General features: G+C 71.5%; 92 protein-coding genes and 1 pseudogene (1 of these 93 running past the window's edge). 58 read left to right on the top strand and 35 right to left on the bottom strand.

Annotation, left to right across the window (positions count from 1 at the left end; translation table 11 throughout):
* A protein-coding gene (locus tag ADL15_RS06830; RefSeq protein WP_067685828.1) for an L-threonylcarbamoyladenylate synthase crosses the window boundary here: on the top strand, window positions 1–124 show its 3' portion. 845 nt of this gene lie to the left of the window's left edge; 124 of the gene's 969 nt are visible here — the last part of the coding sequence; its start codon lies beyond the left edge, outside the window; it ends in the stop codon at window positions 122–124.
* A gap of 256 nt (window positions 125–380) precedes the next feature.
* On the opposite strand, the gene ADL15_RS06825 is transcribed toward ADL15_RS06830, so the two are convergent.
* Both ADL15_RS06825 and ADL15_RS06820 read right to left on the bottom strand, forming a co-directional pair.
* Complete coding sequence (locus tag ADL15_RS06825; RefSeq protein WP_067685826.1) at window positions 381–764, bottom strand: RidA family protein; 384 nt, start codon at window positions 762–764, stop codon at window positions 381–383.
* A gap of 103 nt (window positions 765–867) precedes the next feature.
* Window positions 868–2,334 carry an SDR family oxidoreductase gene (locus ADL15_RS06820; RefSeq protein WP_067685824.1) on the bottom strand — a complete coding sequence of 489 codons (1,467 nt, stop codon included), beginning with the start codon at window positions 2,332–2,334 and terminating at the stop codon, window positions 868–870.
* An 83-nt stretch (window positions 2,335–2,417) separates the two neighbouring features.
* Between ADL15_RS06820 and ADL15_RS06815 the strand changes: the two genes are divergently transcribed.
* The 14 genes from ADL15_RS06815 (at window position 2,418) to ADL15_RS06750 (ending at window position 14,268) form a co-directional block, all read left to right on the top strand.
* Window positions 2,418–3,707, top strand: a complete 1,290-nt coding sequence (locus ADL15_RS06815; RefSeq protein ID WP_067685822.1) for a serine hydroxymethyltransferase — start codon at window positions 2,418–2,420, stop codon at window positions 3,705–3,707.
* Window positions 3,704–4,186: a hypothetical protein gene (locus ADL15_RS06810; protein WP_083970969.1), complete on the top strand. Its 483-nt coding sequence runs from the start codon at window positions 3,704–3,706 to the stop codon at window positions 4,184–4,186. The genes ADL15_RS06815 and ADL15_RS06810 overlap by 4 nt, the downstream gene beginning before the upstream one ends.
* A 210-nt stretch (window positions 4,187–4,396) precedes the next feature.
* On the top strand, window positions 4,397–4,630 hold the full coding sequence (locus ADL15_RS52700; RefSeq protein WP_067685820.1) for an AtpZ/AtpI family protein: 234 nt from the start codon (window positions 4,397–4,399) through the stop codon (window positions 4,628–4,630).
* 15 nt (window positions 4,631–4,645) lie between these two features.
* Window positions 4,646–5,434, top strand: a complete 789-nt coding sequence (gene atpB / locus ADL15_RS06800; RefSeq protein ID WP_067685818.1) for a F0F1 ATP synthase subunit A — start codon at window positions 4,646–4,648, stop codon at window positions 5,432–5,434.
* 74 nt (window positions 5,435–5,508) lie between these two features.
* A complete protein-coding gene (locus ADL15_RS06795) occupies window positions 5,509–5,742 on the top strand; it encodes an ATP synthase F0 subunit C (RefSeq protein WP_067685816.1) in 234 nt (77 codons plus the stop codon).
* Between the two features lie 25 nt (window positions 5,743–5,767).
* Window positions 5,768–6,322, top strand: a complete 555-nt coding sequence (locus ADL15_RS06790) for a F0F1 ATP synthase subunit B (protein WP_067685814.1) — start codon at window positions 5,768–5,770, stop codon at window positions 6,320–6,322.
* Window positions 6,322–7,140 (top strand): F0F1 ATP synthase subunit delta, encoded by an 819-nt coding sequence (locus tag ADL15_RS06785; RefSeq protein ID WP_067685812.1) that lies wholly within the window; start codon window positions 6,322–6,324, stop codon window positions 7,138–7,140. Before ADL15_RS06790 ends, ADL15_RS06785 begins: the two co-directional genes overlap by 1 nt.
* 78 nt (window positions 7,141–7,218) lie before the next feature.
* On the top strand, window positions 7,219–8,784 hold the full coding sequence (gene atpA / locus ADL15_RS06780) for a F0F1 ATP synthase subunit alpha (RefSeq protein WP_067685810.1): 1,566 nt from the start codon (window positions 7,219–7,221) through the stop codon (window positions 8,782–8,784).
* 2 nt (window positions 8,785–8,786) lie between these two features.
* A complete protein-coding gene (locus ADL15_RS06775) occupies window positions 8,787–9,722 on the top strand; it encodes a F0F1 ATP synthase subunit gamma (protein WP_067685808.1) in 936 nt (311 codons plus the stop codon).
* A complete protein-coding gene (gene atpD / locus ADL15_RS06770; RefSeq protein ID WP_067685806.1) occupies window positions 9,722–11,164 on the top strand; it encodes a F0F1 ATP synthase subunit beta in 1,443 nt (480 codons plus the stop codon). Before ADL15_RS06775 ends, atpD begins: the two co-directional genes overlap by 1 nt.
* Before the next feature lie 305 nt (window positions 11,165–11,469).
* Complete coding sequence (locus ADL15_RS06765; RefSeq protein ID WP_083970976.1) at window positions 11,470–12,528, top strand: LCP family protein; 1,059 nt, start codon at window positions 11,470–11,472, stop codon at window positions 12,526–12,528.
* A gap of 102 nt (window positions 12,529–12,630) precedes the next feature.
* Complete coding sequence (locus ADL15_RS06760) at window positions 12,631–12,912, top strand: F0F1 ATP synthase subunit epsilon (RefSeq protein ID WP_067685802.1); 282 nt, start codon at window positions 12,631–12,633, stop codon at window positions 12,910–12,912.
* Between the two features lie 8 nt (window positions 12,913–12,920).
* The gene (locus ADL15_RS06755) at window positions 12,921–13,388 is read left to right on the top strand and encodes a DUF2550 domain-containing protein (RefSeq protein WP_067685800.1); all 468 of its coding nucleotides are present in this window, start codon (window positions 12,921–12,923) and stop codon (window positions 13,386–13,388) included.
* A 61-nt stretch (window positions 13,389–13,449) separates the two neighbouring features.
* On the top strand, window positions 13,450–14,268 hold the full coding sequence (locus tag ADL15_RS06750; RefSeq protein WP_067685798.1) for a PhzF family phenazine biosynthesis protein: 819 nt from the start codon (window positions 13,450–13,452) through the stop codon (window positions 14,266–14,268).
* Here ADL15_RS06750 and ADL15_RS06745 read toward each other — a convergent pair.
* A complete protein-coding gene (locus tag ADL15_RS06745) occupies window positions 14,244–14,633 on the bottom strand; it encodes a VOC family protein (protein ID WP_198170596.1) in 390 nt (129 codons plus the stop codon). The two genes, ADL15_RS06750 and ADL15_RS06745, sit on opposite strands and share 25 nt — an antisense overlap.
* On the bottom strand, window positions 14,630–15,205 hold the full coding sequence (locus tag ADL15_RS06740; protein ID WP_067685794.1) for a cob(I)yrinic acid a,c-diamide adenosyltransferase: 576 nt from the start codon (window positions 15,203–15,205) through the stop codon (window positions 14,630–14,632). The genes ADL15_RS06745 and ADL15_RS06740 overlap by 4 nt, the downstream gene beginning before the upstream one ends.
* Before the next feature lie 41 nt (window positions 15,206–15,246).
* Between ADL15_RS06740 and murA the strand changes: the two genes are divergently transcribed.
* On the top strand, window positions 15,247–16,536 hold the full coding sequence (murA, locus tag ADL15_RS06735) for a UDP-N-acetylglucosamine 1-carboxyvinyltransferase (protein WP_067685792.1): 1,290 nt from the start codon (window positions 15,247–15,249) through the stop codon (window positions 16,534–16,536).
* Between the two features lie 28 nt (window positions 16,537–16,564).
* On the opposite strand, the gene ADL15_RS06730 is transcribed toward murA, so the two are convergent.
* Window positions 16,565–16,921: a hypothetical protein gene (locus ADL15_RS06730; RefSeq protein ID WP_067685790.1), complete on the bottom strand. Its 357-nt coding sequence runs from the start codon at window positions 16,919–16,921 to the stop codon at window positions 16,565–16,567.
* 118 nt (window positions 16,922–17,039) lie between these two features.
* Here ADL15_RS06730 and ADL15_RS06725 point away from each other — a divergent pair, with 118 nt between their 5' ends.
* Complete coding sequence (locus ADL15_RS06725) at window positions 17,040–17,888, top strand: 3-hydroxyacyl-CoA dehydrogenase family protein (protein ID WP_067685788.1); 849 nt, start codon at window positions 17,040–17,042, stop codon at window positions 17,886–17,888.
* A 493-nt stretch (window positions 17,889–18,381) separates the two neighbouring features.
* On the opposite strand, the gene ADL15_RS06720 is transcribed toward ADL15_RS06725, so the two are convergent.
* The 4 genes from ADL15_RS06720 to ADL15_RS06705 are packed head-to-tail and all read right to left on the bottom strand — an operon-like array spanning window position 18,382 to window position 23,738.
* Window positions 18,382–19,128: a hypothetical protein gene (locus tag ADL15_RS06720; protein ID WP_067685786.1), complete on the bottom strand. Its 747-nt coding sequence runs from the start codon at window positions 19,126–19,128 to the stop codon at window positions 18,382–18,384.
* Window positions 19,115–21,727, bottom strand: coding sequence for an FtsK/SpoIIIE domain-containing protein (locus ADL15_RS06715; RefSeq protein WP_067685784.1), 2,613 nt, complete (start codon window positions 21,725–21,727; stop codon window positions 19,115–19,117). The genes ADL15_RS06720 and ADL15_RS06715 overlap by 14 nt, the downstream gene beginning before the upstream one ends.
* A 47-nt stretch (window positions 21,728–21,774) precedes the next feature.
* Window positions 21,775–23,109, bottom strand: a complete 1,335-nt coding sequence (locus ADL15_RS06710; protein WP_083970968.1) for a hypothetical protein — start codon at window positions 23,107–23,109, stop codon at window positions 21,775–21,777.
* Complete coding sequence (locus ADL15_RS06705) at window positions 23,106–23,738, bottom strand: DUF4126 domain-containing protein (protein ID WP_067685780.1); 633 nt, start codon at window positions 23,736–23,738, stop codon at window positions 23,106–23,108. Before ADL15_RS06705 ends, ADL15_RS06710 begins: the two co-directional genes overlap by 4 nt.
* A gap of 61 nt (window positions 23,739–23,799) precedes the next feature.
* On the opposite strand from ADL15_RS06705, the gene nucS reads away from it, so the two are divergent.
* Window positions 23,800–24,459, top strand: coding sequence for an endonuclease NucS (nucS, locus tag ADL15_RS06700; protein WP_067685778.1), 660 nt, complete (start codon window positions 23,800–23,802; stop codon window positions 24,457–24,459).
* A gap of 174 nt (window positions 24,460–24,633) precedes the next feature.
* Here nucS and ADL15_RS06695 read toward each other — a convergent pair whose 3' ends face one another.
* From ADL15_RS06695 to ADL15_RS06685, 3 genes are all read right to left on the bottom strand, one after another.
* On the bottom strand, window positions 24,634–26,127 hold the full coding sequence (locus tag ADL15_RS06695) for a DUF6297 family protein (protein ID WP_067685776.1): 1,494 nt from the start codon (window positions 26,125–26,127) through the stop codon (window positions 24,634–24,636).
* On the bottom strand, window positions 26,124–26,708 hold the full coding sequence (locus ADL15_RS06690; protein ID WP_067685930.1) for an ABC transporter ATP-binding protein: 585 nt from the start codon (window positions 26,706–26,708) through the stop codon (window positions 26,124–26,126). Before ADL15_RS06690 ends, ADL15_RS06695 begins: the two co-directional genes overlap by 4 nt.
* A gap of 63 nt (window positions 26,709–26,771) precedes the next feature.
* Complete coding sequence (locus ADL15_RS06685) at window positions 26,772–28,265, bottom strand: aldehyde dehydrogenase family protein (protein WP_067685774.1); 1,494 nt, start codon at window positions 28,263–28,265, stop codon at window positions 26,772–26,774.
* A 70-nt stretch (window positions 28,266–28,335) separates the two neighbouring features.
* Between ADL15_RS06685 and ADL15_RS06680 the strand changes: the two genes are divergently transcribed.
* Window positions 28,336–28,677: a hypothetical protein gene (locus ADL15_RS06680; RefSeq protein ID WP_067685772.1), complete on the top strand. Its 342-nt coding sequence runs from the start codon at window positions 28,336–28,338 to the stop codon at window positions 28,675–28,677.
* A 10-nt stretch (window positions 28,678–28,687) separates the two neighbouring features.
* Entirely contained in the window at window positions 28,688–29,488 is an 801-nt protein-coding gene (locus ADL15_RS06675) for an alpha/beta hydrolase (protein ID WP_067685770.1), read from the top strand.
* Between the two features lie 332 nt (window positions 29,489–29,820).
* On the opposite strand, the gene ADL15_RS06670 is transcribed toward ADL15_RS06675, so the two are convergent.
* From ADL15_RS06670 to mce, 4 genes are all read right to left on the bottom strand, one after another.
* Entirely contained in the window at window positions 29,821–30,948 is a 1,128-nt protein-coding gene (locus tag ADL15_RS06670; RefSeq protein WP_067685768.1) for an AI-2E family transporter, read from the bottom strand.
* A gap of 69 nt (window positions 30,949–31,017) precedes the next feature.
* Entirely contained in the window at window positions 31,018–32,547 is a 1,530-nt protein-coding gene (locus tag ADL15_RS06665; protein ID WP_232343937.1) for a Laminin subunit beta-1, read from the bottom strand.
* Window positions 32,548–32,779: 232 nt separating this feature from the next.
* Complete coding sequence (locus ADL15_RS06660) at window positions 32,780–34,117, bottom strand: cell division protein DivIVA (protein WP_067685764.1); 1,338 nt, start codon at window positions 34,115–34,117, stop codon at window positions 32,780–32,782.
* Between the two features lie 249 nt (window positions 34,118–34,366).
* Complete coding sequence (mce, locus tag ADL15_RS06655) at window positions 34,367–34,861, bottom strand: methylmalonyl-CoA epimerase (RefSeq protein ID WP_067685762.1); 495 nt, start codon at window positions 34,859–34,861, stop codon at window positions 34,367–34,369.
* An 86-nt stretch (window positions 34,862–34,947) separates the two neighbouring features.
* Between mce and ADL15_RS06650 the strand changes: the two genes are divergently transcribed.
* Window positions 34,948–36,126 carry an acetyl-CoA C-acetyltransferase gene (locus tag ADL15_RS06650; protein ID WP_083970967.1) on the top strand — a complete coding sequence of 393 codons (1,179 nt, stop codon included), beginning with the start codon at window positions 34,948–34,950 and terminating at the stop codon, window positions 36,124–36,126.
* Entirely contained in the window at window positions 36,123–37,088 is a 966-nt protein-coding gene (meaB, locus tag ADL15_RS06645; protein WP_067685760.1) for a methylmalonyl Co-A mutase-associated GTPase MeaB, read from the top strand. The genes ADL15_RS06650 and meaB overlap by 4 nt, the downstream gene beginning before the upstream one ends.
* Window positions 37,089–37,390: 302 nt before the next feature.
* Here the strand turns inward: meaB and ADL15_RS06640 are convergent, their stop codons facing one another.
* Complete coding sequence (locus tag ADL15_RS06640; RefSeq protein WP_067685758.1) at window positions 37,391–37,975, bottom strand: PadR family transcriptional regulator; 585 nt, start codon at window positions 37,973–37,975, stop codon at window positions 37,391–37,393.
* Window positions 37,976–38,031: 56 nt separating this feature from the next.
* Between ADL15_RS06640 and ADL15_RS06635 the strand changes: the two genes are divergently transcribed.
* The 4 genes and pseudogenes from ADL15_RS06635 to ADL15_RS55065 all read left to right on the top strand — a co-directional run.
* A complete protein-coding gene (locus tag ADL15_RS06635; RefSeq protein WP_067685756.1) occupies window positions 38,032–39,240 on the top strand; it encodes an FAD-dependent oxidoreductase in 1,209 nt (402 codons plus the stop codon).
* A gap of 170 nt (window positions 39,241–39,410) precedes the next feature.
* Window positions 39,411–41,084, top strand: coding sequence for an acyl-CoA mutase large subunit family protein (locus ADL15_RS06630; RefSeq protein ID WP_067685754.1), 1,674 nt, complete (start codon window positions 39,411–39,413; stop codon window positions 41,082–41,084).
* Window positions 41,085–41,192: 108 nt separating this feature from the next.
* The gene (locus tag ADL15_RS06625; RefSeq protein WP_067685752.1) at window positions 41,193–42,140 is read left to right on the top strand and encodes a tetratricopeptide repeat protein; all 948 of its coding nucleotides are present in this window, start codon (window positions 41,193–41,195) and stop codon (window positions 42,138–42,140) included.
* Window positions 42,137–43,252 (top strand): annotated as a pseudogene (locus ADL15_RS55065) (arginase family protein); the annotation flags it as partial. The gene ADL15_RS06625 and the pseudogene ADL15_RS55065, both read left to right, overlap by 4 nt.
* 748 nt (window positions 43,253–44,000) lie before the next feature.
* On the opposite strand, the gene ADL15_RS06615 reads toward ADL15_RS55065, so the two are convergent.
* Complete coding sequence (locus ADL15_RS06615; RefSeq protein WP_067685748.1) at window positions 44,001–45,902, bottom strand: penicillin-binding transpeptidase domain-containing protein; 1,902 nt, start codon at window positions 45,900–45,902, stop codon at window positions 44,001–44,003.
* Window positions 45,903–46,116: 214 nt separating this feature from the next.
* Here ADL15_RS06615 and ADL15_RS06610 point away from each other — a divergent pair, with 214 nt between their 5' ends.
* On the top strand, window positions 46,117–51,060 hold the full coding sequence (locus ADL15_RS06610) for an NAD-glutamate dehydrogenase (protein ID WP_067685744.1): 4,944 nt from the start codon (window positions 46,117–46,119) through the stop codon (window positions 51,058–51,060).
* A 500-nt stretch (window positions 51,061–51,560) separates the two neighbouring features.
* On the opposite strand, the gene ADL15_RS06605 is transcribed toward ADL15_RS06610, so the two are convergent.
* Window positions 51,561–52,211 (bottom strand): hypothetical protein, encoded by a 651-nt coding sequence (locus ADL15_RS06605; protein ID WP_157441200.1) that lies wholly within the window; start codon window positions 52,209–52,211, stop codon window positions 51,561–51,563.
* Window positions 52,212–52,809: 598 nt separating this feature from the next.
* Window positions 52,810–54,465: a glycoside hydrolase family 3 N-terminal domain-containing protein gene (locus ADL15_RS06600; protein ID WP_067685742.1), complete on the bottom strand. Its 1,656-nt coding sequence runs from the start codon at window positions 54,463–54,465 to the stop codon at window positions 52,810–52,812.
* Window positions 54,466–54,637: 172 nt separating this feature from the next.
* Between ADL15_RS06600 and ADL15_RS06595 the strand changes: the two genes are divergently transcribed.
* Genes ADL15_RS06595 through ADL15_RS06585 form a run of 3 tightly spaced genes read left to right on the top strand, consistent with a single transcriptional unit; the run spans window position 54,638 to window position 57,590 of the window.
* On the top strand, window positions 54,638–55,816 hold the full coding sequence (locus ADL15_RS06595; protein WP_067685740.1) for an ROK family transcriptional regulator: 1,179 nt from the start codon (window positions 54,638–54,640) through the stop codon (window positions 55,814–55,816).
* Window positions 55,817–55,867: 51 nt separating this feature from the next.
* Window positions 55,868–56,692: an ABC transporter ATP-binding protein gene (locus ADL15_RS06590; RefSeq protein ID WP_067685739.1), complete on the top strand. Its 825-nt coding sequence runs from the start codon at window positions 55,868–55,870 to the stop codon at window positions 56,690–56,692.
* A 1-nt stretch (window position 56,693) separates the two neighbouring features.
* Window positions 56,694–57,590 (top strand): ribokinase, encoded by an 897-nt coding sequence (locus tag ADL15_RS06585; RefSeq protein ID WP_083970965.1) that lies wholly within the window; start codon window positions 56,694–56,696, stop codon window positions 57,588–57,590.
* Window positions 57,591–57,594: 4 nt separating this feature from the next.
* Here the strand turns inward: ADL15_RS06585 and ADL15_RS06580 are convergent, their stop codons facing one another.
* The 4 genes from ADL15_RS06580 to ADL15_RS06565 are packed head-to-tail and all read right to left on the bottom strand — an operon-like array spanning window position 57,595 to window position 59,914.
* Complete coding sequence (locus tag ADL15_RS06580; RefSeq protein WP_067685738.1) at window positions 57,595–58,509, bottom strand: methyl-accepting chemotaxis protein; 915 nt, start codon at window positions 58,507–58,509, stop codon at window positions 57,595–57,597.
* Window positions 58,506–59,048 carry a PAS domain-containing protein gene (locus ADL15_RS06575; RefSeq protein WP_067685736.1) on the bottom strand — a complete coding sequence of 181 codons (543 nt, stop codon included), beginning with the start codon at window positions 59,046–59,048 and terminating at the stop codon, window positions 58,506–58,508. Before ADL15_RS06575 ends, ADL15_RS06580 begins: the two co-directional genes overlap by 4 nt.
* Before the next feature lie 54 nt (window positions 59,049–59,102).
* The gene (locus tag ADL15_RS06570; protein WP_067685735.1) at window positions 59,103–59,456 is read right to left on the bottom strand and encodes a DoxX family protein; all 354 of its coding nucleotides are present in this window, start codon (window positions 59,454–59,456) and stop codon (window positions 59,103–59,105) included.
* Window positions 59,453–59,914: a DUF6232 family protein gene (locus tag ADL15_RS06565; protein WP_067685733.1), complete on the bottom strand. Its 462-nt coding sequence runs from the start codon at window positions 59,912–59,914 to the stop codon at window positions 59,453–59,455. The genes ADL15_RS06570 and ADL15_RS06565 overlap by 4 nt, the downstream gene beginning before the upstream one ends.
* 189 nt (window positions 59,915–60,103) lie before the next feature.
* Here ADL15_RS06565 and ADL15_RS55060 point away from each other — a divergent pair, with 189 nt between their 5' ends.
* Window positions 60,104–62,275: an Hsp70 family protein gene (locus ADL15_RS55060; protein WP_232343931.1), complete on the top strand. Its 2,172-nt coding sequence runs from the start codon at window positions 60,104–60,106 to the stop codon at window positions 62,273–62,275.
* 66 nt (window positions 62,276–62,341) lie between these two features.
* Here the strand turns inward: ADL15_RS55060 and ADL15_RS06555 are convergent, their stop codons facing one another.
* Genes ADL15_RS06555 through ADL15_RS06545 form a run of 3 tightly spaced genes read right to left on the bottom strand, consistent with a single transcriptional unit; the run spans window position 62,342 to window position 63,392 of the window.
* A complete protein-coding gene (locus ADL15_RS06555) occupies window positions 62,342–62,668 on the bottom strand; it encodes a PLD nuclease N-terminal domain-containing protein (protein ID WP_067685731.1) in 327 nt (108 codons plus the stop codon).
* A gap of 38 nt (window positions 62,669–62,706) precedes the next feature.
* Window positions 62,707–63,006, bottom strand: coding sequence for a DUF202 domain-containing protein (locus ADL15_RS06550; RefSeq protein WP_067685729.1), 300 nt, complete (start codon window positions 63,004–63,006; stop codon window positions 62,707–62,709).
* On the bottom strand, window positions 63,006–63,392 hold the full coding sequence (locus ADL15_RS06545) for a YidH family protein (RefSeq protein ID WP_067685726.1): 387 nt from the start codon (window positions 63,390–63,392) through the stop codon (window positions 63,006–63,008). Before ADL15_RS06545 ends, ADL15_RS06550 begins: the two co-directional genes overlap by 1 nt.
* A gap of 424 nt (window positions 63,393–63,816) precedes the next feature.
* On the opposite strand from ADL15_RS06545, the gene ADL15_RS06540 reads away from it, so the two are divergent.
* From ADL15_RS06540 to gatA, 9 genes are all read left to right on the top strand, one after another.
* Window positions 63,817–64,596 carry an electron transfer flavoprotein subunit beta/FixA family protein gene (locus ADL15_RS06540; RefSeq protein WP_067685724.1) on the top strand — a complete coding sequence of 260 codons (780 nt, stop codon included), beginning with the start codon at window positions 63,817–63,819 and terminating at the stop codon, window positions 64,594–64,596.
* Between the two features lie 17 nt (window positions 64,597–64,613).
* Window positions 64,614–65,573 carry an electron transfer flavoprotein subunit alpha/FixB family protein gene (locus ADL15_RS06535; RefSeq protein WP_067685722.1) on the top strand — a complete coding sequence of 320 codons (960 nt, stop codon included), beginning with the start codon at window positions 64,614–64,616 and terminating at the stop codon, window positions 65,571–65,573.
* Window positions 65,574–66,635: 1,062 nt separating this feature from the next.
* Entirely contained in the window at window positions 66,636–67,811 is a 1,176-nt protein-coding gene (locus tag ADL15_RS06530) for a cysteine desulfurase family protein (RefSeq protein ID WP_067685721.1), read from the top strand.
* A 9-nt stretch (window positions 67,812–67,820) separates the two neighbouring features.
* Window positions 67,821–68,909, top strand: a complete 1,089-nt coding sequence (gene mnmA, locus ADL15_RS06525; protein WP_067685720.1) for a tRNA 2-thiouridine(34) synthase MnmA — start codon at window positions 67,821–67,823, stop codon at window positions 68,907–68,909.
* On the top strand, window positions 68,902–69,897 hold the full coding sequence (locus ADL15_RS06520; RefSeq protein WP_067685719.1) for a methionine synthase: 996 nt from the start codon (window positions 68,902–68,904) through the stop codon (window positions 69,895–69,897). The genes mnmA and ADL15_RS06520 overlap by 8 nt, the downstream gene beginning before the upstream one ends.
* A gap of 18 nt (window positions 69,898–69,915) precedes the next feature.
* Window positions 69,916–72,255: an NAD-dependent DNA ligase LigA gene (gene ligA, locus ADL15_RS06515; RefSeq protein WP_067685717.1), complete on the top strand. Its 2,340-nt coding sequence runs from the start codon at window positions 69,916–69,918 to the stop codon at window positions 72,253–72,255.
* Between the two features lie 210 nt (window positions 72,256–72,465).
* Window positions 72,466–74,490, top strand: a complete 2,025-nt coding sequence (locus ADL15_RS06510) for a putative bifunctional diguanylate cyclase/phosphodiesterase (RefSeq protein ID WP_067685715.1) — start codon at window positions 72,466–72,468, stop codon at window positions 74,488–74,490.
* A gap of 48 nt (window positions 74,491–74,538) precedes the next feature.
* Window positions 74,539–74,838: an Asp-tRNA(Asn)/Glu-tRNA(Gln) amidotransferase subunit GatC gene (gene gatC, locus ADL15_RS06505; RefSeq protein WP_067685713.1), complete on the top strand. Its 300-nt coding sequence runs from the start codon at window positions 74,539–74,541 to the stop codon at window positions 74,836–74,838.
* A 2-nt stretch (window positions 74,839–74,840) separates the two neighbouring features.
* Window positions 74,841–76,304 carry an Asp-tRNA(Asn)/Glu-tRNA(Gln) amidotransferase subunit GatA gene (gatA, locus tag ADL15_RS06500; RefSeq protein ID WP_067685711.1) on the top strand — a complete coding sequence of 488 codons (1,464 nt, stop codon included), beginning with the start codon at window positions 74,841–74,843 and terminating at the stop codon, window positions 76,302–76,304.
* Window positions 76,305–76,352: 48 nt separating this feature from the next.
* Here the strand turns inward: gatA and ADL15_RS06495 are convergent, their stop codons facing one another.
* Window positions 76,353–77,765: a M1 family metallopeptidase gene (locus ADL15_RS06495; protein ID WP_067685709.1), complete on the bottom strand. Its 1,413-nt coding sequence runs from the start codon at window positions 77,763–77,765 to the stop codon at window positions 76,353–76,355.
* A 128-nt stretch (window positions 77,766–77,893) separates the two neighbouring features.
* Between ADL15_RS06495 and gatB the strand changes: the two genes are divergently transcribed.
* The 6 genes from gatB to ADL15_RS06465 all read left to right on the top strand — a co-directional run bounded on the left by gatB (window position 77,894) and on the right by ADL15_RS06465 (window position 82,440).
* Window positions 77,894–79,390: an Asp-tRNA(Asn)/Glu-tRNA(Gln) amidotransferase subunit GatB gene (gene gatB, locus ADL15_RS06490; RefSeq protein ID WP_067685706.1), complete on the top strand. Its 1,497-nt coding sequence runs from the start codon at window positions 77,894–77,896 to the stop codon at window positions 79,388–79,390.
* A 140-nt stretch (window positions 79,391–79,530) separates the two neighbouring features.
* A complete protein-coding gene (locus ADL15_RS06485) occupies window positions 79,531–79,917 on the top strand; it encodes a hypothetical protein (protein WP_067685704.1) in 387 nt (128 codons plus the stop codon).
* Window positions 79,914–80,234 (top strand): type VII secretion target, encoded by a 321-nt coding sequence (locus tag ADL15_RS06480; RefSeq protein ID WP_067685702.1) that lies wholly within the window; start codon window positions 79,914–79,916, stop codon window positions 80,232–80,234. The genes ADL15_RS06485 and ADL15_RS06480 overlap by 4 nt, the downstream gene beginning before the upstream one ends.
* Entirely contained in the window at window positions 80,231–81,109 is an 879-nt protein-coding gene (locus ADL15_RS06475; protein ID WP_067685700.1) for a WXG100 family type VII secretion target, read from the top strand. The genes ADL15_RS06480 and ADL15_RS06475 overlap by 4 nt, the downstream gene beginning before the upstream one ends.
* A 54-nt stretch (window positions 81,110–81,163) precedes the next feature.
* A complete protein-coding gene (locus ADL15_RS06470; protein WP_067685699.1) occupies window positions 81,164–81,835 on the top strand; it encodes a hypothetical protein in 672 nt (223 codons plus the stop codon).
* Window positions 81,835–82,440 carry a hypothetical protein gene (locus ADL15_RS06465; protein ID WP_067685698.1) on the top strand — a complete coding sequence of 202 codons (606 nt, stop codon included), beginning with the start codon at window positions 81,835–81,837 and terminating at the stop codon, window positions 82,438–82,440. The genes ADL15_RS06470 and ADL15_RS06465 overlap by 1 nt, the downstream gene beginning before the upstream one ends.
* Before the next feature lie 164 nt (window positions 82,441–82,604).
* On the opposite strand, the gene ADL15_RS06460 is transcribed toward ADL15_RS06465, so the two are convergent.
* The 3 genes from ADL15_RS06460 to ADL15_RS06450 form a co-directional block, all read right to left on the bottom strand.
* The gene (locus ADL15_RS06460; protein WP_067685696.1) at window positions 82,605–84,230 is read right to left on the bottom strand and encodes a metallophosphoesterase family protein; all 1,626 of its coding nucleotides are present in this window, start codon (window positions 84,228–84,230) and stop codon (window positions 82,605–82,607) included.
* A 49-nt stretch (window positions 84,231–84,279) separates the two neighbouring features.
* Window positions 84,280–85,440 carry a PQQ-dependent sugar dehydrogenase gene (locus ADL15_RS06455; protein WP_067685694.1) on the bottom strand — a complete coding sequence of 387 codons (1,161 nt, stop codon included), beginning with the start codon at window positions 85,438–85,440 and terminating at the stop codon, window positions 84,280–84,282.
* A gap of 73 nt (window positions 85,441–85,513) precedes the next feature.
* Window positions 85,514–85,927, bottom strand: a complete 414-nt coding sequence (locus ADL15_RS06450) for a PH domain-containing protein (RefSeq protein ID WP_067685692.1) — start codon at window positions 85,925–85,927, stop codon at window positions 85,514–85,516.
* A 196-nt stretch (window positions 85,928–86,123) separates the two neighbouring features.
* On the opposite strand from ADL15_RS06450, the gene ADL15_RS06445 reads away from it, so the two are divergent.
* Window positions 86,124–88,766 (top strand): putative bifunctional diguanylate cyclase/phosphodiesterase, encoded by a 2,643-nt coding sequence (locus tag ADL15_RS06445; RefSeq protein ID WP_067685691.1) that lies wholly within the window; start codon window positions 86,124–86,126, stop codon window positions 88,764–88,766.
* Window positions 88,767–88,820: 54 nt separating this feature from the next.
* Here the strand turns inward: ADL15_RS06445 and ADL15_RS06440 are convergent, their stop codons facing one another.
* Window positions 88,821–89,837 (bottom strand): LacI family DNA-binding transcriptional regulator, encoded by a 1,017-nt coding sequence (locus ADL15_RS06440; RefSeq protein ID WP_067685689.1) that lies wholly within the window; start codon window positions 89,835–89,837, stop codon window positions 88,821–88,823.
* A 248-nt stretch (window positions 89,838–90,085) separates the two neighbouring features.
* Between ADL15_RS06440 and ADL15_RS06435 the strand changes: the two genes are divergently transcribed.
* Window positions 90,086–92,209: a PKD domain-containing protein gene (locus ADL15_RS06435; protein ID WP_067685687.1), complete on the top strand. Its 2,124-nt coding sequence runs from the start codon at window positions 90,086–90,088 to the stop codon at window positions 92,207–92,209.
* Window positions 92,210–92,308: 99 nt separating this feature from the next.
* On the opposite strand, the gene ADL15_RS06430 is transcribed toward ADL15_RS06435, so the two are convergent.
* On the bottom strand, window positions 92,309–94,036 hold the full coding sequence (locus ADL15_RS06430) for a BTAD domain-containing putative transcriptional regulator (RefSeq protein ID WP_198170594.1): 1,728 nt from the start codon (window positions 94,034–94,036) through the stop codon (window positions 92,309–92,311).
* 128 nt (window positions 94,037–94,164) lie between these two features.
* Between ADL15_RS06430 and ADL15_RS06425 the strand changes: the two genes are divergently transcribed.
* From ADL15_RS06425 to ADL15_RS56355, 3 genes are all read left to right on the top strand, one after another.
* Window positions 94,165–95,838, top strand: coding sequence for a multicopper oxidase family protein (locus ADL15_RS06425; RefSeq protein ID WP_067685683.1), 1,674 nt, complete (start codon window positions 94,165–94,167; stop codon window positions 95,836–95,838).
* Between the two features lie 8 nt (window positions 95,839–95,846).
* Window positions 95,847–96,593, top strand: a complete 747-nt coding sequence (locus tag ADL15_RS06420; RefSeq protein WP_157441198.1) for a hypothetical protein — start codon at window positions 95,847–95,849, stop codon at window positions 96,591–96,593.
* Window positions 96,594–96,738: 145 nt separating this feature from the next.
* Window positions 96,739–102,105, top strand: coding sequence for a peroxidase family protein (locus ADL15_RS56355; protein ID WP_067685681.1), 5,367 nt, complete (start codon window positions 96,739–96,741; stop codon window positions 102,103–102,105).
* A gap of 322 nt (window positions 102,106–102,427) precedes the next feature.
* Here ADL15_RS56355 and ilvD read toward each other — a convergent pair whose 3' ends face one another.
* Window positions 102,428–104,275 carry a dihydroxy-acid dehydratase gene (gene ilvD / locus ADL15_RS06410; protein ID WP_083970959.1) on the bottom strand — a complete coding sequence of 616 codons (1,848 nt, stop codon included), beginning with the start codon at window positions 104,273–104,275 and terminating at the stop codon, window positions 102,428–102,430.
* Window positions 104,276–104,376: 101 nt separating this feature from the next.
* On the opposite strand from ilvD, the gene ADL15_RS06405 reads away from it, so the two are divergent.
* The 5 genes from ADL15_RS06405 (at window position 104,377) to serA (ending at window position 111,961) form a co-directional block, all read left to right on the top strand.
* Window positions 104,377–106,737 carry a putative bifunctional diguanylate cyclase/phosphodiesterase gene (locus ADL15_RS06405; protein WP_394326916.1) on the top strand — a complete coding sequence of 787 codons (2,361 nt, stop codon included), beginning with the start codon at window positions 104,377–104,379 and terminating at the stop codon, window positions 106,735–106,737.
* Between the two features lie 150 nt (window positions 106,738–106,887).
* Window positions 106,888–108,714: an acetolactate synthase large subunit gene (locus ADL15_RS06400; protein WP_067685676.1), complete on the top strand. Its 1,827-nt coding sequence runs from the start codon at window positions 106,888–106,890 to the stop codon at window positions 108,712–108,714.
* Window positions 108,711–109,229, top strand: a complete 519-nt coding sequence (gene ilvN, locus ADL15_RS06395) for an acetolactate synthase small subunit (protein WP_014447226.1) — start codon at window positions 108,711–108,713, stop codon at window positions 109,227–109,229. Before ADL15_RS06400 ends, ilvN begins: the two co-directional genes overlap by 4 nt.
* Before the next feature lie 34 nt (window positions 109,230–109,263).
* Window positions 109,264–110,277: a ketol-acid reductoisomerase gene (gene ilvC / locus ADL15_RS06390; RefSeq protein ID WP_067685674.1), complete on the top strand. Its 1,014-nt coding sequence runs from the start codon at window positions 109,264–109,266 to the stop codon at window positions 110,275–110,277.
* 115 nt (window positions 110,278–110,392) lie between these two features.
* Window positions 110,393–111,961, top strand: a complete 1,569-nt coding sequence (gene serA, locus ADL15_RS06385; protein WP_067685672.1) for a phosphoglycerate dehydrogenase — start codon at window positions 110,393–110,395, stop codon at window positions 111,959–111,961.
* Window positions 111,962–112,209: 248 nt separating this feature from the next.
* Here the strand turns inward: serA and ADL15_RS06380 are convergent, their stop codons facing one another.
* Window positions 112,210–112,548 (bottom strand): hypothetical protein, encoded by a 339-nt coding sequence (locus ADL15_RS06380; RefSeq protein ID WP_083970974.1) that lies wholly within the window; start codon window positions 112,546–112,548, stop codon window positions 112,210–112,212.
* 396 nt (window positions 112,549–112,944) lie between these two features.
* On the opposite strand from ADL15_RS06380, the gene ADL15_RS06375 reads away from it, so the two are divergent.
* Window positions 112,945–113,970, top strand: coding sequence for a 3-isopropylmalate dehydrogenase (locus tag ADL15_RS06375; RefSeq protein WP_198170600.1), 1,026 nt, complete (start codon window positions 112,945–112,947; stop codon window positions 113,968–113,970).
* A gap of 130 nt (window positions 113,971–114,100) precedes the next feature.
* Entirely contained in the window at window positions 114,101–115,198 is a 1,098-nt protein-coding gene (locus ADL15_RS06370; protein ID WP_067685669.1) for a branched-chain amino acid aminotransferase, read from the top strand.
* Window positions 115,199–115,343 lie beyond the last annotated feature (145 nt).

Below are 115,343 nucleotides of genomic sequence, written 5' to 3'. Positions count from 1 at the left end.
GGACCTCTACGCCGCGCTGCACCGCCTGGACGACGCCGGCGCCGCCACCATCCTGATCCAGGAACCCCCGCACACGGAGGACTGGCTCGCCGTCCGCGACCGCCTCACCCGCGCCGCCGCCTGACCCGCGCCCGCCCCGAGGCCACGCGATGTCGCCACGGTGCCCGGCCGCAGCGCGAGTTGCGGTCCCGGCTGGTCCCCAGGGGTGTCTCCGCGCTGCGGAGACACCCCTGGGAGCCAGCCAATGCCCGGGGCGCGGCCGGGCCCGGAGTGCCGCGGTGTGGCGCGAGACCATCAGTGAGCGTGGCTCGTAGCCTGCGGACGGGCGCTCCCTACTCGTACCGGGAAAAGATGCGGATCCGGCGGAGGTGCCTCGGTCGTCAGCGGCGGAGAGCGTCGACTTCGATCTCGATGCGCATGCGGGGGTCGAGCAGGCCGCAGACCTGCATGGTGGCGGCCGGGCGGACGTCGCCGAACGCCGCGCGCAGCACCGGGGCGCACGCCTCGAAGTCGGCCGGGTCGGGGAGCAGGTAGCGGACCCGGACCACGTCGGCGAGCGTGCAGCCGGCCTCGGCCAGCGCGGTCGCGATGGTGCGCAGGGTCTGCGCGGCCTGCTCCGCCGGGTCGTCCGCGATGGTCATCGTGGCGTAGTCGAAACCGGTCGTGCCGGAGACGTAGACGTGGTCGCCGGCGACCACCGCCCGGGCGTAGCCGTAATCGTCCTCGTAGGCGGACCCGCTGAGGATCGAGCGTCGTTCGGTCATGAGGCCAGCGTGGGGAGTTGTGGTGCGGAGCGCGCCGCAATTTCACACACTGGGCGCGGCGGTGCTGAGCGTGGGGAGTTGTGGTGCGGAGCGCACCGTAACTTCACACGCTCGGGGTGGGGGTCGACTCGGCGCCGCGGGCGATGTTGCGGGCCATGCCGTTGAAGACGACGCCGTGGAAGGGCAGGACCGTGGCCCAGTAGAGGTGGCCGGCCAGGCCGCGGGGCAGGAACACCGCGCGCTGGCGGTAGACCGAGCCGCCGGCGCCGTCCGGTTCGGCGCGCATCTCCAGCCAGGCGCGGCCGGGCACACGCATCTCGGCGCGCAGCCGCAGCAGCTGGCCGGGCACGATCTCCTCGACCCGCCACCAGTCCAGCGCCTCGCCGACCCGCAGCCGGTGCCGGTCCCGGCGGCCGCGGCGCAGTCCGACGCCGCCGACCAGCCGGTCCAGCCAGCCGCGCACCGACCAGGCCAGGGGGAACGAATACCAGCCGTTGTCGCCGCCGACGCCCTCGATCACCCGCCACAGCCGGTCGGCCGGCGCGTGCACGGGACGGGTCCGCTCGTCGGTGTAGACGCTGCCGCCGGACCAGTCCGGGTCGCTGGGCAGCGGCTCGGCGGCGGCGTCCCGGCCGGACGCGGTGGACCAGCGGGTCTCCACGTTCGCGTCACGGATCTTGCCGAGCGCTAGCCGCACCGCCTGATCGAAATCGGTCGGAGGCGGGCCGGGCAGCAGGGCGGCCAGGTCGTTCTCCCGGGCCACCGCCTCGTGCACCAGGCTGGCCACCAAGGGCCGGGCGATCGCGTTCGGCACGGGGGTGACCAGGCCGACCCAGTGCGCGGAGAGCCACGGGCTGAGCACCCGGGTGGGCAGGATGACCCGGCGGGGGAGCCCGGCGACCGCGGCGTACCGCTGCATCATGGTCGCGTAGCTGAGCACGTCGGGGCCGCCGATGTCGAAGCCGCGGTGCACGTCCGGCGGCAGCCCGGCCGCGCCGATCAGGTAGTGCAGCACGTCGCGGACCGCGATCGGCTGGATCCGGTTGAAGACCCAGCGCGGGGTGACCATCGCGGGCAGCCGCTCGGTCAGGTGGCGCAGCATCTCGAACGAGGCCGAGCCGGAACCGATGATCACCGGGGCGCGCAGCACCACCGTCGGCACGCCGCTGGCCAGCAGGATCCGGGCGACCTCGGCGCGCGAGCGCAGGTGCGGTGACGGGCGGTCGCCGGGCGGCGGCTCGGGGCCGCCCAGGTAGATGATCCGGCGGACCCCGGCGGCCCGGGCCGCGGTGGCGAAGTTCGCGGCCGCCTCCCGGTCGCGGCGCTCGAAGTCCTTCTGGCCGAGCGAGTGCATCAGGAAGTAGGCGACCTCGACGCCGTCGAAGGCCGGGCGCAGGGTGGCCGGGTCGGACAGGTCGCCCTCGACGATCTCCACCTGGTCGGCCCAGGGCACGTCGCGCAGCCGGGCCGCGCTCCGGGACAGACAACGGACCTGGTGGCCGGCATCGACCAGCCGGGGCGCCAGCCGTCCCCCGATGTAGCCGGTCGCGCCGGTGACAAGACATTGCATAACTTCAGACTGTGCCCCGAACGGGGGTGATTCAGCCATATGCTCGATCCGGCCGCGTTCGACAAGCACGGGGGAGGGCCCAGGTGAGGACGTTCTGGGGTCCGGATTTCGGCGCGTTGGAACGCGATGATCCGGAGATCGCTGATGTGCTGCTGGACGAGCTGGCCCGCCAGCGCGACACCCTGACGCTGATCGCCAGCGAGAGCTTCACCTCGCCGGCCGTGCTGGCGGCGCTCGGGTCGACGCTGGCCAACAAGTACGCCGAGGGTTATCCGGGGCACCGCTACTACGGCGGGTGCGCCCAGGCCGACCGGGCCGAGGAGCTTGCGGTCGAGCGGGCCCGGGAGCTCTTCGGCGCCGACCACGCGAACGTGCAGCCGCACTCCGGCGCGTCGGCGAACCTGGCCGCGTACGCCGCGCTGGCCGAGCCGGGCGACCCGGTGCTGGCGATGGGGCTGCCGCACGGCGGGCACCTGACGCACGGCAGCCGGGCGAACTTCTCCGGCAAGTGGTTCCACCCGATCGCGTACCGGGTGCTGCCGGACACCGAGCTGATCGACTACGACGAGGTGCGTGACCTCGCGCTGGCGCACCGGCCGAAACTGATCATCTGCGGGGCGACCTCGTACCCCCGGCTGATCGACTTCGCCCGGTTCCGGGAGATCGCCGACGAGGTGGGCGCGTACCTGCTGGTCGACGCGGCGCACTTCATCGGCCTGGTGGCCGGGCGGGCGGTGCCGTCGCCGGTGCCGTACGCCGACGTGGTCACCTGCACCACCCACAAGGCGCTGCGCGGGCCCCGGGGCGGCATGATCCTCTGCCGCGAGGAGCTGGCCCAGCGGGTGGACAAGGCGGTCTTCCCGTTCGCGCAGGGCGGCCCGATGATGCATGCGGTCGCGGCCAAGGCGGTGGCCCTCCGCGAGGCGGGCACCCCGGACTTCCAGGAGTACGCTCACCAGACCGTGCGTAACGCTCAGGCGCTGGCCAGCTGGCTGACCGCCGAGGGGATGCGCCCGGTCACCGGTGGCACCGACACGCACCTCGCCCTGCTGGATCTGCGCGAGGTGGGCGTCAGCGGCCGGGAGGCGGAGGCGCGCTGCGCCGCCGCCGGGATCGCACTCAACAAGAACGTCATTCCGTACGACCCGGAGAAACCCGCCGTGGCGTCCGGGATCCGGGTCGGCGCGCCGAGTGTCACCTCGCAGGGGATGCGGGAGGACGAGATGCGCCGGATCGCGGAGCTGATCGGGCTGGCGGTGCGGTGCGATCCGCAGACCGCCGTCGGGACGTCCCGGCTGGCCGGTATCGGCGAGGAGGTGACCGGCCTGGTGCGGCGCTTCCCCTTCTATCAGGAGCAGGAGGTTCTGGCTTGAGCGGCGTATCGCCCGCGGCGGCTGAGCAGAGTTCGGGGCGGGTCCCGGAGACGGACGACGACCTTCCGCTGCCCGACCTGCCGCCGTTGCCGAAGGACCCCCGGTGGAAGGTCGAGCACCTCGGGTTCCTCACCGTGGTCTCGTTCGCACTGCTGATGTGCGCCGCGTCGGTGGGCTTCCTGACGTCCGGCCCGGTCGCCGCGCTCGCCGCGGCCGGCGGCGTGCTGATCGTGACGGTCAGCTACAGCCTGACGACCTTGGTCGTGGCGGTCGCCGACACCATTCGCCCGGCCCTGGTCATGCCATTGGGAATGCTGACGTATGTCGTCAAATTCTCTTTGCTCGGCGTTATTCTTGCGTACGGCGTCTCGTCCGATTGGTCGGGCAAGAACGCACTCGGACTCGGCATTGTCGCGGGCGTCGTGGTCTGGACCAGCGTGCAGGCGTGGTGGGTGACCCGCCGGACCCTCCGTCAGTGACCTACGCCACCCGCATTACTCCTGGTCAGCGGACGTTTGACCCGGGGAATACCCCGAACCGGTGATGTGTCCGTCCGTGCCGTGTTCCGTTATGGCAGGACAGGAGTACCGTGTCCTTCCAGCTGCGAGACCCCTGACGCCTGGACAACTACGGTTGTGCGGGGGGTCCCGCTTAGCCTCGTGTTTCCTGCTGATATCGTTCGGGCCGTCATGACCGGCCAAGAACCTCCCCCCGACAAACGCGGTGACGACGGCCCCACCCCGCCCGATACAGGTGCGGGCATGACGGCGGTCACTTACCTCATCGCGGGCATGTTGGTGTGGGGCGGAGTCGGCTGGCTGGTCGACCGCTACGTCGGAACCCAGGGCATATTCGCCGGTATCGGCGCCGTCCTCGGGATCGGCTTAGGTGTGTACCTCATCGTGCGCCGGCTCGGCGCCTGACAGGAAAGGGCCCAGGTGATCGTTCAGTCGACGGTCCTCGCGGCAGAGTTCCCGCCCAGCGTCGAGGACTTCTACCTGCCCAGCATCCTGCCGTGGGGCGCGGAGAACAATTACTGGTTCACCAAGATCACGGTTCTGATCTGGGTGGCGGTTGCGGCGATCATCATTTACTTCCTGGTGTCGTACCGGAAGCCGCAGCTCGTCCCGACCAAGAAGCAGTGGTTCGCGGAGAGCATCTACGGCTTCGTGCGGAACAACATCGCGGTCGAGATGATCGGCCCGCGTGGTGTCGCCTTCGCGCCGTACCTGACGACGCTCTTCATGTTCATCCTGCTGAACAACTTCTTCGGGATCGTGCCGTTCGTGCAGATCTCGCCGAACTCGCACATCGCCTTCCCGGCGGTTCTCGCGGTCATCAGCTACGTGATGTTCATCTACGTCGGCATGAAGCAGCACGGCCCCTTGAAGTACTTCAAGCACGCCTTGATCCCGCCGGCGCCGTGGTTCATCCTGCCGCTGCTGATCCCGATCGAGTTCTTCTCGAACTTCCTCGTGCGGCCGTTCTCGCTGGCCGTCCGTCTGTTCGCCAACATGTTCGCCGGCCACATGCTGCTGCTGGTGTTCACGCTCGGCGGCTTTGCGATGATCAGCGCTAACCCGCTGCTGGCACCCGTCTCGCTGCTCTCCTGGGTGCTCACCGTCGCGCTGACGCTGCTCGAGTTCCTGGTGATCTGTCTCCAGGCCTACGTCTTCACGGTGCTGACCGCGAGCTACGTCCAAGGCGCGCTCGCTGACGAGCACTGAGCAGTACTGAACGCGTAACACCCCGTTTGTCGGTCCCGCGTGAGAAGCACGCGAGATACCAGGAGGAACTGAAAATGCCACTCGCCGAAGTTTTCGGTAGCACCGCCGCCATCGGTTACGGTCTCGCTGCTATCGGCCCCGGCATCGGTGTCGGTCTCGTCTTCTCGGCTTACATCCAGTCGACCGCTCGCCAGCCGGAGTCGTCTCGCCTGACCCTGCCGTACGTCTGGATCGGCTTCGCCGTCATCGAGGCGCTCGCGCTGCTGGGCATCGCGTTCGGCTTCATCTGGCAGGGCACCGGTCTCTGATCTCGGCCTCACCTAGGAGGACCATATGATCAACCTCTATCTGGCAGCGGAAGAGGCGGCGAAGCCGCACAACCCGATTCTGCCGGTTTGGCAAGAGATCGTTGTCGGCTCGGTTGCCTTCGCGGTGCTCTGCTTCGTACTGATCAAGTTCGTCTTCCCGCAGATGGAGAAGACGTTCCAGGCTCGCGTGGACGCCATCGAGGGTGGCATCAAGCGCGCCGAGACCGCCCAGGCCGAGGCGAACGAGCTGCTCGAGCAGTACCGCGCGCAGCTCGCCGAGGCCCGGACCGAGGCCGCTCGCATCCGCGACGAGGCCCGGGCCGACGCCGAGGGCATCCGTCAGGACGTGCTCGCCAAGGCTCGCGAGGAGTCGGACCGCATCATCGCGGCCGGCAACGAGCAGCTCTCCGCGCAGCGTGAGTCGATCGTGCGTGATCTCCGCGCCGAGATCGGCACGCTGGCCGTGGACCTGGCCGGCAAGATCGTCGGCGAGGCTCTGGCCGACGAGGCCCGCACCCGGGGCACCGTCGAGCGCTTCATCGCGGATCTCGACTCGGCCGGCACGGCGGGTAGGCGCTGATGGCGCCGGGCGTCACCAACCAGGCCTACGCGGACGCGGTGGAGCGGCTGCACGCCGACACCACCACGTCCACGGGCGCGCAGCTGACCGCGGTCGCCGACGAGTTCCTGTCGGTGGCCGGTCTGCTGCGGGGTCAGCCCCGGCTGCGCCGGGCGCTGACCGACCCGTCGCGCCCCGGTGCCGACCGTGCCGAGCTGTTCCGCTCGCTGCTGTCCGGCAAGGCGGCTGAGGTGACTGTGAAGTCGCTGGCCACCCTGGTGGCCGGCCGGTTCAGCCGGCCCAGCCAGCTGCTGGACGCGACCGAGCGGCTGGGTGTCGACACCCTGCTCGCCTCGGCGCAGAAGGACGGCAAGCTGGCCGAGGTCGAGGACGAGCTGTTCCGCTTCGGACAGATCGTCAGCGGCAGCCCGCAGCTCGTGGCCACGCTCAGTGACATCGGCTCGCCGGTGGGCCCCCGGGCTAAGCTGGTGGGGGACTTGCTCGAGAGCAAGGCCCACCCGGCCACGGTGCGGCTCGTCCAGGTCGCGCTCGAGGGTTTCGGTGGCCGTGGCTTCGAGGCCTCGCTGACGCGGCTGGTCGAGCTGACCGCCGAGAAGCGTGACCGCGAGGTGGCGTACGTGACGGTGGCCAAGCCGCTCAGCGACGCCGAGGAAACCGCTCTGGCCGCGAAGCTGGCAACCGTCTACGGCCGCGAGGTCTCGCTGAAGGTGGACGTGAATCCCGCGGTCATCGGCGGGGTCAGCGTCCGGGTCGGCTCCGACCTCTACGACGGCACGATCCTGCGCAGGCTGAACGCTGCCAAGCAGGCGTTCGCTTAACAGTCCTTTCCCCTCGATTCCACATCGAGAAGCCCCTCGGCGGCGGCGACGTCCCGAGCTAGACAGAGAAGGCAGAGGATGGCCGAGCTGACCATCTCCTCGGACGAGATCCGGGGGGCGCTAGAGCGCTACGTCTCGTCCTATTCGCCCGAGGTCTCCCGCGAGGAGGTCGGCATCGTCTCCGATGCGGGCGACGGAATCGCACACGTCGAGGGCCTGCCCTCGACGATGGCGAACGAGCTTCTGGAGTTCGCGGACGGCACCCTTGGTGTCGCGTCGAACCTCGACGTCCGCGAGATCGGCGCCGTGATCCTGGGCGACTACGCGAACATCGAAGAGGGTCAGCCGGTCAAGCGCACCGGCCGGGTTCTCTCGGTGCCGGTGGGCGACGCCTTCCTGGGCCGCGTTGTCGACGCCCTGGGCAAGCCGATCGACGGTCTCGGCGAGATCGAGAACGAGGGCTTCCGCGAGCTCGAACTCCAGGCGCCGAACGTCATGGCGCGCCAGCCGGTGAAGCAGCCGCTGCAGACCGGCATCAAGGCTATCGACGCCATGACGCCGATCGGCCGCGGTCAGCGCCAGCTGATCATCGGTGACCGCAAGACCGGCAAGACGACTGTCGCGCTGGACACGATCATCAACCAGAAGGCGAACTGGGACTCCGGCGACCCGGAGAAGCAGGTCCGCTGCATCTACGTCGCGATCGGCCAGAAGGCCTCGACCGTCGCCAGCATCCGTGGCGTCCTCGAGGCGCAGGGCGCGCTGCAGTACACGACGATCGTCGCGTCCCCGGCTTCGGACCCGGCGGGCTTCAAGTACATCGCCCCGTACACCGGTTCGTCCATCGGACAGCACTGGATGTACAACGGCAAGCACGTCCTGATCGTCTTCGACGACCTGACCAAGCAGGCCGAGGCGTACCGCGCCGTGTCGCTGCTGCTGCGCCGCCCGCCGGGCCGTGAGGCCTACCCGGGTGACGTCTTCTACTTGCACTCCCGCCTGCTGGAGCGTTGCGCGAAGCTCTCCAACGAGCTGGGTGGCGGCTCGATGACCGGTCTGCCGATCATCGAGACGAAGGCCAACGACATCTCGGCCTTCATCCCGACCAACGTCATCTCGATCACCGACGGCCAGATCTTCCTGGAGTCCGACCTGTTCGCCTCGGGTGTCCGCCCGGCGATCAACGTCGGTACCTCGGTGTCCCGGGTGGGTGGCTCGGCGCAGGTCAAGGCGATGCGTACGGTCTCCGGCCGGCTGCGCCTGGACCTGGCCCAGTTCCGCGAGCTGGAGGCCTTCTCGGCCTTCGCCTCCGACCTGGACAAGGCCTCGCGTGCCCAGCTCGACAAGGGCGTCCGCCTGGTCGAGCTGCTGAAGCAGCCGCAGTACTCGCCGTACTCGACCGTCGACCAGGTCATCTCGATCTGGGCGGGCACCACCGGCCAGCTCGACGACATCCCGGTCAAGGACGTGCGCCGCTTCGAGCAGGAATTCCTGCAGTGGTTCAAGCAGCACCAGAGCGACGTCTACACCTCGGTCGAGTCGACGAACCTGCTGAGCGACGACAACATCGAGAGCCTGAAGTCCGGTGTGGTCGAGTTCAAGAAGGTCTTCCAGGGCAGCGCGACCGGCGAAAGCGGTAGCTAGTCATGGCCGGTCAGGTACAGGCACTGCGGCGGCGCATCCGCACCGTCAAGTCGACCAAGAAGATCGCCAAGGCGCAGGAGCTGGTCGCGACCAGCCGCATCGCCAAGGCGCAGGAGCGGGTGAACGCCTCCCGGCCGTACTCGGTGGCGATCACCAAGGTGCTGGCCGCGCTGGCCTCGAACGCTTCGGTCGACAACCCGCTGCTGGTCGCGCGTGAGCGCGTCCAGCGGGCGGGTGTCCTGCTGATCACCAGTGACCGGGGCCTGGCCGGCGCCTACAACGCCAACGCCATCCGCGCCGCCGAGCAGCTGATCGCTCAGCTCCGCTCGGACGGCAAGGAGGTGGCGCTGTACGTCGTGGGCCGCAAGGGCACCGGTTACTACCGGTTCCGCGGCCGTACGGTCGACGCCAGCTGGACCGGTTTCTCCGAGCGGCCGTCCTTCGCGGACGCCAAGAAGATCGGCGACGGTCTGATCGAGGCGTTCTCGGCGGGTTCGGTGACCGAGGGGACGTTCGGCCCCGAGGGCATCGCCGGCGTGGACGAGCTGCACATCGTGAGCACCGAGTTCAAGTCGCTGATGACGCAGAGCGCGAACGCGAAGCCGCTGGCCCCGGTCCAGATCGAGGAGACCGTGGACGAGCAGCCCGAGTCGGGCCCGCGCGCCGCGTACGAGTTCGAGCCGGACGCCGACGAACTGCTCGACGCTCTGCTGCCGAAGTACCTCAACACGCGGATCTACGCGGCGTTGCTGGACTCGGCGGCCAGCGAGTCGGCATCCCGGCGGCGGGCGATGAAGAGCGCGTCGGACAACGCCGACGACCTCCTCAAGCGGTACACGCGCGAGATGAACTCCGCGCGTCAGGCTGCGATCACCCAGGAAATCAGTGAGATCGTCGGCGGCGCCAACGCGCTGGCCGCGGCGGGAAGTGATGTGTGATGACTGCAGTTGCTGAGCCCACCAAGACGGAGCTCCCTGTCGGCCGTGTCGTCCGGGTCATCGGCCCGGTCGTCGACGTCGAGTTCCCTCGTAACGCCATGCCCGCCATCTTCAACGCGCTGCACGTCGAGGTGACCCTCTCCGAGGGCACCAAGACGCTGACGCTGGAAGTCGCCCAGCACCTGGGTGAGAACCGGCTCCGCGCGATCGCCATGCAGCCGACCGATGGTCTGGTCCGTGGCAAAGAGGTCCGGAACACCGGCGCGCCGATCTCGGTGCCGGTCGGTGACGTGACCAAGGGCCACGTCTTCAACGCCCTCGGCGAGGTGCTCAACGTCGACCCGTCGACGCTGGACATCCAGGAGCGCTGGTCGATCCACCGCAAGCCGCCGGCGTTCGCGGACCTCGAGCCGAAGACCGAGATGCTGGAGACCGGCATCAAGGTGCTCGACCTGCTCGCGCCGTACGTGCGTGGTGGCAAGATCGGCCTGTTCGGTGGCGCGGGCGTGGGCAAGACCGTGCTCATCCAGGAGATGATCATCCGGGTCGCCCGTAACTTCGGTGGCACCTCGGTGTTCGCCGGTGTCGGCGAGCGCACCCGTGAGGGCAACGACCTCATCCTGGAGATGGACGAGGGTGGCGTGCTGGACAAGACCGCCCTGGTCTTCGGCCAGATGGACGAGCCGCCGGGCACCCGTCTGCGGGTCGCGCTGACCGCGCTCACCATGGCCGAGTACTTCCGGGACGTCCAGAACCAGGAGGTGCTGCTCTTCATCGACAACATCTTCCGGTTCACCCAGGCCGGTTCCGAGGTCTCGACCCTGCTCGGCCGCATGCCGTCCGCGGTGGGTTACCAGCCCACCCTGGCCGACGAGATGGGTGAGCTCCAGGAGCGGATCACCTCGGTCCGCGGCAAGGCGATCACCTCGCTGCAGGCGATCTACGTGCCCGCCGACGACTACACCGACCCGGCGCCGGCCACCACGTTCGCCCACCTGGACGCGACCACGAACCTCGAGCGGTCGATCTCCGACAAGGGCATCTACCCGGCCGTGGACCCGCTGGCCTCCAGCTCGCGGATCCTGGCGCCGGAGTTCGTCGGTGCCGAGCACTACGCGGTGGCCCGTGAGGTCCAGCGGATCCTGCAGAAGTACAAGGACCTGCAGGACATCATCGCCATCCTCGGCATGGACGAGCTCTCCGAGGAAGACAAGATCACCGTGCAGCGCGCGCGCCGCATCGAGCGGTTCCTGTCGCAGAACACCTACGCGGCGGAGCAGTTCACCGGCGTCGCCGGCTCGACGGTCCCCCTGAAGGAGACCATCGAGGCGTTCAAGAAGATCTCCGAGGGTGAGTACGACAACTACCCGGAGCAGGCCTTCTTCATGTGCGGCGGTCTCGAGGACCTCGAGAAGAACGCTCACGAGCTGATGAAGGGCTGACCTCAGCCCCGTCGCAGTTCTGACGAACAGAAAGCCGTGCCGGTGTTCACCGGCACGGCTTTTCTGCGTCTCAGGGAGTGATCTTTGGGGCCTCAGGAGTGAATCTTCGAGTTCGAGGTTCATGAACGCGAGGATCTGGGGTAAAGAGGTCTGGTTTCCCTTGGGTATGCTTACCGGCCTCAGAGGGGGTCCCGTGTTCTCCGCGGGATCGCCGCACCGGCAGAGTTGGGGATCGAGTGGCTAGGTCTGCGAAACGCCGCGCACCACTGTGGGCCCGGTTGACCGCCGTTTTCGGTGGCGTGCTGATGGTGACGAGCGGTGTGGTCCTGGTCGGCGGCAGCGCCCTGATCTCCAAGTACACCGGGGCCGTCGACGCCGACGGCAGCCTGATCGGCGATCCGGCCGAGGGCGCGCCCAAGGCGGCCGGCGCCGACATCAAGGGCCCGATCAACATCCTGATGGCCGGTATCGACCCGCGGGACGACAAGACCGCCCCGCTCTCCGACTCGATCATCGTGGCGCACATCCCGGCGTCGATGGACCAGGTCTACCTGTTCTCCATCCCCCGCGACCTCTACGTCGACATCCCGGCGTTCACCAAGACCGGGTTCGGCGGCGGCAAGTCGAAGATCAACGCGGCGATGTCGTACGGAAGCTCGGTCGGCAACGGCAAGCACGACGTCAAGCAGGGTTTCCAGCTGCTGGCGAAGACGGTCGAGCAGCTCACCGGGATCAAGACGTTCGAGGCCGGCACGATCATCAACTTCGGCGGCTTCAAGAAGATCGTCGAGGCGATGGGCGGCGTGACCATGACCGTCGACATGACGGTCAAGTCCGAGCACCTGAAGCCGAACGGCAAGGGCCGGGACCGTCGTCCGGAGTGTGCCGACAACACCTGCGCCCACCCGTACATCGGTGAGCAGAAGGTCTACAAGCCCGGGACGTACCACATGAAGGCCTGGGAGGCCCTCGACTACGTCCGGCAGCGGTACGGCCTGCCCAACGGTGACTACGACCGTCAGCGGCACCAGCAGCAGTTCATCAAGGCGATGGCCAAGCAGGCGATGAGCAAGGACGTGGTGACCAACCCGTCCAAGCTGCTGAAGATCCTGGACGCGGCCGGTGACTCGCTCACCTTCGACGGCAACGGCCACAGCGTGATCGACTGGGGTCTGGCGCTGAAGGGCCTGGACACCGACAGCATGGTCTCGATCAAACTGGGCGGCGGCGGCCTCTACGAGGGCAGCAAGTATCTCGGTGAGAAGCTGCAGGACAACTCCGACCAGTTCTTCGAAGCCGTCAAGAACGACAAGATCCAGGAGTTTCTGCTGGCCCACCCGGAGTTCGTCAACAAGAACAGCTAGGACCCGGTCGGGCGTCGATCGGCAGCGCCGATTAGACTTTCACCCATTCGGTTCGCAGGATCGGTAAGCAGGATCCGGTAAGCAGAGTCAAAGGGAGACAGCGTGGCCAACCAACTTCACGTCGAGGTCGTCGCCGTCGAGCAGAAGATCTGGGCCGGCGAGGCCGAGATGCTCGTTGCGCGCACCACCGAGGGTGAGATCGGTGTGCTGCCCGGCCACTCGCCGCTGCTGGGCCTGCTGAAGGAACCCTCACAGGTCCGGGTGAAACTCGCCGGCGGCGAGCAGCTCACCTACGACGTCGCGGGCGGCTTCCTCTCGATCGACGCGAACGGCGTCACGGTGCTCGCCGAGAGCGCCACGCCCGCCACGCCCGAGCAGCACTGACCCCGACGATGCGGGTTCTGGAAGTCTTCGGAATCTGCGTCGTCGCGCTGCTCGCGCTTCTGTTCGCCATCTTCTTCCGCCGGCGTCTGCTCCGGCTGGGCGGCGGCACGATCCGGCTGCAGGTCCGCACCAACACCATGGTGCCGGGCCGCGGCTGGGCGCCGGGCCTCGGCCAGTTCGTCGGTGACGAGCTCCGCTTCCACAAGATGTTCAGCCTGGCGATCCGCCCCAAGCGGGTCCTCGACCGGCGGCTGCTCGCGATCGCCGAGCGCCGCCTGCCGACCGGCCCGGAGCGGCTCACCATGCCGGGGCACTGGGTGATCCTGCGCTGCGCCACCGGCGACGTCCAGCTCGAGATCGCCATGGCCGAGACCACGGTCACCGGGTTCCTCTCCTGGCTCGAGGCCGGGCCGCCGCGCGATCCGGGCAGCGTCCCGGGCCGCCCGATCTTCGGCCCGCGCCCGCTCGAGAGCTGACGACCCACCGGTTCCGGATTGGCCGTCGCCCGGCGGCCGCGGTGAAACTAGCGTCGAACCCATGCGGATTCGTATCGTCGACGCCTTCACCGACCGTCCGTTCGCCGGCAACCCGGCCGGGGTGCTCGTCCTGGACGGCGCGACCTTCCCCGCCGACTCCTGGATGCAGCAGGTCGCCGCGGAGGTCAACCTCTCCGAGACCACGTTCCTGCACCCCCTTGCGGCGGGCGCAGAGGCCGACTGGGCGCTGCGCTGGTTCACCCCACGGGTCGAGGTGGCCCTCTGCGGCCACGCCACCCTGGCGACCGCTCACGTGCTGGCCCATCCCGGCACGGTCCGGTTCGCGACCCGCAGCGGCGTCCTGACCGCCACCACGGACGCCAGTGGTCTGATCACCCTGGACTTCCCGGCCGCGCCGCTCAGCCCGCTCGACGCCGACCCGGCGCTGGCCGCCGCCCTCGGCGCCGAGCTGCTCACCAGCGTCTGGACCGGGCCGAACACCGACGACGTGCTCGCCGAGGTGGCCGACGAGAAGACCGTCCGGTCGCTGGCCCCGGATCTCGGCGCGCTGGGCCGGCTGACCGGGCGCGGCGTGATCGTCACCGCGCGGGCCGAGGACCCGGGCGCCGGCTACGACTTCGTGTCCCGGTTCTTCGCCCCGGCGGTCGGTGTGGACGAGGACCCGGTCACCGGCAGCGCGCACACCGCGCTCGCGCCGTACTGGAGCGAGCGTCTGGGCCGCACGTCGCTGACCGGCTTCCAGGCGTCCGCGCGGGGCGGCGCGGTCCAGGTCGCGCTCCGCGGGGACCGGGTCGAGCTGTCCGGGCACGCCGTCACCACCATCGACGGGGAGCTTCAGGTGGCGATCTCCACCTCGTAGCCCCAGCCGTCCTCCAGGTAGGCGGCGTAGCTTTCCGGCCCACCGGCGTACGGATGACGGTCCTCGAACATCAGTGACCACCCGTGCTCCGGCGCCGAAGCGCTGATCCGGTCCACCTCGCCCGGACCGGCGACCGTGAAGGCCAGGTGGTTGAGCCCGGGGGCGAGCCGGTCGTGCGTGTCGCCGGAGAGCGCCTTCGACTGCTCCAGTACCAGATAGGTGCCGTTGCCGTGCTTCCAGGACAGCCCGCCCGGCCAGTCCTGGAACGGGGTCCAGCCGAGCTCGCCGAGCAGCCAGCCCCACGGGCCGCGCATCCCGGCGAGATCGGGCACCCACAGCTCGACGTGGTGCAGTGCGCCGGTCATGACCGGACGCCGCCGGGCACCCACTTCACGTCGCCGTCCGGGTTCGCCACCCGGGACAGGATGAAGAGCAGGTCGGAGAGCCGGTTCAGGTATTTGGCCGGCAGCACCGACGTACGATCGGGATCGGTCTTGATCAACGCCCATGCCGAGCGTTCCGCGCGGCGCGCCACGGTCCGGGCCACGTGCAGCAGCGCGGCTCCTGGGGTGCCACCCGGCAGGATGAAACTGTCCAGCGGCGCGAGGTTCTCGTTGAACTCGTCGCACCACTGCTCGAGCCGGGTCACGTACTCCTCGGTGATCCGCAGCGGCGGGTACGGCGGGTCCTCGGCGAGCGGGTTGCCCAGGTCGGCGCCGAGGTCGAAGAGGTCGTTCTGCACCCGGCTCAGCACCGCCCGGACGTCCTCGGAGAGCGCGCCGAGCGCGATCGCGGTGCCCAGCGCCGCGTTGCACTCGTCGGCGTCGGCGTACGCCGCGATCCGCGGATCGGTCTTCGGAGCGACCTCGTTGTTGACCAGACGGGTCTCGCCTGCGTCGCCGGTACGGGTGTAGATACGGGTGAGATGCACAGCCATAGGCCCACCCTACGGAGTGCGGGTGGGCTCGGGACCATACGATGGCCCGCGTGGATGTGATCAGGGTCAAGGGCGGCGCACCCCTCACCGGTGACGTCACGGTCGGTGGCGCGAAGAACTCGGCACTCAAGCTGATGGCGGTGGCCCTGCTCGGCGAGGGCCGCAGTGTGGTGGCGAACGTTCCCCGGATCACCGACATCGCGATCATGGCCGAGGTGCTCCGCCGGCTGGACTGCGACGTGGTGCTGGACGGCAACGAGGCGATCATCGACGTGCCGGCCGAGCCGGGCGCCGAGGCCGACTACGACCTGGTCCGCCGGCTGCGCGCGTCGATCTGTGTGCTCGGCCCGCTGCTGGCCCGCCGGGGGTACGTCCGGGTGGCGCTCCCCGGCGGCGACATGATCGGCTCCCGTGGCCTGGACATGCACGTGTCCGGCCTGGCCCGGATGGGCGCGGAGATCTCCAACGAGCACGGCTTCGTGATCGCGTCGGCGCCGGCCGGGCTGCGCGGCACCAAGATCTGGCTGGACTTCCCGAGCGTCGGCGCCACCGAGAACCTGCTGATGGCCGCGGTGCTGGCGAAGGGCGTCACGGAGATCGACAACGCCGCCCGTGAGCCGGAGATCGTGGACATCTGCGAGATGCTCACCGCGATGGGCGCCAGGATCGAAGGGGCCGGCACGTCGACGCTGATCGTCGAGGGCGTGGACGGGCCGCTCAAGCCGGTCCGGCACACCACTGTCGGCGACCGGATCGTCGGGGGCACCTGGGCGTACGGCGCCGCGATGACCCGTGGTGACGTGACGATTCACGGTGTCCGGCCGGAGTTCCTGGACATCGCGCTGGACAAGCTGGTCGCGGCCGGCGCGACGGTCGACCCGGGCGACAACAAGTTCCGGGTGCGGATGACCGAGCGGCCCAAGGCCGTCGACATCGTGACCCTGCCGTACCCGGGTTTCGCCACCGACCTGCTGCCGATGGCGATCGGGTTGGCGTCGGTGGCCGAGGGCTCGTCGCTGATCACCGAGAACATCTTCGACGGCCGGTTCATGTTCGTGAACGAGATGGTGCGGTTGGGGGCGGACATCCGTACCGACGGGCACCACGCGGTGGTCAACGGCCGGGAGCGGCTCTCCGGCGCGCCGGTGCGGGCCACCGACATCCGGGCCGGCGCCGGTCTGGTGATCGCCGGGCTGTGCGCGGACGGGGTGACCGAGGTGGGCGAGGTGCACCACGTCGACCGTGGCTACCCGGACTTCGTCGCGGACCTGGCCCGGCTGGGCGTCGAGGTGGAACGCACCGACGTGCCCGAGCCGACGTTCGACTTCTAGCTGGCTTTCTCGCCCGGCTCGCTCTTGGTTACGCCCCGACCAGACGCCGGGCCTCTTCCAGCTCCTCGGCGAAGACCAGCACGCAGACCCGGCCGTCCCGCCGGGTCGCGTGGGTGGCGCGGATCCCGGCGTCCGACAGCATCTGCCGGATCTCGTCGGCGATCTCCGGCTCGTCGGTGACCGCGGCCGCGCAGAGCAGCCCGAAGTCCTCCTGCTCGGCGCGCTCCCGGAAGATCGCCAAGCCCTCCGCGCACCCGTCCCGGAACGGCACGGCGTCCAGCGGTCCGGGCTGCAGGCCCATGCGCCAGAACACGGCGCCGAGAAAGCCGACCAGACCGACGGCGATCAATGGGCCGATGAGGTACCAGCCGTCACTCGTGGCCATGGGCACAGTCTGGCATCGTGGAGCGTTCAATTGCGGTGAAATGACCCGATCGAGAGCCGTCCTAAGTCTCCGTTAAGTAACCCCGTTAGACTCGGTGCCTCTAACAAAGGGGTGGAGCATGGCGGGTCGTCTCGCGGTCATCGGTTCCGGACTCATGGGTTCCGGCATCGCGCAGGTGTCGGCGCAGGCCGGCTGGCAGGTCACGATGCGGGACGTCGACGACGCCTCGCTCAAGCGCGGCACCGCCGCGATCCGCGACTCGCTCGCCCGCTTCGCGGCGAAAGGCAAGATCACCGAAGAGGACGCCGAGGCGACCCTGAACCGGATCACCGCGACCACCGACATCGACGCGGTCGCCGAGGCCGACGTGGTGGTCGAGGCGATCTACGAGAAGGTCGAGGCCAAGCACGACGTCTTCAAGCAGCTCGACAAGATCTGCAAGTCCGGCGCGGTGCTCGGCACGAACACCTCGGCCATCCCGATCACCCAGATCGCCGCGATCACCTCGCGACCGGAATCGGTCGTCGGCATCCACTTCTTCTCGCCGGTCCCGATGATGAAGCTGGTCGAGCTGGTCCGCGGGTACCAGACCTCGGACGAGACTCTGGCCGCCGCCCGGGACTACGCCGAGGGCGTCGGCAAGACCTGCGTCGAGGTCAAGCGCGACGTCGCCGGCTTCGTCTCCAACCGCCTCTTCTCCGCGATCCTGGTCGAGGCGATCAAGCTGGTCGAGTCCGGCGTGGTCTCCGCCGCCGACCTGGACACCGTGATGAAGCTCGGTTTCGGTCACGCGATGGGCCCGCTGGCGACGGTCGACCTGACCGGCCTCGACGTGATGCTCAACGCGGCCGGCAACATCTACCGCGACACCCAGGACGAGAAGTTCTTCCCGCCGGAGCTGCTGCAGCGCATGGTCACCGCGGGCGACCTGGGCCGCAAAACCGGCAAGGGCTTCTACAGCTACTGATCCGCTTCGGACATGCCGGTCTCATGATCGGCGCCGGCTTTTTTAAAGATCTTTTTGTCGTGCGTCCGCTGGGGTCCGGATCGTCGCTCCCGCCGGGACCCCTGCGGGCTTCGCTGGCCGCTGACGCGTCCAAAACACGAAGCCCTCCGGGGCGACGCCCGTGGGTGGTAGCGGTCACCCCCAAAACCGAGCGTGGAGTTTTTCGGTGCGGAGCGCACCGTTGTCGTGGCGGTTGCGTGGGGACTTTGGGTGCGGAGCGCGCCGAAAGTCCCCACGCTCGGTGGTTGTGGCGGTTGCGTGGGGAGTTTGGGTTCGGAGCGCGCCACAACTCCCCACGCTCGGTGGTTGTAGCGGTTGCGTGGGGACTTTGGGTGCGGAGCGGACCACAACTCCCCACGCTCGGTGGTTGTGGCGGTTGCGTGGGGACTTTCGGTGCGGAGCGCACCCAAACTCCCCACGCTAGGGGGCTTCGGCTCTCGGTGGGCGGGGTCGCTCAGTGCGAGGTGGCGAAGGACAGGGACAGCAGGGTCGCCGCGACCATGCCGCCCAGCAGGGTGAGGCCGACCCCGCCGATGTCCAGCCGGGCCCGCAGCTGCCGATGCGCCCAGAGCGCCGCCACCGGCACCCCCGCCGACGGCGCGATCAGGAACACCAGCCACCCGAGACCGCGGATCACCAGCCCACCCCACAGCGCCTGATGACCGAAAGTGACAAGCCCGGCCGCCACCAGCCCGGCCAGCGTCGAGATCATCGCCCCGATCACCGGGAGCAGGGCGAGCGCCCAGCGGGGCAGCGGCCGGCGGCCGGGCCGCATCCGGTCGTCGATCCGGTCGGCGGCGCGGGCCAGCAGCGACCGCGGTGACTGCAGGCCGGGCCCGTCCGACGAGGCGGTCGGCCGCCGTTGCAGCGCGACCCGGGGGAGTGCCTCGACCGGCGCCGGGTCCGGCACGTCGCCCAGGGCACGTACCCGCAGCCCGCGGGCTCGGCGCAGCTGGCTCCACAGCCGCGCCGCCTCCCGGTCCACGTCCAGCACCTGGGACGCGGCCGCGCCGGCCCACCGGTCCGCGGCGAGCGCGTCGTTCTCGGCCCGGGACAGCTCCCCGGCCGCGCGGGCGGCACTGTCCTGGTAGGCCTGCTCGGCCTCACCCAGGTCGGCGTCGCGCCGCCGGGTCACCTCGGCCAGGGCGCTCACCATCAACTGGTAGTCGCGGCTGGGCGGCTGCCGGTCACGTGTGGTCACTGTTCACCTCGTACGGGATGATCACTTCCGGAGTGCGGTGCACCGAACGGTCGAAGAACAACGCCCGGCGGGTCCGCGGGTACCAGACCGGGCCGCCGGGTTGCGGGTGGAGCGGGGTCAGGTCGGCCCCGTGCACGTCGAGCGCGACCCACGCGCCGATGGTGTCGAACCGCGCGCCGATGCCGCCCAGGTCATCGCGGAGCCGGGGCACCGAGCGCCACCAGCCGAGCACGTGGATGCGCTGCTCGGGTCCCTCGGTGAGCAGGGTCTTGAGGGCCGGGCGGTGTGCGGCGCCGGCGGCGTCCAGGGCGTACCCGAGGACGTAGTGCGGGATGTCCATGGCGGGCAGGTCGAACCGGACGTCGGTGGTGTCGTACCAGTCGGCCGACGGCAGCTCGGCGAAGAGCCGGGCGGCGGCCAGCGACGCGCCCGGGTCCAGGCAGATCACGCTGAAGTGCGCCGGTCCCTGCGCGGCCAGGCTGAGCGCGGCGGCGGCGAGAACGTCACAGGCTTCTTCGGTACGCGTACCGAGCACCGCCAGGTTCCGCCCCGGCATCCGCCCCAGCCGCAGCCGGGCCGGTTGGGTCGCCACGTCGATGCGTTCGCCGAGCACCGCGCCGGGCGACGATCCGACCGGTGAGTCCACGCCGGGCACCCGCCCGGACGGGCGCAGCGAGGCCGGCAGCCGGGGCACCGCGTCGCCGTCGAAGAGCCGGGGCTCGGGGCACCCGCCGGGCCGGGTGCGCCACAGCCGCCGTTGCAGGGTGCGCCAGGCGTCCCGGTCCCCGGCGTCCGGCAGACGGACGATCCGGTTCGCCCCGGACACCCCGGACTCGGTGTTCACCACCGCGTGGAAGCGCGGGATGACCGCGGCGGCCAGGTTGTCCTCGGCCAGGATCCGGCGGGCCTTGGGCAGCGCGATCCGGAGGGTGAACTGGGCGATCAGCCCGGGCCGGCCCCACAGCGCCTGGATGCCGGCCACGTCCTGTGAGGCCAGCACCAGATGGATGCCCTGCGAGCGGCCGCGCCGGGCGAGGTCCTCGAGCAGCGCGACGGCCTCCTCGGCGACCGCGTCCCGCCCGGCCAGCAGCACCTGGAACTCGTCGATCACCGCGACGATCCGGGGCCAGTGCCCGGTCGGGTCCTCGGCGCGCAGCTCGGCCAGTTTGCCGGCGTCCCAGCGCTTCGCGGCCTGCGCCCGGGTACGCAACTCCTCGCCCAGGTGCCGGAGCATGGCCAGGCCGAACTCGCGGTCGCCGTTCACGTTGATCCCGGCGAGCCGGACCTGGGGGAGCCAGCTCGGGTCGCGGGGGCCGGGCGCGTACCGGGCGAAGGAGACGCCCTCCTTGAAGTCGAGCAGGTAGAGGGCGAGCTCCTCGGGGCCGTACCGGGTGGCCAGCGAGCCCAGCCAGGCGTAGATCAGGTTGGTCTTGCCGGATCCGGACGGCCCGCCGATCAGCGCGTGCGGCGGGTCGTCGCCGAGCGGCACCTCGACGAGTGAGCCGTCGGTGCTGTCACCGATCGGGGCGACCAGGCCGCCGATCGACGACTCGGCCCAGTACTTCGCCGGTTCCAGGTCGGACAGGCTGGCCGGGCCGGGGCCGGCGCGCAGCCGTTCGGCGGTGGTCCGGCAGAACGCGGCGATCCGGTCCGGCGGGGGCGGCGGGTCCAGCCGGATCTCCAGGCTGCCCAGCGAGTCGCAGGTGGCGGTCTGGTCACGGACCAGGATCCGCTCGACCGTCGGGTCGTCGTCCAGGTCCAGACCGCGCACCACCAGGTGCACCCCACAGGCCACCCCGGTGCGTACGATCCGGCCCAGCTGCGCCCGCTGCCCGGTGGTCATCTCCACCGTGGTGGCCCGGTCGGCGAGCAGCACCACCAGCCGCCACGGCTCCGGCCGGCTGCCGGGACGGGCGGCGGTCAGCTCGGCGAGCGACGGGTACTGCCCGCCGAGCGACTCGTTCACCCGGCAGATGTGCTCGACCAGGTCGTCGAGGAGTGACCCGAGCCCGCCCGGTCCGACGAACGTCGGGTTCAGCGGGGCGAACGGCGCGAGCGTCCCGCCCAGGTTCTCCGGGTCGTACACGGTCAGGTGCACGTCGCCGGGCCGGGTGCTGCCGAGCGCGCGCAGCAGCACCCCGGTGATCAGGTCGTCGACGGCCGGGGACGGCCCGGTGACGTGCAGGTGCACCGCGTCCAGCAGCGGGATCAGCCCGGGCAGTGCCGCGGTGTCCTCGAACGTGATCGCGCCGATCCGCAGCAGCCCGGGTCGCCCGCCCGGGTCGGGTTCGCTCGGCGACCACAGCCGCCAGGGCGCGCCGGCCGCGCCGGTGGCGCTGGAGGTGGCCAGGCCGCGCAGGTGCCCGGCGAGGCTGGTGGCCTCGCCGCGGAAGCGCCGTTGAATGTCGTCGCGGGCCGACTCGCGGGCGGCGGCGAGCTGGCTCAGGCAGGTGGCGTACGCGTCGCGGACCAGCCGTCGCCGGCTCTGTGCCTCGCCGCGCGCCGACTCCGCGGCGGCCAGCAGCGCCCGTGCGGAGCCCCGGGCCTCGGCCAGCTCCTGCCGGACCACGGCGACCAGCGCGTTGCGGTGACTAGCCACGCGACCCCCCGGAATCCATGTGGGGGGATTTTAGCGATTTCTCACCATTACGACGGATTAGTCAGTGCGTGTCGTGATCTGTCGCTGGAAAGGGCTTCCCAGAGGCGCTCCGCGACCACCATCGCGGCCTCCCGGTGCCACTGCCGCATGGTGTCCCGGGGCACGTACCGGCGGAACCAGTCCACCGCCATCCGCGCCTCCCGGCTCAGCCCGTCCAGCCGCTGCCGCCGCGAGTACGGGTTCAGCCCGAGCACCCCGCAGAACTGCAGCGTGTTGTAGTACCGCCAGTCGTCACCGGTGTCGAACGGCCCGGCCGGCCGCAGCGCCGACACCTCCTCGCGCAGCACCGCCCGCAGTTCCCGGGCCCGCGCCCGGGGCTGGTCGTCACCGCGCCCGGCGATCCGGTGGGCCACCGCGGGCAGGTCGGTGAGCGGGCTGCGGGCCAGCCGGCTCAGGTCGTTGAAGTCGGCGAGCGCCCGCCGGGTCAATCGGAGGAACTCCGGCTCGCCGATCTCGCCGAGCCGGCGTCGTTCCCGGCGGCGCAGCAGCGCGTCCGCGTTCACGTACAGCACCGCCCGGTCCTGCCGCAGCCGGTTGTCGCCGCCCAGCGCGACCCGGTCCAGCAGCCGGCCCAGCCGCCCGGCCAGCCCGGCGGCCAGCGAGACCACTGCGACCGGGACGAACTGCAGCGTCGTGACGAGCGTGTCGCCGGGCACCGCGTACATGGTCAGCACCGCGGGCAGGCCGACCAGCAGCACGGCGAGCAGCGCGGCGGCCAGCGAGCGCCGCAGGTCCGGGCGCAGGCGTTCGCCGCCGGCCACCGCGTGCGCCACCGCCACCAGGTAGCCGACGACCAGCAGGTCCAGCCCGATCGCGGCGAGCGGGACGGCCGGGCCGCCGGTGTCCACCGGGATCAGCAGGACGGCCAGGCCGGCGGCGTAGAGGGCGGCCATCACGGTCAGCGCGAGCGGCAGCAGGCGCGGTACCACCTGGTCGTACTGCCGCCAGAGCAGCACCAGGGCGCCGGCCAGCGGGGTCAGCCCGACCAGCTTGCCGGCGCCCGGCAGGGCCACCACCATGATCTGGAACAGCACGCCGAGGACCAGCGCGCCCATGTCGATCGGGCGGCGTTCCGACGGGGACAGCGGCAGCAGCGCCACGATGCTGCCGGCCAGGGCCAGGGCGGGCAGGCAGATCAGGATCTGGGCGGTCCGCTCACCCGGTGCGACGGTCCAGGCGACCAGACCGATCGCGTACGCCGCGAGTGCCGCGCTCGCCCACCGCAGCGCCGGTCGCCCGGGATCCCGGCCGATCAGATAGCCGGCGAGCCACCAGGAGAGGGCGAAGGCGGGTACGGCGAGCGCGGGCACCCGGAGAGTCAACCAAACAGGCGACGGGTCTGGACACCCGCCGGATCACCGGCGAGCCGATCCAGGCGCCGGCGCTTGCGGCGCTGGAACACCCAGACGGTGGCCCAGACCATCAGCACCAGTCCGATCAGGACCAGAATCGGCAGCACGATCGCCAGAACCGAGAGCAGCACGCTGCCGATGTCCTCGGCCGTGCTGGCGATCGGAGCGCCGAAACCAGCGGTGGTGACGTTGACCACCGGCCGGGACGCGGCCTTCACGGTGTGCACGCCGAGCGCGATCAGACCGCCCATGGCGATCGGCACCCACTGGTGTGAGCCGAAGAACGAACCGGGGTCGGTGACGGTCACCGTCTCGGAGGACGAACCGGCGCCGAAGGCCAAGCCGCCGGCGGTCGGGCGGACGAAGGTCTGCACGATGTCGTTCAGGTGGTCGACGACGGGGATCTTGTCGGCCACCATCTCGATGGCGAGCAGCCCGGCCAGGATCGTGATGGTCCAGCCGTTGGTGAGCCAGGACCAGCTGTTCGGCAGGTCGATGGCGTTGGTGAACCGGCCCAGCAGGGCCATGGTGAGCAGGGGGATGTAGGCATTCAGCCCGGCGGATGCAGCCAGACCGGTCCCGGTCAATGCTTCGAACACGATGCCAGCATGGCACCGGCACGCTCGTCGTGCCCGGCGGGCTGTCCGGTAGTGTCGCCCGGTGCGCCTGGTCATCGCGAAATGCTCAGTGGATTACGTCGGACGCCTCTCCGCCCACCTGCCGTCGGCGACGCGCTTGCTGATGGTGAAGGCCGACGGCTCGGTGTCGATCCATGCCGACGACCGTGCCTACAAGCCGCTGAACTGGATGTCTCCGCCCTGCAAGCTGCAGGAGAGCGAGGGCGTCTGGAAAGTGGTCAACAAGGCCGGCGAAGAGCTCCGGATCACCCTGGAGGAAATCTTCCAGGATTATTCGTACGAGCTGGGCGTCGACCCCGGCCTGGTCAAGGACGGCGTCGAGGCGCACCTGCAGGAGCTGCTGGCCGCGCACCCGGAGACGTTCGGCGAGGGCTGGACCCTGGTCCGGCGCGAGTACATGACCGCGATCGGCCCGGTCGACCTGCTCTGCAAGGACGCCACGAACGGCTCGGTGGCCGTCGAGATCAAGCGGCGCGGCGAGATCGACGGCGTCGAGCAGCTCACCCGGTACCTCGAACTGATGAACCGTGACCCGCTGCTGGCCCCGGTCACCGGCATCTTCGCCGCCCAGGAGATCAAGCCGCAGGCCCGCGTCCTGGCCACCGACCGAGGCATCCGCTGCGTAGTCGTCGACTACGACAAGCTCCGAGGCATGAAACGCGACGAGCTGACCCTCTTCTAACCCGTCCCGCGGGGACTCCAGCTCCGGAGCGCACCGCCGCTTCAGGTCTTGTGTGTGGAGTTTGGGTGCGGAGCGCACCGCAACTCCCCACGCTCGCGGTTGCCGCCCTTTGCGTGGGGACTTTGGGTGCGGAGCGGACCGTAACTTCACACGCAACGGCTGTGGCGGGGTGGGTCAGCGGACGTTGAGCTCGACCCGCTCCGGGTCGGTGGTGCCGGCCAGGTAGGCGCGGGTGCCCAGGACCGCCAGCGCGGTCTGGAACAGCACCATGGTCCAGGACAGCGGCGTGTCCTGCAGGATCGCGACCACCGTCGGCACGGCCAGGATCAGCGCGTCCGGGCCGGCGACGGCGTGCACCAGCGGGCCGGTCGACAGGGTGCCCATCGGGGTGTCCAGCGGGAGCAGGTCGTTGCGGACGAAACCGCCGCGGGCCCGGCGCACCGCGGCGACGCCGCCGACGATGCCCAGCGGCACGCTGAGCAGCCACCACGGGCCGGGCGGGAGCCGGTCGCCGGTCTGCAGCAGGAGCAGCGCGATCAGTGACCAGGCGAACCCCAGCACGGCCGGGATCCACAGCCGCTGCAGCAGGGCCTGACGGGAGTTGAGGCCGAGCAGGCGGAGCAGGACCGGGTTGCCGGCGTCGGTGTTGAGCGCGGCGGTCGTGGTCCCGCCGGCGATCATCGCGCCGATCGGCAGGGCCAGCGCGAGCACCCAGTCCGGCGCCGGGGCGAGCAGCATCGGTACCGGTGTGGCGGCGAGCAGCCAGAGCAGCCGGGCGCCCCGGCGGCGGACCATCAGGAAGTCCTGCCCGGTCAGGACCGGGAGGCGGGCCGGCGGGCGGGCCGAGGTGAGCCGCCGCCGCGACCAGCGGTGCCGCGCGACCATGTCGATCACGAACGACGGCTCGATACCGAACGCGCTGTCGAAGAGGGTCCCGGTGATCTTCGCGGCGTCCAGGATGCGAGCGTCCGGGGTGCGAGCCAGATTTCGTACGATCAAGGCGCCGCAGGCCGCGACCAGAACCGCGAGCGCAGCGACCACAGTGACCAGAATCGGTCTCGCCGGCCAGGCGTCCGGATCCGGCGGCGCCACCTCGCCGATCGTGTCGAAGATCAGCGTGGCGAGCCCGAGCGTGACCGCCGTGGTGGCGAACCCGTCGGTGACGGCGGCCCACCGGTCGGAACGCTGGGCGACCACGGCGACCAGGAGCAGGACGACGCCCAGCAGCGCGCCCCCGATGATCAGCGGCGCGGCGAGGTGGTGCGGTGCGGCGTGCCCGGCGATCGCGGTGCTGACCAGGCCGGCGACCAGCGCGGCGGTGAGCGCGGCCAGGCGCAGCGACGGCAGCAGCAGCCGGCGGCGGCTCACCGGCGCGGTGAGCAGGAAATACGCGGCGGGCCGGCCGAGCGTGACCGGCCCGGTCGCGCGCATCGCCGTCAGCAGGAAGCCGCCGATGATCAGAACCAGTCCGAGGGCCGGCCAGGCGCCGAGGTCCAGCGTGTCCGGCCAGAAGATCGCGGCCAGCTTCTCGTGCAGCATGGCGCCGACCACCGCGCAGAACAGCGTCGCGAAGTAGAGGTTGCCCAGCGTCGCGCCGCGCTCCCGGTGGGCCACCTGCCGTTGGTGCAGCCAGCGGCGGACCGGCCGCAGCTCGACGATGACGGTCATGGGTGCAAGGACTCCATGGTCGTGAGTTCGCTGCCGGAGGCCACCGCGAACTTGTCGTCGTGGCTGGCCATCAGCAGCGAGCCGCCGGTGCTCAGGTATTCGACGAGCATCTCGGCGACCGCGGCCCGGCCCTCCGGGTCGAGGCGCTGCTCCGGCTCGTCCAGGATGAGCAGCGAACTGGGCCGGATCAGCACCAGGGCCAGGGTGAGCCGCTGCTTCTGCCCGGAGGAGAGCGACGGCGGGATGGCGTCGGCGTGCCCGGCCAGCCCGAACCGTTCCAGCGCCTCACCGATGCCGGCCTCGTCCGGGTTCTGCCCGTGCGCGCGGCAGATCAGCTCGGCGTGCTCCCGGACGGTCAGCCCGGGATACCAGGTCGGCGGCTCCACGGTGGTGCACACCGCGGCCCAGAACTCGGGGCTCGAGCCGGGGGTGGCGCCGAACACCCGGATCCGGCCGTCGTCCGGTTGCTGCAGGCCGCTGACGCAGCGCAGCAGGGTGGACTTGCCGATGCCGTTCTCGCCGGTGACGCAGATGCCGGTGCCGGCCGGGACGGTGAACCCGACCCCCTCGAGCACCGGCATCGAGCCGTAGCTCACCGTGAGATCACTTACCTCAACCGCGGGGTGGTCAGCCACCCGATCAGACTAGGGCTTGCGTCCGTAGAGCAAGCGCAGGGCCTTGACGATCTGCTGGACCTGGGCCGGGGTGCGCTCGAAGGTCATCGCGGGCAGCAGCGACCGGGCCCGGCGTACGGTGATCGCCTTGGCCCGGGCGAACTCGCGGAGTCCGTCCTCGCCGTGGATCCGCCCGAACCCGGACTCGCCGACCCCGCCGAACGGCAGGTTGCCCATCCCGACGAAGGTCAGCGTGCCGTTGACGGCCACCATCCCGGACCGCAGCCGCCGCGCGATCCGAATGGCGTCCTTCTTGCCGAAGACCGCACCCCCCAGCCCGTACGGGGAGTCGTTCGCCTTCTGCACTGCCTCGTCGGCGTCGCGCACCTTCGTGATGGTCAGCGTCGGCCCGAACGTCTCCTCACGCATCTCCGAGGAGTGCGCCGGCACGTCCACCAGCACGGTCGGCGACACGTACGGCGCCTGCACCGCCCCGGCGCCACCGAGCACCGCCCGGCCGCCCTTGGCCAGCGCGTCCTCGATGTGGTCGCGGATGATGTCGAGCTGCTTCGGCATGGTGATCGGGCCGATCTCCTGGCCGGTGCGCAGTTTGCCGGCCTTCTCCACCACGGCGTCGACGAACTTGTCGTAGACCGACTCGACCGCGTAGACCCGCTCGATGCCGATGCAGGTCTGCCCGGCGTTGGTCATCGAACCCCACACCGCCGCCTCGGCCGCCGCCGCCACGTCCGCGTCGGCGTCCACGATCAGCGCGTCCTTGCCGCCCGCCTCGATCACCACCGGCACCAGGTTCTCCGCGCAGGCGGCCATCACCTTCTTGCCGGTGGCGGTGGAGCCGGTGAACGAGACCTTCTGCACACCGGAGCGGCACAGCGCCCCGCCGACGTCGCCCAGCCCGTGCACGGCCTGCAGCACCGGGTGCTCCGGCACGATCTCGGCGAACGTGTCGGCCAGCCACTGGCCGACCACCGGGGTGTACTCGCTGGGCTTGAAGACGACGGCGTTGCCGGCCGCCAGGGCGCCGGAGATCGGGCCGATCGGGGTGACGATCGGGTAGTTCCACGGGCCGATCACGCCGACCACGCCGTACGGCTGGTACTCCAGGTGGCCGACGTGCTCGGCGAGCAGCAGCCGGGTGCGCATCCGGCGCGGGCCGAGCACCCGCTTGGCGTTCTTGGCGGCCCAGTCCAGGTGCTCGACGGCCGCGGTGACCTCGATGATCCCGTCGTTGACCGGCTTGCCGCTCTCCAGCTCGGCGAGCTCGGCCAGCTCCTGGATGCGCTCGACCAGCAGGGTGCGCCAGCGCAGCAGCCGGGTCTTGCGGCCGTCCCACCCGAGGCTCTGCCACCACAGGGCGGCTTCCCGGGCCCGCTCGACGGCGGCGATCACCGCCTTCTCGTCGGCGACCGGCACGCGGCCCGCCTCGGCGCCGCTGGCCGGGTTCGTGGAGATCAGGTGGCCGTCCTCGATCACGGGCAGGCCGGGAACGTGAGTCGCCGTCATGTCCGGAGTCTAGGCGGTAAGTTACCGGCCAGTCACCAGGGAGACGCAGATGAATCCGTACGCTTGATCCGTGAGCCCCCGCCGCAATCACCCACGCCGTAAGAACCCGGACCAGCCGGACCGCCCCCAGCTCGCCGGTGAGGGGGTGCGCAAAGGCATCGAGGGCGTCCAGCAGTGGCAGGACGGCGAGTGGATGGTGCGCTCGATCTTCGGCGGGGCGGCGGCCAAGACGTACCGGTGTCCCGGCTGCATGCAGGAGATCCGGCCGGGCGTCGCGCACGTGGTGGCCTGGCCGATCGACGGCCGCGGCGACGAGACCGACCGCCGGCACTGGCACACGGGGTGCTGGCGCGCCCGCGACCGGCGAGGCCCGGGGGTGGAGCGGTCGCGGAACGCCCCCAGGTATGGGTAAAGATCTGGGTATGAGCAACCAGATCCGTGCCAACTCGATCCTCCCCGCGCACCGGGAGGACATCGAGCTGCACACCGCGGACGGCGTCACCCTGGTCGGCGAGCTGGCCCGGCCGCTGGACCGCGACCCGGTGGCCACCGTCATCTGCCTGCACCCGCTGCCCACCCACGGCGGGATGATGGACAGCCACGTCTTCCGCAAGGCCGCCTGGCGCCTCCCGGCCCTGGCCGGCCTCGCGGTCCTGCGTTTCAACACCAGGGGTACGAGCAGTGTGCGCGGCACCAGCGGCGGCACGTTCGCGTCCGGCGTCGACGAGCGCTTCGACGTGGCCGCCGCGATCGAGTACGCGGAGTTCGCCGACCTGCCGAACCTCTGGCTGCTCGGCTGGTCCTTCGGCACCGACCTCACCCTGATGTACGGCCTCGAACCCGCGGTCACCGGTGCCATCCTGCTCTCCCCGCCGCTGCGTTTCTCCCGCCCCGAGCACCTGGCCGCCTGGGCCGCCGACGGCAAACCGGTGACCGCGCTGATCCCGGAGTTCGACGACTACCTGCGCCCGCCGGAAGCCGCCGAACGCTTCGCGGCGATCCCTCAGGCCGAAGTGGTGCCGGTCCCGGGCGCCAAGCACCTCTGGGTCGGTGACGCCGAGAAGGTCCTCGACGCGGTCGTCCAGCGGGTCGCCCCCGCCGTGCCGACTCCGCTGCCGCAGACCTGGGACGGCCCGATCGAGACCGGCGACATGAACGCCTACGCCAACCGCACCGTCGCCGCCTTCGCCGACGTCGAAGTCCCCACCCCGCTCAAGGACTGACCGCACCCCAACTCCCCACGCTGCTCGGTCGTCGTGGCAGTTGCGTGGGGACTTTGGGTGCGGAGCGCACCGCAACTCCCCACGCTCGGTTGTCGTGGCGGTTGCGTGGGGACTTTGGGTGCGGAGCGCACCGCAACTCCCCACGCTCGGTCGTCGTGGCGGTTGCGTGGGGATTTTGGGTGCGGAGCGCACCGCAACTCCCCACGCTCGGTCGTCGTGGCGGTTGCGTGGGGATTTTGGGTGCGGAGCGCACCGAAACTCCCCACGCTCGGGCTGGGCGGGCGGGGCGCTCGGTATTCGTACCGAAGGGGTTGAGAAGAAAAAGCGGTCGGTCAGCGGTCGTTCATGCTGGGGACCATGACCTCTCGGGCGATCAGCTGGACGGCGGCGACCATCGGGATGGCGACGAGTGCGCCGACCACGCCGAACAGCGCCACGCCGAGCAGGGCCGCGACCACCGCGCCGACGTCGCTGACCTTGACCGAGCGGCGCATCACGTTCGGGTAGATCAGGTAGTTCTCGATCTGCTGGTAGATGATGAAGAAGACGATGCAGACGACGCCGTCGGAGACCGACGAGGCCAGCCCGACCACGCTGACGATCACGGCGCCGATGGTGGCGCCGATCTGCGGGATCAGGTCGCAGACCGCGACGACCACGGCCAGGGCGAACGGGTACGGCAGCTCCAGCAGCACGGCCAGCACGAACGTGCTCAGCCCGGCCAGGATGGCGATCGCCAGCGCGCCCACCATGTACGCGCCGACCTTGGTCAGGATCTCGTCGGTGAGCAGCCGCACCCGGTCCCGGCGCGACGCGGGCACCAGCGAATACCCGCCCGCTTTCAGCCGCTCGAAGGACGCCATGAAATAGATCGTCAGCACCAGCACGGTGAGGACGTTGAAGATCGTCCCGAAGATCAGCTTGGCGCCGCCGACCACCCCGCCGAGGGTGTTGCCGATGGTGCTCGCGTTCACCGCGCTCTGCACCTTGTTGACGATGTCGTAGCGCTGCACCAGCTCGTTGACCGTCTCGCTGCGGCGCAGGTTCTCGATCGTCTCGGGCGCGTTGTTGATCAGCTCGGTGGTCTGGGTGACCAGCGGCGGGATCAGCGCGATGATCCCGCCGACCAGTAGCGCCACCACGGTCAGCGCGACGATCGCCACGGCCAGCCCGTGCGGCAGGCCCCACCGGCGCAGCCGGACCACCGCCGGGTTCAGGCCGATCGCCAGGAACAGCGCGATGAAGATGAGTACGAGGATCGAGGCCGCGTTGCGGAAGCCCAGGAAGAGCGCGTACGCCACGATCACGCCCAGCCCGAACAGGAAGCCGAACAGGAACGGGCTGCGCCGGTTCAGCGGCTCCCCGGGCGCGCCGAACCTCTGAGTGGGAGCCGCCGGCTCCTCCTCGACGATCTCCTCGGCAGGCTCCTCGAGAGGGGGCGTGGCCGGTTCGGATGACATCGCGGGACCTCCACAGCAGACCGCCGAAGCCCGGAGGTTAACCCTGCCGGGCGACGGCCGTCGACCCGGTTACTCCGCGTCCGCGGACACCCGGCTCGCCTGCGGGACGGTGACCTTGGCCGAGGCGGTCACCTTGGCCGGCTGCGCCTCGGTGGCCGCGTGGGTGCCGGTCTTCTCGGCGTGCGAGCCGGGATTCTCGGTGGGCACCGCGTGCGTGCCGACTGCGGGAGCGGACGGCGTGGCAGGCGCAGGGGTGGCCGGTGCGGGAGCGACAGCCGCGGGAGTGGCGGGCGTGGGCTCGGCGTCGTGGAACTCGTCGTGCCGGCCGGCCTCCGGGTCGGGCACCTCCGGTGAGGCGGCGGCGGCCATCACCGCGGCGGCGGCCAGCTCGGCCACCCGCTTCGCCTCGCGCTGCACCTGCCGGCGGACGTCGGCGGCGTGCCGCTCGGCGGCCTCACCGGCCCGCTTCGCCTCGGTGACCCGCTGCAGCGTGCTCTCCAGCTCCTTGGTGGCCTCGGCCAGGCCCTGCTTGACCTGCTCGGTCTCCCGCTCGCCGGCCTGGGCCAGCTCCTGAGCGGCGGCCAGTCGCTGGTCGGCCTCGGCGACCTTGGCCTGGGCGGCCTCGAACTCGCTGACCGCCTTGGCGATCTTGTCCTGGTGGGCGGCCAGCTCCTTGCGGGTGGCGGTGGCCTGCTCGTCGGAGCGGCGCAGCACCTCTTCGGCGTACTTGTCGGCCTCGCTGCGCAGGTCGGCGCACTGCTTCTCGACACCGGAGCGCATCTGGCCGAGCTCCTCGATCACCGCGTGCCGGCGCAGCGCGAGCTCGTGGTCCACGGCGGCCTTGAGGTCGGCGTGCTCCCGGTCCGCGTCGGCACGGCGAGTGGTGATCTCCTGGTTGGTCTTCTCCCGCAGCGCCTTGAGCTCCTGCTCGGCCTGCATGCGGGTGGACTGCACGTAGCCGTCGACCTCGGCGCGGGCCCGCTGGGCGTCGCTCGCGGCCTTGTCACCCAGGTGCTGGGCCTCGGCGCGGGCCCGGGCGAGCAGGGCCTCGCTCTCGACGCGGATCTGCTCGGCGGACTGCCGGGCGTTGGCGACGGCCTTGTCCGCGGCGGAGCGCTTGGCGGTGTCGACCTTCTCCTCCTCCGCGCGGCGGGCGGCCAGCGCGATCTCGAAGTCCCGGATGCCGTCGTGCGCGTGCGCCTCGGCCTCGGCCCGGATCCGCTCCGCCTCGGCGAGCCGGCCGGCGATGTCGTCGGTGGCCGACGCCTTGATCGCCTCGCCCTGTTCCTCGGCGAGCGCCAGGATCTGCTCGACCCGGGGGCCCAGGTGCCGGAACGAGACCTCGCCGGTGATGCCGGTGTTGCGCCGGGTCTGCGTGATCTCCTGCTGGAGCCGCTCGATCTGCGCGGCCATCGCCTGGATCTGCGAATAGGCCTGCTCGCGCTCGGCGGCCAAGGCGGCGATCTCGTTCTCGGCGCGGGCGACGTAGCGCTCGACCTGCTTGCGTTCGTAACCACGTAGGGCGGTTTCGAAGCTGGGCTCGGGGGCCGATTCTCCGCCAAGACCGAAGATTTCACCGCCGTGCGACATGCTCTCCATCCTCACATACGCATGGTCCCGGAGCGTGGTGATACACACCGGACTGATGGGGACCATGCGGGTAGTTACCAAATTGTCCGACCGGACGGGCGCGAAACCTAGGCTACGCGCCCCAACGAGTCAGGCCGTACCGGAGAAACTCCGGTACGGCCTGAGTCACAAAAACCACCCGGCCTGACTCACCGTCGCGCACTCCCGGGGAGTCCGCAACTTCAGAGACCGGGACAGCCGGTCACGAATTGGTCTGTGCCGCCACCGGCTCGTCGCCGGCCTCGGCCGCGTCCTGATCGGTCTGCGCGGCCGGCTGAGCGGCGGCCTGCGGCGCGCTGGGCTGCGGCGCGGGCTGAGCCGGCTTGGCCGCCTCGGCAGCCGCCTTCGCGGCCGGAGCGGCACCGACGCCGGGCACCAGGCCGGACAGACCGGACAACATCTGGCCCAACTGGTTGGTGACCGCGTCCTTCTGCCGGGTGAGGTCCTCGACCTCGCGGCGGGCCGCCTGGGTGGTCAGCTCGGACTCGGTCCGGGCCTCGCTGAGCAGACGGTTGGCCTCCGAGCGGGCCTCCGAGACGGTCTTCTCGGCGAGCGCCCGGGACTTGTCGATGGTCTCACCGGCGGTGCGCTCGGACTCGATCCGGCGGCTCTCGGCGTGCTGCGAGATCTCCTTGGCGCGGTCCTCGGCGGCGCGGGCCCGCTGCTCGGCCTCGGAGATCATCTTCTGGGTCGCGGCAACCTGGGCGGCGTGCCGCTGTGACTCCTCGGTCTCGGCCTTCTCCCGGCGCTCGGCGATCTCCAGGGCCAGTGCCTGCAGGTCCTTGTCGCGCTTGTCGCGGGCGTCGGCGAGCAGCTTGGTGGCCTCGGCGCGTTTCTCCTCGGCCTCCCGGCCGGCCTTCGCCCGGGCCTGGGTGATCTCCCGCTCGGCGGTGGCGCGCAGCGAGGCGACCTCCCGCTCGGTGGTCGACTTGAGCTCGGCGACCTCGTGCGCGGTGACCGTACGCAGCTGCTTGGTCTCGCGGTCGGCGTCCGAGCGGAGCGTGTCGGCCTCGCGCCGGGCCTGGACCCGGGCCTCCGCGGCCTCCCGCTCGGCGTGCGTGCGGACCTGACCGGCCTCCCGCTCGGCGGTCGCCTTCATGGCGGCGGCCTCGGCGCGAGCCTTGTCGGTGATCTCCCGCGCTTCCAGCCGAGCTGCGGAGAGGATGCCCTCGCTCTCCCGCTTGGCCTCGCTGCGGTGGTCGTTTGCCTGTTCCTCGGCGAGCCGCAGGATCTGCTCCACCCGGGTGCCCAGCCCGGAGAGCGTCGGCCGGTTGTTCTCCTCGAGCAGCTTGTTGCTGTCGGCGAGTTTCTGCTCCAGCACGTTCAGCCGCTGCTCAGCCTGGCGGAGCCGGCGCTGGGCGTCGTTCATCCGCTGCTCGGCTTCACCGCGGGCCTGCTCGGACTGGTTCAGCGCGGCGAGCAGCCGGCCGATGTGTCCGTCGACCTGGTGGCGGTCGTAACCACGCAGGACAACGGTGAAGTCGTGCTGCGTATTCGCGGTCTCGAAGAAGGCCAGGTTCTGATCCTGCTGCTGGGGCATTGCGCCATCCTGGCGAGAAGGGAGCGGACATGCAAGGGCGGAACGGCAGTCGAACCCCAATGTAGATCAGCTTTGACCTGGACCGCAGCCGGGTGGCGGGCCGTTCGGGGGACGCCCGTCACTCACCGGCCGGTCCGACGTCGTCCCGTCGCCACCTGCTGACTCGGGGTTTCGGGTGAGCGCAACCCCGCGTTCGGGGTGGTCGGCCCTGCTCAATGGGGCTGATCCTGCCAGGAGACCGGGCTCACGTCAGGCTGAATCACCCGACCGGTGTACCCCCGCGGGCTCGACCAACTCGACCAGGACGCCGCCGGCGTCCTTCGGGTGGACGAAGTTGATCCGCGATCCGGCGGTGCCGCGCCGCGGCGTGTCGTAGAGCAACCGCAGGCCGCGGGCCCGCAGAGCGTCGGCGGCGGCCTCCACATCGGCCACCGTGTAGGCGAGTTGCTGCAGCCCCGGACCGCTGCGGTCGAGGAACTTCGCGATGGCCGAATCCGGTCGCAGCGGGGCGAGCAACTGGATCCGGGGACCGGTGTCGTCGCCGACCGCGAGCATGGCTTCCCGTACGCCTTGTTCGTCATTGGTTTCTTGGTGCACACAACGCAAACCAAGCGTTTCTCCATAGAAGCGGATGGCTTCGTCCAAATCCGCCACAGCTATACCGACGTGGTCGATACGCAACAATTCGACTCCGGAGAATGTGACATTCTCGGGATGGGTGGCACTCGATGCGTGGTCTGTCATGCCGTTAGTCTCTGACCTGACCCATCGTTAAGGCTGCCCCGGGTGCCCGCTCCCGTCACCCGGCCGTCGCAGATCGGACATGACTCGTGACCACCTCCGTGATCGTCAGTGGCGCCCGTACCCCGATGGGGCGCCTGCTCGGCAACCTCAAGAACCTGCCCGCCACCGCCCTCGGCGGGCACGCCATCGCCGCCGCGCTGTCCCGTGGCGGCGTCGCCCCCGACCAGGTCCAGTACGTCATCATGGGCCAGGTGCTGCAGGCCGGCTGCGGGCAGATCCCGGCCCGCCAGGCCGCCGTCGCGGCCGGCATCCCGATGACCACCCCGGCGCTCACCGTCAACAAGGTGTGCCTCTCCGGCCTGGACGCGATCGCCCTCGCCGACCAGCTGATCCGCGCCGGCGAGTACGACATCGTGGTGGCCGGCGGCATGGAGTCGATGACGAACGCCCCCCACCTGATCAACCAGCGGCAGGGCACCAAGTTCGGCGACGTCGTGGTCCGCGACCACATGGCGCTGGACGGGCTGACCGACCCGTGGGCCGGCGTCTCGATGGGCGAGTCCACCGAGACCAGCGGCGCGAGCCTGGACATCAGCCGGGCCGCGCAGGACGAGTTCGCCGCGCTCAGCCACCGGCGGGCCGCGCAGGCGCAGCACACCGGCCGGTTCGCCGAGGAGATCGCCCCGGTGCCGTCCGGCGACCGGAAGGCACCCGGCCCGATCGACACCGACGAGGGCGTCCGGCCCGGCACCACCGCCGAGTCGCTGGCCAAGCTGCGGCCGGCGTTCGCCCCGGACGGGACGATCACGGCGGCGACCGCGTCGCCGATCTCCGACGGCGCGGCCGCGGTCGTGGTGATGAGCCGGGCCAAGGCCGAGGAGCTGGGCCTGACCTGGCTCGCCGAGATCACCTCGCACGGCAACGTGGCCGGCCCGGACAGCTCGCTGCAGTCGCAGCCGGCCAACGCGATCAAGCACGCGCTGGAGAAGGCCCGGCTGACCGTGGACGACCTCGACCTCATCGAGATCAACGAGGCGTTCGCGCAGGTGGTCATCCAGTCGATGCGGGAGCTGAAGGTCGGCGAGGAGAAGGTCAACGTGAACGGCGGGGCGATCGCTCTCGGCCACCCGATCGGGATGTCCGGCGCCCGGCTGGTCCTCACCCTGGCTCTGGAGCTGAAGCGGCGCGGCGGGGGGACCGGCGCGGCGGGTCTCTGCGGCGGTGGTGGTCAGGGTGACGCCCTGATCATTAAAGTTCCCGCGTGAGTCGTTTGCGTGATGTCCCCTCCCTGGTCGCAAGGGCTCGGGAGGGTGACGCGCGGTCGGTGGCCCGGCTGATCACCCTGGTGGAGAACGGCGACCCGGCGCTGCCCGAGGTCGCCGCGGCCATGGCGCCCTACGCCGGCCGGGCCCAGGTGGTCGGCCTCACCGGCGCTCCCGGCGTCGGCAAGTCGACCACGACGAACGAGCTGGTCCGCGCGCTGCGCCTGGCCGGGCACCGGGTCGGTGTGCTGGCCGTGGACCCGTCCAGCCCGTTCACCGGGGGTGCCATCCTCGGCGACCGGGTGCGGATGCAGGAACACACCGCGGATCCGGGCGTCTACATCCGCTCGATGTCCAGTCGCGGTCAGCTCGGCGGGCTCTCCGCGGCCACCCCGCAGGCCGTCCGGGTGCTCGAGGGCACCGGCTGCGACGTGGTCCTGGTCGAGACGGTCGGGGTGGGCCAGGCCGAGGTGGAGATCGCCTCGTTGGCCGACACCACGCTGGTGCTGCTCGCGCCGGGCATGGGCGACGCGATCCAGGCGGTCAAGGCCGGCGTGCTGGAGATCGCCGACGTCTTTGTGATCAACAAGGCGGACCGGCCGGGTGCGGACAACACGTACCGGGACATTCAGGGGATGCTGGCGCTCGGCGAGCGCACCGCCGGGGACTGGCGGCCGCTGGTGGTCCGCGCGGTCGCGGTGAAGAACGAGGGCATCGACGACGTGGTGGCCGCGATCGGCAAGCACCGCGCCTGGCTGACCGACACCGGCGAGCTGCGGACCCGGCGGGAACGGCGGGCCGCCGCGGAGATCTCGGCGCTGGCGCTGGGCACGCTGCGGGCCCGGATCGGCGATCTCCGCGGGGGCACGGCACTCGTGGACCTCGCGGCCCGGGTCGCGGACGGGGCGATTGATCCGTACGCCGCGGCCGACGAACTGGTCACCGGCCTCGAAGCGACCCGCTGACCGCTCGGCCCCGGGCGGCAGGCACGCTCGCGGTTCCCCGGCTGGTGCTCAGGGGTGCCTCCGGGTGCTTGAGACACCCCTGAGCACCAGCCGGGGCCGGGAGGCGCGCTGCGGCCGGGAGTGGCCACGGTCTCGCGGCGGGAGTCCGTGACCGGGAGGCGCGCTGCGGTCCGGTGCGGCCGCGGGCGTCGCGCCGGCCTCACGGGCGGGACGTGGCTCGTAGCCTGCGGACGAGCGCTCCGTATCCGTACCGGAAAAGGGTTGAGCGGACGTGCGGGCGGCCTCGCGCGTGCCGGGTGGTCTCAGCCGGAGAACTGGGTGAGCGTCTGCTCGATCAGGGCGCGGTCCCAGGTCAGGGTGTTGTTCTCCAGGTCGGTGACGACGCCGCGCAGCCAGGTCAGCTCGGCGCGCAGGACGGCGGCGCGGTACTCGTCCTCGAGCAGGAAGAGCCGGGGCAGGCCGGGCGGGGCCTGTGCCTCGAGCGCGGTGAGGCGCTCCTGCACCGCGTCGGCGCGGCGGGTGAGCAGGTCACGGGTCTGTGCCGGGCCGAGCAGCGCCAGGAACGCCAGCGCCACCGGGAACTCCGGGAACTCGCGGGCCGGGGCCGGCAGCATCTCGAGCAGCCAGCGGTGCAGCGTGGCGGCGCCCTCCTCGGTCACCTCGTAGACGGTGCGTTCCGGCCGCCCGGCCTCCCGGGTGGTCTCCCCGGCGCGGGCCAGACCTTCACGCACCAGCCGGTCGAGGGCCTGGTAGACGCTGTTGCGCTGCGCCACGTTGACCAGTTGGTCCTGACCGCGCTCCTTGATCACCTGCAACATCCGGTACGGGTGCATCGGCGCCTCCACGAGCAGAGCCAGCAACAGGGTCGCCAGTGGGGAGCGCTTCATGCCAAGCAGCCTACGATCCCTTGACGCCGCATAGTCATTGTATGGATAGTCATCTCATGACTAAAGAAGCTGCCGTGATCGGGGGTGGCATCGCCGGCACCGCCGCGGCCATCGCCCTGCAGAGTGCCGGGTTCGCCCCGGTCGTCCACGAGCGTCACGAGCGCGGTGTCGCCGACGAGCGCGGCGCGTTCCTCACCGTCGCGGTGAACGGGCTGCACGCGCTCCGCTCCCTCGGTCTGGACCCGGAAAAGGTGCTGGCCAAGGGCTTCCCGACCCCGGTGATGGCGCTGCGCGGCGCGTCCGGGCGGGTGCTCGCCGAGCTGCCGCTGGGCGGGCCGCGCTCCGGCCCCGGGCTCGCCACCACCACGATCCGGCGCTCGGACCTCTACGCCGCGATGCGCGCCGAGGTCGAGGCGCGCGGCATTCCGATCGTCTACGGCGCGGCCCTGACCGGCGCGGTCACCGGGCCGGACCGGGTCGAGGCGGAGTTCGCCGACGGCCGCCGGGTCCAGGCCGATCTGCTCGTCGGCGCGGACGGGTTGCGCTCGCGGACCCGCCGGTCGCTGGACCCGGCCGGGCCCGAGCCGCACTACCTGGGCCTGCTCAACGCGGGCGGGTTCACCGCCGGACCGGTCGCACCGGGCCTGGCCGCGCCGCCCGGGGTGATGCAGATGGCGTTCGGCAAGCGGGCGTTCTTCGGCTGGGCCACCGCGCCGGACGGTTCGGTCTGGTGGTTCGCGAACCCGCCGGCCAAGCAGCCGATCGGGCCCGGCACGTTCACCGCGGCGTCCTGGCGGGCCCACCTGATCACGCTGTTCGAGGACGACCCGTCGTCGCCGGCCGCCGAGTTGATCAAGGCCAGCGACGAGATCGTCGGACCCTGGAACACCGAAGACCTCTTTTCGGTACGGGTGTGGCACGACACCCGTACCGTGCTCGTCGGTGACGCGGCGCACGCGCTGGCGCCGACCTCGGGGCAGGGTGCCTCGCAGGCGATCGAGGACGCCGTGGTGCTCGGGCACAGCCTGCGCGAGCACCGGGAGCCGGCGGCCGGCCTCGCGGCGTACGCGGCGGCCCGCCGTCCCCGGGTGCGGAAGGTGGCGGCACACGGCCGGCGCGGCAACAGCGGCAAGGTGCTCGGCCCGGTCGGCGCGGCGATCCGGGACGCGATGATGCCGGCCCTGTTCACGCTGCTGATGCGCAAGGGCGATCCGCAGGCCTGGATCCTCGACCACCGGCTGCCCCCGCTGCCCGCGGCCGGGTGAGACGGGAAACCCCGGCAGCGTGGCGGGCGCTGCCGGGGCCTGGTGGGGGATGGAAATGTCCCGGCCTGACTCTCCCCGTTCCGGTTACCCGGCGGTAGTGGGGAAATCCCTTGTCCTCGTCGGCTTCCGGACCTTAGTAATCGTTCAGTTCTGCGATTAGGATGGTGCCCATGGACGCATCCGACATCGAGGCCGGGCGCGAGCGCTGGCAGCGCCGCTACGACGCCGCACGCAAACGGGACGCCGACTTCACCACGCTCTCCGGCAACCAGGTGGAGCCGGTCTACGGGCCACAGCCCGGGGCGACCTACCCCGGTTTCGAGCGGATCGGCTGGCCCGGCGAGTTCCCGTACACGCGAGGGCTCTACCCGACCGGGTACCGCGGGCGGACCTGGACGATCCGGCAGTTCGCCGGGTTCGGCAACGCGCGGCAGACCAACGAGCGATACAAGATGATCCTGGCGGCCGGCGGTGGCGGGCTCAGCGTGGCCTTCGACATGCCGACCCTGATGGGCCGCGACTCCGACGACCCGGTCGCGCTCGGCGAGGTCGGCCACTGCGGCGTGGCGATCGACTCGGCGGCCGACATGGACGTGCTGTTCGCCGACATCCCGCTGCAGGACGTCACGACCAGCATGACCATCTCCGGCCCGGCCGTCCCGGTCTTCGTGATGTACCTGGTGGCCGCGGAGCGGCAGGGCGCCGACCTGAGCAAGCTCGACGGCACGCTGCAGACCGACATCTTCAAGGAGTACATCGCGCAGAAGGAGTGGCTCTTCGAACCCGAGCCGCACCTGCGCCTGATCGGCGACCTGATGGAGTACTGCGCCCGGGAGATCCCGAAGTACAAGCCGCTGTCGGTCAGCGGCTACCACATCCGCGAGGCCGGGGCGACCGCCGCGCAGGAGCTGGCGTACACGCTGGCCGACGGCTTCGGGTACGTCGAACTCGGCCTGTCCCGGGGCCTGGACGTCAACGTGTTCGCGCCCGGGCTCAGCTTCTTCTTCGACGCGCACATCGACTTCTTCGAGGAGATCGCCAAGTTCCGCGCCGCCCGGCGGATCTGGGCCCGGCACCTGCGCGACGAGTACGGCGCGACCAGTGAGAAGGCGCTCTGGCTGCGGTTCCACACGCAGACCGCCGGGGTGTCGCTGACCGCGCAGCAGCCGGTCAACAACGTGGTGCGTACCGCCGTCGAGGCGCTCTCCGCGATCCTCGGCGGGACCAACTCGCTGCACACCAACGCGCTCGACGAGACGCTCGCGCTGCCCACCGACGAGTCCGCCGAGATCGCCCTGCGCACCCAGCAGGTGCTGATGGAGGAGACCGGGGTGGTCAACGTGGCCGACCCGCTCGGCGGCTCCTGGTATGTCGAGGCGCTCACCGACCGGATCGAGGCGGAGGCCGAGGAGATCTTCGAGCGGATCCGCGGGCTCGGTGACGACGGCAGCATCACCTCGGGCATCCTGCGCGGCATCGAGGACGGCTGGTTCACCGCGCACATCGCCGAGGCGGCCTTCGTGCACCAGCAGTCGGTGGAGACGAACGCGAAGCGGATCGTCGGCGTCAACGCGCACATGAAGACCATCGCCAAGGACCTGGAGATCCTCCGGGTGTCGCACGAGGTCGAGGTGGAGCAGAACCGCGCCCTCGCGGAGCGCCGGGAGCAGCGGGACGAGGCGCGGGTCAAGACCGCGCTGGAGGAGCTGGTCGCGGTCGCCCGGACCACCGGCAACATGATCCCGGCGATGCTCGAGGCGGCCCGGGCCGAGGCGACGCTCGGCGAGATCTGCGGGGTGCTGAAGGACGAGTGGGGCGTGTACCGGGAGCCGGCCCGATTCTGACGTGACGGCCGTGCCGGGGGCCGGTCCGGGTGGGCGGGTTGTGACGTCCGATATCGGCCGCCCGGCGTCGGCGCGAACAGGCCGGACAGCATGCAAGACTAGGTAACCATGAGCGACCCACGGACCACTCCGTCGATCTTCACCCGCGGCGCGGTCGACCTCAGCGCGCTGCGTGCCCCGGCACCCGCCAAACCGGCCGCGCCGAGCCGTCCCGCCGCTTCCGACGGCACCCCGACCGGCACGGTTCCCGGCACCCTACCGGGCCTCGCCCCGGAAACGATCATCGATATCAGCGAGGCGAACTTCGAGACCGAGGTTCTGGAGCGCTCGCTCACCACCCCGGTGGTCCTCGACTTCTGGGCCGACTGGTGCGGTCCGTGCAAGCAGCTCTCCCCGATCCTGGAGAAGCTGGCCGTCGCCGCGCAGGGCACCTGGGTGCTCGGCAAGGTCGACGTGGACGCCAACCCGCGCCTCGCCCAGGCGTTCCGGGTGCAGGGCATCCCGATGGTGCTCGCGGTGATCGGCGGGCAGCCGGTCGAGGGCTTCACCGGCGTGCTGCCGGAGAGCCAGATCAAGCAGTACATCGACGCGGTGCTCAAGGCCGCCGGTGTGGCCGGGGTCGGCGCGGCGGTGACCGCGCCCGAGGACCCGCGACTGGACGCGGCCGACGACGCGCTGATGGTCGGTGATCTGGACGCGGCCGAGGCGGCGTACAAGAAGATCCTGGCCGAGTCGCCGGCCGACGCCGCCGCCGAGTCCGGCCTGGCGCAGGTCGAGCTGTACCGCCGGATCAGCGGTCAGGACCCGGCGTCGGTGCTGGCCCGGGCCGACGCCGACCCCGACGACCTGGCGGCGCAGCGGCTCGCCGCCGACGTCGAGGTGCTCAACGGGCAGGCCGACGAGGCATATGCCCGGCTGGTGCGGCTGGTCAAGCGGACCGCCGGAGAGGATCGTGACGCGGTACGCAAGCACCTGCTGTCGCTCTTCGCCGTCGCCGGACCGGACGACCCGGCCGTCGCGGGAGCACGACGGGCGCTGGCCAGCGCACTCTTCTGACCCAACAGTTTTTTCGAGACAAGCGGGAGGGCGTCGTGCGACGCATCGCCGTTCTGGACGCGCCGTCCAACCTCGGCCTGCGTCCGCCGACCGCGACGTCGGTGCCGGGCTGTGCCAAGGCGCCCGGCGCCCTCCGCGACCACGGTCTGCTGCCCCGGCTCGCCGCCCGGGACGCCGGCTGTCTCACCCCGCCCCGGTACGACCCGGGTGACTGGCGGCCCGGCGACGGCGTCGCGCACGCCGCCGAGATCGCGGCGTACTCCCGGGCGCTCGCCGATCGGATCGGCGCGATCATCGACGGCGGGGAGTTCCCGGTCGTGCTCGGCGGGGACTGCTCGATACTCATCGGCTCCGGCCTGGCCATGCACCGGCTGGGCGAGGCGGTCGGCGGCCGGATCGGGCTGGTCTTCGTGGACGGGCACTCCGACTTCCGGCACCCCGGCAACGCGTCGTACGTCGGCGCGGCGGCCGGCGAGGACCTGGCCCTGGTGACCGGCCGGGGTCAGGCGAACCTGGCGGCGATCGAGAGCCGCCGGCCGTACTTCCGGGACATCGACGTGGTGGTGCTCGGCATCCGGGCCCAGGACGAGTACCGCCTCGACCTGCAGGCCGCCGGGATCGTCACCCGCCCGGTGCCGGCCCTGCGTGCCGAGGGCGCCGCCCGCAGCGCGCAGTGGGCCAAGGAGCAGCTCGTCGACTGCGCCGGGTACTGGGTGCACGTGGACGTCGACGTGCTCGACCCGGCGGTGATGCCGGCCGTGGACGCGCCGGATCCCGGTGGCATCGCGTTCCCGGAGCTGGAGCTGCTGCTGGCCGGGCTGGTCGACTCCCCGCACTGCCTCGGCGTGGAGCTCACCGTCTTCGACCCGGACTACGACCCGGACGGCCGCTACGCCGAGGAGATCACCTCGGCGGTGGTGAGCGGGCTGGCGCCGGTCCGGACGGTGACGCCGCGACCGGATCTGATCGCCGCGCGGCGCGACCTGGCGGCTCAGCCGGACGGGCGGCGGATCGGGATCCCGGTGGTCCCGGCCGCCCCGGCGACGGCCGCCCCGGCGACGGCCGCCCCGGCGACGGCCGCCCCGGCGACGGCCGCCCCGGCGGCGGCCGCGGCTGTCGCGGACGTCGCTGTGGTGGCGGAGGTCGCTGCTGTGGCGGAGGTCGCTGTGGTCGCGGACGTCGCTGTGGTCGCGCCGGAGGCCGATGCCGGTCCCGATCCGGCGGAGGCTGATGCCATCGATGACGAGGTGTCCGGCGGATCCCCGGCCCACCCGCACTCGCCGGAGGATCTTCCGACGGCTGATCCCCTCTCGCGGAACGGCTCGGCCGAACTCCGTCCGGATCCTGCCGCCGCCGACGAGGACGAGGCCACGGAGTTGGTGTCGCCGGTCGTTCCGGTCGACGTCGAGGAAGCCGACGATGCCGGCGTCCACGACGAGGCGGGTGTCGCCGAGCGATCCGACCTCGGCCCCGAGGTGGACGGCGAACCCGACGTCGCCGACGAGCCGACAGCGGAATCCGAGGCCGGGTCCGAAACCGATCACCCGGACCAGGACCACCACGATCCGGCCGGTCACGATCTGACGCCGGCGCCGGCCGCCGAGGACTCCCCGGCGGAGGAGGAGGAGCCTCAGCCGGTCGCGGCGGGTCCGCTCGCCCCGACGTCCCGGTTGCTGTCCCGGCCGCTGGGCTCGGCGCCGCTGCTCGACTCCGAGCCGCTGCCGGCCACCCGGCCCGGCATGCTGCGCCCCCGGCCGCCCGCCGACCCGCCGGCGACCGGCGGGTTCACCCTGCACGCCCCGCGCTTCGGGCCGCCCTTCCCGCCCAGCGTCGCCTGACGCCAGTTCGTCGGGCCTGCCGTCACTTGGCCAGGGTGGTCAGGAAGCGCTTCACGATCGGCACCGCCGCCTCCGAGCCCGCGCCGCCCTTCTGCACCATCACGGCGAAGGCGACGTCACCCTGGTAGCCGATGAACCAGGAGTGCGTCTCCTCCGAGTCGTCGGCGAACTCGGCGGTGCCGGTCTTGCCGTAGACCGGCTTGCCCGGGACACTCTTCAACGCCGTACCGGTGCCTGAGGTGACCACCTCGCGCATCATCGACCGCAAGGCGTCCAGCGCGGCCGCGTCCAGTGCGCCGGGCGCGGCGCCGGCCGCGGGCGCCGGGTCCAGCACCAGCTTCGGCGCCTGGAACGCGCCCTTGGCGACCGCCGCGGTCGCGGCGGCCATCGCGATCGGACTGACCGCGGTGCTGCCCTGACCGAAGGTGGCGGCCGCGAGTTCGGTGGGCGTCGCTCCGGGTGAGACCTTTCCGGTGTACGCGTCGAGCCCGATGTCCCAGCCCCCGCCGATGCCCAGCGCGCTGGACGCACTCGCCAGCCCGTCCGCGCCCAGCGTCGGTGACAGCCCGACGAACGCGGTGTTGCACGACTTGGCGAAGTCGACGTGGAACGGCACCTTGCCGAGCGCCTCGTCGTGCGAGTTCTTGAACGTCCGGCCGTCGACGGTCCGGGTCTTCGGGCAGTCGGCCACCGTGTCCGCGGTGACCTTCTTCGAGGCCAGCAGCCCGTACGCCGAGATCATCTTGTAGGTGGAGCCGGGCGGCACCTGGCCGGTCAGCGCGGTGTTCACCCCGCCCGGGTCGGGCCCGTTCGCCACCGCGAGCACCGCGCCGTCGCTGACCCGCAGCGCCACCAGCGAGCTTGGCTGTTTCTGGATGGCGAGCGCCTGGTCGGCCGCGTTCTGGGTGGCGGTGTCCAGGGTGATCTTCACGGACGTGCCGTCGACCGGCTTCGAGGTGAAGACCGGGGACTCCTCGACCGACTCGTCGGCGGCCTCCGCGGAGATCACCACGGCCAGACCGGGTACGCCGCGCAGCTGCTTGTCGTACTTGCCCTGCAGGCCGCCGTGCCCGACCTGGTCACCGACGGCCAGCTCGTCGGGCCGGGTGTCCAGGTCGTCCTTGGTGGCCGGCTCGACCGACCCGAGCAGGGCCCGGGCGAAGACGCGGGTGGGCGCGAGCTGGCGCGTCTCCTCACGGAAGACGGTGCCCGGCAGTGGTCGTACGATATCTCTGATCTTGTTGTAGTCGGCCCGGCGCAGGCTGACCAGATCGAGGAAGGCGCCGTCGTCGGCCTTGGCGACCCGGGCCTTGAGCGTGGCGAGGTCGACATCCACGGCGATCTTCTTGAACGCCGCGGCGAGCGACGTGGTCAGCGACGGCAGATCCTTGATCTTCTCGGGGCTGACCCCGACCACCACCACCTCCTGCGGCCCGACCAGCGCCTTGCCGGTGGCGTCCAGGATGGTGCCGCGCTGGGCGGCGACCCGGCGCAGCCGGAACTTCTCGCCGGGCTGCAGGTCGGGCTGGAGCACGGCGGGTTCCCAGATCACCTGCCAGGCGTCCTTGCCCTTGGTCATCCGGACCGCGGACCGGTACGCCCAGGTCACGTTGCCGGGCAGGGTCCACTTCACGTCGATCGGGGTGGTCGAGTCGTCGCCGGTGACCTTGGCGTCGCCGGCCACCGCGACGTCCAGCGGCTGGTCCTTGAGGTCGCCGTAGAACGACGTGATCCCGGTCAGCACCTCGGTCGCGGCGATCTTCTGGCCGGCCGCGGTCAGAAAGCCGACTTTGCTCAGGTCGCCGTTCTTCCAGCCGTTGAGGAAGTCCACGACGGTGTCCTGTGGCTCGTCCTCGGAGCAGCCGGCCAGTCCGCTCGTGACCAGCACGAGCAGAGTCGTCAATCCGATGGTGGCGCGGCGCATGAGGTTTCCCCCCGAGGGTACGACTGGCAGGACTTCCCGGAACGGTAGCCGCCGCAAGCCGGTTCGCGCCGCCCGGCACCGGTCGATACCTCGCATATCAGCCCACCTGTCGGGCTGGCACACCCTGGGTGTGAAGCAGTCGCACCCGGGCGTTCTACGCTGTGCCCGACACGTTCAGAACCCACAGTGCGGTGGGTGAGGGGAGCGCCGGACCATGGCTGTCGCCGATCAGGCAGGGGCCGATTCTGATCACTCTGTGCCCGACTTACCGGGGCCAGGTCCCGGGCTCGCCCTCACCGGGCGGCTCGGCACCTCCAGCGACCCCGATGAGCTCGACGAACCGCTGCCGAACGCCGAGCGGATGGTCGCTCAGGCGCTCGAGCGGGCCGGCGAGGATCACGGCACGGCGTTGCTGGTCGGCCGCTTCTGGCGGTTCGCACCCGACGAGGAGCTGATCGGGTACACCCCGGAGGAGATGTACCGGGCCGCGGTCGAGCACCGCGACCTGGCCCGCAACCGGCTGCCGGGCGAGCTGAAGCTCGCGCTCACCGAGCCGACCGGGTCGCAGTCGCACACCGTGCTGCAGATCGTCACCGACGACATGCCGTTCCTGGTCGACTCGGTGATAGCGCTGCTGACCGCGCACAACCTGCAGGTCCACCTGATGGTGCACCCGCTGATCGTGGTGCGGCGCGAGCCGCTCGGCGCGCTCAGCGAGCTGGAGTCGGACGTCGAACCGGACGACGCCATCGAGGGCGACCTGGTGGAGAGCTGGATCCGGATCGAGATCGACCCGGTCCGCCGCGCCGAGGCCCGCGAGCAGCTGCTCAACGAGGTCCGCCGGGTGCTCACCGACGTGCGCGAGGCGGTCGAGGACTGGCCGCGGATGAAGCAGCGGGCCCTGGTGATCTCCGACGAGCTGGCTGCCGCCCGTGGCTCGGAGAAGCGGCTCCCGGTCCCGGAGAAGGACGTCACCGACTCGATCGAGCTGCTCAAGTGGCTGGCGAACGATCACTTCACGTTCCTCGGGTACCGCGAGTACCGGCTCGACGGCGGGGTCCTGACCGCCGTGCACGGCACCGGTCTGGGCATCCTGCGTGGCGAGAGCCGGCCGCGGCGGCTCGACACGATGGCGCCGGAGGCGTACCAGCGGGCCATGGAGAAGCGGCTGCTGGTGATCACCAAGGCGAACTCGCGGGCCACCGTGCACCGCTCCGCCTATCTCGACTACATCAGCGTCAAGGTCTTCGACCGCGAGGGCAACGTCACCGGCGAGCGCCGCTTCCTCGGCCTGTTCTCCAGCTCGGCGTACCGGACCAGCGTCCGGCAGCTGCCGGTGGTCAAGCGCAAGGTCACCGAGGTGATGGACCGCTCCGGCCTGTCGCCGCGCGGGCACTCCGGCAAGGACCTGCTGCAGATCCTGGAGACCTATCCGCGCGACGAGTTGTTCCAGATCAAAACCGATGATCTGTACGAGGCGGTCATCGGCGTGCTGCGGATGGCCGGCCGTCGCCAGCTGCGCCTGTTCCTGCGCCGGGACGGGTACGGGCGGTTCATCTCCTGCCTGATCTACCTGCCCCGGGACCGGTTCACCACCGGCAACCGGCTGCGCATGCAGGAGATCCTGCTGCGCGAGCTGAACGGCGTCGGCGTCGACTACACCACCCGGGTGACCGAGCGGATGCTGGCGCGGGTGCACTTCATCGTGCGCACCGACCCGGCCGCGCCACCCGGGAACCTCGACCCGAACACACTCGCCGAGCTGCTCGCCGACGCCACCCGGATGTGGGACGACGACTTCTCCCTGGTGCTCGAGCGCAAGCTGGGCGACGAGCCGGCCAAGAACCTGTTCAACCGGTACGCGCACGCCTACCCGGAGAGCTACAAGAACGGGCACACGCCGTACGAGGGCATGCAGGACCTGGCCAAGCTGGAGCTGCTCGAGGAGCCCGGCCAGCTGGAGATGCACCTCTACCGGCGGCGCAAGCTCGGCGCCGACGGGGCACCGGAGCCGGACGAGCACGACATCCGGTTCAAGGTGTACCGGTTCGGCGAGCCGATGATGCTCTCCGCCGTGCTGCCGGTGCTGCACTCGCTGGGCGTGCAGGTCAGCGACGAGCGGCCGTACGAGATCCGCCGCGACGACGGGCTGGTCTACCTGTACGACTTCGGCCTGACCCCGCCCAAGGTGCACCGGGAGCTGGGTGAGGTGCGACCACAGGTGGAGAACGCGTTCGCGGCCGCCTGGCGCGGTGAGGCCGAGGTGGACGGTTTCAACGAGCTGGTGCTGCGGGCCGGGCTCACCTGGCGGCAGGTGGTGGTGCTCCGGGCGTACGCGAAATATCTGCGCCAGGCGGGCAGCGTCTTCTCGCAGCGGTACCTGGAATCGACGTTCATCGCGTACCCGGAGATCGCCCGGCTGCTCGTGCAGCTCTTCGAGGTGCGGTTCTCGCCCGCGCTGCAGATCGGCGAGTCGGAGCGGGTGCGCCGGTCGTCCGAGGTCGCGGTGCAGGTCACCGAGCTGCTCGACCAGGTGGAGAGCCTCGACCAGGACCGGATCCTGCGGTCGTACCTGACCCTGATCGAGGCGACCCTGCGGACCAGCTTCTTCCAGCGGGGTGCGGACGGGCGGCCCAAGTCCTACGTCGCGTTCAAGCTGAACCCGGAGGCCATCCCGGACCTGCCGCAGCCCCGCCCGAAGTACGAGATCTTCGTCTACTCACCCCGTTTCGAAGGTGTGCACCTGCGCTTCGGCGCCGTCGCCCGCGGTGGCCTGCGCTGGTCGGACCGCCGGGAGGACTTCCGGACCGAGGTGCTCGGGCTGGTCAAGGCGCAGATGGTGAAGAACTCGGTGATCGTGCCGGTCGGCGCCAAGGGCGGCTTCGTGCTCAAGCAGAAGCCGGGCGACCGGGACGAGGCGGTGGAGTGCTACAAGCGCTTCATCACCGCGCTGATGGACGTCACCGACAACATCCTGAGCGGCAAGATCGTGCCGCCGCACGACGTGGTGCGCCACGACGGCGACGACCCGTACCTGGTGGTGGCCGCGGACAAGGGCACCGCGACGTTCAGCGACATCGCCAACGAGATCTCGGTCCGCAAGGAGTTCTGGCTCGGCGACGCGTTCGCCAGCGGGGGCTCCGCGGGCTACGACCACAAGAAGATGGGTATCACCGCCCGGGGCGCCTGGGAGTCGGTCAAGAAGCACTTCCGCGACCTGGGCAAGGACACCCAGACCGAGGACTTCACCGTGGTCGGCGTCGGTGACATGTCCGGCGACGTCTTCGGCAACGGCATGCTGCTGTCGCGGCACATCCGGCTGGTGGCGGCGTTCGACCACCGGCACATCTTCCTGGATCCGGCGCCGGACGCGGCTCTGTCGTACGCGGAACGGCAGCGGCTGTTCGACCTGCCGCGCTCGTCGTGGGCCGACTACGACGCCAAGCTGATCAGCGAGGGCGGCGGGATCTACCCGCGGACGGCCAAGTCGATCCCGGTCAGCGCGGAGGTCCGGGCGGCGCTCGACCTGCCCGGCGAGGCCGCCGCGATCAGCCCCGGTGAGCTGATGCGGGCCATCCTCAAGGCGCCGGTCGACCTGTTCTTCAACGGCGGCATCGGCACGTACGTGAAAGCGGCCGCCGAATCGCACGCCGACGTGGGCGACAAGGGCAACGACGCGATCCGGGTGAACGGGGCCGAGCTGCGGGTCAAGGCGGTCGGCGAGGGCGGCAACCTGGGGCTGACCCAGCGCGGGCGGATCGAGTTCGCCCGGGCCGGTGGCCGGGTGTTCACCGACTTCATCGACAACTCGGCCGGGGTGGACTGCTCCGACCACGAGGTCAACATCAAGATCCTGCTCGGCGGGGCGGTCACCGACGGCGAACTGTCGATGCCCGAGCGGGACGAGCTGCTGGCCGCGATGACCGACGAGGTCGGCGCGCTGGTGCTGCGGGACAACTACGAGCAGGCGACGGCGCTCGGCAACGCACGGTCGCAGGCGCACTCGCTGCTGCCGGTGCACCGCCGGATGCTGACCACCCTGGAGCAGCGGGGTGTGCTGAACCGGGAGCTCGAGGCGCTGCCCACCGACAAGGAGCTGGCCGCCCGGCACGAGGCCGGCGAGGGGCTGAGCGCGCCGGAGTTCGCGGTGCTGCTCGCGTACGTGAAAATCAACCTGGAGCGCGAGGTGCTCGCCGACGAGCTGGTCGACGAGGCCTGGACCAACCAGGTGCTGCACCGGTACTTCCCGACCCCGCTGCGCGAGCGGTACGCCGCCCGGATGGCCGGCCACCGCCTGCGCCGCGAGATCATCTCGACCTCGCTGGTCAACGAGGTGGTCAACCGGGGCGGCACGTCGTTCGTCTTCCGCGCCATGGAGGAGAGCGGTGCCTCCGCCGCCGACGTGATCCGCGCGTACGTGGTGATCCGCGACGTCTACGGCCTCCCGGAGATCTGGGCGGCCGCCGAGGCGCTGGACAACCGGGTGCCGACGCCCGCGCAGACGCTGGTCTTCCTGGAGACCCGGCGGCTGCTCGACCGCGCGGTCCGCTGGCTGGTCAGCACCCGGCGCTCCCCGGTCGACGTGGCCGGCGAGATCGCCAAGCTGCGCCCCGGCGTCGCGACCCTGCTGCCCCAGCTGCCGGAGGTGCTCGTCGGCGCGGAACGCCGCTCGTTCGAGCAGCGCGTCGCGACCCTGGCCGAGAAGGGCGTGCCGTCCGACATCGCCGACGCGATCAGCCGGGTGTTCTACGGCTTCGGCCTGCTGGACATCCTGGAGACGGCGGCCGGCATCGACCGGGACGTCACCGAGGTGGCGAAGGTCTACTTCGTCCTCTCGGAACGCTTCGGCGTCGACGCGCTCCTGTCGCACATCTCCCGCCTCCCGCGGGGCGACCGCTGGCAGACCCTGGCCCGGATGGCCCTCCGCTACGACCTGTACGCGGCCCTGGCCGCACTCACGGCCGAGGTCCTGCAGTCGACCGAGGCCACGGTGGCCCCGGAGGACCGTGTCTCCCAGTGGGAGCAGGTGAACGCGGCGTCGATCGCCCGGGCCTCCAACGCGATGGGCGACGTGGACGACTCACCGGCAGATCTGGCGGCGCTGTCGGTCCTGCTCCGCCAGATCCGCACGCTGGTGAAAACCTCATCAGCGAGCTGATCCTCTCGGCGGTATTCCTCTTGTCGTCGGCCTGATCCTCTCGGCGGCATTCCTCTCGCCGGCGGCCTGATCCTCTCGGCGGCGATCGGAGCCGCTCGTCGGTGGCCGGGGCTTTGAGGTCGGCCGGGGCTTTGAGGTCGGCCGGGGCTTTGAGGTCGGCCGGGGCTTGCGCCCCGGCCGACCGCCCGGGATGTCCCGATCCCGGGTTGCTGCCCGGCGCACGGATGCCGGGCCTGCCGGTTGCCGCCGGCAGTTCTGCTCGCTCCTTTCCTGGTCTCGCGGAACGAGCCGTGGCGCCTGGCAGGGGGATGCGCCACGGCGGGACAGCGCGGGGACGGCCGACTCGTGGTGAGACTCGGCGGTCCGGCTCGTGGTGCTGGCCTCGCGCGGGCACGGAGGCCCGGCCGGTGGTGCTTGCTCGCGCGGGCACGGCGGCCCGGCCGGTGGTGGTGGGCCGCGCGGGCACGGCGGGCCGGCCGGGGGTGGTGGGCCGCGGGGGTTCAGGGTGCCGGCCAATCGGGCAGCGCCGGTGTGTGGCCGGTGGTGGCGTGCGCCAGCAGGGTGGTCACCGCTTCTCGCCGGGCCATCCGGGAGCGGCGGGTCAGGGCCTCGGCGATCAGATCCGGTGTGGTGAGCCGCCGGGCGCAGGCGACCGTGATCCAGTGCATCGCCTCCTCCACGTCGGCCGCGGTCGAGGCCAGGTCGAGGACGGTCTCCTCCAGCCGGGTCTGCGGCGGGCGCCGCCGTGGATGGCGCCGGATCGAGGCGTGCCGGGAACGGTGCACCACGATGCCGGGCACCGGGCGGATCCGCCGTCTCTCCGGGATGAGCACGTGGACCGGGCCGCGCCGGCAGCCCATCGTCAGCGTCCCGGCTTCCTGTGCGGCCTCCTCCAAGATCAGCCCGGCCTCCTCCGCCGCGGAACGGTGACAGAGCATCGCTCCGGTGCCGGCGTGGAGGACGGCGGCCCAGCGCAGGGCGGCGGGTGGCGGCCGGCCGGGGAAAGTCGCGTAGGTAGCGGGCATCAGCCGCTGCCAGCGTCCGGTCATCACCCGGCCGCGCAGAACGTCCGAACTGATGCCGGCCTTCAGCGCCTGCTGCCGGGTCACCACCCCGCGTTGGCGTCGGCTGATCTCGTCGAGTTGTCGCATGCCCAGCACTCTTCTGCGCGTGGCGAGAGTCTGCCCCGACCCCTGTGGACAACCGCGAACTGTGGAAAACCCACTGCGGAAGAACGCACGGCACCGACCGCTCCTCGTGCAGCGGCGACCGCAAGAAACGGGCGCTGGAGCGGGGTGCGGGGAGCAGCGCGGCGCAAGAAGCGGCTCAGGTGCGCGTCGCTCACCGGCTGGGTGGGGAGTTTGGGCGCGGTGCGCGCCGCAATTTCACACGTTGGGTGGTTGGGGGCGCTGCGTGGGGAGTTTGGGTGCGGTGCGCGCCGAAACTTCACACGCTGGGGTTGCGGTGCTCCGCGGGTGGCGGCACCGCGGGCAGATGGACGTAAGAAAGTGGCGCAGGTGAGCCGGGCGGCGGTGGACTGCTCCCGAAGTCCGCCGTGCCCGGCTCACCCCTAGCGTCGCGGGGCGCACTTGTCCCGAGGCGATCCCGCGAACTCCCCAGATCCACCTGCGGACATGACGCTACGTGACTCACGCTCCGACGAGGAAGTGCTGAGCGTAGGCTTTGGCCGTTCGGATGAGTGTATTTATCCGTCGGTAGTCCTTTTTTTCGGATACTAGATACGGAGCGTCACGGTGCGTCGGCGTAACGTTGGGTGATCAAGCCGAGGGCCTCGGCGGCGACCCGGGCGCTGGCCCGGCTCGCGCCGTGGGTGACCAGGAAGGCCCGCGCGCCGTCCGGGCGCCAGGGTGAGGGCCAGCCCATCTCGACGATCGCGGTCGGCCAGGCCGCGGACAGCTTCTCGGCCAGCGCGCGGCTCGCCGCGGCCTGATGCACCCGGCGGCCGACCAGCACGATCGGCCTACCGGCGGCCCGGGCGATCAGCTCGTCCGCGGTGATCTCCGAGGCGACGGCGTCGACCTGCTCGACCCCGTCGAGGAACGGGCGCAACCCCCACGGCACCTTGCCCTCGGCGATCGAGAACCCGCTGATCAGCTGGACCACCAGCGGCCCGGTCACCGCGGCCGGGTCACCCTCGACCAGCAGCGCCCGCCGCGCGGCGACGATCCCTAGCTCAGCAGAGGTGAGAGCGGCCTCGGCACGGTCCGAGCCGGCCACCGCCGGCACGCCGGGAAGAGCCGCGGCGATAGCCGCCCCGGCAACTGCCGGAACACCCGGCAGCACCGCAGCCGCAGCCGCAGCGGCGAGAGGCGCGGCGGCGAGAGGCGCAGCGGCGAGAGGTGCCGCGGCGAGGGGTGCGGCAGCGCCCGCCCGGGTGACCCGGGACAGCGCCGCCCACGAGGCCAGCTCCGCGTTGCGTTCCGCGGCCTCCTCCAGCCGCTCCAGCGCCAGCCGACCGTCCCGGACCGCTGCCGCCACCTCGTCGGCGACCGCGAGCACCAGGTCCCGGTCCACCAGGGCGCCGATGCACAGCAGGTCGGCGCCGGCCGCCAGGGCCAGCACCGCGGCCTGCGGGATCCCGCCCGCCGCGCCGGCCGCCCCGCGCATCTCCAGCGCGTCGGTGACGATCACGCCGCGGAAACCGTACTCGTCGCGCAGCACGCCCTGCAGGGCGGCGCGGCTGAACGTCGCCGGGCCGTCGCCGGTCAGCTCCGGCACCCGGATGTGCGCGCTCATCATCGCGCGGGTCCCGGCCTGGACCGCCGCCGCGAACGGGGGCAGGTCGCGGGTGCGCAGCAGGTCGAGGGGCGCGTCCACGGTCGGCAACTCCAGGTGCGAGTCGGTGACCGTCGCGCCGTGGCCGGGGAAGTGCTTGGCGCACGCCGCGACCCCGGCCGACTGCAGGCCGGTCACCGCGGCGCCGGTGTGCCGCGCCACCAGGGCGGGGTCCGAGCCGAACGAGCGGGTCCCGATGATCGGGTTCTCGGCGGCGGTGTTCACGTCGACGGTCGGCGCCAGGTTCAGGTTGACGCCGGCCGCGGCCAGGTCGGCGCCGATCGCGGCGTACACCCGGCGGGTGAGATCCGGGTCGTCGACCGCGCCGAGGGCGGCGTTCCCGGGGTGCGCGCTGCCGCGGCGGTGACCCAACCGGGTGACGTCGCCACCCTCCTCGTCGATCGCGATCAGCGCGTCCGGGCGGGCCGAGCGCAGTTTCGCGGTCAGCGCGGCGAGCTGTGCGGGATCGACGACGTTCGTGCCGAACAGGGTGTGCCCGGCCAGGCCGTCGGCGAGCAGGTCCAGCGCCCAGCCCGGCGCGGACGGCCCGGGGAAAGCGGCGAGCAGGGTGCGCAGGGCGAGCCGGCGCAGCCCGGGGTCGATGGCCATGGTGTCCTTCCGGTGACGAGGCTCTGGCCACCAGGGGCCGCGAGCTGCCATGATCGCTCGGAGTCGATAGCCACCGTACGGACGGGCAACATTGCCGACCGTTACGCTGCGGCTGCGTGTTGAGCGCCGACACTGTAACAGGAAAGAATCTTTAGTATTAGGGGATCGAGTCATGGCCGCCACTCGCCTTCCGGGCACGCCCCGGTTGCTGCGCGCCCTCAACGACCGCGCCGCGCTGGACCTGCTGCTGACCCGGGGTCCCCTGACCAGGGCCCAGCTCGGCGAGCTGACCGGCCTCAGCAAGGTCACCGCCTCGCAACTGGTGGAACGTCTCGAGGAGCGCGGCCTGGTCCGCCGGGTCGGTGAGCAGGCCGGTGGCCGCGGCCCGAACGCCCAGCTCTACTCGGTGACACCGGGCAGCGCCCACGTGATCGGCGTGGACGTCGGCCCGGACACCGTGATCGCCGCCTGCGCCGACATCACCGGCGCGGTGATCGGGCGGGCCGAGCTGAGCACCAAGGACACCGACGACCCGGTCGGCGTGGTGCACCAGGCGGTGGTCCAGGCCGCGAGCGACGCCGGGACCGACATCACTTCGGTACGCCGTGTCGTGCTCGGCACCCCCGGCCTCGTCGACCCGCAGTCCGGTGAGATCTCGTTCGCCTGGGACCTGCCCCGCTGGCACCGCGGCCTGCTCGCCGACCTGCGCCGGGACCTGAGCACCCCGGTGGTGTTCGGCAACGACGTGAACATGGCCGCGATCGCCGAGTCGAGCACCGGTGCGGCGACCGGGGTGACCGACTTCGCGCTGGTCTGGATCGGCCGGGGCATCGGTCTGGCCAGCGTCATCGACGGCCGCCTGCACCAGGGGGCGACCGGCGCCGCCGGTGAGATCGGCTACCTGCCGGTCGGTGGCGCGGACGTGCCGCACAACGCCTCGAAGCGCGGGGTGAAGGGCGCCTTCCAGACCCTGGCCGCGGCCGAGGCGGTCAAGGCGGTCGGCAAGCAGCACGGGTTCCGCGGCGCCGAGGCCGCCGACGTGGTCCGGGCCGCGGTCGCCGCCGGTACGGCCGGTGAGCCGGTCCTGGACGAGCTGGCCCGGCGTCTCGCGCTCGGTGTCGCCGCCATCTGCCTGGTGCTGGACCCGCCGCTGGTGGTGCTGGCCGGTGACGTGGGCCGGGCCGGCGGGCCGGCGCTGGCCGAGCGGGTGGAACGCGAGGTCGCCGCGATAACGCTGGTCTCGCCGAAGGTCGTGGTGACCGGGGTGGCCACCGACCCGGTGCTGCACGGCGCGCTGCGCACCGCCCTGGACGCGGTCCGCGACGAGGTCTTCGGCTCGACGACGGACTGACGGGTGTAACGACCGGCACGCCGTACGGATCCGCCGCGTCCACGTGGTTGGATGGACGGCGTGCCTGAGGCTGCCGTAACCGTTCCGCCCGACGAGGACACCGTCATCGCGTTCGACCGCGTCACCGTGGTCCGCGGCGGGAATCCACTGATCAACAGCCTGTCCTGGCAGGTCGAGCTGGATGAGCGATGGGTGGTGCTGGGCCCGAACGGCGCCGGCAAGACCACCCTGCTCAACATCGCGTCCGGTCGGCTGCATCCGACCCGCGGTCAGGCGTGGGTGCTGGGTGAGCGCCTGGGCCGCACCGACATCACCGAGCTGCGCACCCGGGTCGGGATCACCACCGGCCGGCTGGCCGACCGGATCCCGCCGGACGAGAAGGTCATCGACGTGGTGGTCACCGCCGCCTGGTCGGTGGTCGGCCGCTGGCGCGAGGAGTACGACCCGCAGGACGTCGCCCGCGCCCGGCAGCTGCTCGAGCAGCTGGGCATGAGCGGCTTCGTGGACCGCGAGTTCGGCACCCTCTCCGAGGGCGAGCGCAAGCGCACCCAGATCGCCCGTGCGCTGATGACCGACCCCGAGCTGATGCTGCTCGACGAGCCGACCGCCGGTCTCGACCTGGGCGGCCGGGAGGTGCTGATCGGCCACCTGACCGAGCTGGCCCTCGACCCGGACGCGCCGGCCATGGTGCTGGTCACCCACCACGTCGAGGAGATCCCGCCGGGCTTCACCCACGGACTGCTGCTGCGCGAGGGCAACGTGGTGGCGGCCGGCCGGCTCGGTGAGGTGATGACCGCCGAGCACCTGTCGAAGACGTTCGGGCTGCCGCTGGTCGTCGACCGGTTCGGCGATCGTTACACGGCGCGAGCGGGCTGACGTGGCCGTACCGAAGGTGGTCGTCGTCGGCAGCGCGAACATGGACCTGGTCGGGCTGGCCCCGCGGCTGCCCCGGCCGGGGGAGACCGTGCTCGGCGACGACTTCGTGATGACCCCCGGCGGCAAGGGCGCCAACCAGGCGATCGCCGCCGCCCGGGCGGGTGGCGCGACCACGTTCCTGGGTGCGATCGGCTCGGACTCGTTCGGGGTCACCCTGGGTTCGCGGCTCGCCGCCACCGGGGTGGACACCACCCACCTGCGGACCAGCTACGGACCGTCCGGCGTCGCCGTGATCATGGTGGACCGGGCCGGTGAGAACGCGATCCTGGTCAGCCCGGGCGCCAACCGGACGTTCCTCGGCCTCAGCGACGAGGAGCGCGCCTGCATTGCGGACGCCGACGTGCTGCTGTGCCAGCAGGAGATCCCGCTGGCGACGGTGGCCGAGGCGCTGACCGCGGCCCGCGCTGCCGGGACCCGGACCGTGCTCAACGCCGCGCCCGCCATGGAGCTGCCGCCCGGCCTGCTCGAGCAGGTCGACCTGCTGGTGGTGAACGAGACCGAGGCCCGCGCGATCACCGGCGGCGAGGACGCGTCCGACATGGCCGCGCTGCTCGCCCTGGTGCCCCGGGTGGTGCTGACGCTCAGCGGTGCCGGTTCCCGCTACGCCGACCGGGACGGCCAGGACGTGCAGGTGCCGGCGTTCGCGGTCGAGGTGGCCGACACCACGGCCGCCGGTGACGCGTTCACCGGCGCGCTCGCGGTCGCCTGGGCCGAGGGGCGTGACCTGCTCGACGCGGTGCGCTGGGCGAACGCGGCCGGCGCTGCTTCCGTACGAAAAATTGGCGCAAGCAACGCACTGCCGGACCGTGCGGAGATCGAAGCCCTCTTCGAGGGCTGAGGCGTCATTCCTGGCGGGCGGTCGCGAGGAAGCGGGTGACCTCGGCGCGCAGGACCTCGGCCAGCTGGGACAGGCCGGTGGTCCCGGCCGCGCCGCCGCCGTCCACCGCGACCGCGATCCCGTCGATCAGGTTGTTGATCTCGCGGAAGCTGTGGGTGACCGCCTCCAGTACGCCGACCGCGTCGGCGGCCGCCTGCTGCACCGTGTTGACCTGCCCCATGATCTCCTCGCTGGACGCGCTGGTCTCGTTCGCGAGGGTCTTCACCTCGTTGGCGACCACGCTGAAGCCGAGCCCCGCCTCGCCGGCCCGGGCCGCCTCGATCGTCGCGTTCAGCGCCAGCAACCGGGTCTGCGAGGCCACCTGGTTGATCAGGTCGACCGCGTTCCGGATCTCCTCGGACGCGCTGCGCAGTGACGTGACCGTGTCCAGCCCGCGCTCGGCGTCGCTGACCGCGCCCCGGGCGAAGCTGGCCAGCCCGTTCGCCGACGCGCCCATCTCGGTCGCCGCCGTCGCCACCTGCTCGGAAACGGTCAGCACGGTGGACTCCAGCGCGTCGGCCAGGGACAGCCGGGCCCGGGTGGCCTCGGCGATCTTGTCGGCGTTGCGGCGCATCGCGGTCACCGAGTCGTTGATCTGCTCGGCCGACGACCGGAACGTGCCCTGCAGCCCGGTGGTCAGGAACCGCCGGTAGAAGCGGCCCTCGGCGGCCGCGGCGGAGGCGGCGCCGGCCTCCCGGGCGAACGCGTCGATCCGGTCCAGCAGGTTGTTCACCGCGGACCGGGCGGCGACCGCGGCCTCGGAGTCGCCGATCGGGGCGAGCCGCGCCTCGAAGTCGCCGGCCGCCATCCGCCGGCAGGTCTCGGTGATCGCCGGCAGCGCGGGGTCCGGCGCCGCGACCGGGGGAGGCCGCCGCCTCACCGGCCGGATCCGTTGGTGAGCGACCAGACCAGCTCGTCGTACGTCATGCCGTGCTCGTTCAGCGTGTCTTGCAGCGCCCGGTAGCCGGCCGTGACCGCGTCCGGGGTGTGGCTCTCCCGGGACTCGGCGGCCCGGATCTTCGTGTACAGGGCGCTCACCGCGGTGACCGCACCGGGCGTCGGGTGCCGGCGGTTCGAGTGGTAGCCGACCACCCGGCCGCCCAGGTCGTACGACGGCGTGACGTGGGCCAGCACCCAGTAGTGCGCGCCGTCGGTGGCCAGGTTCTGCACGTACGCGAAGATCTCCCGCTGCTCGCCGAGCGTGTCCCAGAGCAGCTTGAACACCGCGCGGGGCATGTCCGGGTGCCGGATCACGCTGTGCGGCTGGCCGACCGCGTCACACTCGGACAGCGCGGAGACCCGGACGAAGACGTCGTTGACGTACGTGATCACGCCACGGGTGTCGGTCTTGGTGACGATCATCTCGTGGTCGCCGAAGGCACGTTCGACTCCGGTGGGGCGTATCCGCGTGGCTCTCATGGTGCCTTGATCGTGCCGAATTCCGCCCGGCCTTTCAGGCGAAATCAACAGACTTCAGCGGGAGACGCGCAGCGCCCAGGCGATCAGCGGAGCCTGCGCGGGCAGCCGGCCGAACGCGACGGCCCGCTTGACCGGCGACGCGTGCCGCCAGTCCCAGGCCATCTTGACGTTCGCCGGGAAGACCGCCGCGAACAGCGCGGCCGCGGCCAGCCCGCCGGCCTTCCGGGTCCGGGGGTGCGCGATCGCCGCGGCGACCGCCAGCTCGGCGACCCCGCTGACGTACGTCCACGTCCGCGCGGAACCCGGCAGCGACCTCGGCACGATCGCGTCGAACGGCTTGGGCGCGACGAAGTGCAGCACCCCGCTCGTGGCGAGCAGGGTGACCAGCCCGGCGGCGTCCTTCTTCACGGCCGCACCGCCGGCTCCAGCGCCCGCTCGAGCGCGCGGTAGATCCGCCCGAACCGCTGCGCGTCGGTGGTACGCAGCAGCAGCACGCGGCCGGCGCTCACCCGTCCCCAGATCTCCATGGTGCGGCTCCCCGAGTCGTACGACCTGTCGACCCGCTCCAGCACCAGATCGGCGACCGGAACCACGGCCAGCCCGACCAGCACCCCGCCGATCACGAGCGCGATCGTATGCGGCGTGCTCGCGTGCACCAGCAGCGCCACCCCGATGGCCAGCGCGCCGAGCAGCAGCGGCAGCAGGATGGTCAGGCCCAGCGCGCCACGCTTGGCGATCACCGACCAGGATCGGGCGCCCCGGGTGTGCCAGACCTGGATCAGGTCGGACAGCCGGAACTGGCGCCCGTTCATGTGCACGCCGGACGAGGTGATCAGTACTTCGGGGTCCCGGTAGTACGTGGTCATCTGTCCTCCCCAGGGGAACCAATGTAGCCAATACCCGTCACGGACCGGCGTCGAAACAGCACTCATCGGAGCGTCGCCGGCGACGATCGGGTGAAAGGCGTCACCGCTTCCGCCGGAGAAGCGTCACCGACGTTCATCGGACGGCGGCGGCTTCATCCACGCCACACAGGCACCGCTTAGACTGCGCTCATGTCCATCGACCAGGGTGGTCCGAAAGTCGCCCTCGGCATCGACTTCGGCACCTCCAACACCGTCGCCGTCGCGCGGTGGCCCGACGGGCGGGTACGGCCGATCCTGGTCGACGGCTCCCCGTTGCTGCCCTCCGCCGTGTTCGCCGACGCGGAGGGGAACCTGCTGGTCGGCCGGGACGCGGTGCACAGCGCCCGGCTCGACCCGGCCCGCTTCGAGCCGAACCCGAAACGCCGCGTCGACGACGGCCTGGTGCTGCTCGGCGAGCGCGAGTTCAGTGTCGTCGACCTGATCACCGCGGTGCTGGCCCGGGTCGTCGAGGAGTGGCACCGGGCGGTCGGTCCGTACCGTCCGGAGACCACCCTGACCTGCCCGGCCAGCTGGGGCGCCGCGCGGCGGACCCTGCTCGCCGAGGCCGCCGCCCGGGCCGGCCTGTCCGGCGCCCGGCTGGTCGCCGAACCGGTCGCCGCGGCCACCTACTTCGCCGAGGTGCTGGGCCGGGAGGTGCCGATCGGCTCGGTGCTGATGGTGCACGACTTCGGCGCCGGCACGTTCGACACCAGCCTGGTCTCCCGGACCGCCACCGGTTTCGAGGTGCTCGCCGTCGACGGGCGCGACGACCTGGGCGGCCTGGACGTGGACGCGGCGCTCGTCGAGCACCTGCAGACCGACGCCTGGCAACGGCTGCTGGAGCCGTCCACGATCGAGGAGCGCCGGGCCCGCCGGCAGCTCTGGGACGACGTGCGGATCGCCAAGGAGCGACTGTCCCGCGCCCAGTCCGCCGACTTCGTGGTGCCGCTGCTGGACACCGAGGTGCACCTGACCCGGGAGGAGTTGGAGCAGGTCGCCCGCCCGGTGCTGGAGCAGACCGTCCGGATCACCCGCAACCTGCTGACGTTCGCCGAGCTGGCCGAGGGCCGGCTGGCCGGGGTGTTCCTGGTCGGCGGGGCGAGCCGGATCCCGCTGGTGGCCACGTTGCTGCACCGCGAGCTGGGCGAGCCGCCGGTGGTGATCGAGCAGCCGGAGCTGGTGGTGGCCGAGGGCAGCATCCTGGCCGGAGCGGCACTGCTGGCCTCCGAGCCGGCCGCGCCCGGGCCGACCGCCGAGATGCGGCTGCCGTCGCAGAGCATGCCGGAGTTCGGCGGGCCGGTCGAGGCCGAGCCGGGGATGCCGCCGACCGCGGTGTCCACGCCGGACCTGCCGGCCCTCGACCCGTCGGCGCCGGCACAGACCCAGCCGGTCGCGGTCACCTCGATCCCGGAGGCCGCCGGGTCGGCGCTGACGGTCCCGGTGCCGGCCGCCGTCGAGGCGGAGGTCGAAGCCGCCGCTGCCGCCGCCGCGGGCGGTCTGCCGCAACGCCGCCCGGGTGCCGCGGTCGCCGCGGAGAACCCGCCCACCGCCGTGGAGACCCGGCCGGAGGCGACCGCGACGCAGGTCGCACCGCAGACCCCGACACGCACCCCGGTGGCCACGCCCACGCAGGCCGCGCCCAGGACGTCGGGAACGACGAAGACCGCGCGGGACATCCCGGCCACCGTGGACAACCGGGAGACCGAGATCCGCCCGGAACTCGTTGTGCCCGCCCATCTGCGCCCGGCGGTCGACCCCTGGCCGGACGCCGAGCCGCTGCACTGGCGTCCCGACCCGGACGCCACCGTCGCGACCCGGCCGCCCGAGCACGAGGGGCGGACACCGAACCAGGCCTCCGTACGGGAAAAGCCGAAAGCGGCCGGGAACCGGCCCGCCCAGCCGGTGGTGGCGCACGCCCGCCCGGTCTCCGCGGCCCCGGCGCAGTCCCGCCCGGTCTCGCCGTCGCCCGGTCACCCGGCCTCCGGACCGGTCTCCGGCCGGGCCGTGGTGGCCCCGCAGCGCCCGCCGAGCGTCCCGCAGCAGAAGCAGCAGAAGAAGTCGAAGCAGGCCAAACCGGCAAAGCAGCCGCAGCAGCGACCGCAGCAGCAGCCGGTCCAGCAGTGGCAGCCGCAGGCGGCACCGAAACGGCGCAAGAAGAGCCGGGTGCTGCGGTTCTTCCAGGTGCTGCTCAGCCTGCTGACGATGCTCTGCGTGCCGATCGTCGCTCTGGTCGTGGCGTTCGGATACAACAGCCCCAACACGTGGCAGCAGGACGCCTACAACGTCGTGAAGGAAATTGCGAACCTGCTCAACCTGGGCTGACCCGGGCTGAGCTGACCCGGGCTGGACCAGACCGGGCTGGGCCAGCCCGGTCTGCGCTGACCGCGCCTAGGGTTCGTCGTCCTGATGCAGCTCGCGTTCCCACTGGGCGAGCAGTTCCCGGTCGCGCCGGGACTGCTCGTTGTCCACGGTGCGCAGGAAATCCGGGTCGTCGTCGGGGGAGGACGGACGGGTGGCCCGCCGCTGGGCCGCCGGGCTCACCGGCCGGCCCCACAGGAAATAGGCGATCGGGCCGGCCAGTGGGATGAACACCACGACCAGCACCCAGAGAACCCGCGGCATGGCGCGGACCCGTTCCGCCGCCAGACAGGCGATGAGCCCGAGGATCAGCAGGACGAGCGCGACCGCGGCCAAGAAGATGAACAACCGGACCATGGGGCAATGATGCCCCGTCGAAGCTCGTCCGGCGACGATCAGAGCATGACAACCAGCCCGCCGATGACCGCGATGGCCGCCGTGATCACCGCATAGGCCCCGATCGACCGTCCCGCGGGCCTCGGCGGGCGGACCCGCAGCCCGGGCGATCGCTGCACGGCGATGGCCGCCAGGGCCGCCCAGCCGGCCATCGCGGCACCGGCCAGCAGCCACTCGGCCGGCCCGGCGCTGGGATGGAACGCCGGGCGGGCGGCGAGCAGCGCGACCACGGCCGCGGACATCCCGGTGCGCCGCCAGGCCAGCCGGGTGCGCTCCGCGGAGGCGCCCGGATCCCGCATCAGCTGAACACCCGGACCAGCACGGTGATCACCAGCACCAGCGCGCCGAGCGCGACCACGATGGCGAGCAGCGCCGGGAACCGGGAGCGGGGCAGGTCGACACCGAGCCGCATGGCGCGTTCGGCCCGGGCCCAGTGATCAACAGCACGCAGGGCCACCAGTCCGCCGAGCACCAGCAGGGAGACGGCGATCACCTCGCGGAGCTTGGCGATCGGCAGCGGCGGCAGGAACTGGGCACAGGCCAGCCCGCCGGCGATCAGCGCGAGCCCGGTGCGGATCCAGGCCAGGAACGTCCGCTCGTTGGCCAGCGAGAACCGGTAGTCCGGGGTGGTCCCCTCGGTGTGGGCGCTCTCCGGGTCGAACCACTGGCGCAGGACGGCGTACACCTGGCCGATTATTGACCCATCGGGTCAAGAAGGTGGTGCCAGAGACTGCGGACTTCGTCACTGACGCAGGCCTCCCGCGGGCGTCCGCAGCGGCACCACGGCGAGTCCGGGCCGGATCGGCCATGGGACTGCGGCTCCGCATCCGCGCGGCGTGCGAGAGGATGGGGACCGGGCAGGTTCACCCCGTCCAACAGTGTTGCATTTTGACCGGACATGTCATGACACCTCCTCGTGGCCATGCTAGCGATCGAGATCGCGTGATGGGTGAGGTGTGTCACTCTGGGTGGCCGGTAATAGCAAAGCTACTGGCGGGTAACCTTGCCGACATGTCCGCGGCTGGTGCCGGCCGAACACGAGCGAATCCGTCCGGCGGACTGGGTCGACCGCAACGGTGCGTTCAAAACAGGAGGGTCGTAGTAGCGCGATGAACATCGTCGTACTGGTGAAGCAGGTGCCCGACTCCGGTGCCGAGCGCACCCTGAGCGCGAGCGACAACACCGTCGAGCGTGGCTCGGCGAGCAACGTCATCAACGAGATGGACGAATACGCCATCGAGGAAGCGTTGAAGATCAAGGAAGCGCACGGCGGCGAGGTGACCGTGCTCACGGTCGGCCCGGCCGGTGCGACCGACTCGATCCGCAAGGCGCTCTCGATGGGCCCCGACAAGGCCGTCCACGTGCAGGACGACGCCCTGCACGGCTCCTGCGCGGTGGCCACCTCCAAGGTGCTCGCCGCGGCCCTCGGGCAGCTGAACGCCGACCTGATCCTGTGTGGCGCGGAGTCCACCGACGGCCGGGTCCAGGTCGTCCCGCACATGCTGGCCGAGCGCCTGGGTGTGGCCGCGCTGACCGGTGCCCGCAAGCTGACCGTGGACGGCTCGCAGCTGACCATCGAGCGGCAGACCGACGAGGGCTACGAGGTGGTCACCGCCTCCACGCCGGCCATCGTCAGCGTCTGGGACACCATCAACGAGCCGCGGTACCCGTCGTTCAAGGGCATCATGGCCGCGAAGAAGAAGCCGCTGCAGAGCCTGACCCTGGGTGACCTGGGTGTGGCCGCCGACGAGGTCGGTTTCGCCGGCGCGTCGAGCCAGGTGCTGGAGTTCGCGAAGCGCCCGGCCCGCAACGGCGGCGCGAAGGTCATCGACGAGGGCAACGGCGGCGGAGAGCTCGTCGCGTACCTCGCCACCGAGAAGTTCGTCTGAGCCGGAGGATTAGAGACATGGCTGAGGTACTGGTCGTCGTCGAGGCCTCGCAGGCCGCCGGCGTCAAGAAGGTCACGCTCGAGATGCTGACCATCGCCCGCACGCTGGGCTCACCGTCCGCGGTGGTGCTCGGTGGCGCCGGCGCGGCCGCCGCGTTCGCCGCGAAGCTGGGCGAGTTCGGCGCCGAGAAGATCTACGCCGCCGAGGGCGACGAGGTCGACGGTTACCTGGTGGCCCCGAAGGCCACCGTGATCGCCGAGCTGGTCAAGAGCGTGCAGCCGGCCGCCGTGCTGCTCGGCTCCACCCAGGAGGGCAAGGAGATCGCCGCCCGTCTGGCGATCAAGCTGGACAACGGCCTGCTGACCGACGCGGTCGACGTGGCCGCCGACGGCACCGCGACCCAGGTGGTCTTCGCCGGTTCCACGATCGTCAAGTCCAAGGTCACCAAGGGCCTGCCGATCGTCACGATCCGCCCGAACTCGACCACCCCGGTCCCGGCCGCGGCCACCCCCGCGGTCGAGCAGCTGACCATCGCGGTGTCCGACACCGACAAGCTGGCCAAGGTCGTCGAGCGGGTCGCCGAGCAGAAGGGCTCGCGCCCCGAGCTCACCGAGGCCGGGATCGTCGTCTCCGGCGGCCGCGGTATCGGCAACGCCGACAACTTCAAGCTGGTCGAGGAGCTCGCCGACCTGCTCGGCGGCGCCGTCGGCGCGTCCCGGGCCGCTGTCGACTCCGGTTACTACCCGCACCAGTTCCAGGTCGGCCAGACCGGCAAGACGGTGTCCCCGCAGCTCTACCTCGCACTGGGCATCTCCGGCGCGATCCAGCACCGGGCCGGCATGCAGACCTCGAAGACCATCGTCGCGGTCAACAAGGACGCCGAGGCGCCGATCTTCGAACTCGCCGACTTCGGCGTGGTCGGCGACCTCTTCAAGGTGGTCCCGCAGGCCGCCGAGGAGATCCGCAAGCGCAAGTAGGACCGTTTTCGCTCACGGCCCGGCGGTCTTCCGCCGGGCCGCGAGTTTTTCCCGGGGGTACGACCTACCCCTCCACAACCGCAGCGGCCACGTCCCGGGGCTCCACGCGACGTAGCCGGCCCGCCCGGACCGCGACGCAGCATCCGGGCTGGAGCGTCCCCTTCCGGTAGGCAGCCCCTCACGCCCGCAAAGCCGCGCCCACGCAGCGCGCCGAAAGTCCCCACGCAAGCTTCACCCCCGCTGCGTGTGGAGTTGTGGTGCGCAGCGCGCCGAAGTCCCCACGCTCGTGCTTTCGCTCTGCTGTGTGTGGAGTTGTGGTGCGCAGCGCGCCGAAAGTCCCCACGCAGCGCCCCGCCGTCGGTCGGTCCTCTCCCGAGGATCCTCTCCCGGCGGTTGAAGGGGCCCTCATCGCCAGCTGGGCTCGACGCGGTTCAGGGCTGGTGGGTCTTGGGCCGCGATGTCCGTTGTCGCTCACGGCCGTGGCGCGTCGCCCGGTGTCCGGCTGGTGCTCAGGGTTGTCTCAAGCCCTTCGAGGCAACCCTCACCGCCAGCCGGCCGATGTCGGCTGGTGCTCAGGGTTGTCTCCCGGCGGTTGAAGGAGCCCTCATCGCCAGCCGGGTTCGACGCGGTTCGGTGCCGGCGGGCTTTCGGGCGTGATGTCCGCTGCTGCTCGCAGCTGCAGCCCCGCAGCCCCCGCAGCGCGCAACCCGGTATCCCGCCCTCCCTGGGGGCTCCCCCGCAAACAGTGTGGCGGGGAGGGGCGTGGGGGTGGTGGGGGGCTGTGGACAACTGTGGACGGTGGAGACCGGTGTTTCGGCGGCGGGGGTGTGACCTGGGGTTTCCGTGACCACCCGCGGACGTCGCCCCGGAGGGGTTCGCGTTCTGGGCGCGCCGGCGCCCTGCGAAGCCCGCAGGGGTCCCGGCGGGAGCGGCGATCTGTACCCCGGCGGACGCACGACATCGTTCTTGTGAATGTGATTTTGAATGGTTCCCGGCGTGAGTGAGTGAGACCGTTCCGACTGGCGCGGGGTCTTCCGGGGAACAGGTTCTAGAGTGGGAAAAATGGCCTACCTCGATCATGCGGCGACCACGCCGATGCTCCCCGTCGCGCTGGACGCCTACGTGGCCGCGGCGCGGGGGATCGGCAATCCGTCCTCCCTGCACGCGGCCGGGCGCGGCGCGCGCCGGCTGGTCGAGGAGTCACGGGAGCGGATCGCGGCGGTGATCGGAGCGCGGCCGTCCGAGGTGATCTTCACGGGTGGCGGGACCGAGGCGGACAACCTGGCCACCAAGGGGATCTTCTGGGCGCGGCGGGACGCCGATGCCGGCCGGGTGCGAGTGGTGGCCTCGGCGGTGGAGCATCACGCGGTGCTGGACGCGGTCGACTGGCTGGGCACGCACGAGGGCGCCGAGGTGACGCTGCTGCCGGTGGACGGTGCCGGGCGGGTGGACCCGGACGGGTTCGCCGAGCTGGTGCGGCGGCACGGCGAGCAGATCGCGGTGGTCAGCGTGCAGTGGGCGAACAACGAGGTCGGCACGGTGCAGCCGGTCGCGGAGCTCGCGGCGATCGCGGCGCGGGCGGGCATCCCGTTCCACACCGACGCGGTGCAGGCGGTCGGACAGGTGCCGGTGGACTTCGCGGAGAGCGGCGTGTCCGCGCTCACCCTGACCGGGCACAAGCTGGGCGGGCCGGTCGGTGTCGGTGCGCTGGTGCTGGGCCGGGACGTGAGCTGCACGCCGCTGCTGCACGGCGGTGGCCAGGAGCGCGACGTGCGGTCCGGGACGCTCGACACCCCGGGCGTGGTGGCGTTCGCGGCCGCCGTCGAGACGACCGTGCGGGCCCGCCTGGAATACGCGGACCGGGTCGCGGCGCTGCGCGACGAGCTGGTCCGGCGGGTGCTGGCGGCGATCCCGGACGCGATCGGCAACGGTGACCCGGAACACCGTCTGCCCGGCAACGCGCACTTCTCCTTCCCCGGCTGCGAGGGTGACGCGCTGCTGCTGCTCCTGGACGCCCAGGGGATCTACTGCTCGACGGGTTCGGCCTGCTCAGCGGGGGTGGCGCAGCCCAGCCACGTGCTGCTGGCGATGGGTGCGGACGACGCCCGGGCCCGGTCCTCGCTGCGGTTCTCGCTCGGCCACGACAGCACCGAGGCCGACCTGGACGCGCTGCTGGCGGCACTGCCCGGCGCGGTCGAGCGCGCCCGCCGGGCCGGTGCGTGGAAGACACCCAGATAGGCTTCGGTCATGCGAGTTCTTGCGGCCATGTCCGGCGGTGTCGACTCCGCGGTCGCCGCGGCCCGCGCCAAGGATGCCGGGCACGACGTCACCGGTGTGCACCTGGCGCTGGCGCGTAATCCACAGACCTATCGGACCGGCGCGCGGGGCTGCTGCACGCTGGAGGATTCCCGGGACGCCCGGCGGGCCGCCGACGTGATCGGCATCCCGTTCTACGTCTGGGACATGGCCGACGAGTTCCACGCGAGCGTCGTCGACGACTTCGTCGACGAGTATGCCGCCGGCCGCACGCCGAACCCCTGCCTGCGCTGCAACGAGAAGATCAAGTTCGAGGCGGTGCTGGACCGCGCGGTCGCGCTCGGCTTCGACGCCGTGGTCACCGGACACCATGCCCGGCTCGGCGCCGACGGTCTGCTGCGGCGCAGCGTCGACATGGCCAAGGATCAATCGTACGTACTGGCCGTGCTGACCCGCGCGCAACTGGACCGGGCGGTGTTCCCGCTCGGCGACTCGACCAAGGAGCGGGTCCGCGAGGAGGCCGCCGAGCGCGGTCTCGCCGTGGCGGACAAGCCCGACTCGCACGACATCTGCTTCATCGCCGACGGCGACACCCGGGGCTTCCTGGAGAAGCGGCTCGGCGCGGCCCCGGGCGACATCGTCGACGGCCGCACCGGGACGAAGCTGGGCACCCACAACGGCGCGTACGGCTACACGATCGGCCAGCGCAAGGGCCTTGACCTGCGGGTGCCCGCACCCGACGGCCGGCCGCGGTACGTGCTGTCGATCACTCCGGTGACGAACACCGTGACGGTCGGGCCGCGTGAGGACCTCGAGGTCGACACGGTCACCGCCGCCCGCCCGATCTGGCACGAGACGTCGGCCACGGTGGACTGCGAGGTGCAGTTGCGGGCACACGGCGAGGTGGTCCCGGCCTCGGTTGCCGTCACCTCGTCGGAGTTCGTCGCCACGCTGAAGTCGCCGGCTCGTGGTGTCGCCGCCGGTCAGGCCATCGTCGCCTATCGGCCCGACCCCGGCGGTGACATCGTGCTCGGCTCGGCGACCATCACGGCGGGCATCCGGGCGTCGGCTCATGCCTGACTTCCCGTGGCCGTCCGGCGCGGCCACCGGGATCGGCTCGCTGCCCGGCGAGGACATCGCCGAGGCCCAGCGGGTCGTCCTCGGTGAGCTGCCCGAGCTGCCGCACCTCCCGGAGCTGCCGGAACGCGGCGCGGGCGCGGACCTGATCGGCCGTGGCGCGGGTTTCCTGATCGACCTGCCGGTGCAGATCTACGCCGGCCGCTGGCAGATCGCCGGACGGCCCGGCAAGGACCTGAGGCGTACGTTCGACCTGCTGGAACGGGACCTGGACCAGCTCACCGAGCAGGCCGACCGGTTCACCGGCACCGTCAAGGTCCAGGCGGCCGGCCCGTGGACCCTGGCCGCGAACCTGGAGTTGCCGATCGGCGGCCGGATGCTGCGTGACCCGGGCGCCGTCCGGGACCTGACCGGCTCCCTCGCCGAAGGGCTGCGGCGGCACGTCGCCGACGTTCGCAAGCGGCTGCCCGGCGCGACAGTGCTGCTCCAACTGGACGAGCCGTCACTGCCCGCCGTGCTGGCCGGGCACGTGCCGACCGAGAGCGGGCTCAGCGCGTACCGGGCGGTGGACGGCCCGGACGCCGCTACCCACCTGCGCACCGTGGTCGAGGCGGTGGGCGCCCCGGTGGTGCTGCACTGCTGCGCGCCGGACCTGCCGCTGCAGGTGTTCCGGGACGCCTCGGCGACCGCGGTGGCCTTCGACCTCTCGCTGATCAAGGACCTGGACCCGCTGGGTGAGGCGATCGAGGCCGGTCTGGGCCTGTTCATCGGTGCCGCGCCGACCCGGCCGGTGGCCGGCCGCCGCCCGGAGTCGAAGCAGATCGCGGAACGGGTGCAGAAGCTGTGGGGGCGGCTCGGCTTCAAGCCGGCGCTGCTGCCGCAGCAGGTGGTGCTGACGCCGGCCTGCGGGCTGGCGGGGGCCTCGCCGGGATACGTGCGGGCGCTGCTCAAGGCGTGTCACGAGGCGGGCCGGCGGATCTCCGAGGTGTAGCCCCGGTTTTGTCAGGGGGTGCGACTAGCGTGCGTTCTAGGTTCGCACACACGGAGGTTTGCGGTGACTTCACCCAGCGCGTCGGCTGCCGCGCGGCACGCCGAGCTCGCCGACGAGATTCGTGATCATCAGTATCGGTATTACGTGCTCGACGCGCCGATCATCGCGGACGGGCAGTTCGACGTGCTGTTGCGGGAGCTGGAGGCGCTGGAGGAGGAGTTCCCGGTGCTGCGCACCCCGGACTCGCCGACGCAGAACGTGGGCGGCACGTTCTCCAGCGACTTCCCGACGGTCGAGCACGCCGAGCGGATGCTGTCGCTGGACAACGTCTTCACCTTCGACCAGCTGACCGACTGGGCGGAGAAGACGACGCGCGACGCCGGCGGCCCGGTGCAGTTCCTCTGCGAGCTCAAGGTCGACGGCCTGGCCATCAACCTGACCTACGAGAAGGGGCGCCTGGTCCGTGGCGCCGTTCGTGGTGACGGGCGCCGAGGCGACGACGTGACACCGAACGTGCGCACGCTCCGGGACATCCCGGAGCGGCTGACCGGCGACGATGTGCCCGACCTGCTCGAGGTGCGGGGTGAGATCTACTTCCCGGCCGAGGCGTTCGCCGACCTCAACGCGGCGCTCGGCGAGCAGGGCAAGCCGCTGTACGCGAACCCGCGGAACACCGCCGCGGGCAGCCTCCGGCAGAAAGATCCGCGGATCACCGCGTCCCGGGGACTGCGGATGGTGGTGCACGGCATCGGTGCCCGGGAGGGCTTCACCCCCACGTCCCAGTCGCACGCCTACGAGTCGCTGAAGGCCTGGGGCCTGCCCACCAGCACGCGGTGGAAACTCGTCGACGACGTGGCCGGGGTCCGGCAGTTCATCGAGTACTACGGCGAGCATCGGCACGACGTCGAGCACGAGATCGACGGTGTGGTGATCAAGGTCGACTCGGTGGCGATCCAGGGCCGGCTCGGGTCGACCAGCCGGGCGCCGCGCTGGGCGATCGCGTTCAAGTACCCGCCGGAAGAGGTCACCACCGAGCTGCTGGACATCGCGGTGAACGTCGGCCGCACCGGCCGGGTGACGCCGTATGCCGTGTTGAAGCCGGTGCAGGTGGCCGGTTCCGTGGTCGCCCAGGCCACCCTGCACAACGCGCAAGAGGTGGTCCGCAAGGGTGTGCTGATCGGCGACACCGTGGTGCTGCGCAAAGCCGGTGACGTGATCCCGGAGATCCTCGGCCCGGTGATGGATCTGCGTCCGGACGACGCCCGTCCGTTCGTGATGCCCACCGAGTGCCCGGACTGCGGCACGACGCTGGCGGCGGCCAAGGAGGGCGACGTCGACATCCGCTGTCCCAACAGCGAGTCCTGCCCGGGTCAGCTGCGCGAGCGGTTGAGTTCGCTGGGCAGCCGGGCGGTGCTGGACATCGAGGTGTTCGGCGAGAAGGCGGCGCGGGCCCTGCTCGACTCGGGGGTGCTGCACAACGAGGGTGACCTGTTCGCGCTGACCGAGGACGACCTCCGGCGGGTGCCGTTCTTCGTCAACCAGGACGGCAACCTCGGCACCAACGCCGGAAAGATGCTGCAGAGTCTCGAAGAGGCGAAGTCCCGGCCGTTCGCCCGGGTGCTGATCGCGCTGTCGATCCGGCACGTCGGGCCGACGGCGGCGGAGGCGCTGGCCCGGGAGTACGGGTCGATGACCGCGCTGGAGGAGGTGCTGGCCCGGACGGCGGCGCAGCCGGAGGTGGTGGCGGCCACGGCGGAGGCGGCAGCGGTCTCGGAGTCCGCCGGTGAGGCGCCGCCGGATTCGGATTCTGCCTCGGAGACGGCTTCGGCTTCGGGTGAAGCGGCTTCGGCCGAGGTGGCCTCGCCTGCGGAGGTCGAGCGGGTCAAGCGGAAGGCCAAGGCCGTCGATCCGCTGGCGGCGGTCGACGGGGTCGGGCCGATCATCGCGGACAGCCTTCGGGAGTGGTTCACCGTGCCGTGGCACCGGGAGATCATCCGTAAGTGGCGCGAGGCCGGCGTGACGATGGCCGACGAGCGGGTCGAGAGCGGGCCGCGTCCGCTGGAGGGCCTGTCCGTGGTGGTCACCGGCACCCTCGCCGGTTTCACCCGGGACCAGGCGGCCGAGGCGGTCACCTCGCGGGGCGGCAAGGTGAGCGGCTCGGTGTCGAAGAAGACCGGCTTCGTGGTGGTCGGCGACAACCCGGGCAGCAAATACGACAAGGCGGTCAGCCTGAAGGTGCCGGTGCTCGACGAGACCGGCTTCGGGGTCCTGCTCGCCGAGGGCCCGGACGCGGCTCGGGCGGTGGCGGAGGGCGCGACCGCCGCACCGACCGGCGCCGCGTCCGGCGACCCGGAGTGAACCCCCGGGCCGACGTCCCGGCCGGCGATCCGGCCTGAGAACGGGCTGGGCGACCCCGATCGTGGGCGCCCGGCCCGTCACGCGCATGGGTGAATTGTGCGTTTGGAGGCTTATGCCGATTTGATAACAGGTAGGCGCTTTGGTGGTAAACGCACCATGTGGATCTATCGTGTAGACGATCGGTGATCGAAGCCATCGTGGAGGTCGTATATGGATGCCGCACGTCCGCGTACGGCTGCCTCCGCCTCCCGGCGGCGCCGCGCGCTGCTGATCACCACGGGACTGTCCCTGGCGGCCGGCCTGCTGCTCTGGGGCACCGACCCCGGCGCGTTCCGCACCCTGCCCCCGGCCTACTGGATCATGGCGGCGCTCGCGGTGGTGGCCGACGCCCGGCCGCACCCGTTGCCCGGTCACCGGGTCAGCCGGGTGATCCTGCCGTCCATCTGCTTCACCTTCGCCATCGTGCTGGCCTGGGGGTTCGCCCCGGCGCTGACCGTGCAGCTGATCGCGGTGACGGTCGCCGGCGTACGCATGCGGCATTCGGTCCTGCGCTCCGTGCACCTCGCGCTGCAGCACATCGCGGGACTGGGCGCCGCCGCGCTGGTGGCCGAGCTGGCGAACTGGCGGATCGCGCTCCGGCCGGACCTCCGCGACGCGGCGCTGACCTGCGCCGCGGCCGCCGCCTGGATCGCCGCCCGGTACGCGGTGGCCGCCGTGGCCCGGCGCTGCACCTCGGAACGGCGCACCCGCCCCCGGCGCCGCGCCCGTGCCGACCTGTTCGGCACCGCCGCGCTCCTGTCGCTGGCCCCGCTCCTGCTGCTCGCCGCCCAGATCAGCCCGGCCCTGCTGCCGATGTCGCTGCTGGCCGTGCACGCGGTGCAGCGGATGGTCCGCTGGGCCGGCGAGTCCGAGCGGGCCGGCCGGGTCGACGCGCTCACCGGCCTGCCGAACCGCCGCGCCCTGCAGGCCACCATGTCCGAGCGCGGCCCGGACCGGCAGCGCGCCCTGCTCCTGCTCGACCTGGACCGGTTCCGCACGGTCAACGACGCGCTCGGCCACGGCGCCGGCGACCGGCTGCTGGCCCGGGTCGCCGACCGGCTCGCCGCCGCGGTGCCCCGGCACGACCTGGTGGTCCGGCTCGGCGGCGACGAGTTCGCGGTGCTCGCCACCCGGGTCGAGGGCGCCGCGTCGGCCCGGCGGATCGCCGAGCACCTGACCGAGGCGCTGAGCCTGCCGTTCCCGATGGACGGCACCCCGGTCGAGGTGACCGCCTCGATCGGGATCGCGCTGCAGTCCGGCCGCCGCGACGGCGCCACCCTGCTGCGCGAGGCCGAGTCCGCGATGTACGAGGCGAAGCAGCGCGGCGACCAGGTCGCGGTGCACGGCCCGGACGCACCGCACGCCTCACCGGACCGGCTGGCCCTGCTCGCCGACCTGCGGGCCGCGCTGCGCCGGGACCCGGCCGACGACGGGATAGTGCTCTATTACCAGCCGCAGATCGCCATCGCGACCGGCGAGGTGGTCGGCGTGGAGGCGCTGCTGCGCTGGAAGCACCCGAAGCGCGGCCTGGTCGGCCCGGAGGAGCTGCTCCGGGTGGCCGAGCCGACCCCGGTGATGCGGCTGCTCACCGCCAGGGTGCTGGACGAGGTGGTGGCCCAGCTCGCGGCGTGGCGTACGGCGGAGACGCCGCTGCGCGCCGCGGTCAACGTGAGCGCCCGCGACCTGCACGCCGGTGACGTCGCCGACCGGGTCGCCCGGCTGCTGCGCGAGCACGAGGTGCCGTCCGACCTGCTTCAACTGGAGATCACCGAGAGCGCGCTGATGGCCGACCCGCACCGGGTGCTGGACACCATCACCCGGCTGGACCGGATGGGCGTGGCGATCTCGCTGGACGACTTCGGCACCGGGTACTCCTCGCTGCAGCACCTGCGGCGGCTGCCGCTCTCCGAGGTGAAGATCGACAGGTCGTTCGTGCTGGGCATGGCCGAGGACCGCGGTGACGCCGCGATCGTCCGCTCGGTGATCGGGCTGGCCGACTCGTTGGGCCTGCGTGCGGTGGCCGAGGGGGTCGAGGACGAGGTCACCTGGCGGCTGCTCGCGGCGGCCGGATGCCACGCCGCGCAGGGCTGGTTCCACGCCCGGCCGATGCCGGCCGCCGAACTGGCCGAGTGGCTGGGCCGCTACCGGCCGGTACGGCCAGGGGTTCTGCGCGGGCCGTGGATCCCGGCGAAATAGACTCGGTGACGGCACGCACGCAGTCGATGAAATTATGAGGGAGCAACGATGGCCGCCATCTCCCGCGAAGAGGTAGCGCATCTGGCGCGCCTGTCGCGGCTCGCCGTGACCGAAGAGGAACTCGACCGTTTCGCGGGACAGCTCGACGTGATCCTGCAGTCGGTCGCGCGTATCGGTGAGGTGGCGGCGGACGACGTCCCGCCGACCTCGCACTCGGTCCCGCTGACCAACGTGTACCGCGACGACGTTCCCCAGCCGAGCCTGACGCACGAGGAGGCGCTCTCCGGCGCTCCGGACGCGTACGAGGGCCGGTTCCGGGTGCCGCGCATCCTGGACGAGGAGGACTGATCGTGAGCGACCTGACCAGGATGACGGCGGCGTCACTCAGCGCGCTGATCGCGAAGCGCGAGGTGTCGGCGGTCGAGGTGACCACCGCGCACCTCGACCGGATCGCCGCGGTTGACGAGCGCGTGCACGCGTTCCTGCACGTGGACCGCGAGGGTGCGCTCGCGGCCGCCAAGCGGGTCGACGACGGCGAGATCACCGGCCCGCTGGCCGGGGTGCCGATCGCGGTCAAGGACGTGGTGACCACCAAGGGCATCCCGACCACCGCGGCGTCGAAGATCCTCGAGGGGTGGAAGCCGCCGTACGACGCGACCATCGTCGAGCGTCTCAAGCAGGCCGGCCTGCCGATCCTCGGCAAGACCAACATGGACGAGTTCGCGATGGGCTCCTCCACGGAGTACAGCGCGTACGGCCCGACGAACAACCCGTGGGACCTGGGCCGCATCCCGGGTGGCTCGGGCGGTGGCTCGGCCGCGGCCCTGGCGGCGTACGAGGCTCCGCTGGCCATCGGCACCGACACCGGTGGCTCGATCCGGCAGCCGGGCGCGGTCACCGGCACGGTCGGCGCGAAGCCGACCTACGGCGGCACCTCCCGGTACGGCCTGATCGCGTTCTCCTCCTCGCTGGACACCCCGGGCCCGTGCGGCCGGACCGTCGAGGACACCGCGCTGCTGCACGCGGTGATCGCCGGCCACGACCCGCGGGACTCCACGTCGATCCCGAGCCCGGTGCCGGACGTCGTCGCGGCCGCCCGCCGTGGCCTGCAGGGTGACCTGACCGGCGTGAAGCTCGGCCTGGTCAAGGAGTTCACCGGCGACGGCTCCGAGCCGGGTGTGCTGGCCGCCTTCCAGGAGTCGCTCGAGGCGCTGGTCAAGCTGGGCGCCGAGGTCGTCGAGGTGTCCTGCCCGAACTTCCAGTACGCCCTCCCGGCGTACTACCTGATCGCCCCGAGCGAGGCGTCCTCGAACCTGGCCCGCTTCGACGGCGTCCGGTACGGCCTGCGCTCCGGCGACGACGGCAGCCGCTCGCTCGAGGAGGTCATGTCGCTGACCCGGGACGAGGGCTTCGGCCCCGAGGTCAAGCGCCGGATCATTCTGGGTACGTACGCGCTGTCCAGCGGGTACTACGACGCGTACTACGGCCAGGCGCAGAAGGTCCGGACCCTGATCACCCGGGACTTCGAGGCCGCGTTCGCGAAGGTGGACGTGCTGGTCTCGCCGACCACGCCGTTCGTGGCCTTCCCGTTCGGGTCGCGCACCTCGGACCCGTACCAGATGTACCTCGCCGACCTGTTCACCATCCCGACGAACCTCTACGGCGGCCCGGCCATCTCGGTCCCGTGCGGGCTCTCCGAGGGCCTGCCGGTCGGCTTCCAGATCATGGCACCGACCCTCGCCGACGACCGGATGTACCGGGTCGCCGGCGCCCTGGAGTCGGCCCTGGGCACGCTGACCCCGCCCGTACTCTGATCGGGTTGTGAAAGGCGCCGGCGCGGCCACCTGGTCGCGCCGGCGCCGTCATGCCGGGGTGGTGGGGGAGTCCAGCCAGGCGTTGATCAGCTCGCTGAAGTCCGTGCCGGTCCGTGCCTCGACGAACGTGATGAACGCGGCACGGTCCTGGTTCGTGTTCCTGTGCTCGGCGACCCAGGCCGTCATCAGCGCGAAGAACTCCGTGTCGCCGAGGGCGTCGTTCAGTTCCTTGAGCATCGCGGCGCCGCAGACGTAGACGTTGCTCTCGGCGAAGTTGGCGGCTTTCGGCTTGCCCGGCGGGCCGACCGACTTGCGCAGCTGGGCGTCGCGTCCGCGGAGGAACGTCTCCAGGGCGGCGTCGCTGAACCCGTCGATTTCCTGCTCGTAGAGGTACTGCATGTACTGGGCGAAGCCCTCGTTGAGCCACAGGTCGGTCCAGGTGCTCGGGGTGACCGCGTCGCCGAACCACTGGTGGGCGTACTCGTGGACCAGGGTCTGTTCGAACCAGCGCCGGGTGTCCTCGCTCCACGAGCCGCCGGGCCGGCCCAGGCTCAGCATCTGCTGGGTCTCCATCGCCGAGATCGAGCCGTTGACCAGGGCGCCGGCCGTCTCGAACGGGTACCTGCCGAGTTTGCTCTCCAGCCAGGTCAGCATCTTCGGCGACTTCTTCAGCTCGGTCAGGAGCTTGTCGTCGGTCTCCGGGACCACCCAGTAGGTGAGCGGGAGCCCGTGCGGGCCGGTCGCGGTGACCTTCTGATATCTGTCCACGGCGAGGGTGGTCAGGTAGGTGGCCACCGGGTCGGCCGAGGTGTACCGGTAGGTGGTGCCGTCCACCGGGCCCGGTGTGCCGCTCGCCACCGCGGCCCAGCCCTCGGGGACGGTGACCGCGATGTCGTACAGCGCCTCGTCGGAGATCAGCTCGTTGGCCGGGTACCAGGTCAGCGCGCCCCACGGCTCCTGCATGGTCCACAGGCCACCGCCCTTCGCCGGCCGCAGGCCCACGCCCTCCTTGGCGTCACCACGGCGCGACGGGTACGACACCGGCTCCGGCGTGCCGTGGTACCCGACGACGAGGGTCACCGGCCGGTCGGCGACGAGGGTCGCGGGCACTGTCAGTTTCTGATCAGCGAGCGTGCCGGTGGCCGGCGCGTCGTCGACGGTCACCGTGTCGACGGCCAGGTTCGCGAAGTCCAGCACGATCGACGAGGCCGCGACGACGGGGCGGACGCGCAGCGTGGCGACGCCGGTGAGCACCTTCGAGGCGGGCTGCCAGTCGAGCTTCAGGTCGTAGTGCAGAACGTCCAGGCCGGGGTTGCCGTGCTCGGGATACAGCGTGTCGGCGACCGGGGTGGACAGGCCGCCCCGCCAGGCATCAGTGGCCGTGGAGGGCGCCGGCCTGCTCGTGCAGCCGGCGCACAGAACCGTCGCGGCGAGGGCCACGACGGCGAGATGACGGTCCATGCCCGCGACGCTATCGGGAAGATCGTCGCGGCGCGGGGAGTAAACCCGGCGACGCGGCGTCATACCGGGCGACTAGGCTGGTCGTCTGTCCGAATACCCGATGCCGCAGTGAGCCGGAGCCGAAGCACATGACCACCATCGCGCTGCCGTCCTACGACGACGCCATCAGTCGCTACGAGCCGGTCATCGGCCTGGAGACGCACGTCGAGCTGGGCACCAAGACCAAGATGTTCTGCGGTTGCAAGACCGACTTCGGCGCCGAGCCGAACACCCAGGTCTGCCCGGTCTGCCTGGCGCTGCCCGGCGCCCTGCCGGTCGCCAACCGCGCCGGCATCGAGGCGACCATCCGGATCGGCCTCGCGCTGAACTGCAGCATCGCCGAGTGGTGCCGGATGGCCCGGAAGAACTACTTCTACCCGGACATGCCGAAGAACTTCCAGACCTCCCAGTACGACGAGCCGCTCTGCGTCGACGGCTACGTCGACGTCACCGTGGACGGCAAGGAGTACCGGATCGGCATCGAGCGGGTGCACCTGGAGGAGGACACCGGCAAGACGCTGCACGTCGGCGGCGCCACCGGTCGCATCCACGGCGCCACCGAGTCGCTCGTCGACTACAACCGGGCCGGCATCCCGCTCGTCGAGATCGTCACCAAGCCGGTCCCCGGCCTGGGCGCGCTCGCCCCGGAGATCGCCAAGGCGTATGTCGCCGAGCTGCGCGACATCATCCGCGCGCTGGACGTCTCCGACGTGCGCATGGAGCAGGGCTCGATGCGCTGCGACGTGAACACCTCGCTGAACCTGCCCGGCGAGGAGTGGGGCACCCGCACCGAGACCAAGAACGTCAACTCGCTCCGCTCGGTCGAGCGCGCGGTCCGTTCCGAGGTCATCCGCCAGGCCGGTCTGCTCAACGAGGGCGTCCGGATCTTCCAGGAGACCCGGCACTTCCAGGAGACCACCGGCGACACCCGTCCGGGCCGCTCCAAGGAGACCGCGACCGACTACCGCTACTTCCCCGAGCCCGACCTGGTCCCGATCGCGCCCGACCCGGCCTGGGTCGCCGAGCTGAAGGCGGCGCTCCCGGAGAAGCCGAGCGTGAAGCGGGCCCGCCTCCGCGAGGAGTGGGGGATGACCGAGCTCGACATGCAGTCGGCGACGAACGCCGGTGCCGTCGAGCTGATCGAGGAGACCATCGCCGCGGGCGCGACCCCGGCCGGCGCTCGTAAGTGGTGGCTGGGCGAGCTGGCCCGCCGCGCCAACGAGCTGGGCGTCGAGCTGTCCGAGGTGGGCGCCACCCCGGCACACGTCGCGGCCCTGCAGAAGCTGGTCGACGGCGGCAAGCTGAACGACAAGCTGGCCCGCCAGGTCCTGGAGGGCGTGGTGGCCGGCGAGGGTGACCCGGCAACGGTGATGGCGGCCCGCGGGCTCGGCGTGGTCTCCGACACCGGCGCGCTGCAGACCGCTGTCGACGAGGCCATCGCCGCCAACCCGGACATCGCCGCGAAGATCCGCGACGGCAAGGTGGCCGCCGCCGGTGCGCTGGTGGGCGCGGTCATGAAGACCACGCGAGGCCAGGCCGACGCCAAGACCGTCCGCGACCTCATCCTGTCCCGCCTCGGCGCCTGATTTTTCCGTACGACCATTCGCCCGGCCCGGTGTCAACCGGAGCCGGGCGATCGTCGTCATGTCACGGATCGGACCGGGGTGGCCCGTGCCCTGTCCGAATGTGAATACTGGCCGGGGCCTGAATACCGGGGGAGACGACTATGGTCAGCGATGCGACGCAGGAGTGGTTCAGCAAGCTGGTGAGTGACACCCAGCAACGGCTGGGCGCGCTGAGCAGCCTTCAGGACGACCCGGAACGCTTCCTGGGGCGGTCCGAGCAGGACGGTGTCACCGCGGTCGTGGCTCCGGGTGGGAACATCGTCGATCTGACGCTGAGCCGGAACTCTCTGCTGCTCGGCCCAGAGGAACTGGCCGCCACCATTCTGCGGACCCAACGGGAAGCGGCCCGACGAGCGGACACGGAGTACGCGGGTGCGGTTCAGGCCGCGGTCGGTGGCGAGTTCGACGTGAACGCGATCCTGGCGTCTCGACTCGATCCGGACGGTCTGCGCACGGCCGCTGAGGGACTGGCGGGATCCGGCCGATGAGCGGAGAGCCACTGCATGTCGAGACCGACCGGCTGCGGGCTTCTCGGGACCTGCAGACCCGGATGGCGGACCTGGCCTCGGAGCTGGCCTGCGGGGTGCGCGGTGCGGCGACGGCCGGTGACGCGTTCGGCAAGCTCGGTGGCGACGCGGAGGCGTCCTACCGGGCCTGGGTGGAGAAGGAAGCCACCGGGCTGGAGGAACTGACTCGGATGCTCAGCGACGTGGCCGCCGGACTGGAGTTCTGCGCCGAGCAGTACGACGGTGTGGACACATACAACGCCGAGGAGATGACCGGCCTGCAGGGGAGACTGCCATGACCGGCAAGGACATCGCCGAGGGTTTCCAGAACACCCGGGACGCCGTCAGCAATGTGACCACCCCGATGAGTCAGGGCGTCAACACGGTCCTCGACGCGGTGCTGTATCCGTTCGTGGCTCCGTTGCTGGAACTCCTGGAGTTGGTTGCCGGGGATCCGGACCAATTGGAGCAGCACGCCGCCACTTGGACGACTGCCGCTCAGTCGGTCAAGGAGATGGCCGGTCAGCAGCGTACCGACCTGGCGTCGCTGAGGGCCGAGTGGACGGGCTCGGCCGCCGACGCGTACGCCGCGCGGATCAACCAACTGGTGGAGGGCCTGGACGCGGCCGCGCTCGACATGCTGAACACCGCCGATGGCCTGCGCGACCGTGCCATGGACCTGCGCAACATCGAAGAGGTGATCAAGGAGATCATCCGGGAGCTCGTCGAGTGGCTGATCATCCAGGAGATCGCCAAGCATGCACTCGCCGCCTTCACCGCTGGAGTCTCCGAGGGCGTGATCACGGCGTCCGAGATGGCCACGGCAGCTGTCGAAGCCGCCAGGGCCGGCAAATATGTCCTGGCGCTCCGCAAGATCCTGGTGTCGTATCGGATATACATCGAGGGCCTCAAGGCGGCCGGAGGCATGTCCAAGGTCGCCGCTTGGACGTTCGACAAACTGTATGGCCCCAAACATTGGCTGAAGACCGGGCTCAAACTCGTCACCGGCCTCGACGGCTCCATCATCGGCCAACCCCTGCAGGCCGCCGAGGACCTCGTCATGGACGCCGCCGCCGACGAGTACGACGACCGGCGCAGCGGTATCGACGGCGACGGCGGTTTCCGCAGCACGGTCAGCGAGTACGTCGATCCCGTCGCGGACCGGGTGCCGTGACCGCCCTGATCGGCACGGCGCGTGTCGCCGATGCGGCCTGACGAGAGGATGGTCATGGAGGACGGACCGGAGTCACCCGCGTGGCTCTTCGCGCAGAAACGGGCGCGGATCCGCGCCCACGTCGCCGAGCAACTGCCGCCCGGCGAGACGTTCCAGGCCGCGGTCTGGGCGGCCCGGATCAAAGACCGGACCACGCCGGGTCAGTGGATCCGGCGGGAGCTGAACCCCAAGGCGATCGCGGAGGACGCATGGGCGGATGTGTTCGTCGCCGGTGAATCCGATGCGCAGAAGCGCCGGCGGTTCCAGGATCGGCGTGGCGTGGTCGACGGAGCGCCCGGCAGCCTGGCGGCTCAACTGGACGGCAGTTTCCCGATAGACGGCGCCGGCCGCATCCTGATCCTCACCGACCGGCGGCTGATGGTGCTGACCGAGGGACCGGAGTCGTTTCTTCCCCCGGCCGGGGAATGGCTCCCGCCACTGAGCTCGTGGCGGGACGTGCCCGCGTCGTTGAAGAAGATGGCGAACGATTTCGGTCACGCCTTCCACCCGAACAATCGGCCGATCACGTCGCTGCCCCAGCTGTGGCAGGGCCCGCGGCCGGTCTGGGCCGGGTTGTCCGCCGACCAGCCGCCGCAGCTCGGAGTGATGTTCGCCGACGGCTCTGGCGTCGCGTTCGGTGCCGCGGCGTCCGAGGCCGGAGCCTTCATCGCCGCCCTGGAGCCGTGATGACCGCTTCTGATCCTCAGGCCGAGGTCCGGACCCGCGTCGCCGAGCACCTGCAGCCCGGCGAGACGTTTCAGGCGGCGGTGTGGGCCACCCGGGTGCACGTCGCGCCGACCGCGGGCGAGGTGACCCGGCAGGAGCTGAACCCGAAGCGGCTGGCCGAGGGGCTCGCCCTGCAAGCGGCCGGCCTCGACTCCGGTCCGGACGCGTACCAGGGCAGCCGCGCCGGCGTCGTCGACGGCCCGCCCGGCAGCCTGGCGGCGCAACTGGACGGGCGGCTGCCGGCCGACCGGGGCGCCTGCCTGCTCGCGGTCACCGACCAGCGGCTGATCCTGTTCGTCAAGACGCCCGAGCCGAAGCCGGACTCGTTGCTGAGCATTCCGGGCTGGCTGCTGCGGCGCAGCCGGGAAGCGGCCGACGACGCCCAGTTCCGGCCGCCGACCGGCCCGCTGCGCCCGCTGAGCCGGCAGTGGCAGGGCCCGCGGCCGTCCTGGGCCGGTTTCCCGGACGGCAAGCTGCGAATCGCCTTCGCCGACGGCTCCAGCCTCGCCCTGATCACCCCGCGCGCCGCGGCCGAGCCGTTCCTCGCCGCGCTCACCCCGGGCTGAGAAGCACGGCTGGCCCTCAGGGGTGTGTCCCGAGGCTTGACACACCCCTGGGAACCAGCCGGGGGCGGGAGGCGCGCTGCGGTCCGGTGTGGCAGCCGGCTCGCGTGGTGCCCGGCGGGAGCCGGGTCAGCGGATCGGGTCAGCGGATCGGACCGCGGGCCGGGTCAGCGGATGGGCTGGCTGGACGGGGCCGACGGGGTGGCCGTGGGGGCCGGCTCCTCGCCGATGCCGATGACGTTGCGCTGCATCTCGACGTTGGACTGGCCGGTGCCGCCCAGCTGGATGTCGTCGTAGGCCTTCAGGGTGTGGTTCTCGTCGAAGTAGAGGACCGAGAGCGACAGCGGCGTCGGCTCCTCCTTCTCCAGCCCGCGCAGGCCGGCGCCGCCGGTGGAGCCCTCGACCATCAGCCGGGTCGGCATCGGGGCCTGGAACGCCGCGGACGTGGACGGCGACGGTGCGGCCGACCCGCTCGCCGACGGGTCCGGGGTGGCCGGGGCCGGTGCCGGGAGCATGGCCACCGAGCGCTGGTGCTTGTGCCCGGCGAGGACCAGCGGGACCAGCCCGGACAGCGGCTGGGCCATCGCCGGGTCGTGGACCAGCGCGATGTCCACCTTCGTGCCGCCGGCACGGATCGTGGTGGCCAGGCGTTCGCCGGTGGCGGTGAGCAGCTCGTCGCCGGAGTTGTCGCCGGCCGCGTTGCTCTCGCTCTTGTCCGGGGTGAACTGCGGGTCGCCGATGCCGGCGATGGTCACGCCGTCGATGGTGGTGACCTTGTCGTCGAGGACGATCGCGTTGCGCTGGCGGGCGACCGCGGACTGGATGGCCACCGAGTCGTGGTTGCCGCGGACGTAGATGTACGGGACCTTGATCGACGGGATCGAGGAGACGTAGGACGTCTCGGCGCCGCTGCCCCAGTCGACCATGTCGCCGGTGTCGATCACCGCGTCGATGTCGAAGGTCTCCACCACGGTGCGGATCAGGCCCCACGACGACGGGTTCAGGTGCAGGTCGGAGACGTGCAGCAGGCGCGTGGTGTTGCCGGCCGGCTCGTAGACCGGCAGCGCCGAGATGGTGGTGTAGAGGCGGCTCACGTTGCTGACGATCTGCTGGAGCTGCTCGGCGTACCGGCCGTAGTTGTCGGCGATCCGCCGGGCGTCACCGACCACCGCCGGGGCGTTGACCAGCAGGCCCTCGTAGCGCGGTTCGCTGATCGCGTCCGGCCGGATGGTGGCCGCGGCCAGCCCGATGCTGCCGGCGCTGACCACCAGCGCGGTCACCCCGGCCGCCGCGGTGCGGCGGACACTGCGGAAGATCAACGCCGCCGCCAGGATCGCGCTGAGCACGGCCAATCCCACCGTACGAAGAGCGAGCCGGGACACGCCCGCGGTGACCTCCTCGACGGCCCGGTCGCCGGCCGAGCTGATCGCCGTCGGGTTGTCGATCAGCTCCTCGGTGCGGCTCTGGTCGAGCGAGCCGAGCGCGACCTTGAGGTGCAGCGTCCCCCGGTGGCTGTCCAGGTGCAGCGAGCCCAGCGGCGGGATGTCCACCTCGGTGCCGCCGACGAGGGTAGGGCGGATCGACATCTCGGCGCGGAACGGGCCCACGTTGATGCCGGCGTGCGCGAACAGCATCACCCCGATGATCGAGGCGGCGATGCTGACCAGGGCGACGGCGGCGCCGATCCGGGTGTTCCGGAACCAGCGGTGCCGCCACACCCGGACGGTACGGCCGGATGCGGCGTGCAGGCGTCGGCGCCACGGTGCGGGGGCCGAGGCCGGGAGGTCAGTCACCAGCCATCACCTGCCCCGCCGGGCACGAGCCGAAACTGTCATGCCGATCTCAACTCCGGCCGGCGCCGCCGTCCGAAAAGACGAGCCGGATCAACCGGTCGTCCTCCGGATCCGGCTCGCCGGCGTCCTCCTGGTTGGAGGTGCTCACCCAGAGGGATCCGTCCGGCGCGGTGACCAGCGCACGCAGCCGGCCGTACTTGTCGGTCAGCAGCTCCTGGGCCTTGCCCAGGATGGTGCCGTTGCCGGTGACGTTGAGCAGGTAGACCCGCTTGCCGAGCAGGCAGGCGGTGGCCACCAGGGTCTCCAGCGCGGCGACCCCGCCGCACGACGCCTGAGCGGTCGGCCAGGTGATCATCGGGTCGGTGAACTTGGCGACGCCGGCCGTGCCGTCGGCCTTGGGCCAGCCGTAGTTCTTCCCCTTGCGCACCACGTTCAGCTCGGTGAACCGGGGCTGGGTGCTCTCGGTGGCGAACATCCGCTTCGTCGCGTCCCAGGTCAGACCCTGCACGTTGCGGTGGCCGGACGTCCAGACCAGCGAGTTCTTCGCCGGGTTGCCCGGCGCCGGCTTGCCGGCCGTGGTCATCCGCAGGATCTTGCCGCCGAGGCTCTTCGGGTTCTGCGCGAGTGTGCCGGTGGGTGTGCCGTCGCCGGTCCCGGCGTAGAGGTAACCGTCCGGGCCGAACGCGAGCGCGCCGCCGTTCTGCTCCAGCGAGCGCGGGATGCCGGTCAGGATCGGCTGCAGCGTCCTGCCCAGGACCAGCTTGCCGATCCGGTTGTCGGTGGCGGTGGAGTAGTAGACGTACAGCGTCTTGTCGGTCGCGTACTTCGGCGAGACGGCGATGCCGAGCAGGCCGCCGTCGCCGGAGGAGCGCACCTCGGCGAGGCGGTCCGCCTCAGTGACCTTGAGGCCGTCGGCGTCCGACTCCGGCCCGACCTTCAGGATCCGGCCGGTGTCGCGCTCGGTGACCAGAGCTGACCCGTCCGGCAGGAAGGCGATGCCCCACGGCACCTCGAGGCCCTTGGCCAGCACGGTGACCGCGATCTCCTGATCGCCGGCGTCGGCGCTGGCGGTCGGCGCGACCGACGGGCCGGGCAGGTTGGGCGCGCTTCCGGCCTCGTCCGGCCCGGGCGGGCCGAAGCTGCAGCCGGAGGTCAGGGCGAGCACGACGGCGAGTGACGCGACCGCGGCACGGCCCCGGCGGGAACGCACGGCTGAACCACCCCTCTCAGCTTGTCTGCCGACCAGGGTAACCGTGCCCCCTGTCAGTTCCCGGGAGGGAACGTCACTGCTCCGCGGTGGCTGGTTCGGGCTCCACGTCGGCGTCGTCGTCGGCGGTGGCGGACTTGCCGGCGGCGGCCAGCACCAGGTGCAGGTTGTCCCGGGTGATGCCGGTCAGCCGGATCGTGTTGCCGTTGTCCAGCAGCGCGGAGACCCGGCCCCGGCGATCCGGGGCGAGCTCGGTGATCCGGTCCCAGGGCACCCGGCTGCCGCCGATCAGGGCGCGCACCACCAACTCGTCCGGGAAGACGTCGGTGCCGGCACGCCAGGCCCAGGCCAGCACGGCCAGCGGGATCAGCAGCAGCGGGGCCAGTGCCGGGGTGCCACCGGCGAACGGCACGGTGCCGACGAACGCGATCCCGGCGGCCACCAGCGCGGTACCGGACTGGCGGACCCGGACGGTGGGGCGTCTACTCACGTTTCCATCCTCCCACTCGATGCCCGGGAACTTTCTCCGAGCCCCGAGTTGACCCCGGTCCGTCCATGGTCGACGATCCGGGGAGGGCCGCCCGTAACCCGATCCGGTGACGATTCGTTGTCCGGATGCAACGACCTCTTGTTCCGCCCCGCCCGTCGGGAGCCGACCCCCCGGCATGAACGCAGAGGACCTTGTCGTGGCTGTGTCGTCTCCGACGCCGGCCCGGTCCCGGATACCCGGCCGGGCGGCTCTGCTCGCCGCCGTCGTGGTGGCCGTTCTGATCCTGCTCGCCGGTGCCACCGGTCTGCTGCCCGGCGCGCTCGCGCTCGCCGTCGGCGTGGGCGCGGCCGGTCTCGGCGCCTCCGCCTACCTGGTGCGTACCGCCCTGGACATCCATCACACCGATCGGTCGTTCGTGGCCTGCCGGGGTGCCGGCTTCGTCGGGATGGGCGCGCTGGCCACCGCGCTGACCGTGCTGGTGCCCTGGTGGGCGCCGTCGAACACGGTCGGCTGGGTGACCGCCGGGCTGGGCCTGGCCACCGGCTGTTACGTGCTCGGCGCCTCGCTGCTGCCCGGCGCGGCGCGGAACTGGCCGGTCCGGTTGCGGCGCGCGTTCGACGGTGTCGGGCTCGGGGTCAGTCTGGGCTTCGCGGCGTATCTGATCCCCCCGGACGGCCAGGATCGGCCGGCCGCGCTGCCGGCCGTGCTGATCGCCGCCGGGGGCGTCTCGATCGTCACCGTCGTCGTGCTGCGGGCCCGTCCCCGGCCGGTGCCGGCGGTCTGGTGCGGCTCCGGTGCGGCGCTGGTGCTGGCCTCGCTCGCGGCGCTGGCCGAGGTGGTGGCGCTGGACGTGGCCGGCCCGGCCGTACCGTTGCTGGGTCTTCCGATGGTGGCCGGTCTGGCCGCAGCCGTCGCCGGTGGGTCGCGCCGGGATCTGCCGGTGCCGCCGGCCCGGCCGCGCAACCCGGATCAGTACCTGGCGAGTTATCCGCTGCTGGCGATCCCGGCCGCGATCGGCGTGATCGCCGCGGTGTGGCACCTGGTGACCGGGCCCGGGTTCGACACCGAGGGGATCATTTTCGGTCTGGTGATGGTGAGCGTCCTGGTGATGCGGGAGCTGCTGGTGGTCCGGGACATCCGGCGCTACGCGGGCCGGCTGCGCGTCGCCGAGGCGCACTTCCGGTCGCTGGTGGCCGGCGCCACCGACCTGACCCTGGTGCTGGACGAGCAACTCGTCGTCGGATGGCAGTCGCCGGCCGCGGCCCGGCTCTTCGGGCTGCGCGACGACGAGGTGGTGGGCCGGGGGTTCGGCGAGCTGATCCACCCGGAGGACGCCGCGGACGCGCTCGCGGTGATCGGCTCGGTGCTCGCCGGTGAGCACGAGGGCGGCCCGCCGGTGCTGGTCAGCGCCCGGATGCGGGACGGAGCCCAGCTCTGGCGGGACACCGAGTCGACGATCTCCGACCAGCGCGGTGTGCCCGAGGTGGCCGCGCTGGTGGTGCACGTCCGCGACGTCGGGGAGCGCCGGCACCTGGAGCGCACCCTGCACCGGCTGGCCTACCTCGACCAGCTCACCGGCCTGGCGAACCGGCGCGCGCTGATGCGGGACCTGCTGGCGCTGCGGCGCAAGGCCGGGCAGCACGGCACCCTGCTGGTGATCGACCTGCACGGGCTGGCCGAGGTGAACGACTCCCGGGGCCGCGAGGTCGGCGACGCCGTGCTGATCGAGGTGGCCCGCCGGCTGCGGGCGCTGATCGGCGGCGAGGACGTGCCGGCCCGGCTCGCCGGTGACGAGTTCGCGGTGCTCACCACCGAGTCGGCGGTTCCCGCGTACGCCCTGGCCACCCGGATCGTCACCGCCCTGGGCGAGGCGTATCAGCTGCCCGGCGCCGAGGCCTGCCTGCACACCAGCGTGGGCCTTGCCGAGTTGTCCGGTGCCGCCGACTCGGACGAGGTGCTGCGGCACGCCGACCTGGCCCGCCAGCGCGCCTGCCAGCTCGGCCCGGACCGGGTGGAGTGGTACGACCCGGACGTCGAGATCCAGCTGCACCGCCGGATGGAGCTCGAGCACCAGCTGCTCGGCGCGGCCGGCCGGGGTGAGCTGGACCTGGTCTTCCAGCCGGTGACCGGGTTGCGCGACGGCCGGCCGGTCGGTGTCGAGGCGCTGCTGCGCTGGCGGCACCCGGAGCTCGGCACGATCCTCCCGGATGAGATCCTGCCGATCGCCGCGGCCCTGGGCATCACCGCCGAGCTGGACGAGTGGGTGCTGGACGAGGCCTGCCGGCACCTGAGCACCTGGGCCGGCGGTGACGACGACTTCTGGCTGTCGGTGAACGTCGGGCCGCGGGAGCTGCTCACCGCCCGGTTCCCGGAGCGGGTCGCCACCACCCTGCGGCGGTACGGCCTGGCGCCGGAACGACTTGTCGTCGAGGTCGCCGAGACCTGGATCGCCGAGGACGTGCCGGCCATCGTGGCGGCCCTGTCCGGGCTGCGCAAGCTGGGCGTCCGCGCGGCGCTCGACGACTTCGGCGCCGGGCAGACCTCGCTGTCGCACCTGCGCCGGCTGCCGGTGGACATGCTGAAGCTCAACGCGGTGCTGGTCGGCGCGGCGTCGGAGCCGACCGCGGGTGGCGGCCCGGCGGTGCTGGACGTGGTGGTCAGCCTGGCCCGCCGGATCGGGCTGGAGATCGTGGCCAAGGGTCTGGAGACGCCGGAGCAGATCGAGCGGGCCGCCGCGGCCGGCTGCCGGTACGGCCAGGGCTTCGCGCTGGAACGCCCGGCCCCGGCCGAGCGGATCGAGGCGTACCTGGACAGCCACCGCGCGGAACGCGGTCAGTGAGCGGCCCCGCGGTCAGTGAGAAAAAGCGGTCAGCAAGAGGTCAGGAACAAGGAATCAGGTGCGCGGCGGCGCCGTGCTGCCCCGCGGCGTCAGGTGCGCGGTCTGCGCCTTGACGTTGCCGACTTTCTTGCCGTCGATCGCGTTCAGCAGCTCCCGCGCGGCCTGCGCGCCGTAGCCGGAGACGTCCCGGCTCAGCGCGGTCAGCGGCGGGTGCACCAGGCTGCACAGCGGCGAGTCGTCCCAGGCCACGATCGACAGGTCGCCGGGCACCGACAGCCCCATCTCCTGCGCCACGGCCAGGCCGGCCACCGCCATCACGTCGTTGTCGTAGATGATCGCGGTGGGCCGGTCGCCACCGATCAGCAGCCGCCGGGTGGCCCGGCTGCCCTCCTCGCCGGTGTAGTCGGCCGGCACCGTGATCGCGTCGCTGAGCCCGAGGGACGCGCACACCTCGTTGAACGCCTTCGTCCGCACCTGGGTGTGCAGCAGGTCGGGCACACCGCTGACCCGGGCGATCCGGGAGTGGCCGAGGGCGACCAGGTAGCGCACCGCCTCGGTGATCGCGCCGCCGTCGTCGGACCAGATCTGGGTGACCGGGCTCTCCTCGCCGGAGCCGCCGATCACCACGGCGGGCAGCTGGAGCTGGTGCAGCACCGGGATCCGCAGGTCGTTCTCCCGCAGGTCGGTGACGATCACGCCGTCGATCCGGCGCTCACCCCACCAGCGGCGGTAGACCTCCACCTCCTGCTCGGGGGTGGCCACCACCTGCAGGGTCAGCGCGTAGGACTGCGCACCAAGCTCGGCCTCGAAACCGCTGATCAGGCCCATGAACCAGGGCTCGATGCCGAGGATCCGGGCCGGCCGGCACAGGGTCAGCCCGACCGCGCGGGCGCGTGCACCGGAGAGGGCCCGGGCGGCGCTGTTGGCGTTGAAGCCGATCTCCTGCGCGATGGCGAGGATCCGCTTGCGGGTGGTGTCGGAGACGCCGGGCTGACCGTTGAGCGCGTACGACACGGCACCCTTGGACACACCCGCTCGCCGGGCGATGTCCGCAATCGTGGGCCGTTTCACTCAAGATCTCCTCTGTCCCCGCCGGTGGCGGTATGAGTCGTCGCTGAGCTTATCCGGCCACGGTTCAGCCGAGCGCAGTCGGCAGACCGCTCCATAGTGTACTTGACCGGTTAAGTGCCGGACCCGGTACGGATCTCGTACCCCAAGGGTTTTGCCAGAAAGGACTCAGGAATCACTCAGGTTTCCGTGAGGCGTTCCAACGAGGCGGACCTCAAGGTGTCGGTTCCCTGCGTTGCCTGAGGAGTCCGATGAAAAAGCAGCTCGCCCGGTGGTCCATCGCGGCCGGCGTGACCCTGGCGGTGATCGCGCCGCTCGCGGGGAGCGCCGCCGCCACCGTGGTCACCCCGCCCAACCCTCGCGACGGCCGGCTCAGCCAGGTCGGTCCGATCGCCGAGCACGGTTTCCCGTCCTGGTACCGGGACAGCACCGGGGCCCGCCTCGAAGCCTGCACGACGCTCGACGACCCGCTCTGCGCCACCCTTCCGGACGAGGTCCCGGACCCCGACCAGCCGGTCTCGTACCCGGGCAACTTCCCCGGCGAGTTCTTCTACCAGCTCGCCGGCGCGACGGTGACGCTCACCGACGGCACCCGCGCCACGATCGGCCTGGACCTCGAGGGCGCCTGGGCCAACGAGGCGGTCATCAACGGCGACCAGATGGTCTTCGGCCGGGTCCGGATCCGCTTCGACGCCGCGGCCGGCCGGCGTTTCAAAATCACCCATCCGTACGGCGTGGACGACCTGACCGCGACCGACAAGGGTGTGCGGATGACCGAGGACGTCGGCACCACGCCGGGCGCGTTCGGGCAGGCGCTGAACAGCCGGATCGGCCCGTTCCTGAAGTGGGATCCGGCGGTGACCCCGGCCGCCCCGGCCGGCTACACCGGTGACCCGGGTGTCGACCACAAGGTGGTGGGCAGCCCTTACAGCACGAACTTCGTCCGGATCGAGGAGCTCGACCCGTCGTCCGGCGCGGTGCTGGCCCAGCTCGGCTTCACCGACCTGTTCAGCGTCCAGGGCCGGTACGCCACGAACGCCGGCGTCGACCTCGACCAGGCCACCTACAGCACCGGCGCGGACGGCACCGGCGTGGTCGAGGTGTACGCGACGAGCGAACCCGGCCAGGCCGTCGAGATCGCCACCAACCCGGCCCTCGGCATTCGCGGCACCCGGCTGCGCGGCTCGAACGGCCACTACTACGGCCGGTTCCCGCTCACCGGCCCGCTGCCGTCCGGCGCGACGATCGAGGTGCTCAACGCCTCGGACCGCCCGGTCGCCCGCAAGGCCCGCAAGCTGGTCGACGTGGTGCAGGTCGGCACCGCCCGGTACGACGCCGACGCGCACACCCTGACCGTCACGGCCACCAGCAGCGACCAGGACGCCACCCCCGGCGTGCTGAGCGTGACCGGGTACGGCCCGATCACCAACACACCGTTCACCGGTGTGTTCGCGCCGCCGGCCAGTGTCACGGTCACCTCGTCCGGTGGCGGCACGGCCACCGCGGCGCTGGCCGGCTCGGGTGCGGTCTTCGGCCCGGACGCCCCGGTCGCGGCGGCCACCGCGGACCCGGTCGCGGTGGCCGGGCAGACCGTGAAGCTGGACGGCACCGGTTCGGCCGGTGAGATCGACACGTACCGGTGGACCCAGATCTCCGGCCCGGCGGTCACCCTGACCGGCGCGACCACCGCGGCCGCGTCGTTCAAGCCGGCCGCACCCGGCACGTACGCGTTCGCGTTGACCGTGACCGGCCCGGGCGGCCAGGGCGTGCCCGCCACGGTCACCCTCACCGTGGTGGCGGCGGCGCTGCCCACCGCCGAGGCGGGCGCGGATCAGACCGTGGTCCGCGGCAGGGTGGTCACCCTGGACGGCACGGTGTCGACCGGCGCCGAGACGTACGCCTGGCGGCAGATCTCCGGACCGGCCGTGACCCTCGCCGGCGCCGCGTCGGCGAAGCCGACCTTCACCTACCCGCTGCAGGCCCTGCCCGCCGCGCCCGGCCCGAACCCGGCCTACGTCTACGACAACATCCCGGTGGTGCTCGAGCTGACGGTGACCAACCCGAACGGCACGGCCACCGACCGGGTCACGGTCCGGCCGCAGGTGGAGAGCCTGACCGGGATCACGGTCCGCTACCGGACCGGCAACAACGAATGGCGGATCGCGGCGACCAGCACCCTGATCGCCGGCCAACGGGTCACCGCGGTGCTGGGTGACACGCTCACCGGCCGGGTGATCGGCACGGCCGCGGTGGACGCCGCGGGCGCGCTCAGCATCCGGGTCACCGGCCCGGTCCCGGGCGCCGTCACGACCGTCAGCCTGGTCACCACGACCGGCGGCCGGCAGCTGGCGTTCCCGGTCACCGTCACCAACTGACGGGTTCTCGGCTGGCTCTCAGGGGTGCCTCGAGCGCGATGAGGCACCCCTGGGAGCCAGCCGGGACCTCGGCCGGCGGCGGCTTCCCGATCGAAGAGATCAGGAGGCCGCCGCTAGCTGTTTGCGCAGGTAGAGCACCGTCGCGGCGGAGACCTGGGCGGCCACCGCGTCCCGGACCAGGGCGCTGGCGTGACCGACCTTGCCGTCCGCGCACTCGTTCAGCAGGTGCGCGTGCACCAGCGCGTCGACGCAGGTCAGCACGTCGGTCACCGAGTGGCCGGTGAGCACCGCCAGCTCGGACGCCCCGAGGTCACCGAGCACCGCGCAGACCCGCAGCATCTCCCAGGCCGGCGGGGCCATCCACTCGGTGCGCCGCCGGGCCACCTGCATGGCCACCGCGTCGGCCACCGCGCGCGGTCGCCGGGCCACCGCGACCAGCGCCGGGATGCCGCCGGTCAGCTCGCGGACGCCGGGGGTGGCGAGCGGTTCCAGCTCCTCGGCGGTGAGCGGGCTCAGCCGCATCACCACCGGGGTGCCCAGACCGGCGAGCGGCCGGCCGGTGATCTGCGACGGGTACTCGTAGGCCAGCACGATCCGCAGCGCCGGGCAGTGCCGGCTCAGCCAGGCCAGCTCGGCCACGCTGGAGGCGTCCAGGTCACGGGCGTCGTCGACGGCCAGGAACACCTGCTCGGGCCGTTCGAAGGTGGCCGCGATCAGCTCCAGCTCGGCCTGGCCCAGCGGGTGGTCGGGGAGCGCCCGGTCGACCGCCTCGATCGCCGCCGGGGACGCCTCCAGGTCGGTGAGCACGCTGCGCAGCCAGGACAGGCGCAGCACCCCGACCGCCGGGCCGGCGTCGCCGATGCCGATCCGGCCCGGGGTGTGCCGGCCCAGCTCGGCCAGGAACGCCGACTTGCCGGCCCCGCTCGGCCCGACGATGTGCACCACCGGCGGGGTCTGCGGCTCGACCATCAGCCGGATCTCGGTGAGCCGGCCGAGGAAGCGCTCGTGGGGGGCGGTGGATGTCCGTACCGTCGGAATGGTCTGCGGTGCCGGCGCGGGCGCGGCGAGATCCGAGGAGCGGCTGGCCAGCACGGCCCGTTTGATCTGGGCCAGTTCAGCCGACGGCGCCACACCCAGCTCACTGTCGAGCACCTGGCGGCAGCGTTCGAAGATGCGCAGCGCGTCGTCCGGGCGGCCCATCGCCACCGCGGCGGTCATCGCGGCGTGGTAGCCGGACTCCAGGAACGGGTTGAGCTCGACCGCCTCCTGCGCCAGCCGCAACGACCGCGGCGGGTCCTCGGCCAGCGCCGCCGAGGAGAGCTTGAGCAGGGCGTTCACCGCGGCGACCGACACCTCGCCGCGGACCGGTTCGGCCCAGTCGGCGTACGGGTCCTCCGGGAACGGCAGCTCCCGGGCCAGTCCCAGGATCTGCTCGTGCACCCGCAGCTGCTCCGGGTCGCCCGGCGTCAGGGTGTCCAGCTTGCGCACCGCCTGCCGCAGGCCGGCCAGGTCGAGCGCGGCCCGGCCGGTGTCGAACAGGTAGCCGCCGCTGCGGGTGACGATGAACCAGGTGGCCGGCGAGCCCTGTGGCTGCAGCCGGCGGCGGATCACCGAGACGTAGTGCTCCAGCGCGCCGGCGTGGTTGCCGGGCAGGTCCTCGCCCCAGACCGCGTCGGCCAGCGCGTCCTTGGACTGGATCCGGTCGTGCCGGGCGGCCAGCACGGCCAGCACCTGACGGGCCCGGCGGGGCAGCTCACCGGCCGGCAGCAGCCCGCCGTCGCTGTCGACGACGGTGAGTTGTCCCAGAACCTTGACCAGCAATCCCACGTTCTGTGGATCGCCAGAATCGGGCCGGAGTTGAGAACCGCCGGGCCTCAGCATCACCAACGGAACCCCTCAGCGTCTCTTTCTAGGTTCTGGCTCCCTGTGTGAACCCTGGGAAGAAGAGGTGTCCGATGGTCAACGAGAGTCTGAGCCGTCGTGGGCTGCTCAAGGGCGCGCTCGCGCTCGGTGGTGGCGGTCTGCTCGTGATGACGGCCGGCGGCGAGGTTGTCGCGGCGTCCAGCAAGCTCTCGTCCAAGAACATGCCGACGCCGTACACGACCATGTTCCGGCGGCCGCCGGTGCTGATGCCGGACGCCGAGGGCGTCGACGAGAAGGGCCCGTTCCAGAAGTACTGCCTCACCCAGAAGCTGGGCAGGGCGAGCATGGTGCCCGGCCTGACCACCACGATCGCCGGCTACAACGGGATCTTCCCGGGCCCGACCATCCGGGTGCGGCAGGGCACCCGGACCGAGGTCCGGATCTGCAACGCCCTGTCGAACGTCAACACCCTCACCGGGCGGCCCTTCAGCACGGTCACCCACCTGCACGGCTCCGCCTCCCTGCCGCAGTACGACGGCTACGCCAACGATCAGACGAAACCCGGTCAGGTGAAGACGTACAAGTACCCGAACTGGCAGCAGGGCCGGACCCTTTGGTACCACGACCACAACCATGGGGACACCGCCGAGAACGTGTACTCCGGCCTGGCCGCCCAGTACCACCTGAAGGATCCGTACGAGACCGCCCAGTTGCCGCAGGACGAGTTCGACGTCCCGCTGGTGGTCAGCGACATCGCGTTCAACGCGGACGGCTCGGTCGCGTTCGAGCCGGACGGCAACGCCGGTTTCATGGGTGACGTGATCCTGGTCAACGGCGTGCCGTGGCCCAAGATGAAGGTCAAGCCGCGGGTCTACCGGTTCCGGGTGCTGGCCGCCAGCATCTCCCGGTCCTTCCGGTACGCGCTGAGCACCGGCGACCCGATCTACATCGTGGGCACCGACGCCGGCATGACGCCGAAGGTGAACGCGGTGGCGTCGTTCCGGCAGGGTGGCGCCGAGCGCTACGAGATCCTGATCGACTTCCGGAAGTACAAGGCCGGTACGAAGATCGAGCTGAAGAACCTGAGCAACAAGAACAACGTCGACTTCGCCAACACCGGCAAGATCATGCAGTTCGAGGTGGTGGCCGACGCCGGCCCGGCGGACACGTACCAGATCCCCACGACGCTGGACCTCGGCCCGCAGCCGTTCGCGAACCGCGGCGCCGTCGAGGTCAACAAGCTGACGCCGGAGATGGCCACCGCCCGGCGCCGGCTGCGCGTCGAGCGCAAGCACGGCGAGTGGACGGTCAACGGGGAGACCTGGGCGGACGTCGAGGACTCCGGCTTCACGCGGGTGCTGGGCAACCCCAAGCCGTACGACGTGGAGATCTGGGAGCTGGTCAACGAGTCCGGCGGTTGGTATCACTCGTTCCACATCCACCTGATCGACGCCAAGATCATCGCCCGGAACAGCACCCCGGACGGCAGGGCGCACGCCTGGGAGGGTGGCGGCAAGGACGTCTTCTACCTCGGCGAGAACGAGACGGTCACCGCGCTCATGCAGTTCACCACGGGAGACGGCAACGCCGGTGGCCGTTACATGACGCACTGCCACAACCTGGTGCACGAGGACAGTGACATGATGATCCAGTTCGCGGTCGGCGACCTGGACACCAACAACCCGATGATGGCCGACCCGGCGAAGGCCGAGACCGAGCCGGAAGCCGCCGCGACCTACGCGTCGAGCTACCCGCTGGGCACCTGATGCGGGGCTTGCCCCGCGCTGCGGGCGTCGCCCTGGTGCTGACCGTGCTCGCGGGCGCGGCCTGGTCGGGCGGGTGGTTCGCCCCGGCACCGACGCCGGCCGCGGCCGCGGTGATCACCGGGGACGCCGGCGACGAGTGGGCCACCACCACGTACGACGGGCCGATGGTGCGCAAGCGGGCGGCGATCGCGGTGCACCCGGGCCGGGGCGCCGACCGCGCGCACGTGGCGGGCGAGCTGTACGCCGCGGCGAAGGCGGCCGGGCTGGGCGAGCCGGCCGACGCGACGTTCGCGGTGTTCAGCGCGGACCTGCTGAACTACCTGGTCCCGGAGCTGACCGTGGTGCTGCCGGAGGGGGTGACCACGCAGCGGGCCGAGGCCCTGATGCGCGATCACCAGCCCGGTGACGTGGCGTTCTACGTGGTGCAGCAGGTGCTGGTGCACGACGTCACGTTCGCGGTGGTCACCGACGGGGTGGACCCGGCGGAGGCGCGGCAGCGGATGGACACCGAGGGGATCCTGAGCGACTCGCTGAACCGCTACGCGACCACCGTGCAGCCGGCCGGGCTGACCGTCCGGTACTTCGGGGCGCTGCTCAGCGACGGGCAGATCGAGACGGTACGGGCGGCGATGGCCCGGGCGGCCGGGACCGAGGCCGGCCGGGTGACCGTCTCGGCCACGCAGCCGGGGGCGGGCGTCGACCTCTCTCAGGGCGTACCCCATCTTGATGAGAACGCCGAGCACCACGGACATTGACCGGAAAGACATCGGAAGGGCCATCCCGCAGCGCGGGGTGGCCCTTCTTCAGTTCGGCTAAAGCCGGACCTCAGCCCCGCATCCCAGCATGTACGAAATTCCCGTGCCAAACGGGCATCTCGCATCGTCCTGGGAGGGCCTCCCGTTGCCGAAGCTCCGTTCCGTCGCCGCCCTGGCTGCCGTGCTGGTCGCCACGATCCTGATGGCGCCCGCCCCCGCGTCCGCCGCCCCGATCGGTCAGGGGTTCACCGTGACCGCGGCCGACCTGGCCTACATCCTGAAGCAGATCACGATCGCTGAGGCGCACGTCCGGAACACCACGAGCGCGACCGGCCCGTGCGGCGCGCTGCTCGGGACCGGACCGGACCGGCTGGCCAGCCCGCTGCTCGCGATGGGGCTGCGGACCGTCGACGGGACCTGCAACCACCTGACCGCCGGTCAGGAGAAGTACGGCGCGGCCGACCAGGGCTTCCCGCGGCTGGTGCCGGCGCAGTACCGGGCCGGGTACACCGGCGCGAACGCGTCCGACGCCCAGCCCCGCCTGATCAGCAACCTGATCGCCGACCAGAGCGCGGGCAACCCGGCCGCGGTCGCGGCGGCACACGGCGCCGACCCGGCCACCGGGATACCGAACGTCACCACCGACGCCGGGCTGTCCGCGCCGTACAACTCGTGGTTCACGCTCTTCGGGCAGTTCTTCGACCACGGCGTGGACCAGACGGTCAAGGGCTCGACCGCGGTGATCATCCCGCTGCCGGCCGACGACCCGCTGGTGATCAGCGAGAACCTGCCGCCGCAGCTGCGGTTCATGGTCCTCAGCCGGGCCGCGGGCGGCACGACCGCCACGAACACCGACACGCCGTACGTCGACAACTCGCAGACCTACACCTCGCACGCCGCGCACCAGGTCTTCCTGCGCGAGTACGACGCGACCGCCACGGACACCGGTCGCCTGCTCAGCGGCGTCGCGGGCGGGCTGCCCACCTGGGACGACGTGAAGCGCCAGGCCGCCGAGGTGCTCGGGCTGCGGCTCAGCGACGCCGACGCGCTGAACGTGCCGGCCGTGCTGGCCGACGCGTACGGGACATTCGTCCCCGGCCCGGCCCGTGGCCTGCCGCAGTTCGTGACCAGCAGCGGCCTGGTCGAGGGCGACACCGCGAACCCGGTCGCGACGCCGGCCACCGTGCTGCACTTCGACACGCCGTTCCTGTCCGACATCGCCCATGCCGCCGACCCGTCGAAGCCCGGGTACGACGCCGCGCTGCTCGGCCGGCACTACATCGCCGGTGACGGCCGGGTCAACGAGAACATCGGCCTGACCGCGGTGCACCAGATCTTCCACTCCGAGCACAACCGCCTGATCGGCGACATCCAGCGGGTCGCTCTTTCGTCAGGCGTCGCGGCTGAGTGGACCGGGGACCGGCTCTTCCAGGCCGCCAGGTTCATCAACGAGATGGAGTACCAGCACCTGGTCTTCGAGGAGTTCGCCCGCAAGATCCAGCCGGCGATCAACCCGTTCCAGCCGTTCGCGTTCACCCAGAGCGAGATCAACCCGGCGATCTACGCGGAGTTCGCGCACGCCGTCTACCGGTTCGGGCACTCGATGCTGACCGAGACGATCGCGCGTACCGACGGGTCCGTCCCGCTGCTGGACGGCTTCCTCAACCCGGACGCGTTCACCGAGGGCGGTACGCTCAGCCCCGAGCAGGCCGCCGGTTCGATCGTGGACGGCATGTCGAAGCAGGTCGGCAACGACATCGACGAGTTCGTCACGGACACCCTGCGCAACAAGCTGCTCGGCCTGCCCACCGACCTGGCCGCGATCAACATCGCCCGGGGCCGGTCCGAGGGGGTGCCGCCGCTGAACGTGTTCCGGCGGGCGCTGCACGACCGGAGCGGGGACGGGCGGCTCACGCCGTACGTCAGCTGGATCGACTTCGGCGAGAACCTCAAGCACCCGGCGTCGCTGGTCAACTTCATCGCGGCGTACGGGACGCATTCCTCGATCGTTGCCGCGTCCGGTGTTGCGGCGAAGCGCGCGGCGGCCCAGGCGTTGCTCGACTCCCCGTCCGGCGCCGACTTCGTGAACGCCCCGGCGAGCGAGTCCGGGGTCGACGACATCGACCTGTGGATCGGCGGGCTCGCCGAGACCACCGACCCGTTCGGCGGGCTGCTCGGCAGCACCTTCGACTACGTCTTCGAGACCCAGCTGACCGCGCTGCAGAACGGCGACCGGCTCTACTACCTGGCCCGGACGCCCGGGATGAACCTGCGCAGCCAGCTCGAGGGCAACAGCTTCGCCGAGTTGATCATGCGGAACACCGGGGTCGAGGGGCTGCGCGCCGACGTCTTCGCCACCGCGGACTGCTCCTACGACCTGTCCCGCCTGACCTACTCCGGCAACCGGGTGCTCGACGACCCGGGGTCCGACTGTGACGAGTCGGCGCTGCTGCTGCACCTGCCGGACGGGACCTACAAGCAGCGGAACCGGTCCGTCGCCAACCCGCAGTCGGTCTGGCGTGGCACCGACGACCGCGACCGGGTCAGCGCCGGCAACGACGACGACACGGTCTGGGGCGGCGAGGGCGACGACGTCCTCGAGGGCGGCCCCGGCAACGACGCGGTGATCGGCGGTGAGGGCGACGACGTCCTGACCGATTCCGGCGGTGACGACATGCCCCGCGGCGGCCCCGGCAACGACGCGATCAACGCCGGCCCCGGCCTCGACGTCGTGCTGGCCGGCGACGGCAAGGACGTCACCGACGGCGGCGCCAACGCCAACGCCACGTTCGCCGGCGAGGGCGACGACTTCGTGATCGCCGGCGACGGCGAGGACTCCGTCTGGGGCGACGCCGGCGACGACTGGGAGGAGGGCGGCGACTCACCCGACCTGCTCCAGGGCGACAGCGGCAACCTGTTCTTCCTCGACGACGCGAACCGGCCCGGCAACGACGTGCTGATCGGCCAGGGCGGCGACGACGACTACGACATGGAGGGCGGCGACGACATCGGCGTCCAGGGCCCCGGCATCGAGAAGAACGCCGGTGGCTCGGGTTACGACTGGTCCATCGCCGGTGCTTCCGGTGAGGAGAAGGTCGACTCGGACCTCGCGCTCCCGCTCGCGCCGCTGGACAACCTGACCATCGGGGTCCGGGACCGCTACAACGAGGTCGAGGCGCTCTCCGGCGGTGTCCACGACGACGTGCTGCGCGGCGACAGTCTCATCCCGTCCGACCTGGGCGGCGGTGGGTTCCTCGGCTGCGACGCCCTGGACACGGCCGGCGTCGCCCGGATCCGCGGCCTCGACCAGGTGGTCACGTCGCTGCCCACCCCGGCCTCGGCGGTCGGCAACCAGACCGGTCGGCCCTGTGACCTGCACGGCAATGTCTGGGGCGGCGGCAACATCCTGCTCGGCGGGCCCGGCGACGACACCCTGCAGGGCCGCGGCGGCGACGACATCCTGGACGGCGACCGCTATCTGACCGTCCGGCTCAGCGTCCGGGACGCGGCCGGCCACGAGCTGCGCTCGGCCACGACCATGCGTGAGCTCCAGGCCGACGTCTTCACCGGCAAGATCAACCCCAAGGACATTTTCACCGTACGCGAGACAGCCGCGTCGTCGTCCCCGGACGTCGACACCGCGGTGTTCACGGGGAACCGGTCGCTCTACGCGATCACCCCGGTCACCGGTGGCCTGCAGGTGGCGGGCCCGGACGGCACCGACACGGTCCGCAACGTCGAGCTGCTGCGCTTCGACGACCAGCTGGTCGACGTGTCCGGGCTGCAGGCGTTCCTGGGCGTGTCCGCGTTCGCCGGCCCGTCCTCGGCGACTGTCCTGCTCACCGTCCCGGACGGCGCGGGGCTGACCGGTCTGACCCTGTCCCGCACCAGCGCGGAGGGCACGGTCCTGACCACCCTGCCGGCCACGACCCGGACCGTGGTGGTGCCGGGCCTGACGAACGGGGTGTCCTACACGTTCCGGGTCCGCGCGGAGAGCGCGGCGGGCGCGGGCACGTTCAGCGCACCGTCAACCCCGATCACCCCGACCGCAACCTCCTCCGCCGACCACCCGCCGACCTCCGACGACGGCTCCGACGATGACTCCGGCGGCGGTTCTTCCGGTGGCGGCTCCTCCGGCGACGGCTCCTCCGGCGGCGATGACGACAACGTTCCCGTTACCAGCCCGACCGTGACCGCGCCGACGACCGCTCCCACGACTGCGGCTCCGACGGTTCCCGCTCCGACAACCGCTCCCACGACTGTCCCGACCGCGGCTCCGACGACCGCGGCCCCCACGACCACGACTCCGGTGACCTCCGGGCCGACCGCGGTCCCGACCCGCCCGGCGGTGCCGGTGGCACCGGACGCTCCGCGGATCGGCCTGGCCACCGCCGGCGACGAGAGCGCCGTGATCCGCTGGACGGCTCCTCTCCACAACGGCGGCAGCCCGATCTACGGCTATGAGGTGCAGGCCCTCGACGACGAGACCGGCATCGTGGTGAACGTCGACGCCACCGGCCCGGAAGCCACCGAACTCACCATGACCGGCCTCACCAACGGCCTGCCCTACTCGTTCTGGGTCCGCGCCGTGAACGCCGCCGGCCCCAGCGACTTCTCCACCCCCTCCAACCGGGTAACCCCCACCCCGCCCACCGGCTCGGGCTCTGGATCGGGCGCGGGCTCCGGCACCGGGGCAGGGTCCGGCGCAGGCTCGGGTTCCGGGACCGGCACCCCCGGCGGCTCCGGGACCTCCACCCCGACCGCGACGCCGAAGCCCACCGGGTCCCCGTCACCCTCCGGCGGCCCCAGTACCTCACCCACCCCGACGCCGTCGCACCCGTCGCCGTCGCCGACCTCGACCCCGACCACCCCGCCGTCCACGTCACCGCCCACCACCCGGACCGTCCCCGGCGCCGCACGCATCGGCACCCCGGCACCCGGCAACGCCCTGGCCGTGGTCCGCTGGACCGCACCCACCAGCAACGGCGGCTCCCCGCTGCTCCGCTACGAGATCCGCGTCCTGACCACCGGAAACCACCAGGCAGGCACCCTCCGCACCGCCCCGGCCTCCTCGTCCGCCCAGACCGTGGCCCACCTGACGAACGGCACCACGTACCGCTTCCAGGTCCGCGCCGTGAACGAGCTCGGCGCCGGCCCCTGGTCCCCGATCAGCGCCGCCGTCATCCCGCACACCGCGCCGCCGGCCCCGCGCTCGTTCACGGCAACCCCCGGCGCGCCCGGTGGCACCGTGACCACCACCCTCCGCTGGACCGCCCCACCCGCCACCGGCGGCACCCCGATCACCGGCTACCGCCTGACCACCCAGCGCCTGACCACCCGGGGCGCCCCCACCGGAGCCCCGTTCACCCTCATCCTGTCCAGCTCGACCCGTTCCACCACGTTCGTAACCCCACCCGGCACCCGCCCCGGAACCCGCTACCGCTTCACCCTCCAGGCCCTCAACAAGTCCGGCCCCAGCCCCGCCCGAACCACCACCACCCCAGCCCGCTGACCCAGCCCCAAAGCCCCCCGTTGCGTGGGGAGTTGCGGTTCGCTCCGCACCAAATCTCCCCACGCAGCGGTGGGGCACCCGTTGTGTGGGGAGTTGCGGTTCGCTCCGCGCCCAAATTCCCCACGCAGCGTCGGACCCCGCCGGGAGCGGAGCCGCGCTGCGGCTCGGTGGTGCGCGGAGGTCGCGTGGCCTCACGGGCGGGACTCGGCTTGTAGCCTGCGGGCGGTCGCTCCGTATACGTACCGGAAAATGGCGGTCTTGGGGGAAAGCGAACGCCCGGCAGCGGGACATCCGCTGCCGGGCGTTTCTGGGGAAAGGCTGGTTACTCCGGGACGCGGCGGTAGGCGCCGTCGCTGGCGCTGGTGGCCATCGAGGCGTAGGCGCGCAGGGCCGCGGAGACCGTGCGCTCGCGGCTGACCGGGGAATACGGCTTGGTGCGGCGTTCCTGCTCGTGGCGGCGCTGGGCGAGGACGTCGTCGTGGACGTTGAGGGTGATGCTGCGGCCCGGGATGTCGATGACGATCTCGTCGCCGGTTTCGACCAGGGCGATCAGGCCGCCGGACGCCGCCTCGGGGGAGACGTGGCCGATGGAGAGGCCGCTGGTGCCGCCGGAGAAGCGGCCGTCGGTGATCAGCGCGCAGGCCTTGCCGAGGCCGCGGCCTTTCAGGAACGACGTGGGGTAGAGCATCTCCTGCATGCCGGGGCCGCCGCGCGGGCCCTCGTAGCGGATCACCACGATGTCGCCCTCGACGACCTGCTTGCCGAGGATGCCGGTGACCGCGTCGTCCTGGGACTCGTAGACCCGGGCCGGGCCGGTGAACTTCCAGATCGACTCGTCGACGCCGGCGGTCTTGACCACGCAGCCGTCCGGGGCGAGGTTGCCGAAGAGGATGGCCAGGCCACCGTCGACGGTGTACGCGTGCTCGACCGACCGGATGCAGCCGCCCTCACCGTCGGTGTCGAGCGTGGCCCAGCGGTTCTGGGTGGAGAACGGCTCGACGGTGCGCACCCCGCCGGGCGCGGCGTGGAACAGCTCGAGCGCCTCCTCGGACGGCGAGCCGCCGCGGATGTCCCACTTGTCCAGCCAGGTGGAGAGCGACGGCGAGTGCACCGAGCGGACGTCGGTCTTGAGCGACCCGCCCCGGTGCAGCTCACCCATCAGGGCCGGGATGCCACCGGCCCGGTGCACGTCCTCCATGTGGTACTTCGGGCTGTTCGGCGCGACCTTGGCCAGGCAGGGCACCCGGCGCGAGACGGCGTCGATGTCCGCCACGCTGAAGTCCAGCTCGGCCTCGCGGGCCGCGGCCAGCAGGTGCAGCACGGTGTTGGTGGAGCCGCCCATCGCCACGTCGAGGGCGACCGCGTTCTCGAACGCGTCCCGGCTGGCGATCGAGCGCGGCAGCACCGACTCGTCGTCGTTCTGGTAATACTCCTTGGCGATCTGGACGATCAGCCGGCCGGCCTCCTGGAAGAGGGCCTTGCGGGACGCGTGCGTGGCGAGCGTCGAGCCGTTGCCGGGCAGGGCCAGGCCGATCGCCTCGGTCAGGCAGTTCATCGAGTTGGCGGTGAACATGCCGGAGCACGAGCCGCAGGTCGGGCACGCCGAGCGCTCGATTGTGTCGAGCTGCTCGTCGGTGACGTTGTCGTTGGCCGCGGCGCTCATCGCGTCGACCAGGTCGAGCTTCTCGTGCACGATGCCCTCGATGGCCACCGTCTTGCCGGCCTCCATCGGGCCGCCGGAGACGAAGACCGTCGGGATGTTCAGCCGCAGCGCGGCGATCAGCATGCCCGGGGTGATCTTGTCGCAGTTCGAGATGCAGACCAGGGCGTCCGCGCAGTGCGCGTTGACCATGTACTCCACCGCGTCGGCGATCAGCTCGCGGCTGGGCAGCGAGTAGAGCATGCCGCCGTGGCCCATCGCGATGCCGTCGTCGACGGCGATCGTGTTGAACTCACGGCCGATGCCGCCGGCCTCGAAGATCGACTCGGCGACCAGGCTGCCCATGTTCTTGAGGTGCACATGCCCCGGTACGAACTGGGTGAAGCTGTTGGCGATGGCGACGATCGGCTTGCCGAAGTCGTCGTCGGTCATGCCGGTGGCGCGCCACAGGGCGCGCGCGCCGGCCATGGTGCGACCGTGGGTCGAAGTCCGGGAGCGCAGCTCAGGCATTCCCCCATAGTGCCACCGGCCTGGGGCGGGACTGCCACGTACGTCCACAGCTCGGGACGGCGGGGGTGTTGTTATCGATGGAGATCCGGCAGAGTGTGTCCGTGAACTCACCGTCCGGTATGGAGCTGGCGGGCCTCGCCGGCCTGCTCGCCGCGGTCCCGGCGGTCGCCTTGCTGGGACAGTCCGGTCGCCGGCACACCGGTGCGGCCCGCCGGGCGCACCTGCTGCTGGCCGCGGGTGGGGCGTTGATCACGGCGGCCGCGCTGGCCGGCCTGGCCACCGCGCTGCTCATCGAGCACCGGCACGACGTGACGTCCGGGAGCCGCACCCTGGCCACCGCGATGGCGGGCGGCATGGCGATCGGCACGCTCACCCTGCTGGCCGGCACGGTGGCGTTGCCCGGCGCGGCCCGCGGACCGGCCGCCGCTCTCCGGCACGTGCTGGACGGCCTGGTGATCGCGGCGGCGATCTGGTTCGTCGGCTGGGTGCTGGTGGCCCAGCCGACCCGGATCCTCGGCGACTCCACGCCGTACCCGTGCGTCGCGGTGATCCTCCCGGCCGTGCTGGCCGTGCTCGGGCTCGGCCTGACCGGGGTGCTGGCGCTGCACGCGCACCGGCCGCGGCGCTACACCGTGTGGGTCGGCGCGGGCGTGAGCCTCACCGCGATCGCCTCGGCCGGGCTGTCCGGCGGCATCTGCCGGGAGCGCGACGGGCTGGTGCTGGCCTCGGTGCTGCTGCTCAGCGCCGGGCTGATCACGGTGGCCTGGGCGGTCCGTGCCGCCGACCGGCCGGTTCAGGTGACCGGTGACGTGCTGGAGCGCGGCGGGGCGTACGCGGTGGTCCCGATGCTCGGCGTGATCACGGCGCTCGGCTATCACCTGGCCCGGGGCGGCTCGCTCGACGCGTACGGGTATTTCGGCATCAGCGTCGAGGGCCTGGCCCTGGTCGCCCGGCAGTTCCTGGCGCTGGACGACGTCCGGCGCTACACCGTGCAGCTGCGCCAGCGGGAGAAGCACTTCCGCGACCTGGCGCACACCGACCCGCTGACCGGCCTGGCCAACCGCCGTGGCCTGCAGCTCGCCCTGCGCGTGGCGGGTGAGGGCCGCAAGGCGCTGCTCGGCATCGACATGGACGGCTTCAAGACGGTCAACGACCTGCGCGGGCACGACGTCGGCGACGCGGTGCTGACCGAGGTGGGCGACCGGCTCAAGCGCAATCTGCTCGCCGGTGACGTGGCGGCCCGGCTGGGCGGCGACGAGTTCGCGGTGCTGATGCACGGCGACCCGGACGAGGCGGTGCTTGCCGCGCACCGGCTGCTCGCGGTGCTGGGCGAGCCGTACGAGGTGGACGGCGGCCAGATCTTCCTCTCCGCCAGCGTCGGTGTCGCCAGCACCGGTGAGCTGCTGCACGACGCCGACCTGGCCCTGCGGTACGCGAAGCAGCGCGGCAAGAACCGCGTCGAGCAGTACCAGGCCGGCTACGACGAGCTGCTGCGCCGCCGCGGCACGCTGACCGGGGAGCTGCGCCACGCGATCGACCGCGACCAGCTGCGCCTGGTGTTCCAGCCGGTGGTCGCGCTGCCGTCGATGCGGCCGGTGGGCGCCGAGGCGCTGCTCCGTTGGACCCATCCGGAGCTGGGCCCGGTCCGCCCGGACGAGTTCATCCCGGTCGCCGAGGAGTCCGGCCTGATCAACCGGATCGGCGCCTGGGTGCTGGAGCAGGCCTGCCGGCAGCTAGCCGACTGGCTGGCGGCCGGCCACGACATCTGGATGTCGGTGAACCTGTCGCCGAAGGAGCTGCACAACGCCGACTACGCCGCCCAGGTCGCCGACATCCTGGCCGAGCTGGGCGTCCCGCCGCAGCGGCTGGTGCTGGAGGTGACCGAGCACGCGGTCGCCACCGACATGGAGGAGCTGGTCGGCCGGCTCGCCCAGCTGCGCGAGACCGGGGTGCGGATCGCGCTCGACGACTTCGGCGCCGGGTATTCGTCGCTCACCCAGCTGCGCACCCTCCCGGTGGACATCCTGAAGATCGATCACGCGCTGGTGGCCGAGCCGGAGTCCCGGACCGGCACCGCGGCGCCGCTCGTCGACGTGGTGGTCCGGCTGGGTCACCGGCTCGGGCTCGAGGTGCTGGCCGAGGGGATCGGCACGCCCGCGCAGCGGGAGGTGGTCGAGGAGGCGGGGTGCCGGCTCGGTCAGGGCTCGCTGTTCGGCTGGGGAGTGCCGGCCGAACACTTCGAGTCACGCCTGCAGTCGCTGCGCCCGACGGGTCCGCGGCCGCTCCCGGCGCCGCGTTCCGGACCGCCGAAGGACGCGACGGCCCGAAGTCAAGTGGTACGGCTCGGACCGGGGATGCGGCAGCTCAGAGCGTTGCTGCCGACCGATCCGGAGTTCGCGTCGTCGGCCGGTGATCAAAATGTGGGATCAGTTGACTCAGGCCGTGAGATGGGGCAAGGTTAGCCGCATGTGCTTCGCGTCCCGAGTACTTATCTGAGCGCACCACTCAGTCGCCACACAGCGACAGAGGGTGCGCTAGGTCCCGTGCAACTGCACGTGGGCCTTTTTTGTTGCTCAAGTACCGGACGCCGACTTGAAAAGGCTGACATTGCCATGACGAGACCCACGCCAGAATCCCTCGCCCATCGAGCCACTCCGGCCACCGTCGCCGCGGCCGCGGCCGGTCAGGTCGCTACCGCTCCGGTAGCCACGACGGGTGCCGGCGCACTTGTCCGCTCGCTCGAGGCTCTGGGCGTGGAAGTCGTGTTCGGGATCCCGGGCGGCACGATCCTCCCGGCGTACGATCCGCTGTTCGACTCCAGCGTCCGGCACATCCTGGTGCGCCACGAGCAGGGCGCCGGGCACGCCGCCACCGGGTACGCGCAGGCCACCGGCAAGGTCGGCGTCTGCATGGCGACCAGCGGCCCGGGCGCGACGAACCTGGTGACCGCGATCGCCGACGCGTACATGGACTCGGTGCCGATCGTGGCGATCACCGGGCAGGTGTCCCGCCCGTCGATCGGCACGGACGCCTTCCAGGAGGCGGACATCCAGGGCATCACCCTGCCGATCACCAAGCACAACTTCCTCGTGCAGACGCCCGAGGAGCTGCCTCGGATCATGGCCGAGGCGTTCCACCTGGCGCTCACCGGCCGGCCCGGCCCGGTCCTGGTGGACATCCCGAAGGACGTCCAGCAGCAGCAGACCATCTTCTCCTGGCCGCCGACCCTGGACCTGCCCGGCTACCGCCCGACCCTGCACCCGCACGGCAAGCAGATCCGCGAGGCGGCCCGGCTGATCGCGCAGGCCCGCCGCCCGGTGCTGTACGTCGGCGGCGGCGTGCTCAAGGCCGGCGCCACCGACGGGCTGCGCAAGCTGGCCGAGCTGACCGGCATGCCGGTGGTCACCACGCTGATGGCGCTCGGCTCGTTCCCCGACTCGCACCCGCAGCACCTGGGCATGCCCGGCATGCACGGCACGGTCCCGGCGGTCTACGCCCTGCAGAAGGCCGACCTGCTGGTCACCCTGGGCGCCCGCTTCGACGACCGGGTCACCGGCAAGCTCGACTCGTTCGCGCCGGACGCCAAGGTGGTGCACGCCGACATCGACCCGGCCGAGATCGGCAAGAACCGGCACGCCGACGTCCCGATCGTCGGCGACGCCCGGCACGTGATCGACGAGCTGATCGCGGCGGTGTCGCACACGTCCGGCGGCGTCGAGCAGTACCCGTCCTGGTGGGCCGCGCTCAACGACCTGCGGGAGCGGTACCCGCTGGGCTACGACGAGCCGACCGACGGCACCCTCGCACCGCAGTACGTGATCGAGCGGATCAGCGCCCTGGTCGGCCCGGACGCGATCTACTGCGCCGGTGTCGGTCAGCACCAGATGTGGGCGTCCCAGTTCATCCAGTTCGAGAAGCCGGGCAGCTGGCTGAACTCGGGCGGCGCCGGGACCATGGGGTACGCGGTGCCGGCCGCGATGGGCGCCAAGGTGGGCCGGCCGGAGACCGAGGTCTGGGCGATCGACGGTGACGGCTGCTTCCAGATGACCAACCAGGAGCTGGCCACCTGCGCGCTGGAGGGCATCCCGGTCAAGATCGCCGTGATCAACAACGGCAACCTGGGCATGGTCCGGCAGTGGCAGACCCTGTTCTACGAGGGCCGCTACTCCAACACCGAGCTGGGCACCCACAAGCACCGGATCCCGGACTTCGTGAAGCTGGCCGAGGCGCTCGGCTGCATCGGCCTGCGGTGTGAGTCGAAGGACGACGTCGACAAGATCATCAAGCAGGCCATGGAGATCAACGACGCCCCGGTGGTCATCGACTTCACGGTCGGCAAGGACGCCATGGTGTGGCCGATGGTCGCGGCCGGCACGAGCAACGACGAGATCATGTTCGCCCGGGACGTGCGCCCGACCTTCGAAGAGGACGACCTGTGACAAACAAACACACGCTGTCCGTGCTGGTCGAGAACAAGCCGGGTGTCCTCGCCCGGGTCAGCGGCCTGTTCTCCCGGCGCAGCTTCAACATCGACTCCCTGGCGGTCGGCGAGACGGAGAACCCGGACGTCAGCCGCATCACGATCGTGGTCAACGCGGATTCCTCTCCGCTGGAGCAGGTCACCAAGCAGCTCAACAAGCTGGTGAACGTCCTGAAGATCGTGGAGCTGGACCCGTCCCAGTCGGTCCAGCGCGAGCTCCTGCTGGTCAAGGTGCGTGCCGATCGGGCGCAGCGCAGCCAGGTACTGGAGACCGTCGAGCTGTTCCGGGCGCGGGTGATCGACGTCGCTCCGGACACCCTGACGATCGAGGCCACCGGTAATCCCGACAAACTGGATGCGCTGCTGCGCGACCTCGAGCCGTACGGCATCAAGGAGATGGTCCAGTCGGGCCTCGTGGCCATCGGCCGCGGTTCCCGCTCGATCACCACGGGCCCCGCGCTCCGTGCCGCCTAGCTCTACACCACCGAACACAGAGAAGAAGGATTTCATGACCGCCGAAGTGTTCTACGACGACGACGCCGACCTGTCGATCATTCAGGGCAAGAAGGTCGCCGTCATCGGCTACGGCAGCCAGGGCCACGCGCACTCGCTGTCGCTGCGTGACTCGGGTGTCGAGGTCGTGGTCGGCCTGCAGGAGGGCTCCAAGAGCCGCCCGAAGGCCGAGGAGCAGGGCCTCACCGTGAAGACTCCGGCCGAGGCGTCCGCGTGGGCCGACGTGATCATGGTGCTGGCGCCGGACACCGCGCAGCGCAAGATCTACGCCGAGTCGATCGAGCCGAACCTGACCGCCGGCAAGGCGCTCTTCTTCGGCCACGGCCTGAACATCCGCTTCGAGCTGATCAAGCCCCCGGCCGACGTCACCATCGCCATGGTCGCCCCGAAGGGCCCGGGCCACCTGGTCCGCCGCCAGTACGTGGACGGCAAGGGCGTCCCGGCCCTGATCGCGGTCGAGCAGGACCCGACCGGCGAAGGCCAGGCGCTCGCGCTCTCCTACGCGAAGGCGATCGGCGGCACCCGGGCCGGCGTCATCAAGACCACCTTCAAGGAAGAGACCGAGACCGACCTCTTCGGCGAGCAGGCCGTCCTCTGCGGTGGCGCGTCCGCGCTCGTGCAGACCGGCTTCGAGGTGCTGACCGAGGCGGGCTACGCCCCCGAGATCGCCTACTTCGAGTGCCTGCACGAGCTCAAGCTGATCGTCGACCTCATGTACGAGGGCGGTATCGCGCGCCAGCGGTACAGCGTCTCGGACACCGCCGAGTTCGGTGACTACGTCTCCGGCCCGCGCGTGATCAACGCGTCGGTCAAGGCGGAGATGAAGAACATCCTCGCCGACATCCAGTCCGGCGAGTTCACCCGTCGCCTGATCGCGGACGACGACGCCGGCGCGCCGGAGCTCAAGAAGTTCCGCGAGGAGGCCGCCAAGCACCCCATCGAGATCACCGGTGCGAAGCTGCGCGGGATGATGAGCTGGGTGGACCGCCCGATCACCGAAACCGCCTGATCCAGCGCTGAGAGACGCCCGGCCGACGGCCGGGCGTTTTTCGTGGCTGAACCGGGTGCGCCGAAAATCCGTATCATCCAGGTCCGTCAATGCCGACGAACCTGGATGGAGGGCCATGACTTCCGTCGTCCTGGTAACCGAGGAATTGGCGCCCGCCGCTCTCGATGTGCTGACCACCGAATTCGATGTGCAAACGGTGGACGGCACGGACCGGCCGGCGCTGCTGAGCGCACTGCACGAGGCCGAGGCGGTGATCGTCCGGAGCGCCACCCGGATCGACGCCGAGGCCCTGAACGCCGCACCCCACCTGCGCGTCGTCGCGCGGGCCGGAGTGGGGCTGGACAACGTCGACATCCCGGCCGCCACGGCGCGGGGTGTGCTGGTGGTGAACGCGCCCACCAGCAACATCATCTCGGCCGCCGAGCAGGCGGTGGCGCTGCTGCTGACCACGGCGCGCAACACCGCCAGCGCCTGCGCGGCCCTCAAGGCCGGACGGTGGAAACGCACCGCCGGGGTCGAGGTCTACGGCAAGACCGTCGGCGTGGTCGGGCTGGGCCGGATCGGCGTGCTCGTCGCGCAGCGGATGGCCGCCTTCGGGACGAACCTGATCGCGTACGACCCGTACGTGCAGCCGGCCCGCGCCGCCCAGCTCGGGGTGCGGCTGGTGTCCCTGGACGAGCTGCTGCGGGAGAGCGACTTCATCTCGGTGCACCTGCCACGTACCCCGGAGACGGTCGGCCTGATCGGGGAGAAGGAGCTGGCCACGGTCAAACCCGGCGTACGGATCGTGAACGCGGCCCGCGGCGGCCTGCTCGACGAGCGGGCGCTGGCCGACGCGATCGCTGACGGCCGGGTGGCCGGCGCCGGGCTCGACGTCTTCGAGACCGAGCCGCTGACCTCGTCACCGCTGTTCGCCTTCGACTCGGTGACGGTCACCCCGCACCTGGGCGCGTCCACCGTCGAGGCACAGGACAAGGCGGGGCTCGCGGTGGCACACAGCGTCCGGCTGGCGCTGCGCGGGGAGTTCGTGCCGGAGGCGGTCAACATCCGGGCCGGCGGTGCGGTGGACGAGGACGTGACGCCGCTGCTGCCGCTCGCCGAGAAGCTCGGCCGGGTGTTCACCGCGGTGGCCGGCGGGGTGGCCGCCCGGGTCACCGTGGAGGTGCGCGGCGAGGTGGCCGTGCACGACGTCACGGTGCTCCGGCTGGCCGCCACGAAAGGGCTGTTCGCCCCGGTGGTCGAGGAACGGGTCACCTACGTCAACGCGCCGCAGCTGGCCGCGGACCGCGGGGTCGAGGTGGAGCTGGCCACGTCGGAGGAGGCCGGCGAGCACGCGAGCCTGATCGTGGTGCGCGGCGCGCTCGCGGACGGCACCACGATCGCGGTGGCCGGCGCCGGCACCAAGCTGGTCGAGGTGGACGGCTTCGAGCTGGACCTGCCGGCCGACGGCGTACTGGTGTTCTTCCGCTACCGGGACCGTCCCGGCGTGGTCGGCCGGATCGGCACCACGCTGGGCCGGGCCGGCGTCAACATCGCCGCGATGCAGGTGGCCCGGCGCGCAGCCGGCGGCGAGGCGCTGATGACCCTCACCGTCGACTCCGGCGTCGACCCGGACCTGCTGGCCGCGGTCGCCACCGAGATCGGCTCCTCCCGCACGGCGGCTGTCGACCTCCGGGCCGACTGAAGGCTGACGGCCAACCCATTTTTGGTACGAATGTGCCAGCGCTCGTCCGTAGGCTACGAGCCGAGTCCCGCCCGTGAGGCCGCCGCGGCATCGCGCCCGCACCGGACCGCGGCGCGCCTTCCGGTCCGCGTCGCTCACCACGCGAGGCCGCCGCCACTCCCGGCCGCAGCGCGACTCTCGGTGTTGGCTGGTCCTCAGGGGTGTCTCCGCATCGCGGAGACACCCCTGAGGACCAGCCGATCCGGTGACTAGCGGGCGGAGCGGACCGGGGGTGGGTAGACCGTGCCGTCCTGGAGGTCCAGCAGGTCCAGGTTCAGCTCGCCGGCCAGCCGCTCGATCGTCTCCAGCACCACGTCCGGGCAGTTCTCGTCCAGCCGCATCTGGATGTGGTCCGCGGCCGCGTGCAGCGGTGCGGTCGCCCACGGTGAGCCGGGCGCTGCCGCGCGCGGGCCCCGATCCGGATAGCTGCTGGTCAGCGCGTCGTAGAAGGCCACGACACGCGGGTCGGCCGGGCGCAGCGGATGCACGCCCGCGGCGCACTGCTCGTTGGCGGCGCGCACCTGGTCCGGCGCCGCCGCGGGGTCCATCGCCCACACCACTAGGTCGAAACTCACCGGCGCATGGTGCCATCACGAAGGCCTGAGGTTGAGAACCCGTGGGCCGACACGCGGGGACGCGTCTTGCGCGCCTTCCGTCCGCATCGCTAGCGTTGTTCCCGCCGCACGTCCCTCGGCAGGCGCGTCTTCGGGTGATGCTGTCTGTTCGCGGGCCGGGCGGTGGGATTTCTGGCGGGACCGAGCCACGCGTACTCGTCGCCACAGCCCCCGTGACCGTTTGCCGCGGTTCGGGGGCTGTGTTGCGTCCGGGGCCGGTCGCCCGGCGGCCGGGAGTTCAATCCTTGGGACTCGCGTTCCGTGCTTCGGGATCAAGGGTTACCGTGTGTGGTGATTGTCGGGACGGGTGCAAGGGGAGTCGACGTGAGCGTGGCGCGGATCGCGGTAGTGGCCGGCGACGGCATCGGCACCGAGGTGACCGCGCAGGCCCGCAAGGTCATCGACGCTGTGCTGCCCGGTGTGGAGTACAACGAGTACGACCTGGGCGCCCGCCTCTACCATCGCACCGGCGAGGTCCTCCCGCAGGCGGTCCAGGACGAGCTGGCCGGGCACGACGCGATCCTGCTGGGCGCGATCGGTGACCCGAGCGTGCCGCCGGGCGTGCTGGAGCGCGGTCTGCTGCTCAAGCTCCGCTTCGAGTTCGACCAGTATGTGAACCTCCGCCCCTCGAAGCTCTGGCCCGGCACCACCAGCCCGCTGGCCGGCGTGAAGCCCGGCGAGATCGACATGGTGGTGGTCCGCGAGGGCACCGAGGGTCTCTACGTCGGCGCCGGTGGCGTCCTGCACAAGGGCACCCCCGCCGAGATCGCCACCGAGGAGAGCCTGAACACGCGGTACGGCGTGGAGCGGGTCGTCCGGGACGCGTTCGACCGCGCGCAGCGCCGCGACCGCCGCCACCTCACCCTGGTGCACAAGACCAACGTGCTGACCCACGCCGGCAACCTGTGGTCGCGCACGTTCGCCGCGGTCGCCGCGGAGTTCCCCGACGTGACGACGGAATACCAGCACATCGACGCGGCCAGCATGTTCATGGTCAGCAACCCGCAGCGGTTCGACGTGGTGGTCACCGACAACCTGTTCGGCGACATCCTCACCGACATCGCCGCCGCCGTCACCGGTGGCATCGGCATGGCGGCCAGCGGCTCGGTCAACCCGGAGCGCACGTACCCGTCGACCTTCGAGCCGGTGCACGGCTCCGCGCCGGACATCGCCGGCCAGGGCATCGCCGACCCGGCCGCCGCGATCCTCTCCGCCGCCCTGCTGCTGGAGCACCTCGGCAAGCACGACGAGGCCGCGCGAGTAACCGAGGCGGTCGCGGCCGAGGTCGCGTCCCGCACGCCGGGCGCGCCGCTGCGTACCGCCGAGGTCGGCGACCGGGTCGCCGCCGCCGTCTGAGCGGCCGCACACTCTTCACCGAAGCCCCGAGCGGTCGGTTGTTTAAACGACCGTTCGGGGTAGATTCGTGGGCGCACCACGGTGCCCCCACGCATGCTTATCTTCTCCGCAGAAAGCAGGTCCCCTCGTCATGAGCGGTGGTGACAACCTCGACTTCGAGATCCGCCCGAACCCGGCTCCGGTGTCCGACGCCGACCGTGCTGCGATGCTGGCCAATCCCGGATTCGGCCGGATCTTCACGGACCACATGGTCACCGTGCGTTACGCCGACGGTAAGGGCTGGTACGAGCCACGGGTCGAGGCCCGCGCGCCGATCCCGATGGATCCGGCAAGTGCCGTCCTGCACTACGCGCAGGAGATCTTCGAGGGTCTGAAGGCGTACACGACGCCGGACGGTGGCGTGGCGATGTTCCGCCCGGACGCGAACGCCAAGCGGTTCGGCCTGTCCGCGCAGCGGATGGCGATGCCGCCGCTGCCCGAGGAGATCTTCCTCAAGTCGCTGCACGAGATCATCGCGATCGACCGGAAGTGGATCCCGGAGGGTGAGGACGGCAGCCTGTACCTGCGGCCCTTCGCCTACGCCAGCGAGGTCTTCCTCGGTGTGCGCCCCGCGATGGAATATCTGTACCTGGTCATCGCGTCCCCGGTGGGCCCGTACTTCTCCGGCGGGGTCAAGCCGGTGTCGGTCTGGGTCACCCCGGATTACACCCGCGCGGCTCCCGGCGGCACCGGCGCGGCCAAGTGCGGCGGCAACTACGCGGCCGGCCTCTCCGCGCAGGCCGAGGCGATCGAGCACGGCTGCGACCAGGTCGTCTACCTCGACGCGGTGGAGCGCAAGTACGTCGACGAGCTCGGCGGGATGAACGTTTTCCTGGTCCTCGACGACGGCACCCTGGTGACGCCGCCGCTGACCGGCACGATCCTGCCCGGTATCACCCGCGACTCGGTGATCAAGCTGGCCGAGCGGGCCGGCCGCCGGGTCGAGGAGCGAGCGATCAGCCTGGAGGAGTGGCGCGAGGGCGCGGCCTCCGGCCGGGTCCGCGAGGCGTTCGCCTGCGGTACCGCCGCGGTGATCACCCCGATCGGCGTGATCCGCAGCCTGGACGGCGACTTCACCATCGCCGACGGCGGCCCGGGCGAGGTCACCATGGGCCTCCGCAAGGAGCTCGTCGACATCCAGCGCGGCCGCGCCGCCGACCCGTTCCACTGGGTCCACAAGGTCCTCTGACCGCTCCCTCACCACCCCGTGCGTGGGGAGTTTGGGTGCGGAGCGCGCCGAAAGTCCCCACGCAGCGGCTCACCACCCCGAGCGTGGGGAGCGAGGGGTGACCGTGACCACCCGCGGACGTCGCCCCGGAGGGCTTCGCGGTCTG

Source organism: Actinoplanes awajinensis subsp. mycoplanecinus, from assembly GCF_001509495.1.
In the GTDB taxonomy this organism is placed as follows: Bacteria; Actinomycetota; Actinomycetes; order Mycobacteriales; family Micromonosporaceae; genus Actinoplanes; species Actinoplanes palleronii.
Note: the sequence above shows the minus strand (reverse complement) of the source record. Positions and strands in the feature narration are given on the sequence as shown.

Coding starts and splice junctions, on each gene's coding strand:
- ADL15_RS06825 (WP_067685826.1), bottom strand. CDS start 764: ATGACCGAACGACGCTCGATCCTCAGCGGGTCCGCCTACGAGGACGAT.
- ADL15_RS06820 (WP_067685824.1), bottom strand. CDS start 2,334: ATGCAATGTCTTGTCACCGGCGCGACCGGCTACATCGGGGGACGGCTG.
- ADL15_RS52700 (WP_067685820.1), top strand. CDS start 4,397: ATGACCGGCCAAGAACCTCCCCCCGACAAACGCGGTGACGACGGCCCC.
- ADL15_RS06795 (WP_067685816.1), top strand. CDS start 5,509: ATGCCACTCGCCGAAGTTTTCGGTAGCACCGCCGCCATCGGTTACGGT.
- ADL15_RS06790 (WP_067685814.1), top strand. CDS start 5,768: ATGATCAACCTCTATCTGGCAGCGGAAGAGGCGGCGAAGCCGCACAAC.
- ADL15_RS06785 (WP_067685812.1), top strand. CDS start 6,322: ATGGCGCCGGGCGTCACCAACCAGGCCTACGCGGACGCGGTGGAGCGG.
- atpA (WP_067685810.1), top strand. CDS start 7,219: ATGGCCGAGCTGACCATCTCCTCGGACGAGATCCGGGGGGCGCTAGAG.
- ADL15_RS06775 (WP_067685808.1), top strand. CDS start 8,787: ATGGCCGGTCAGGTACAGGCACTGCGGCGGCGCATCCGCACCGTCAAG.
- atpD (WP_067685806.1), top strand. CDS start 9,722: ATGACTGCAGTTGCTGAGCCCACCAAGACGGAGCTCCCTGTCGGCCGT.
- ADL15_RS06765 (WP_083970976.1), top strand. CDS start 11,470: ATGGTGACGAGCGGTGTGGTCCTGGTCGGCGGCAGCGCCCTGATCTCC.
- ADL15_RS06755 (WP_067685800.1), top strand. CDS start 12,921: ATGCGGGTTCTGGAAGTCTTCGGAATCTGCGTCGTCGCGCTGCTCGCG.
- ADL15_RS06750 (WP_067685798.1), top strand. CDS start 13,450: ATGCGGATTCGTATCGTCGACGCCTTCACCGACCGTCCGTTCGCCGGC.
- ADL15_RS06745 (WP_198170596.1), bottom strand. CDS start 14,633: ATGACCGGCGCACTGCACCACGTCGAGCTGTGGGTGCCCGATCTCGCC.
- ADL15_RS06740 (WP_067685794.1), bottom strand. CDS start 15,205: ATGGCTGTGCATCTCACCCGTATCTACACCCGTACCGGCGACGCAGGC.
- murA (WP_067685792.1), top strand. CDS start 15,247: ATGGCCCGCGTGGATGTGATCAGGGTCAAGGGCGGCGCACCCCTCACC.
- ADL15_RS06730 (WP_067685790.1), bottom strand. CDS start 16,921: ATGGCCACGAGTGACGGCTGGTACCTCATCGGCCCATTGATCGCCGTC.
- ADL15_RS06725 (WP_067685788.1), top strand. CDS start 17,040: ATGGCGGGTCGTCTCGCGGTCATCGGTTCCGGACTCATGGGTTCCGGC.
- ADL15_RS06695 (WP_067685776.1), bottom strand. CDS start 26,127: ATGACCGTCATCGTCGAGCTGCGGCCGGTCCGCCGCTGGCTGCACCAA.
- ADL15_RS06690 (WP_067685930.1), bottom strand. CDS start 26,708: ATGCCGGTGCTCGAGGGGGTCGGGTTCACCGTCCCGGCCGGCACCGGC.
- ADL15_RS06685 (WP_067685774.1), bottom strand. CDS start 28,265: ATGACGGCGACTCACGTTCCCGGCCTGCCCGTGATCGAGGACGGCCAC.
- ADL15_RS06675 (WP_067685770.1), top strand. CDS start 28,688: ATGAGCAACCAGATCCGTGCCAACTCGATCCTCCCCGCGCACCGGGAG.
- ADL15_RS06670 (WP_067685768.1), bottom strand. CDS start 30,948: ATGTCATCCGAACCGGCCACGCCCCCTCTCGAGGAGCCTGCCGAGGAG.
- ADL15_RS06665 (WP_232343937.1), bottom strand. CDS start 32,547: ATGGAGAGCATGTCGCACGGCGGTGAAATCTTCGGTCTTGGCGGAGAA.
- ADL15_RS06660 (WP_067685764.1), bottom strand. CDS start 34,117: ATGCCCCAGCAGCAGGATCAGAACCTGGCCTTCTTCGAGACCGCGAAT.
- mce (WP_067685762.1), bottom strand. CDS start 34,861: ATGACAGACCACGCATCGAGTGCCACCCATCCCGAGAATGTCACATTC.
- ADL15_RS06640 (WP_067685758.1), bottom strand. CDS start 37,975: ATGAAGCGCTCCCCACTGGCGACCCTGTTGCTGGCTCTGCTCGTGGAG.
- ADL15_RS06635 (WP_067685756.1), top strand. CDS start 38,032: ATGACTAAAGAAGCTGCCGTGATCGGGGGTGGCATCGCCGGCACCGCC.
- ADL15_RS06630 (WP_067685754.1), top strand. CDS start 39,411: ATGGACGCATCCGACATCGAGGCCGGGCGCGAGCGCTGGCAGCGCCGC.
- ADL15_RS06625 (WP_067685752.1), top strand. CDS start 41,193: ATGAGCGACCCACGGACCACTCCGTCGATCTTCACCCGCGGCGCGGTC.
- ADL15_RS06615 (WP_067685748.1), bottom strand. CDS start 45,902: ATGCGCCGCGCCACCATCGGATTGACGACTCTGCTCGTGCTGGTCACG.
- ADL15_RS06610 (WP_067685744.1), top strand. CDS start 46,117: ATGGCTGTCGCCGATCAGGCAGGGGCCGATTCTGATCACTCTGTGCCC.
- ADL15_RS06605 (WP_157441200.1), bottom strand. CDS start 52,211: ATGCGACAACTCGACGAGATCAGCCGACGCCAACGCGGGGTGGTGACC.
- ADL15_RS06600 (WP_067685742.1), bottom strand. CDS start 54,465: ATGGCCATCGACCCCGGGCTGCGCCGGCTCGCCCTGCGCACCCTGCTC.
- ADL15_RS06595 (WP_067685740.1), top strand. CDS start 54,638: ATGGCCGCCACTCGCCTTCCGGGCACGCCCCGGTTGCTGCGCGCCCTC.
- ADL15_RS06590 (WP_067685739.1), top strand. CDS start 55,868: ATGGACGGCGTGCCTGAGGCTGCCGTAACCGTTCCGCCCGACGAGGAC.
- ADL15_RS06575 (WP_067685736.1), bottom strand. CDS start 59,048: ATGAGAGCCACGCGGATACGCCCCACCGGAGTCGAACGTGCCTTCGGC.
- ADL15_RS06565 (WP_067685733.1), bottom strand. CDS start 59,914: ATGACCACGTACTACCGGGACCCCGAAGTACTGATCACCTCGTCCGGC.
- ADL15_RS55060 (WP_232343931.1), top strand. CDS start 60,104: ATGTCCATCGACCAGGGTGGTCCGAAAGTCGCCCTCGGCATCGACTTC.
- ADL15_RS06555 (WP_067685731.1), bottom strand. CDS start 62,668: ATGGTCCGGTTGTTCATCTTCTTGGCCGCGGTCGCGCTCGTCCTGCTG.
- ADL15_RS06550 (WP_067685729.1), bottom strand. CDS start 63,006: ATGCGGGATCCGGGCGCCTCCGCGGAGCGCACCCGGCTGGCCTGGCGG.
- ADL15_RS06540 (WP_067685724.1), top strand. CDS start 63,817: ATGAACATCGTCGTACTGGTGAAGCAGGTGCCCGACTCCGGTGCCGAG.
- ADL15_RS06535 (WP_067685722.1), top strand. CDS start 64,614: ATGGCTGAGGTACTGGTCGTCGTCGAGGCCTCGCAGGCCGCCGGCGTC.
- ADL15_RS06530 (WP_067685721.1), top strand. CDS start 66,636: ATGGCCTACCTCGATCATGCGGCGACCACGCCGATGCTCCCCGTCGCG.
- mnmA (WP_067685720.1), top strand. CDS start 67,821: ATGCGAGTTCTTGCGGCCATGTCCGGCGGTGTCGACTCCGCGGTCGCC.
- ADL15_RS06520 (WP_067685719.1), top strand. CDS start 68,902: ATGCCTGACTTCCCGTGGCCGTCCGGCGCGGCCACCGGGATCGGCTCG.
- ADL15_RS06510 (WP_067685715.1), top strand. CDS start 72,466: ATGGATGCCGCACGTCCGCGTACGGCTGCCTCCGCCTCCCGGCGGCGC.
- gatC (WP_067685713.1), top strand. CDS start 74,539: ATGGCCGCCATCTCCCGCGAAGAGGTAGCGCATCTGGCGCGCCTGTCG.
- ADL15_RS06495 (WP_067685709.1), bottom strand. CDS start 77,765: ATGGACCGTCATCTCGCCGTCGTGGCCCTCGCCGCGACGGTTCTGTGC.
- gatB (WP_067685706.1), top strand. CDS start 77,894: ATGACCACCATCGCGCTGCCGTCCTACGACGACGCCATCAGTCGCTAC.
- ADL15_RS06485 (WP_067685704.1), top strand. CDS start 79,531: ATGGTCAGCGATGCGACGCAGGAGTGGTTCAGCAAGCTGGTGAGTGAC.
- ADL15_RS06480 (WP_067685702.1), top strand. CDS start 79,914: ATGAGCGGAGAGCCACTGCATGTCGAGACCGACCGGCTGCGGGCTTCT.
- ADL15_RS06475 (WP_067685700.1), top strand. CDS start 80,231: ATGACCGGCAAGGACATCGCCGAGGGTTTCCAGAACACCCGGGACGCC.
- ADL15_RS06470 (WP_067685699.1), top strand. CDS start 81,164: ATGGAGGACGGACCGGAGTCACCCGCGTGGCTCTTCGCGCAGAAACGG.
- ADL15_RS06465 (WP_067685698.1), top strand. CDS start 81,835: ATGACCGCTTCTGATCCTCAGGCCGAGGTCCGGACCCGCGTCGCCGAG.
- ADL15_RS06435 (WP_067685687.1), top strand. CDS start 90,086: ATGAAAAAGCAGCTCGCCCGGTGGTCCATCGCGGCCGGCGTGACCCTG.
- ADL15_RS06425 (WP_067685683.1), top strand. CDS start 94,165: ATGGTCAACGAGAGTCTGAGCCGTCGTGGGCTGCTCAAGGGCGCGCTC.
- ilvD (WP_083970959.1), bottom strand. CDS start 104,275: ATGCCTGAGCTGCGCTCCCGGACTTCGACCCACGGTCGCACCATGGCC.
- ADL15_RS06400 (WP_067685676.1), top strand. CDS start 106,888: ATGACGAGACCCACGCCAGAATCCCTCGCCCATCGAGCCACTCCGGCC.
- ilvC (WP_067685674.1), top strand. CDS start 109,264: ATGACCGCCGAAGTGTTCTACGACGACGACGCCGACCTGTCGATCATT.
- serA (WP_067685672.1), top strand. CDS start 110,393: ATGACTTCCGTCGTCCTGGTAACCGAGGAATTGGCGCCCGCCGCTCTC.
- ADL15_RS06380 (WP_083970974.1), bottom strand. CDS start 112,548: ATGGACCCCGCGGCGGCGCCGGACCAGGTGCGCGCCGCCAACGAGCAG.
- ADL15_RS06370 (WP_067685669.1), top strand. CDS start 114,101: ATGAGCGGTGGTGACAACCTCGACTTCGAGATCCGCCCGAACCCGGCT.